This window comes from Microbacterium sp. Bi121 (assembly GCF_918698005.1).
Classification (GTDB): Bacteria; Actinomycetota; Actinomycetes; order Actinomycetales; family Microbacteriaceae; genus Microbacterium.
In genome coordinates, this window is sequence record NZ_CAKKLJ010000003.1 from 222,032 (window position 1) to 332,535 (window position 110,504).

Annotated in this window: 114 protein-coding genes and 1 riboswitch (2 of these 115 running past the window's edge); of the genes, 70 read left to right on the forward strand and 44 right to left on the reverse strand. The window is 68.5% G+C overall.

Annotated features, from left to right (window positions below; translation table 11 throughout):
* Positions 1 to 135, reverse strand: the beginning of a protein-coding gene (locus tag LQZ87_RS06025) for a hypothetical protein (RefSeq protein ID WP_230102562.1). The gene continues 453 nt to the left of window position 1, outside the view; only the first 135 of its 588 coding nucleotides appear in the window; its start codon is at positions 133 to 135; its stop codon lies off the left edge, out of view.
* A gap of 143 nt (positions 136 to 278) precedes the next feature.
* On the opposite strand from LQZ87_RS06025, the gene LQZ87_RS06030 reads away from it, so the two are divergent.
* Genes LQZ87_RS06030 through LQZ87_RS06040 form a run of 3 tightly spaced genes read left to right on the forward strand, consistent with a single transcriptional unit; the run spans position 279 to position 3,859 of the window.
* Positions 279 to 1,460: a glycosyltransferase gene (locus LQZ87_RS06030; RefSeq protein ID WP_230102563.1), complete on the forward strand. Its 1,182-nt coding sequence runs from the start codon at positions 279 to 281 to the stop codon at positions 1,458 to 1,460.
* A gap of 12 nt (positions 1,461 to 1,472) precedes the next feature.
* Positions 1,473 to 2,705, forward strand: coding sequence for a glycosyltransferase family 4 protein (locus tag LQZ87_RS06035; protein ID WP_230102564.1), 1,233 nt, complete (start codon positions 1,473 to 1,475; stop codon positions 2,703 to 2,705).
* 23 nt (positions 2,706 to 2,728) lie between these two features.
* Entirely contained in the window at positions 2,729 to 3,859 is a 1,131-nt protein-coding gene (locus LQZ87_RS06040) for an AI-2E family transporter (RefSeq protein WP_230102565.1), read from the forward strand.
* A gap of 17 nt (positions 3,860 to 3,876) precedes the next feature.
* On the opposite strand, the gene LQZ87_RS06045 is transcribed toward LQZ87_RS06040, so the two are convergent.
* Entirely contained in the window at positions 3,877 to 4,038 is a 162-nt protein-coding gene (locus LQZ87_RS06045; protein ID WP_230102566.1) for a hypothetical protein, read from the reverse strand.
* Positions 4,039 to 4,141: 103 nt separating this feature from the next.
* Between LQZ87_RS06045 and LQZ87_RS06050 the strand changes: the two genes are divergently transcribed.
* A complete protein-coding gene (locus LQZ87_RS06050; protein WP_230102567.1) occupies positions 4,142 to 5,113 on the forward strand; it encodes a helix-turn-helix domain-containing protein in 972 nt (323 codons plus the stop codon).
* Positions 5,114 to 5,137: 24 nt separating this feature from the next.
* Here the strand turns inward: LQZ87_RS06050 and LQZ87_RS06055 are convergent, their stop codons facing one another.
* Positions 5,138 to 5,872, reverse strand: a complete 735-nt coding sequence (locus tag LQZ87_RS06055; protein WP_230102568.1) for an NRDE family protein — start codon at positions 5,870 to 5,872, stop codon at positions 5,138 to 5,140.
* Positions 5,873 to 6,017: 145 nt separating this feature from the next.
* Between LQZ87_RS06055 and coaBC the strand changes: the two genes are divergently transcribed.
* From coaBC to LQZ87_RS06080, 5 genes are all read left to right on the forward strand, one after another.
* Entirely contained in the window at positions 6,018 to 7,235 is a 1,218-nt protein-coding gene (gene coaBC, locus LQZ87_RS06060; protein WP_230102569.1) for a bifunctional phosphopantothenoylcysteine decarboxylase/phosphopantothenate--cysteine ligase CoaBC, read from the forward strand.
* A 21-nt stretch (positions 7,236 to 7,256) separates the two neighbouring features.
* Entirely contained in the window at positions 7,257 to 9,404 is a 2,148-nt protein-coding gene (locus LQZ87_RS06065) for an AAA family ATPase (RefSeq protein ID WP_230102570.1), read from the forward strand.
* Positions 9,405 to 9,672: 268 nt separating this feature from the next.
* Positions 9,673 to 11,226 (forward strand): Re/Si-specific NAD(P)(+) transhydrogenase subunit alpha, encoded by a 1,554-nt coding sequence (locus LQZ87_RS06070; protein WP_230102571.1) that lies wholly within the window; start codon positions 9,673 to 9,675, stop codon positions 11,224 to 11,226.
* An 11-nt stretch (positions 11,227 to 11,237) separates the two neighbouring features.
* Entirely contained in the window at positions 11,238 to 12,635 is a 1,398-nt protein-coding gene (gene pntB, locus LQZ87_RS06075) for a Re/Si-specific NAD(P)(+) transhydrogenase subunit beta (protein WP_337459000.1), read from the forward strand.
* 36 nt (positions 12,636 to 12,671) lie between these two features.
* Positions 12,672 to 13,124, forward strand: coding sequence for a hypothetical protein (locus tag LQZ87_RS06080; protein ID WP_230102572.1), 453 nt, complete (start codon positions 12,672 to 12,674; stop codon positions 13,122 to 13,124).
* 92 nt (positions 13,125 to 13,216) lie between these two features.
* Here the strand turns inward: LQZ87_RS06080 and LQZ87_RS06085 are convergent, their stop codons facing one another.
* The 12 genes from LQZ87_RS06085 to LQZ87_RS06140 form a co-directional block, all read right to left on the reverse strand.
* Positions 13,217 to 13,987: an enoyl-CoA hydratase-related protein gene (locus tag LQZ87_RS06085; RefSeq protein WP_230102573.1), complete on the reverse strand. Its 771-nt coding sequence runs from the start codon at positions 13,985 to 13,987 to the stop codon at positions 13,217 to 13,219.
* Between the two features lie 9 nt (positions 13,988 to 13,996).
* Positions 13,997 to 15,103 carry a 1,2-phenylacetyl-CoA epoxidase subunit PaaE gene (paaE, locus tag LQZ87_RS06090; protein WP_230102574.1) on the reverse strand — a complete coding sequence of 369 codons (1,107 nt, stop codon included), beginning with the start codon at positions 15,101 to 15,103 and terminating at the stop codon, positions 13,997 to 13,999.
* Positions 15,100 to 15,597, reverse strand: a complete 498-nt coding sequence (gene paaD, locus LQZ87_RS06095; RefSeq protein ID WP_230102575.1) for a 1,2-phenylacetyl-CoA epoxidase subunit PaaD — start codon at positions 15,595 to 15,597, stop codon at positions 15,100 to 15,102. Before paaD ends, paaE begins: the two co-directional genes overlap by 4 nt.
* Positions 15,591 to 16,427, reverse strand: a complete 837-nt coding sequence (gene paaC, locus LQZ87_RS06100) for a 1,2-phenylacetyl-CoA epoxidase subunit PaaC (RefSeq protein ID WP_230102576.1) — start codon at positions 16,425 to 16,427, stop codon at positions 15,591 to 15,593. Before paaC ends, paaD begins: the two co-directional genes overlap by 7 nt.
* The gene (paaB, locus tag LQZ87_RS06105) at positions 16,424 to 16,726 is read right to left on the reverse strand and encodes a 1,2-phenylacetyl-CoA epoxidase subunit PaaB (protein ID WP_230102577.1); all 303 of its coding nucleotides are present in this window, start codon (positions 16,724 to 16,726) and stop codon (positions 16,424 to 16,426) included. The genes paaC and paaB overlap by 4 nt, the downstream gene beginning before the upstream one ends.
* On the reverse strand, positions 16,723 to 17,676 hold the full coding sequence (gene paaA, locus LQZ87_RS06110; protein WP_230102765.1) for a 1,2-phenylacetyl-CoA epoxidase subunit PaaA: 954 nt from the start codon (positions 17,674 to 17,676) through the stop codon (positions 16,723 to 16,725). Before paaA ends, paaB begins: the two co-directional genes overlap by 4 nt.
* A 126-nt stretch (positions 17,677 to 17,802) precedes the next feature.
* Entirely contained in the window at positions 17,803 to 19,272 is a 1,470-nt protein-coding gene (locus LQZ87_RS06115) for an HNH endonuclease signature motif containing protein (protein ID WP_230102578.1), read from the reverse strand.
* Positions 19,273 to 19,456: 184 nt separating this feature from the next.
* Positions 19,457 to 19,999 carry a hypothetical protein gene (locus LQZ87_RS06120; protein ID WP_230102579.1) on the reverse strand — a complete coding sequence of 181 codons (543 nt, stop codon included), beginning with the start codon at positions 19,997 to 19,999 and terminating at the stop codon, positions 19,457 to 19,459.
* 426 nt (positions 20,000 to 20,425) lie between these two features.
* The gene (locus LQZ87_RS06125) at positions 20,426 to 20,797 is read right to left on the reverse strand and encodes a hypothetical protein (protein ID WP_230102580.1); all 372 of its coding nucleotides are present in this window, start codon (positions 20,795 to 20,797) and stop codon (positions 20,426 to 20,428) included.
* Between the two features lie 201 nt (positions 20,798 to 20,998).
* Positions 20,999 to 23,062, reverse strand: a complete 2,064-nt coding sequence (gene paaZ, locus LQZ87_RS06130; RefSeq protein ID WP_230102581.1) for a phenylacetic acid degradation bifunctional protein PaaZ — start codon at positions 23,060 to 23,062, stop codon at positions 20,999 to 21,001.
* Positions 23,059 to 23,913: a 3-hydroxyacyl-CoA dehydrogenase family protein gene (locus tag LQZ87_RS06135; protein ID WP_290368250.1), complete on the reverse strand. Its 855-nt coding sequence runs from the start codon at positions 23,911 to 23,913 to the stop codon at positions 23,059 to 23,061. The genes paaZ and LQZ87_RS06135 overlap by 4 nt, the downstream gene beginning before the upstream one ends.
* Positions 23,910 to 24,653 (reverse strand): enoyl-CoA hydratase/isomerase family protein, encoded by a 744-nt coding sequence (locus LQZ87_RS06140; RefSeq protein ID WP_230102582.1) that lies wholly within the window; start codon positions 24,651 to 24,653, stop codon positions 23,910 to 23,912. Before LQZ87_RS06140 ends, LQZ87_RS06135 begins: the two co-directional genes overlap by 4 nt.
* A gap of 129 nt (positions 24,654 to 24,782) precedes the next feature.
* Here LQZ87_RS06140 and LQZ87_RS06145 point away from each other — a divergent pair, with 129 nt between their 5' ends.
* Positions 24,783 to 25,382, forward strand: a complete 600-nt coding sequence (locus LQZ87_RS06145; RefSeq protein ID WP_230102583.1) for a TetR/AcrR family transcriptional regulator — start codon at positions 24,783 to 24,785, stop codon at positions 25,380 to 25,382.
* 3 nt (positions 25,383 to 25,385) lie between these two features.
* Here the strand turns inward: LQZ87_RS06145 and LQZ87_RS06150 are convergent, their stop codons facing one another.
* The 3 genes from LQZ87_RS06150 to LQZ87_RS06160 form a co-directional block, all read right to left on the reverse strand.
* Entirely contained in the window at positions 25,386 to 25,973 is a 588-nt protein-coding gene (locus LQZ87_RS06150) for a nitroreductase family protein (RefSeq protein ID WP_230102584.1), read from the reverse strand.
* 114 nt (positions 25,974 to 26,087) lie between these two features.
* Positions 26,088 to 27,188: an ABC transporter permease gene (locus tag LQZ87_RS06155; protein ID WP_230102585.1), complete on the reverse strand. Its 1,101-nt coding sequence runs from the start codon at positions 27,186 to 27,188 to the stop codon at positions 26,088 to 26,090.
* Positions 27,185 to 28,081: an ATP-binding cassette domain-containing protein gene (locus LQZ87_RS06160; RefSeq protein WP_230102586.1), complete on the reverse strand. Its 897-nt coding sequence runs from the start codon at positions 28,079 to 28,081 to the stop codon at positions 27,185 to 27,187. Before LQZ87_RS06160 ends, LQZ87_RS06155 begins: the two co-directional genes overlap by 4 nt.
* A 176-nt stretch (positions 28,082 to 28,257) precedes the next feature.
* On the opposite strand from LQZ87_RS06160, the gene LQZ87_RS06165 reads away from it, so the two are divergent.
* Positions 28,258 to 28,830 (forward strand): NADPH-dependent FMN reductase, encoded by a 573-nt coding sequence (locus LQZ87_RS06165; RefSeq protein ID WP_230102587.1) that lies wholly within the window; start codon positions 28,258 to 28,260, stop codon positions 28,828 to 28,830.
* Positions 28,831 to 28,973: 143 nt separating this feature from the next.
* Here LQZ87_RS06165 and LQZ87_RS06170 read toward each other — a convergent pair whose 3' ends face one another.
* Together LQZ87_RS06170 and LQZ87_RS06175 are read right to left on the reverse strand one after the other, a co-directional pair.
* Entirely contained in the window at positions 28,974 to 29,663 is a 690-nt protein-coding gene (locus tag LQZ87_RS06170; RefSeq protein WP_230102588.1) for a response regulator transcription factor, read from the reverse strand.
* Complete coding sequence (locus LQZ87_RS06175) at positions 29,660 to 30,919, reverse strand: sensor histidine kinase (protein WP_230102589.1); 1,260 nt, start codon at positions 30,917 to 30,919, stop codon at positions 29,660 to 29,662. Before LQZ87_RS06175 ends, LQZ87_RS06170 begins: the two co-directional genes overlap by 4 nt.
* Positions 30,920 to 31,046: 127 nt before the next feature.
* Between LQZ87_RS06175 and LQZ87_RS06180 the strand changes: the two genes are divergently transcribed.
* Positions 31,047 to 31,670: a dihydrofolate reductase family protein gene (locus tag LQZ87_RS06180; protein ID WP_230102590.1), complete on the forward strand. Its 624-nt coding sequence runs from the start codon at positions 31,047 to 31,049 to the stop codon at positions 31,668 to 31,670.
* Between the two features lie 10 nt (positions 31,671 to 31,680).
* On the opposite strand, the gene LQZ87_RS06185 is transcribed toward LQZ87_RS06180, so the two are convergent.
* Positions 31,681 to 32,526, reverse strand: a complete 846-nt coding sequence (locus LQZ87_RS06185) for an exodeoxyribonuclease III (RefSeq protein ID WP_230102591.1) — start codon at positions 32,524 to 32,526, stop codon at positions 31,681 to 31,683.
* Positions 32,527 to 32,679: 153 nt separating this feature from the next.
* On the opposite strand from LQZ87_RS06185, the gene LQZ87_RS06190 reads away from it, so the two are divergent.
* Genes LQZ87_RS06190 through LQZ87_RS06215 form a run of 6 tightly spaced genes read left to right on the forward strand, consistent with a single transcriptional unit; the run spans position 32,680 to position 37,767 of the window.
* Entirely contained in the window at positions 32,680 to 33,390 is a 711-nt protein-coding gene (locus LQZ87_RS06190; RefSeq protein ID WP_230102592.1) for an HAD family hydrolase, read from the forward strand.
* Positions 33,383 to 34,393 carry a phosphate/phosphite/phosphonate ABC transporter substrate-binding protein gene (gene phnD, locus LQZ87_RS06195; RefSeq protein ID WP_230102593.1) on the forward strand — a complete coding sequence of 337 codons (1,011 nt, stop codon included), beginning with the start codon at positions 33,383 to 33,385 and terminating at the stop codon, positions 34,391 to 34,393. The genes LQZ87_RS06190 and phnD overlap by 8 nt, the downstream gene beginning before the upstream one ends.
* A gap of 12 nt (positions 34,394 to 34,405) precedes the next feature.
* Positions 34,406 to 35,227 carry a phosphonate ABC transporter ATP-binding protein gene (phnC, locus tag LQZ87_RS06200; RefSeq protein WP_230102594.1) on the forward strand — a complete coding sequence of 274 codons (822 nt, stop codon included), beginning with the start codon at positions 34,406 to 34,408 and terminating at the stop codon, positions 35,225 to 35,227.
* The gene (gene phnE, locus LQZ87_RS06205; RefSeq protein ID WP_230102595.1) at positions 35,224 to 36,042 is read left to right on the forward strand and encodes a phosphonate ABC transporter, permease protein PhnE; all 819 of its coding nucleotides are present in this window, start codon (positions 35,224 to 35,226) and stop codon (positions 36,040 to 36,042) included. The genes phnC and phnE (LQZ87_RS06205) overlap by 4 nt, the downstream gene beginning before the upstream one ends.
* Positions 36,039 to 36,926, forward strand: coding sequence for a phosphonate ABC transporter, permease protein PhnE (gene phnE, locus LQZ87_RS06210; protein WP_230102596.1), 888 nt, complete (start codon positions 36,039 to 36,041; stop codon positions 36,924 to 36,926). The genes phnE (LQZ87_RS06205) and phnE (LQZ87_RS06210) overlap by 4 nt, the downstream gene beginning before the upstream one ends.
* Entirely contained in the window at positions 36,907 to 37,767 is an 861-nt protein-coding gene (locus LQZ87_RS06215; RefSeq protein ID WP_230102597.1) for a MurR/RpiR family transcriptional regulator, read from the forward strand. Before phnE (LQZ87_RS06210) ends, LQZ87_RS06215 begins: the two co-directional genes overlap by 20 nt.
* 5 nt (positions 37,768 to 37,772) lie before the next feature.
* Here LQZ87_RS06215 and LQZ87_RS06220 read toward each other — a convergent pair whose 3' ends face one another.
* Positions 37,773 to 38,309 carry a YbhB/YbcL family Raf kinase inhibitor-like protein gene (locus LQZ87_RS06220; RefSeq protein ID WP_230102598.1) on the reverse strand — a complete coding sequence of 179 codons (537 nt, stop codon included), beginning with the start codon at positions 38,307 to 38,309 and terminating at the stop codon, positions 37,773 to 37,775.
* Between the two features lie 100 nt (positions 38,310 to 38,409).
* Between LQZ87_RS06220 and pyrE the strand changes: the two genes are divergently transcribed.
* The 3 genes from pyrE (at position 38,410) to LQZ87_RS06235 (ending at position 41,166) form a co-directional block, all read left to right on the forward strand.
* A complete protein-coding gene (gene pyrE / locus LQZ87_RS06225; RefSeq protein ID WP_230102599.1) occupies positions 38,410 to 38,982 on the forward strand; it encodes an orotate phosphoribosyltransferase in 573 nt (190 codons plus the stop codon).
* A complete protein-coding gene (locus LQZ87_RS06230) occupies positions 38,979 to 39,881 on the forward strand; it encodes an ROK family protein (protein WP_230102600.1) in 903 nt (300 codons plus the stop codon). The genes pyrE and LQZ87_RS06230 overlap by 4 nt, the downstream gene beginning before the upstream one ends.
* A 121-nt stretch (positions 39,882 to 40,002) precedes the next feature.
* Entirely contained in the window at positions 40,003 to 41,166 is a 1,164-nt protein-coding gene (locus LQZ87_RS06235; protein ID WP_230102601.1) for an anhydro-N-acetylmuramic acid kinase, read from the forward strand.
* Positions 41,167 to 41,356: 190 nt separating this feature from the next.
* Here LQZ87_RS06235 and LQZ87_RS06240 read toward each other — a convergent pair whose 3' ends face one another.
* From LQZ87_RS06240 to LQZ87_RS06260, 5 genes are all read right to left on the reverse strand, one after another.
* Positions 41,357 to 41,524, reverse strand: a complete 168-nt coding sequence (locus tag LQZ87_RS06240; RefSeq protein ID WP_230102602.1) for a hypothetical protein — start codon at positions 41,522 to 41,524, stop codon at positions 41,357 to 41,359.
* Entirely contained in the window at positions 41,521 to 42,096 is a 576-nt protein-coding gene (locus tag LQZ87_RS06245) for a YdeI/OmpD-associated family protein (protein WP_230102603.1), read from the reverse strand. Before LQZ87_RS06245 ends, LQZ87_RS06240 begins: the two co-directional genes overlap by 4 nt.
* A 21-nt stretch (positions 42,097 to 42,117) precedes the next feature.
* Positions 42,118 to 42,918 (reverse strand): HAD-IIA family hydrolase, encoded by an 801-nt coding sequence (locus LQZ87_RS06250; protein WP_230102604.1) that lies wholly within the window; start codon positions 42,916 to 42,918, stop codon positions 42,118 to 42,120.
* A 70-nt stretch (positions 42,919 to 42,988) separates the two neighbouring features.
* Positions 42,989 to 43,621, reverse strand: coding sequence for a metal-dependent transcriptional regulator (locus LQZ87_RS06255; RefSeq protein WP_230102605.1), 633 nt, complete (start codon positions 43,619 to 43,621; stop codon positions 42,989 to 42,991).
* Between the two features lie 23 nt (positions 43,622 to 43,644).
* Complete coding sequence (locus LQZ87_RS06260; protein WP_230102606.1) at positions 43,645 to 44,922, reverse strand: Nramp family divalent metal transporter; 1,278 nt, start codon at positions 44,920 to 44,922, stop codon at positions 43,645 to 43,647.
* An 81-nt stretch (positions 44,923 to 45,003) separates the two neighbouring features.
* Here LQZ87_RS06260 and LQZ87_RS06265 point away from each other — a divergent pair, with 81 nt between their 5' ends.
* The 4 genes from LQZ87_RS06265 to LQZ87_RS06280 all read left to right on the forward strand — a co-directional run bounded on the left by LQZ87_RS06265 (position 45,004) and on the right by LQZ87_RS06280 (position 48,789).
* Positions 45,004 to 45,633, forward strand: a complete 630-nt coding sequence (locus LQZ87_RS06265; protein WP_230102607.1) for an RNA methyltransferase — start codon at positions 45,004 to 45,006, stop codon at positions 45,631 to 45,633.
* Between the two features lie 56 nt (positions 45,634 to 45,689).
* Positions 45,690 to 46,895: a histidine kinase gene (locus tag LQZ87_RS06270; protein WP_230102608.1), complete on the forward strand. Its 1,206-nt coding sequence runs from the start codon at positions 45,690 to 45,692 to the stop codon at positions 46,893 to 46,895.
* Complete coding sequence (locus LQZ87_RS06275) at positions 46,892 to 47,548, forward strand: response regulator transcription factor (RefSeq protein ID WP_230102609.1); 657 nt, start codon at positions 46,892 to 46,894, stop codon at positions 47,546 to 47,548. The genes LQZ87_RS06270 and LQZ87_RS06275 overlap by 4 nt, the downstream gene beginning before the upstream one ends.
* A 92-nt stretch (positions 47,549 to 47,640) precedes the next feature.
* Positions 47,641 to 48,789 (forward strand): hypothetical protein, encoded by a 1,149-nt coding sequence (locus LQZ87_RS06280; RefSeq protein WP_230102610.1) that lies wholly within the window; start codon positions 47,641 to 47,643, stop codon positions 48,787 to 48,789.
* Here the strand turns inward: LQZ87_RS06280 and LQZ87_RS06285 are convergent.
* Positions 48,732 to 49,625, reverse strand: coding sequence for a hypothetical protein (locus LQZ87_RS06285; protein WP_230102611.1), 894 nt, complete (start codon positions 49,623 to 49,625; stop codon positions 48,732 to 48,734). The two genes, LQZ87_RS06280 and LQZ87_RS06285, sit on opposite strands and share 58 nt — an antisense overlap.
* 28 nt (positions 49,626 to 49,653) lie before the next feature.
* On the reverse strand, positions 49,654 to 50,979 hold the full coding sequence (locus tag LQZ87_RS06290) for an MATE family efflux transporter (protein WP_230102612.1): 1,326 nt from the start codon (positions 50,977 to 50,979) through the stop codon (positions 49,654 to 49,656).
* Positions 50,980 to 51,057: 78 nt separating this feature from the next.
* Between LQZ87_RS06290 and LQZ87_RS06295 the strand changes: the two genes are divergently transcribed.
* From LQZ87_RS06295 to LQZ87_RS06345, 11 genes are all read left to right on the forward strand, one after another.
* Positions 51,058 to 51,609 (forward strand): DUF1992 domain-containing protein, encoded by a 552-nt coding sequence (locus tag LQZ87_RS06295; RefSeq protein ID WP_230102613.1) that lies wholly within the window; start codon positions 51,058 to 51,060, stop codon positions 51,607 to 51,609.
* A gap of 374 nt (positions 51,610 to 51,983) precedes the next feature.
* Positions 51,984 to 52,364, forward strand: coding sequence for a prepilin-type N-terminal cleavage/methylation domain-containing protein (locus LQZ87_RS06300; protein ID WP_230102614.1), 381 nt, complete (start codon positions 51,984 to 51,986; stop codon positions 52,362 to 52,364).
* Positions 52,365 to 52,434: 70 nt separating this feature from the next.
* Complete coding sequence (locus LQZ87_RS06305) at positions 52,435 to 52,845, forward strand: prepilin-type N-terminal cleavage/methylation domain-containing protein (RefSeq protein ID WP_230102615.1); 411 nt, start codon at positions 52,435 to 52,437, stop codon at positions 52,843 to 52,845.
* The gene (locus LQZ87_RS06310) at positions 52,842 to 53,372 is read left to right on the forward strand and encodes a hypothetical protein (protein WP_230102616.1); all 531 of its coding nucleotides are present in this window, start codon (positions 52,842 to 52,844) and stop codon (positions 53,370 to 53,372) included. Before LQZ87_RS06305 ends, LQZ87_RS06310 begins: the two co-directional genes overlap by 4 nt.
* Positions 53,363 to 55,009 carry a hypothetical protein gene (locus LQZ87_RS06315; protein ID WP_230102617.1) on the forward strand — a complete coding sequence of 549 codons (1,647 nt, stop codon included), beginning with the start codon at positions 53,363 to 53,365 and terminating at the stop codon, positions 55,007 to 55,009. Before LQZ87_RS06310 ends, LQZ87_RS06315 begins: the two co-directional genes overlap by 10 nt.
* Positions 55,010 to 55,011: 2 nt before the next feature.
* Positions 55,012 to 55,863, forward strand: a complete 852-nt coding sequence (locus LQZ87_RS06320) for an A24 family peptidase (RefSeq protein WP_230102618.1) — start codon at positions 55,012 to 55,014, stop codon at positions 55,861 to 55,863.
* A gap of 39 nt (positions 55,864 to 55,902) precedes the next feature.
* Positions 55,903 to 56,967 carry a pilus assembly protein PilM gene (gene pilM, locus LQZ87_RS06325; RefSeq protein ID WP_230102619.1) on the forward strand — a complete coding sequence of 355 codons (1,065 nt, stop codon included), beginning with the start codon at positions 55,903 to 55,905 and terminating at the stop codon, positions 56,965 to 56,967.
* Entirely contained in the window at positions 56,967 to 57,632 is a 666-nt protein-coding gene (locus LQZ87_RS06330; RefSeq protein ID WP_230102620.1) for a hypothetical protein, read from the forward strand. The genes pilM and LQZ87_RS06330 overlap by 1 nt, the downstream gene beginning before the upstream one ends.
* The gene (locus LQZ87_RS06335) at positions 57,632 to 58,348 is read left to right on the forward strand and encodes a hypothetical protein (protein WP_230102621.1); all 717 of its coding nucleotides are present in this window, start codon (positions 57,632 to 57,634) and stop codon (positions 58,346 to 58,348) included. Before LQZ87_RS06330 ends, LQZ87_RS06335 begins: the two co-directional genes overlap by 1 nt.
* Position 58,349: 1 nt before the next feature.
* Positions 58,350 to 59,486 (forward strand): type IV pilus twitching motility protein PilT, encoded by a 1,137-nt coding sequence (locus LQZ87_RS06340; protein WP_290368251.1) that lies wholly within the window; start codon positions 58,350 to 58,352, stop codon positions 59,484 to 59,486.
* Positions 59,474 to 60,724, forward strand: coding sequence for a type II secretion system F family protein (locus LQZ87_RS06345; RefSeq protein ID WP_230102622.1), 1,251 nt, complete (start codon positions 59,474 to 59,476; stop codon positions 60,722 to 60,724). Before LQZ87_RS06340 ends, LQZ87_RS06345 begins: the two co-directional genes overlap by 13 nt.
* 12 nt (positions 60,725 to 60,736) lie before the next feature.
* On the opposite strand, the gene LQZ87_RS06350 is transcribed toward LQZ87_RS06345, so the two are convergent.
* Complete coding sequence (locus LQZ87_RS06350; RefSeq protein ID WP_230102623.1) at positions 60,737 to 62,380, reverse strand: ATPase, T2SS/T4P/T4SS family; 1,644 nt, start codon at positions 62,378 to 62,380, stop codon at positions 60,737 to 60,739.
* A 157-nt stretch (positions 62,381 to 62,537) separates the two neighbouring features.
* Between LQZ87_RS06350 and LQZ87_RS06355 the strand changes: the two genes are divergently transcribed.
* Together LQZ87_RS06355 and LQZ87_RS06360 are read left to right on the forward strand one after the other, a co-directional pair.
* A complete protein-coding gene (locus LQZ87_RS06355) occupies positions 62,538 to 64,502 on the forward strand; it encodes a M13-type metalloendopeptidase (protein ID WP_230102624.1) in 1,965 nt (654 codons plus the stop codon).
* Positions 64,503 to 64,642: 140 nt separating this feature from the next.
* Entirely contained in the window at positions 64,643 to 65,527 is an 885-nt protein-coding gene (locus LQZ87_RS06360; protein ID WP_230102767.1) for a serine hydrolase, read from the forward strand.
* Between the two features lie 39 nt (positions 65,528 to 65,566).
* Here the strand turns inward: LQZ87_RS06360 and LQZ87_RS06365 are convergent, their stop codons facing one another.
* On the reverse strand, positions 65,567 to 67,108 hold the full coding sequence (locus tag LQZ87_RS06365) for an amidohydrolase (RefSeq protein ID WP_230102625.1): 1,542 nt from the start codon (positions 67,106 to 67,108) through the stop codon (positions 65,567 to 65,569).
* Positions 67,105 to 68,481, reverse strand: coding sequence for a cytosine permease (locus LQZ87_RS06370; protein WP_230102626.1), 1,377 nt, complete (start codon positions 68,479 to 68,481; stop codon positions 67,105 to 67,107). Before LQZ87_RS06370 ends, LQZ87_RS06365 begins: the two co-directional genes overlap by 4 nt.
* A gap of 172 nt (positions 68,482 to 68,653) precedes the next feature.
* Between LQZ87_RS06370 and LQZ87_RS06375 the strand changes: the two genes are divergently transcribed.
* Positions 68,654 to 69,733 (forward strand): PucR family transcriptional regulator ligand-binding domain-containing protein, encoded by a 1,080-nt coding sequence (locus LQZ87_RS06375; protein WP_230102627.1) that lies wholly within the window; start codon positions 68,654 to 68,656, stop codon positions 69,731 to 69,733.
* Between the two features lie 13 nt (positions 69,734 to 69,746).
* Here the strand turns inward: LQZ87_RS06375 and LQZ87_RS06380 are convergent, their stop codons facing one another.
* Positions 69,747 to 70,226, reverse strand: coding sequence for a MarR family transcriptional regulator (locus tag LQZ87_RS06380; RefSeq protein ID WP_230102628.1), 480 nt, complete (start codon positions 70,224 to 70,226; stop codon positions 69,747 to 69,749).
* A 104-nt stretch (positions 70,227 to 70,330) separates the two neighbouring features.
* Between LQZ87_RS06380 and LQZ87_RS06385 the strand changes: the two genes are divergently transcribed.
* Both LQZ87_RS06385 and LQZ87_RS06390 read left to right on the forward strand, forming a co-directional pair.
* Positions 70,331 to 70,954: an NAD(P)-binding domain-containing protein gene (locus LQZ87_RS06385; RefSeq protein WP_230102629.1), complete on the forward strand. Its 624-nt coding sequence runs from the start codon at positions 70,331 to 70,333 to the stop codon at positions 70,952 to 70,954.
* A 27-nt stretch (positions 70,955 to 70,981) separates the two neighbouring features.
* Complete coding sequence (locus LQZ87_RS06390) at positions 70,982 to 71,371, forward strand: hypothetical protein (protein ID WP_230102630.1); 390 nt, start codon at positions 70,982 to 70,984, stop codon at positions 71,369 to 71,371.
* Positions 71,372 to 71,386: 15 nt separating this feature from the next.
* On the opposite strand, the gene LQZ87_RS06395 is transcribed toward LQZ87_RS06390, so the two are convergent.
* Positions 71,387 to 72,772 (reverse strand): MFS transporter, encoded by a 1,386-nt coding sequence (locus tag LQZ87_RS06395; RefSeq protein ID WP_290368254.1) that lies wholly within the window; start codon positions 72,770 to 72,772, stop codon positions 71,387 to 71,389.
* A gap of 113 nt (positions 72,773 to 72,885) precedes the next feature.
* On the opposite strand from LQZ87_RS06395, the gene LQZ87_RS06400 reads away from it, so the two are divergent.
* From LQZ87_RS06400 to LQZ87_RS06425, 6 genes are all read left to right on the forward strand, one after another.
* A complete protein-coding gene (locus LQZ87_RS06400; protein ID WP_230102632.1) occupies positions 72,886 to 73,575 on the forward strand; it encodes a GNAT family N-acetyltransferase in 690 nt (229 codons plus the stop codon).
* A gap of 5 nt (positions 73,576 to 73,580) precedes the next feature.
* Positions 73,581 to 74,186, forward strand: coding sequence for a hypothetical protein (locus tag LQZ87_RS06405; protein ID WP_230102633.1), 606 nt, complete (start codon positions 73,581 to 73,583; stop codon positions 74,184 to 74,186).
* A gap of 89 nt (positions 74,187 to 74,275) precedes the next feature.
* On the forward strand, positions 74,276 to 74,533 hold the full coding sequence (locus tag LQZ87_RS06410) for a ribbon-helix-helix protein, CopG family (protein ID WP_230102634.1): 258 nt from the start codon (positions 74,276 to 74,278) through the stop codon (positions 74,531 to 74,533).
* Between the two features lies 1 nt (position 74,534).
* On the forward strand, positions 74,535 to 74,945 hold the full coding sequence (locus LQZ87_RS06415; RefSeq protein WP_230102635.1) for a type II toxin-antitoxin system VapC family toxin: 411 nt from the start codon (positions 74,535 to 74,537) through the stop codon (positions 74,943 to 74,945).
* 101 nt (positions 74,946 to 75,046) lie between these two features.
* Positions 75,047 to 76,432: a glycine--tRNA ligase gene (locus LQZ87_RS06420; RefSeq protein WP_230102636.1), complete on the forward strand. Its 1,386-nt coding sequence runs from the start codon at positions 75,047 to 75,049 to the stop codon at positions 76,430 to 76,432.
* 150 nt (positions 76,433 to 76,582) lie between these two features.
* A complete protein-coding gene (locus LQZ87_RS06425; protein WP_230102637.1) occupies positions 76,583 to 77,401 on the forward strand; it encodes a serine hydrolase domain-containing protein in 819 nt (272 codons plus the stop codon).
* 208 nt (positions 77,402 to 77,609) lie between these two features.
* Here LQZ87_RS06425 and LQZ87_RS06430 read toward each other — a convergent pair whose 3' ends face one another.
* Both LQZ87_RS06430 and LQZ87_RS06435 read right to left on the reverse strand, forming a co-directional pair.
* Positions 77,610 to 78,032: a DUF1801 domain-containing protein gene (locus LQZ87_RS06430; RefSeq protein WP_230102638.1), complete on the reverse strand. Its 423-nt coding sequence runs from the start codon at positions 78,030 to 78,032 to the stop codon at positions 77,610 to 77,612.
* Positions 78,029 to 78,604: an HhH-GPD-type base excision DNA repair protein gene (locus LQZ87_RS06435; protein WP_230102639.1), complete on the reverse strand. Its 576-nt coding sequence runs from the start codon at positions 78,602 to 78,604 to the stop codon at positions 78,029 to 78,031. Before LQZ87_RS06435 ends, LQZ87_RS06430 begins: the two co-directional genes overlap by 4 nt.
* A gap of 66 nt (positions 78,605 to 78,670) precedes the next feature.
* Here LQZ87_RS06435 and LQZ87_RS06440 point away from each other — a divergent pair, with 66 nt between their 5' ends.
* From LQZ87_RS06440 to LQZ87_RS06450, 3 genes are all read left to right on the forward strand, one after another.
* Positions 78,671 to 79,318, forward strand: a complete 648-nt coding sequence (locus LQZ87_RS06440) for a response regulator transcription factor (RefSeq protein ID WP_230102640.1) — start codon at positions 78,671 to 78,673, stop codon at positions 79,316 to 79,318.
* Complete coding sequence (locus tag LQZ87_RS06445; RefSeq protein WP_230102641.1) at positions 79,315 to 81,519, forward strand: sensor histidine kinase; 2,205 nt, start codon at positions 79,315 to 79,317, stop codon at positions 81,517 to 81,519. Before LQZ87_RS06440 ends, LQZ87_RS06445 begins: the two co-directional genes overlap by 4 nt.
* Positions 81,520 to 81,702: 183 nt before the next feature.
* Positions 81,703 to 82,206: a S26 family signal peptidase gene (locus tag LQZ87_RS06450; protein WP_230102642.1), complete on the forward strand. Its 504-nt coding sequence runs from the start codon at positions 81,703 to 81,705 to the stop codon at positions 82,204 to 82,206.
* Positions 82,207 to 82,224: 18 nt separating this feature from the next.
* Here the strand turns inward: LQZ87_RS06450 and LQZ87_RS06455 are convergent, their stop codons facing one another.
* On the reverse strand, positions 82,225 to 83,550 hold the full coding sequence (locus LQZ87_RS06455) for a glutamyl-tRNA reductase (protein ID WP_230102643.1): 1,326 nt from the start codon (positions 83,548 to 83,550) through the stop codon (positions 82,225 to 82,227).
* A 75-nt stretch (positions 83,551 to 83,625) separates the two neighbouring features.
* Here LQZ87_RS06455 and hemE point away from each other — a divergent pair, with 75 nt between their 5' ends.
* The 11 genes from hemE to LQZ87_RS06510 all read left to right on the forward strand — a co-directional run bounded on the left by hemE (position 83,626) and on the right by LQZ87_RS06510 (position 92,814).
* Positions 83,626 to 84,645: a uroporphyrinogen decarboxylase gene (gene hemE, locus LQZ87_RS06460; RefSeq protein WP_230102644.1), complete on the forward strand. Its 1,020-nt coding sequence runs from the start codon at positions 83,626 to 83,628 to the stop codon at positions 84,643 to 84,645.
* Complete coding sequence (hemG, locus tag LQZ87_RS06465; protein ID WP_230102645.1) at positions 84,642 to 86,141, forward strand: protoporphyrinogen oxidase; 1,500 nt, start codon at positions 84,642 to 84,644, stop codon at positions 86,139 to 86,141. The genes hemE and hemG overlap by 4 nt, the downstream gene beginning before the upstream one ends.
* Positions 86,142 to 86,237: 96 nt before the next feature.
* The gene (locus LQZ87_RS06470) at positions 86,238 to 86,663 is read left to right on the forward strand and encodes a hypothetical protein (protein ID WP_230102646.1); all 426 of its coding nucleotides are present in this window, start codon (positions 86,238 to 86,240) and stop codon (positions 86,661 to 86,663) included.
* A gap of 1 nt (position 86,664) precedes the next feature.
* Positions 86,665 to 87,072, forward strand: a complete 408-nt coding sequence (locus LQZ87_RS06475; RefSeq protein WP_230102647.1) for a phage holin family protein — start codon at positions 86,665 to 86,667, stop codon at positions 87,070 to 87,072.
* Complete coding sequence (locus LQZ87_RS06480) at positions 87,059 to 87,334, forward strand: hypothetical protein (protein WP_230102648.1); 276 nt, start codon at positions 87,059 to 87,061, stop codon at positions 87,332 to 87,334. The genes LQZ87_RS06475 and LQZ87_RS06480 overlap by 14 nt, the downstream gene beginning before the upstream one ends.
* Before the next feature lie 48 nt (positions 87,335 to 87,382).
* Positions 87,383 to 88,060, forward strand: coding sequence for a hydrogen peroxide-dependent heme synthase (gene hemQ, locus LQZ87_RS06485; protein ID WP_230102649.1), 678 nt, complete (start codon positions 87,383 to 87,385; stop codon positions 88,058 to 88,060).
* Between the two features lie 3 nt (positions 88,061 to 88,063).
* Positions 88,064 to 89,071: a hydroxymethylbilane synthase gene (hemC, locus tag LQZ87_RS06490; RefSeq protein ID WP_230102650.1), complete on the forward strand. Its 1,008-nt coding sequence runs from the start codon at positions 88,064 to 88,066 to the stop codon at positions 89,069 to 89,071.
* Positions 89,071 to 89,871: a uroporphyrinogen-III synthase gene (locus tag LQZ87_RS06495; protein ID WP_230102651.1), complete on the forward strand. Its 801-nt coding sequence runs from the start codon at positions 89,071 to 89,073 to the stop codon at positions 89,869 to 89,871. Before hemC ends, LQZ87_RS06495 begins: the two co-directional genes overlap by 1 nt.
* Positions 89,868 to 90,863, forward strand: coding sequence for a porphobilinogen synthase (gene hemB / locus LQZ87_RS06500; RefSeq protein WP_230102652.1), 996 nt, complete (start codon positions 89,868 to 89,870; stop codon positions 90,861 to 90,863). Before LQZ87_RS06495 ends, hemB begins: the two co-directional genes overlap by 4 nt.
* 96 nt (positions 90,864 to 90,959) lie before the next feature.
* Positions 90,960 to 92,282 carry a glutamate-1-semialdehyde 2,1-aminomutase gene (locus LQZ87_RS06505; protein ID WP_230102653.1) on the forward strand — a complete coding sequence of 441 codons (1,323 nt, stop codon included), beginning with the start codon at positions 90,960 to 90,962 and terminating at the stop codon, positions 92,280 to 92,282.
* 82 nt (positions 92,283 to 92,364) lie between these two features.
* Positions 92,365 to 92,814 (forward strand): hypothetical protein, encoded by a 450-nt coding sequence (locus LQZ87_RS06510; protein ID WP_230102654.1) that lies wholly within the window; start codon positions 92,365 to 92,367, stop codon positions 92,812 to 92,814.
* A 2-nt stretch (positions 92,815 to 92,816) separates the two neighbouring features.
* Here the strand turns inward: LQZ87_RS06510 and LQZ87_RS06515 are convergent, their stop codons facing one another.
* Complete coding sequence (locus LQZ87_RS06515) at positions 92,817 to 94,307, reverse strand: ATP-binding cassette domain-containing protein (protein ID WP_230102655.1); 1,491 nt, start codon at positions 94,305 to 94,307, stop codon at positions 92,817 to 92,819.
* A 121-nt stretch (positions 94,308 to 94,428) separates the two neighbouring features.
* On the opposite strand from LQZ87_RS06515, the gene LQZ87_RS06520 reads away from it, so the two are divergent.
* The 3 genes from LQZ87_RS06520 to LQZ87_RS06530 all read left to right on the forward strand — a co-directional run bounded on the left by LQZ87_RS06520 (position 94,429) and on the right by LQZ87_RS06530 (position 99,523).
* Positions 94,429 to 95,490: an enoyl-CoA hydratase/isomerase family protein gene (locus LQZ87_RS06520; RefSeq protein ID WP_230102656.1), complete on the forward strand. Its 1,062-nt coding sequence runs from the start codon at positions 94,429 to 94,431 to the stop codon at positions 95,488 to 95,490.
* A gap of 161 nt (positions 95,491 to 95,651) precedes the next feature.
* On the forward strand, positions 95,652 to 97,379 hold the full coding sequence (locus LQZ87_RS06525) for an ABC transporter ATP-binding protein (RefSeq protein WP_230102657.1): 1,728 nt from the start codon (positions 95,652 to 95,654) through the stop codon (positions 97,377 to 97,379).
* Entirely contained in the window at positions 97,376 to 99,523 is a 2,148-nt protein-coding gene (locus LQZ87_RS06530; RefSeq protein WP_230102658.1) for an ABC transporter ATP-binding protein, read from the forward strand. Before LQZ87_RS06525 ends, LQZ87_RS06530 begins: the two co-directional genes overlap by 4 nt.
* Before the next feature lie 65 nt (positions 99,524 to 99,588).
* Here the strand turns inward: LQZ87_RS06530 and LQZ87_RS06535 are convergent, their stop codons facing one another.
* Positions 99,589 to 101,139 carry a D-alanyl-D-alanine carboxypeptidase gene (locus LQZ87_RS06535; RefSeq protein WP_230102659.1) on the reverse strand — a complete coding sequence of 517 codons (1,551 nt, stop codon included), beginning with the start codon at positions 101,137 to 101,139 and terminating at the stop codon, positions 99,589 to 99,591.
* Between the two features lie 67 nt (positions 101,140 to 101,206).
* Positions 101,207 to 101,317: riboswitch (TPP riboswitch) on the forward strand.
* Between LQZ87_RS06535 and LQZ87_RS06540 the strand changes: the two genes are divergently transcribed.
* From LQZ87_RS06540 to LQZ87_RS06550, 3 genes are all read left to right on the forward strand, one after another.
* On the forward strand, positions 101,310 to 101,948 hold the full coding sequence (locus tag LQZ87_RS06540; RefSeq protein WP_230102660.1) for an ECF transporter S component: 639 nt from the start codon (positions 101,310 to 101,312) through the stop codon (positions 101,946 to 101,948). Its footprint overlaps the riboswitch before it by 8 nt.
* A gap of 8 nt (positions 101,949 to 101,956) precedes the next feature.
* On the forward strand, positions 101,957 to 103,447 hold the full coding sequence (locus LQZ87_RS06545; protein WP_230102661.1) for an ABC transporter ATP-binding protein: 1,491 nt from the start codon (positions 101,957 to 101,959) through the stop codon (positions 103,445 to 103,447).
* A complete protein-coding gene (locus tag LQZ87_RS06550) occupies positions 103,444 to 104,226 on the forward strand; it encodes an energy-coupling factor transporter transmembrane component T (RefSeq protein WP_230102662.1) in 783 nt (260 codons plus the stop codon). Before LQZ87_RS06545 ends, LQZ87_RS06550 begins: the two co-directional genes overlap by 4 nt.
* Before the next feature lie 80 nt (positions 104,227 to 104,306).
* On the opposite strand, the gene LQZ87_RS06555 is transcribed toward LQZ87_RS06550, so the two are convergent.
* From LQZ87_RS06555 to LQZ87_RS06565, 3 genes are all read right to left on the reverse strand, one after another.
* Positions 104,307 to 104,699: an MmcQ/YjbR family DNA-binding protein gene (locus LQZ87_RS06555; protein WP_230102663.1), complete on the reverse strand. Its 393-nt coding sequence runs from the start codon at positions 104,697 to 104,699 to the stop codon at positions 104,307 to 104,309.
* 1 nt (position 104,700) lies between these two features.
* Complete coding sequence (locus tag LQZ87_RS06560; RefSeq protein ID WP_230102664.1) at positions 104,701 to 105,453, reverse strand: aminoglycoside 3'-phosphotransferase; 753 nt, start codon at positions 105,451 to 105,453, stop codon at positions 104,701 to 104,703.
* Positions 105,454 to 105,568: 115 nt separating this feature from the next.
* Positions 105,569 to 105,928: a DUF488 family protein gene (locus LQZ87_RS06565; RefSeq protein WP_230102665.1), complete on the reverse strand. Its 360-nt coding sequence runs from the start codon at positions 105,926 to 105,928 to the stop codon at positions 105,569 to 105,571.
* A gap of 96 nt (positions 105,929 to 106,024) precedes the next feature.
* Here LQZ87_RS06565 and LQZ87_RS06570 point away from each other — a divergent pair, with 96 nt between their 5' ends.
* A complete protein-coding gene (locus tag LQZ87_RS06570; protein WP_230102666.1) occupies positions 106,025 to 106,786 on the forward strand; it encodes an SDR family NAD(P)-dependent oxidoreductase in 762 nt (253 codons plus the stop codon).
* 25 nt (positions 106,787 to 106,811) lie between these two features.
* Entirely contained in the window at positions 106,812 to 107,645 is an 834-nt protein-coding gene (locus tag LQZ87_RS06575) for an NAD(P)-dependent oxidoreductase (RefSeq protein WP_230102667.1), read from the forward strand.
* A gap of 138 nt (positions 107,646 to 107,783) precedes the next feature.
* Here LQZ87_RS06575 and LQZ87_RS06580 read toward each other — a convergent pair whose 3' ends face one another.
* A complete protein-coding gene (locus LQZ87_RS06580; protein WP_230102668.1) occupies positions 107,784 to 108,530 on the reverse strand; it encodes a sulfite exporter TauE/SafE family protein in 747 nt (248 codons plus the stop codon).
* A 2-nt stretch (positions 108,531 to 108,532) separates the two neighbouring features.
* On the reverse strand, positions 108,533 to 109,171 hold the full coding sequence (locus LQZ87_RS06585; protein WP_230102669.1) for a bifunctional 4-hydroxy-2-oxoglutarate aldolase/2-dehydro-3-deoxy-phosphogluconate aldolase: 639 nt from the start codon (positions 109,169 to 109,171) through the stop codon (positions 108,533 to 108,535).
* 114 nt (positions 109,172 to 109,285) lie between these two features.
* Here LQZ87_RS06585 and rlmN point away from each other — a divergent pair, with 114 nt between their 5' ends.
* Positions 109,286 to 110,504, forward strand: the 5' portion of a protein-coding gene (gene rlmN / locus LQZ87_RS06590) for a 23S rRNA (adenine(2503)-C(2))-methyltransferase RlmN (RefSeq protein WP_230102670.1). Its footprint extends 26 nt past the window's final position; 1,219 of the gene's 1,245 nt are visible here — the first part of the coding sequence; the start codon lies at positions 109,286 to 109,288; its stop codon lies beyond the right edge, outside the window.

A 110,504-nucleotide genomic window follows, 5' to 3' on the forward strand; every position in this document is an offset into this window, starting at 1 on the left:
CGGGTTCTGCCCTCGCTGCAGAGCCTGGCCCATCAGCATCCTGATCGCCGCTTTGCGATGCCGGCGTCCCTTCCAGCCGAACGAGTCGGTGACAGGGATCCAGAGCTGCGGGTCTGCGGAGCTGGTGATGCGCATGATCACACGGTAGAGGATGCTCCTCGGAGGCGGCTCAGCGCCCGGGTGCTGCCACGGCGAGGGAGCCCGGCGCCCGCAGGTCGCTCAGGTAGAGTGGCCAGCGCCCGATCCCGGTCCCTCCGTACCCCGAAGGCTGCATATTCGTGACCTCCCCTGACGCTCCGCTGAAGATCCTCATCGGCTGCGACACCTTCGCCCCTGACATCAACGGGGCCGCACGGTTCGCTGAGCGCCTGGCCGCAGGGCTCGTGCAGCGCGGGCACGACGTGCACGTCGTCGCCCCGAACCGGAAGTACCGCAGAGCGGCCCCGGCCACCGAGGTCATCGAGGGCGAGCCGATGACGCTGCACCGTCTGCCGTCCGTCCGCTGGGCGCCGCACGACTGGCTGCGCTTCGTGTGGCCGTGGCGATCCAAGCACTATGCGCGCAAGGTGCTCGACCGGGTCAAGCCGGATGTCGTGCACATCCAGTCGCACATCGTGATCGGCCGTGGTCTCTCGCGCATCGCGCATCAACGCGGAATCCCTGTGATCGCGACCAACCACGTAATGGCCGAGAACATCCTCGACCACACCACGATGCCGAAGTTCGTCGACGACATCGTGCTGAAGTTCGCGTGGGCGGATGCCAAGCGCACGTTCGACCTCACCCGCGCGATCACCACCCCGACCCGCCGCGCAGCCGACTTCCTCGAGCGCACGGTCGAGGTCAGCGGCGTGATTCCGGTGAGCTGCGGCATCGACCGCACGCAGTACACCCCGACGATGGGGCAGCGCGAGAAGAACCGGATGGTCTTCGTCGGCCGCCTGACCGCTGAGAAGCAGGTCGAGGTCATCCTCGAGGCCATGACGAAGCTCGACCCCGCGCTCGATGTCAGCTTCGACATCGTGGGCGGCGGAGATCAGCGCAAGAGCCTCGAACGACTCACCGGCGAGCTCGGCCTGTCCGATCGCGTCACGTTCCACGGCCGAACGACCGATGAGGAGCTTCGCGCCGTGCTGTCGCGCGCGAGCCTGTTCGTCATCGCCTCGATCGCCGAGCTGCAGTCCATCGCGACGATGGAGGCGATGGCATCCGCCCTGCCGGTCGTCGCCGCCGATGCCGTCGCCCTTCCGCACCTCGTGCACGACGGCGAGAACGGGTACCTCTTCGAGCCGGGCAACGCGAACGAGCTCGCCGCGCGCCTGACCGACGTCTTCACGGCTGAGCCAACGGAGTACGAGCGGATGCAGCAGGCATCCCTGGACGGCGTCATCGTGCACGACATCAACCGCACGCTCGACACGTTCGAGGCGCTGTACCGCGACCAGCCGCTGCCGAAGTAGCGGAGCGGTCCGATGCACATCGTCTTCTTCGGCGATCAGCACCTCGCGTCCCTGGGCGGGGCGCAGGTGTCGATGCGGCTGCAGAAGCAGTACCTCGAGCGCGCAGGGCACACGGTGACGGTGGTCGCGCCGAAGATGCACAACGGCAGCGTCTTCGGATGGCCGAACCCCTTCGACCTCCCCTCCATCCCGATAACCCTCGACCGCGAGTACTCGATGTCGTGGCCGGGTCGTCGCACCGACCGGTTCCTCGACCGGACGTTCGCGCTGCATCCGCCGGTCGATCTCGTGCACGTGCAGGCCGATTTCTGGGGGGCGTTCATCGGCCACCGGTTCGCCCACCGCCACGGCATCCCCGTCGTCCACACGATGCACAACCGGGTCGACGTCGGCATGGCCGCTGTCACACCGCTGCACCGGCAGGTGCTCGCCGTGCTCAATCTGTGGCGGCGGCAGTCGATGCGCGGCATCGGCCGACCCGTCTCGGGCAGCGACGGCTGGGCGTTCCTGCGCGGCATCGCTCAGGGCTCCAGCGCCGTCACGGCGCCGTCAGGGCACTTCGCTCGTCGGCTCGAGCAGCACGACGTGTTCCCGAACGTCGACGTCGTCTGGAACGGCATCGACGACGAACTCCTCGCTTCGGTGCTCGCCGAGAAACCATCATCGAAGCGAGACACCACGCCAGACATGGGGTCTCGTGCAGGAAGCGATGTCTCGCCGGCGCGCCGCCCCCGATTCATCTGGCTCGGGCGCATGAGCCCCGAGAAGCGACTCCTGCCGTTCCTCGAGGCGGTCGTCATGTCGCAGGTGGATGCCGACATCGAGGTCATCGGCGGTGGAGGGCAGCTGCGCGCGGCGGAGAGGATCGCCAAGGGGCACGCCGGCATCCGATTCGTCGGACGCCTTCCCTATGCCGAGACGCTTACGCGGATCGCGGCAGCGGATGCCGTCGTGCAGACCTCGATCGGATTCGAGACGCAGGGCATGACGCCATTCGAGGCGGCCGCCCTCGGCACGCCGACCATCGTCAGCGACCCCGACATCGCCGCCGAGCTTCGAAGTGGACTGTGGGCCGTCCCGGACGGTTCCGTCAGCGCGCTCGCCGCGACGCTGAGGGCGGCGGCATCCGAGATCCGAAACGGAGAAGCGCCGACGCCCGACCCCGAGGTCGCCGAGGCCTTCCGCCAGTCGTCTCGTACCGCAGCGATGGTCGAGATATACGAGCGCGTTCTCGCGGCCGGCTGAGGCTCGGAGGATACGCTGGGCCGATGAGCAGCCCTGCGCCCTCCACCGACCGGATGCTCTCCCCGAGCCTGCGCGTGCTGCTGGCGCTCGCGGCGACCGTGGTCGTGATCGCCGGTCTCTCGTTCGCCCGCGAAGTGGTCGGACCCATCGCCCTGGCGATGGTGATCGTCATCATCTGCGAGCCGGTGCGGATGCCGCTGATGCGCCGCGGGCTGCCGTCGTGGCTGGGCTCGACGATCGTGATCGCGCTGGCCTACGTGATCCTGCTGGCGATGGGCGCCCTGCTGTGGTTCGCCGGCAATCAGTTCGCGCATCTCGTCGTCGGTCTCACGTCGGACGGCCAGGTGACCCGCCAGCTCGACCTGTTCGTCGCGTGGCTGAACGATGTCGGGTTCGGCCAGGAGGCGACGGATGCCGTCACGGCCCTGCTCGCCCCCGCCAACCTGATGCGGCTCGTGCAGAACGTCGGCGGCACGGTCGTCGCCGTCGCCACGGCACTGTTCTTCGTCTTCGCATACATCATCTTCATGACGGTGGATGCTGCCCGCTACCGCCACGCGCCCGCTGTCTTCGGTGCGACCCGCAGCCACGTCATCGGCCGCATCGCGTTCCTCAACCGCGGCATCCGCCGGTACTACGTCGTCAACGCCGCCTTCGGCACGATCGTGGCGATCATCGACGGACTCGCCCTGTGGTGGATGGGTGTTCCGGCGCCGATCGTCTGGGCGATTCTCGCGTTCGTGACGAATTTCATCCCGAACATCGGCTTCATCCTGGGGTTGGTGCCGCCGGCGATCCTCGCCTACGCCGTCGGCGGCTGGCCGCTGCTGCTCGGCGTGATCGCGGTCTACTGCGTCGTCAACGTCGTGCTGCAGGTGCTCGTGCAGCCGAAGTTCGTGAGCGATGCCGTGGATCTCAGCCTCACGCTGAGCTTCTTCTCGGTGATCTTCTGGACCTTCGTGATCGGGCCGCTCGGGGCGATCCTGTCGATCCCGCTGACCCTGCTGGCCCGAGCCCTGATCCTCGAGGGCAACCCCGATGCGCTGTGGTTGCGCTGGGTCAGCGGCGATCGGACGGCTGTTCCTCCGCCGCCGGAGCCGGAGCCGGTGCTCGTGCGTCCGCGCCGACGGCGCCGCTGGATCTGGCAGCGCTGAGCGCACTAGAGGCGGGCTCAGCGGTAAGAGCCCGGCTGGGCGGAGACGCCTACGACGTCGTGCTCGGCGACCCGGGTCCAGTCCGTCGCGACCGGACGGAAGCCGTCGCGGTGAACCTCGATGAACGTGGCGATGAGTCCGATGAGGGCGAGTGCTGCGAGAAGGATGATGAGGATCATGGCAGAAAAGCTACGCTTGTCTGATTCATGCCACGAGTGGCAGGATGGACAATGACGAGCGGAAAACTGCCAATCCGATTTCCCGCACTGCGAGGGAGCATCCATGAAGACCGTCGCCTGCATCATCCAGAACGGATTCGCGCCGTTCGAGTTCGGCGTCGCCTGCGAGGCGTTCGGTCTCGACCGGTCGGATGACGGGGTCCCGAACTTCGACTTCCGGGTCGTCGCGGCCGAGATCGGACCCGTCGTCTCGAAGATCGGCGGCTTCTCCGTCAATGTCGAGCACGACCTCTCGTTCGCGTACGAAGCCGACCTCGTCGTCGTGTGCCCGATTCCGCGGGAGTGGTGGGGCAGTACCGATCCGCGCGTGCTCGATGCCGTGCGGGATGCCGCCGACCGGGATGCGTGGTTGCTGAGCGTCTGCAGCGGATCCTTCGTCCTCGGCGAGGCCGGGGTGCTCGACGGACGCCGTGCGACGACGCACTGGATGTACGCGGATGCCATGGCGGCGATGTTCCCGCAGGTCGCCATCGACCCCGACGTGCTGTACGTGCAGGACGGGCGCATCATCACGAGCGCCGGCACCGCCGCGGGCCTCGACGCCTGCCTGCATCTGCTGCGGCAGGAGCTCGGCGCCGAGCTCACCAACCGGATCGCACGGCGCATGGTCGTCCCGCCGCAGCGCGACGGCGGTCAGGCGCAGTTCATCGACCGTCCTCTCCCGATCGACCACGGCGATGCGCTCGCCGATGTCACCACCTGGGCGCTGGAGAACCTGCGCGACGACCTGACCGTCGAACACCTCGCATCGCGCGCGCTGATGTCGCCGCGCACGTTCGCGCGCAGATTCAAGGCCGAGCACGGTGCGACTCCGGCCGCCTGGCTCGCTCGCCAACGGATCATCCAGGCGCAGCGGATGCTCGAGCGCACCGACCTCGCGCTGGACGAGATCGCGGTCGAGTGCGGGTTCGGCTCAGCGGCGGTGCTGCGGCAGAACTTCGCGCGCGTGCTCGGCACGACGCCGACGGCGTACCGTGCGACGTTCTCGTGCGTGACGGCGGGCGCGGTGGCCTGACCGCGCGGTCCCAGCCCAGTGCGCTCAGCCCAGTGCGCTCAGCCCAGTGCGCTCAGCCCAGTGGCCGGGCGCGGTGAGGTTGGACTCGGTGATCTCGACGCCGTGGTCTCCGATGTCGGCGACGCAGTACAGCAGCGACTGCGTCGGATACCCGTGCGGTCGGTTGTCGCGGATGATCGCGGCGTCATCGGTCGGATCCAGCTCTGCGGATGCCGCGAGCAGGTCGATCCACCGCTGCTCCCAGTCGTCCGCCCGCGCAGCGCGTGCTCGAAACTCCGGCAGCCAGCGGGCGATGCGAGCGGTCGCCGGGTCATCCAACCCGTCATGCGCGATCATGTGCACCCCGTGCGGCACCGGCGTCTCGGTGAGCTCCTGCCCGTCCCAGGACAGCACGCGCGCGGCATCCGGGCTGACCTCGAGCAGGTTGAAGCCGTGCATCGGCAGCGGGCCTGCGGGGGAGCGACCGGCGACCGATTCCAGGGCGAGGCTGCCGCGACTGCGCACCTGGTCCTCCGGCAGACCGAGCACGTCGGCGCGGTTCAGCAGCACAGCGAGGCGGTGCGTCGTCCGGTCGACGGCGAGCCATGCGCCTCCGGCTCGGCGATCACGGATGCCGATCACGCCCGGGTACTGCTCTGGCCACCATGGGCCGAGCGAATCCCACGCGCGTTCGGGGTCTTCGTCCCGCACGGCGAGCAGCCGGGAGCCGATGGTTCCATTGGTCGCCTGCTCTGCGACATCGATCACGACCGTGCACACGCTTCGAGTCTATGTCGGCGTACGATCTGCGGATCCCTGCCCGATACGCGGGCTGATCGGCCGCATTCCTCCGCTGATCGTGAACTGTTCGGCGGATCGGGGTCCCGCCAGCCCGGTCCGTACGGCGCTGGGGCAGAATCGAACCATGAACATCGTCGTCGGAGTCACAGGCGGCATCGCCGCGTACAAGACGGTGCGGCTGGTGCGGCTGCTGATCAAGGCCGGCCACGAGGTGACGGTCATCCCCACGGAGGATGCGCTCCGCTTCGTCGGGCTCCCGACCTGGGAGGCCATCAGCCGCAACACCGTCACGACCAGCGTGCACGACGACGTCGCCCGCGTTCGGCACGTCGCCCTGGGCCAGGCTGCCGATCTCGTCATCGTCGCCCCGGCCACCGCGAACACGATCGCGAGGATGACCGCCGGTCTCGCCGACGACCTGCTCGGCACCACGCTGCTCGCAACGACCGCCCCTGTGGCGATCGCCCCGGCGATGCATACCGAGATGTGGCGGCATCCGTCCACGCAGGCGAACATCGAAATCCTCCGAGAACGCGGCGTGCACATCCTCGGCCCCGGTGATGGCGAGCTGACCGGCGGCGATTCGGGACCAGGGCGGATGCTGGAACCCGAGGAGCTCTTCGACGAAGCACTCGCCCTGCTCACGCCGCAGGCCCTCGCCGGCCGCACTGTCGCCGTGTCCGCCGGCGGCACGCGCGAGCCCATCGACCCGGTGCGCTTCCTCGGCAACCGTTCGAGCGGGCGGCAGGGGGTCGCACTCGCTGCAGAAGCCGCAGCCCGCGGCGCTCGCGTCATTTTGGTCGCCGCGAACATCTCGGGCGATGTGCTCGCCGCGGCGAAGCATCCGCAGATCGACGTCCGCCTCATCGGCACGGCCGCCGAGCTCGGCGACGCGATGAGGGATGCCGCGGCATCCGCCGACATCGTCGTCATGGCCGCCGCGGTCGCCGACTACCGGCCGGCGCGCGCATCGGATCAGAAGCTCACGAAGGAGGAAGGCGTCCTCGATCGCATCGATCTCGTCGAGAACGACGACATCGTCGCCGGGCTCGCAGCCTCTCGGCCCGACGGGCAGGTGATCGTCGCCTTCGCGGCCGAGACGCTGACCGACCCGGCGGCCCGTCGCGAGCGAGCCGCGCGCAAGAGGGAGCGCAAGGGCGTCGACCTGCTCGCGGTGAACCGCGCCGACGCCGAGCACGGGTTCGAGAACCCGGACAACGCGGTCGAGGTGATCGGCGATGGCGGCACGGTCGTCGCATCCGCCGCCGGCTCGAAGCCGGAAGTCGCTCGCGCGATCTGGGACGCAGTGGTAAACTTGAGTCAACAACGCTCAACTTTGTAAGGAGTCCTCCAGGAGGAACAGATGACACCGTCCGCACAAGATGAACAGCAGTCCGCCCTCGAGCAGTTCGGCATCAACCTGACCGACCGCGCCCGTCAGGGCAAGCTCGACCCGGTGATCGGTCGTGACAGCGAGATCCGTCGCGTCAGCCAGGTGCTCACCCGTCGCACCAAGAACAACCCCGTTCTCATCGGTGAACCAGGCGTCGGCAAGACCGCCGTCGTCGAAGGGCTGGCTCAGCGCATCGTCGCGGGAGACGTCGCCGAGTCGCTGAAGGACAAAGACCTCATCACGCTCGACATCTCCGCACTCGTCGCCGGTGCCATGTACCGCGGCCAGTTCGAAGAGCGCCTGAAGCAGGTCCTCAAGGAGATCACCGAGTCCGATGGACAGGTCATCACGTTCATCGACGAGCTGCACACGCTGATGGGCGCCGGCGGTGGCGAGGGATCGGTCGCGGCATCCAACATGCTCAAGCCCATGCTCGCCCGGGGTGAGCTGCGCCTCATCGGCGCCACGACGCTCAACGAGTACCGAGAGTTCATCGAGAAGGATGCCGCGCTCGAGCGCCGCTTCCAGCAGGTCTACGTCGGCGAGCCGACCGTCGAGGACACGATCGCGATCCTCCGCGGGCTCAAGGGCCGGTATGAGGCGCACCACGGAGTGACCATCGCGGATGCCGCTCTCGTGGCTGCCGCGTCGCTGTCGAACCGGTACCTGCCGAGCAGGCAGCTGCCCGACAAGGCCATCGATCTCATGGATGAGGCGATGTCGCGGTTGAAGATGGAGATCGATTCGTCTCCCGTCGAGATCGATCAGCTCAAGCGCCAGGTCGACCGCATGAAGCTCGAAGAGCTGGCGTTGAAGAAGGAGAAGGACGCCGCGTCGAAGGAGCGCCTCGCCGCGTTGCGCGAGCAGCTCGTCGAGCAGGAGCGCGAACTGGCGGGCCTCGAGGAGCGGTGGGAGCGCGAACGCACAGGCCTGAATCGCGTGGGCGAACTGAAGAAGCAGAAGGAGGACGCGATCACGCAACGCGACCTCGCGCTCCGAGAAGGCGACTACACCAAGGCGTCGAAGCTCGAGTACGAGACGATCAAGCGTCTGGAGCGCGACATCGCCGAGGCCGAGCAGGCCGAGGCCGCACGCGCAGAATCCGGCGAAGGCCGCATGGTCAACGAACAGGTGACCGAGGAGGACATCGCCGGCGTGATCGCGGCGTGGACCGGCATCCCCGTCGGCCGGCTGCTGCAGGGCGAGAGCGAGAAGCTGCTGCACCTCGAGTCCGAACTCGGCAAGCGCCTGATCGGGCAGAGGGATGCCGTGCAGGCGGTGTCGGATGCCGTGCGCCGCTCGCGTGCGGGCATTAGCGACCCTGGACGCCCGACGGGATCGTTCCTGTTCCTCGGCCCGACCGGCGTCGGAAAGACCGAGCTCGCGAAGTCGCTCGCCGAGTTCCTGTTCGACGACGAGCACGCCATGGTGCGCATCGACATGTCGGAGTACGGCGAGAAGCACACCGTCTCGCGGCTCGTCGGCGCCCCTCCGGGATACGTCGGCTACGAGCAGGGCGGCCAGCTCACCGAGGCCGTGCGACGCCGTCCCTACAGCGTGGTGCTGCTTGATGAGGTCGAGAAGGCGCATCCGGAGGTCTTCGACGTGCTGCTGCAGGTCATGGACGACGGGCGTCTGACCGACGGGCAGGGCAGGACGGTCGACTTCTCGAACGTCATCCTCATCCTGACCTCGAACCTCGGATCGCCGATCCTGATCGACCCGACGCTGTCGATGGACGACAAGCGCGAGAGCGTCATGGCGCTCGTCCGCCAGTCGTTCAAGCCGGAGTTCGTGAACCGGCTCGACGACATCGTGATCTTCCAGGCGCTGACGGAGGACGACCTCGCTCAGATCGTCGAGCTCACGATCGATCACCTGCAGTCGCGACTGCGCGAGCGCCGGCTCACCCTCGCGGTCACCCCTGCTGCGCGTTCGTGGCTGGCCGAGCGCGGCTACGACCCGGTGTACGGAGCGCGCCCGCTGCGCCGGCTCATCACCAACGAGGTGCAGAACAAGCTCGCGACGGCACTGCTCTCGGGAGGCGTGCGCGACGGCGACACCGTGCGCGTCGATGTCGCGGCCGACGGCACGGGGCTGGTGCTGACGGCCGGTTGACGCCGGCATCCTGCACGTATGTCAGTCCGGATCACGGATGCGTGCGCGCAGCCGCGGTTCGGGTCTGACAAGTGTGATCCGTGCTGACAAGTGTCGGGTGCGTCTGGTCGGCCGATCGTCGCGCCTTCGGGTTCTGTAAAGAACAGCGGTTCTTTCGTGCCTGAGTCCGTGAAACAAAGCCTTGCGCCGACGCGCCCGTCGATAGAGTCTCGTCTCATGTGTGTCGGCGACGGGCCGTTCTGTCGTCGATGAGAGACAGGGAGCTGTGATGACGCAGATCGGCATCGTGCGTGAGCAGGACGGTGAGACGCGGGTCGCCGCGACGCCGCAGACCGTGGGAGCGCTGCGCAAGATCGGCTACGACATCGTGGTCGAAGCGGGGGCGGGCGTCGCATCCGCCTATCCGGATGCCGCGTACGCCGAGGCCGGCGCGCAGATCGTCACAGCTGAGGATGCCTGGGCGTCGCCGATCCTGCTGAAAGTGAACGCCCCCACGGATGCCGAGATCACCAGGATCGCTGACGGCGCCACGCTCATCGCGCAGCTGAGCCCGAACCTGCGCCCCGAACTGCGGCAGGCGCTCGCGACCCGGGGCATCACGGCGCTCGCACTCGACGCGGTACCGCGCATCTCACGCGCGCAGTCGATGGACGTGCTCAGCTCGATGTCGAACATCTCGGGCTACCGCGCGGTCGTCGAGGCGGCCAACGAGTTCGGCCGATTCTTCACCGGCCAGGTCACGGCGGCGGGCAAGGTTCCGCCGGCCAAGGTGCTCGTCGCGGGTGCCGGCGTGGCCGGTCTCGCGGCGATCGGCGCGGCATCGAGCCTCGGCGCGATCGTGCGGGCGACCGACCCTCGGCCCGAGGTCGCCGACCAGGTGAAGTCCATCGGCGGCACCTACCTCGACGTCATCGTGCCAGAAGAGCAGAAAGAGGTCTCGAGCGACGGCTACGCCAAGGCCACCAGTGAGGCCTACGACCGCCGCGCGGCCGAGCTGTACTCCGAGCAGGCGGCCGACGTCGACATCATCATCACCACCGCGCTGATCCCGGGCCGCGCCGCTCCCCGCCTCATCACGGCGGCGGATGTCGCGAGCATGAAACCGGGAAGCGTCATCGTCGACATGGCCGCGGCCCAGGGCGGCAACGTCGAGGGTTCGGTGGCGGGCCAGCGCGTCGTCACGTCGAACGGCGTGATCATCCTCGGCTACACCGACCTCGCTGGCCGCCTGCCCACGCAGGCGTCGCAGCTGTACGGCACCAACCTCGTCAACCTGCTGAAGCTGCTGACACCGGGCAAGGACGGACGACTCGTCCTCGATTTCGATGACGTCGTCCAGCGGTCCGTGGCGGTCGTTCGCGACGGCGAGGAGACCTGGCCGCCACCACCGGTGCAGGTGTCGGCCGCGCCGGTCGCGAAGGCTGCCTCTTCGACCGCCGAGCCCGTGGAGGCGAAGAAGAAGCCCCTCTCCGCCGGGGCGAAGGTCGGCCTGATCGCGGCCGGCATCGTCGCCCTCTTCCTGGTGAACGCGTTCGCCCCGGCGCCGCTGCCGCAGCACTTCACGGTGCTGATGCTGTCGGTCGTGGTCGGCTTCTACGTCATCGGCAAGGTCTCCCACGCGCTGCACACGCCGCTCATGAGCGTCACCAACGCCATCTCGGGCATCATCATCGTCGGCGCGATCGTCCAGATAACGACGCCCAACCTGCTGGTGCAGATCCTCTCCGCAGTCGCCGTGCTCGTGGCATCCATCAACATCTTCGGAGGGTTCGCGGTCACCCGCCGAATGCTGAAGATGTTCTCGAAGGGAGCAGAGCGTTGAGCGCCCTGGAGATCTCCGCGTCCGTCGCCGGCGCCGCCTACATCGTCGCCGCGCTGCTGTTCATCATGAGCCTGGCCGGACTCAGCCGTCACGAGTCATCGCGCGCCGGCGTCACCTACGGCATGGTCGGCATGGCCATCGCTCTCGTCGCGACCATCTGGGTCACCCTGCAGGGAGCCTGGGGGCAGCCGCAGGCGATCGTCGGTCTCGTGCTGCTGCTCGTCGCGATGCTCGTCGGCGCCGTGATCGGGCTGTGGCGCGCTCGCAGCGTCGAGATGACCGGGATGCCGGAGCTCATCGCCCTGCTGCACAGCTTCGTCGGTCTCGCCGCCGTCCTCGTCGGCTGGAACGGGCATCTGCACGCTCCCGGTCTCACCGGCGCTCTCGCCGATATCCACCACGCCGAGGTCTTCATCGGCATCTTCATCGGTGGCGTGACCTTCACCGGGTCGATCGTCGCGTTCCTCAAGCTGTCCGGCCGGATCTCGTCAAAGCCGCTGATGCTGCCGGGCAAGAACGTGCTGAACCTCGGCGCGATCGTCGTGTTCATCGCACTCACCGTCTGGTACGTGGTGATGCCGTCGCTCGTGCTGCTGATCGTCGTCACGCTGCTCGCGCTCGCGCTGGGTTGGCACCTCGTGGCATCCATCGGCGGTGGCGACATGCCCGTGGTCGTCTCGATGCTCAACAGTTACTCGGGTTGGGCGGCGGCCGCTGCCGGATTCCTGCTGAACAACGACCTGCTGATCGTGACCGGTGCGCTGGTCGGATCTTCCGGTGCGTATCTGTCGTACATCATGTGCAAGGCGATGAACCGGTCGTTCATCTCGGTGATCGCCGGCGGATTCGGGATCGCCGCTCCGACATCGGACGACGTCGACCACGGCGAGCACCGCGAGGTGGATGCCGAGACCGTCGCCGACATGCTCGCGAACGCCTCTTCGGTCGTCATCACCCCGGGCTACGGCATGGCGGTCGCGCAGGCGCAGTATCCGGTCGCCGAGCTGACGCAGAAGCTGCGGGATCGCGGCGTGGACGTGAAGTTCGGCATCCATCCTGTCGCCGGTCGCCTGCCCGGACACATGAACGTGCTGCTCGCCGAGGCGAAGGTGCCGTACGACATCGTGCTCGAGATGGACGAGATCAACGATGACCTGGCATCCACCGCCGTCGTCCTCGTGATCGGCGCGAACGACACCGTCAACCCGGCCGCCGCGGAGGACCCGTCGAGTCCCATCGCGGGGATGCCGGTACTGCGCGTCTGGGAGGCCGAGAACGTCGTCGTCTTCAAGCGCTCGATGGCTTCGGGGTACGCCGGAGTGCAGAACCCGCTGTTCTTCCGCGAGAATGCGCAGATGCTGTTCGGCGACGCGAAGGAGCGGGTGGACGACATCCTGCGGGCGCTGTAGTCGGCCGGCCGCGGGCGTCCAGGTACGCTCGGGGCCATGAAACTCTCCGGCTGGCGGTTCGTTCGCGTGTTCCACTGGATCGCGCCGGCGCTGCTGGTCTTCCTCATCGTCTTCGGCCGAGGATTCTTCGGCGCCCCGCTGGGATGGATGACGGCGATCGGCATCTTCATCGGCCCACTGGTCGTCATCGCGATGTACGTTCCGCCGATCATCGTCGTCTTCGACCGCGACGCGAGGGCAGGTCGCAGCACGCGGCTGTTCTACGACATCGCGAGCTGGGTCACCTGGGCGGCGCTGCTGGTCATGATGTTCACGCTCGAAGACGGTGGCGACGCGCCACCCTTCGGGTCCGTGGTCTCTACGTGGGGCTGGATGAGCAGCGAGGCGTCGTCTGTCGTGTTCGCGTCCGCGGTCGTGGTCGCGTTCGTCGGCTGGCTCGCCACGCTCGCGGCGGCCGTCGCCGGCGTCGTGCAGTCGCGGACCGCGTAGTCACGGCGCCCTGCGCGAGACATCACTTCCTGCGCGAGACATCACTCCTGCAGTGGTTTCTCGAGCGGATGATGATGTCTCGCGGATGGCCCCTACCGCCCGGTGAACTCCGGCTTCCGCTTCTGCTGGAAGGCCGCGAACCCCTCGCGGTAGTCGGCGGTGTCGCGCAGGGCCGCCTGGTTCTTGTTCTCGACGGCGACGGCATCCCACAGTGCGAGGCGCTCGTCGCGCAGTCGGGCGACGAGCCTCTTGCTCGCGAGGAACGATTGCGTCGCGCCGACGGCGGCTCGGGATGCCGCATCCTCCGTCGCTTGCTGAACTTCAGAAGCCGGCAGCACCTGCGAGAACAGTCCTGATTGCACGGCCTCGGAACCGCTCATGAGCCGGCCCGTGTAGATGAGGTCGAGGGTCTTGTGGGCACCGAGGCGCTCGAAGAACAGCGCATGGCCGCCGGAGTCGAGCGTCGCGCCGAGCGCGGCGAACGGCGAGCCGATCTTCGCGGTGTCGGCGACGTAGACGACGTCCGTGGCGATCAGCAGACCGAGCCCGATGCCGAGGCATGCGCCGTGCGCGGCGGCGAAGGTCGGAGCGGGGAACGCCGACATCTTCTGCAGCAGCGGGGTGACGCGGTCGCCGAGGAATCCGACCACATCGTCGGTCGCGGGGTCGACGCCCGCGATATCGCGGCCGGCGCAGAACCCTGGCCCTTCGCCGCGCAGAACCAGGGCGCGCACGCCGGCCGTCTCGGCGTCGTCGTACGCCGTTCCGAGATCGTCGAGTGCTCGGGCATCCAGCGCGTTGCGCTTCTCGGGTGCGTTCAACACGACGTGCGCGACGTCGCCGGTGATGGTCAGGTCGATCACGGTGACTCCTCAGGCGTCGTAGTCGACGACGACTCTCTCAGTGGTCGGGTGGGACTGGCAGGTCAGCACATAGCCGTTCTCGATCTCGTCCGGCTCGAGCGCGAAGTTCTGGGTCATGCGAACCTCGCCGGAAGTCAGGCGCGCGCGGCACGTTCCGCACACCCCTCCCGCGCACGCGAACGGCACGTCACCGCGGACGCGGAGCGCAGCATCCAGAATCGCCTCGTTGGCCGCGACCGGAGATTCGACTGTCGACGACAGGCCGTCGAGCGTGAACTCGATCGTGCGGAGCTCGTCGCCCTTGTCGATCACGACCGGTCGTCCTCGGTCGACACGCGGGCCGTCAGCGTCGCTCGTGAACAGTTCGTAGCGGATGCTGTCAGCCGGCACTCCGCGCGCCTCGAGCGTGTCGCGGCACAGGGCGACGAGGTCGAACGGCCCGCACAGGAACCATTCGGTCACGCTTTCGGGAGGAATCAGCCCGTCCAGGATCGCGCCGAGCTTCTCGGCGTCGATGCGTCCGGAGAGGAGGGGAGCCGTGCGCTGCTCGCGCGAGAGCACGTGGTGCAGGGCGAGCCGCGACGGGTAGCGGTCCTTGAGGTCGGCGAGGTCGTCGAGGAACATGACGTCCTGCGTGGCGCGGTTCGTGTAGACGAGGCTGAACTGCGCTGTCGGTGAGGATGCCAGCACGTGAGCGGCCAGCGCCATCATCGGCGTCACGCCGGAGCCGGCGGCGATGCCGGCGATGTGCGCGTGGTCGAGGTCGGGGAGGTTCGTCGTGAATCTGCCCTCGGGGCTCATGACTTCGATGCGGTCACCCGGCTTGAGGTTCTCGTGCGCCCACACCGAGAACAGCCCGCCGAGGTCGCGCTTGATGCCGACCGAGATGCTGCCATCCGTCGGCGGGCGGCAGATCGAGTAGCTGCGACGCACCTCGTGCCCCTCGACGTGGGCGCGCAGCGCCACGTACTGGCCGGGCAGGTACTGATAGTCGTCGTGCAGTTCGGACGGAACCGCGAAGGTCACCTCGATGCTCTCGGCGGTCAGCGGCCGGACGTCTGCGACTTCGAGCTCATGGAAGCGTCCGCGGCGACGGGTGGGTGCTGTCGTGTTCATAGGACTTTGAAGTGGTCGAAGGGTTCGAGGCAGGCGCGGCATTCGTAGAGCGCCTTGCACGAGGTGGACCCGAAGCGGGAGACCTCGCGGGTGTCGATCGATCCGCAGCGCGGGCACTTCACGGCGAGGCGGAGCCTGATCGGTCCCTGCCGCACCGCCGCGCGGCCGTTCGGGGGAGCGATGCCGAACTCGGTGAGCTTGCGCTTGCCGGCATCCGTCATCCAGTCGGTCGTCCACGCCGGCGACAGCGTCGTTCGCACGTCGACCGCGCCGAAGCCGGCGGCGGTGAGCGCGAGGACCACGTCATCGCGCATGGTGTCGAGGGCGGGGCATCCGCTGTACGTCGGCGTGAGCGTGACGGTGACGCGGTCGCCCTCCACCGCGACGTCTCGCAGGACGCCGAGGTCTTCGATCGTCAGGACGGGAACCTCGGGGTCGGTGACGGTCGCGGCCACGCGCCACGCCTCTTCCCGTCGTGTCGTCGTCGTCACCATGTCGCCCCCGGATGCTGCCTGGCGAGCACCTGCATCTCGGCGAGGATGCGCGAGAGGGCGGGGAAGTGGCTGCCGCGCCGCCCGCCGGCGGACGACGGCTGGCCGTCAGGAACGTCGAGTTCGGCCTCGGTGAAGACCGTGTCGATCGCAGCGTCGAATCCGGCTCGAAGCGTCGACGGACGCACGGCGATGCCTTCGAGCTCGTCGATGAGCGGCTCGTCGCGGAACAGCTCGTCGACGTACGGCCACACCGCGGCGACCCCGGCGATCATACGGCGGCGCGACTCGTCGGTGCCGCCGGCGAGGCGGAGCGTCCACTGCACGGCGTGGTCGCGGTGATAGTCGACCTCCTTGAGCGACTTCTCAGCGATCGCCGCCAGGGTCACGTCGTTCGAGAGGCGCAGTGCGGAGTACAGCTCGAAGAGATACGCGGATGCCGCGAGCTGCCGCGCGATCGTCTGTGCGAAGTCGCCGTTCGGCTGCTCGAAGAGCCAGGCGCTGCGGAACTCCGGCTCATCGCGGAAGTAGGCCAGGTCGTCCTCGGTGCGCCCGTCGGCGGTGCCGGCGTAGCGGAGCAGGGAGCGCGCGTGGCCGAGCAGGTCGAGAGCGATGTTGCCCAGCGCGACGTCCTCTTCGAGTTCGGGGGCTCGGGCGATCCAGGCGCCGAGCTGCTGCGACAGGATCAGCGCGTCGTCGCCGAGCCAGAGCGCGTACTCGGCGACCTGTTTCGTCGCAACCGCGTCGGTGTCGCCTGCGAGCTCGGCGCTGAGCTCGAGTTCGTCGACCGTGACGGCGCCGTGCGGGTCGTCGTGCGAGTCAGCGTGCGTCACAGGTGCGGCACCCCCTCGGATGCGGTGTAGTACACCGCATGGCGGTAGTTCTTGCCCGCCGGACTCTCGAAAAATGAGCCCTTCGCGTCAGGGTCGCTCGCGGTGATGGCATCCGACGGCACGACCCAGATCGACGTGCCCTCGCCTCGGCGGGTGTACAGGTCGCGGGCGTTGCGCACCGCGAGCTCGGCATCCGGAGCGTGCAGGGAGCCGGCGTGCACGTGGCTCATGCCGCGGTTCGCGCGGACGAACACCTCCCAGAGCGGCCAGGTCTCTGCGCCTGAAATCTCAGCACTCATGCCGCCATCTCATCACGCGCCGCCTGCTTGCGCGCGTACTCGGCCGCGGCCTCACGGACCCATGCGCCTTCTTCGTGCGCCTCGCGGCGTGCGCGCACGCGTTCGGCGTTCATCGGTCCGCGCCCGGCCAGCACCTCGAAGAACTCGGTCCAGTCGATCTCGCCGCCGACGTACTCCTGCTTCTCCTCGTCGAAGTGCAGCTCGGGGTCGGGAAGGGTGATGCCGAGGATCTCGGCCTGCGGAACCAGCATGCCGATGAAGCGCTGGCGCAGGTCGTCGTTCGAGAAGCGTTTGATGTTCCACGCCATCGACTGCGCGGAGTTCGGGGAGTCGCCGTCGGGCGGCCCGAACATCATCAGACTCGGCCAGTACCAGCGGTTCACGGCATCCTGCGCCATCTCGCGCTGCGCCGGCGTGCCCTGCATCAGAGTCAGCAGGATCTCGAAACCCTGTCGCTGGTGGAACGACTCCTCTTTGCAGACGCGGATCATCGCGCGACTATAGGGGCCGTACGAGCAGCGGCAGAGCGGCACCTGATTCACGATCGCCGCGCCGTCGACGAGCCAGCCGATCGCGCCCATGTCGGCCCAGGTGGGGGTGGGGTAGTTGAAGATCGAGGAGTAGCGCGCGCGGCCGGTGATCAGCTGGTCGGTCATCTCGTCGCGGGTGATGCCGAGGGTCTGCGCGGCCGAGTACAGGTAGAGGCCGTGCCCGGCTTCGTCCTGAACCTTCGCCATGAGGATCGCCTTGCGCTTCAGGCTCGGCGCGCGGGTTATCCAGTTGCCCTCCGGCTGCATGCCGATGATCTCGGAGTGCGCGTGCTGGCCGATCTGCCGGATGAGCGTCTTGCGGTAGGCATCCGGCATCCAGTCGCGCGGTTCGATGCGCGAGTCTGCGGCGATGAGCTCGTCGAAGCGTCGCTGCTCGGCGCTCGTCTCGTCGGCACTGATCTTTTCGGCGCTGGCCGTCTCGGTGGTTTCCTCGGTCACGGCGACTCCCTCGTCTTTACTGACCGTGCGTTCAGTAATTCTCGCACATACGCGGGAATCGCGCATCATCAGGGAGGCGCCTCGCGGCTACCCGGTTCGAATCCGGGGGCGCGGAACGCCGGCGGTGTGCCACAGCTGGTCGCGGTCCCACCACCTCGGCCCCCTGACCTCGGGCGCGCCGTGGTTCATGCGGATGCGCCATTCGGAGAGGTGGAGGTTGCGGTGGTGCCACCAGCACAGCAGGACGCCGTTGTCGGTGTGGGTCGGGCCGCCGTCGGCATGTTCGGTGACGTGATGGATCTCGCACCAGGATGCCGGGACGGTGCAGCCGGGGATGATGCATCCGCCGTCGCGGAGGGTGATCGCGCGCCGTTGGAGGGCGTTGAAGATGCGAGCAGTGGTGCCGAGGGCTGCGATGCGGCCGTTGTCGTCGAACAGGACGCGTTGGATGCCACCTGCACAGCCCGTCTGCGCCGCGACGCGGGAAGGGATGCGATCGCCGGTGTTCATCACGGTCGCCCACCCGCTGCCGGTGGCGTAGTCCTCGGCGGTGACGGTGACGACGAGGGTGGGTGCGGCGCCGCCGATGTCGGGGAACTGCCCCGCGCGTGCGGCGGCGTTCACGATCATCGCGAACGCGTCGTGCATCTTCTGTGTGCGCGTGCGCTCATCGACCCGTGCTTCACCATACGATTCGCCGTTCGGGGTGAACTCGTCGTCAGGACTCACTTCGAAGTGCACGCCGCCCGGCAGGCCGCCCCTGGTCGCGTCGTCTGGCCCGGCGACGCGGGGGTTGAGGATGCTGTCCTGCACCAGCTGCAGTTGCCCTGCCACCTCGGGCATGATGTCACCCCGAATCGGAACGCGACCATTTCGCTCACGCCCGATGAAGAAGCTGCGTCCCCGCGCCGCGGCCTTGTCTGCCGGCTCCGCCCCGTCGGGATCGAGATACGCGACCAGCACGCGCGACAGCATCCGCAGATCCTCCGGCAATGGCAACGGTGCCGTGCCTGTCTGCCTGTCGTCGTGGTCGCGGATGATTCCGCAGGCGAGGTCGGCGAGCTGACGGTCCGCTTCAATCCTGTCGTCGTCGAAGATGCGGTCGCGGGATTGCTCCAACGGCTCGATCGCCGCCAGAAGCCCGGCGACGCCGACCGCTCCCGACACCATCGCCTGACGCAACTCCGGGTAGCGGGCGGGCACGAACTCGCCGCTCGACATTCCCCGGTTGCGGGTCAGGAGGCGGGCGGTTTTCACGATGCGGTTCGCGTCGCGGGTTTCCGAACGGGTCAGGACGCGCACCAGGTCGACCGGCCGCGTCCACCCGTACTTCAGGGTGATCTTGTCGTCGCGCATCGGTGCCGAGCGCTCGAGCACCTGCACGGTCGCCTCGACCTGCAGTCCTTCGATCCGCTTCTGGATGCGACCGCTGGCTTCGAGGAGGGCGGCGATCTCAGCATCCGAGAGGTCGGGAATCTCTTCGCGTCCGAACGCATCACTGCTCGCCTCGTCGAGAGACCTGTCCAGGTCTTCGAGGTGAGCGACGATGCTGTTCATACCTCCATCCAACACGGGGCCACCGACATTCCGACCCGCAGAATCGGCCGATCAGAGGACTTTTCTGAAGAATATTGGTCGCGCTGCAGATATTGGCAGCCGCTACTGATTTCGACGGCTACGTCACGATTCGTGGCGGCCCCTGTCTCGCCGGAGACGTGCGGACTGCATTCACCCGGGCCCGTCAGCCGGTGCTCCGGAAGGTCGCCGCGGCGAACATTCCCACCGCGGGGACCGTGTTGATACTCAAGCCCGGTTGCAGAACGGTCGCAATGATCAGTCCTACCGTGGCGACGATCCCCACGACCCGGGACGGTCGCCGGGGAAGCACCAGGCTGATCAACCCAGCGACCGCGCCTAGCGCACTCGCGATGGCAGCTGGCCCAACCACATGTGCCCAGTAGCCCGGGCCCGACATTGGCGCGTACGCGGCCTGGACCAGTTCGTTTGATCCGTACCAAGTCCACCCGAGAATCCATGCGATGGATGCGGACGCAAGGAGAACGAGAACCAAGCGTGCCGCTCGATCGTGATGCACGAGCAGGGCGACGAGCGATCCGGCCAGCACGGTGAGGAACCACATCGTGCCGAGAACTACTGTTACGCCGAGATACCCGATCCCGTCGCTGCATGTCCAGGTGTCCGCGCCCTCAGAGCCTGGCTGCCCCATGCCGCAGTTGATGTGCAACTGCTCTCGCACCAAGGACACTGCAGCGAAACCGAGCATGAGAGCGAGCATCCCGCTGCCGAGCACGCACCATCCAGCCGCAAGGCGTTGCTTAGAAGATGCAGCCGCGCGCGCATTGCTGAGGCTCGCGAATGTATGAGTGTCATCCATGTGTGGGCGACCTTAGCAATGGAGTTCGTCTCCTTCGGTTGGCTCCGCTCAATCGGGATCGTTGTCGAGCGGCCATCGGGGCAAGGAGCCCACGTCAGGCGTCCGAGCGCTCTGTCACTGCCCACCGAGCACGATCGCAAGCGTCGCCGCAAGCATCAGACCCCAGGGAAATCGATGTGCGTTCCAGTCGGAGCATCTCGGACCTCGTGGTGGTCACGGCCCGAGAGTAGAGGAAATCCTATCGACGGGCGACTACATTGACGTGCTGGGCCAGCGCATTGAGTTCGTCCGGGGTGACGACGGCAGCCCAGGGTTCTAACCCTTCGACCCGGTGAAGCAGTCCACACCCAGGGGAGCCACCACCACGCAGTCATGCTTGGCTGAGTCGTAGTACTCCACGCCCTCCGGCAGCACGGGACCAGGCTCACCAATCAGCGCGCGGTAGTCATTGGGGCAGCCCTCGGTGCCTCCGCACTTGAAGCCATCCGGATAGATGAGCCAAAGGGCGTGCCCCTCCTTCGCCCAGTCAGGCAGCTCGGTCAGGTAAGTCGGGGTCGGCGTGGGGTCGGCCGTGGACGTCGGCGCCGGGTCTGCTGTCGGTGCATCCACCGCGCTGCATCCGGTCAACGCGGTGACGGCAAGAGCCAGCGCGGCAAGGACCGTGGCAGGCTTGGCTACGCGAGGCATGACGCCATATTGGCATATGTGCAGCTCCAAACCGTCCATCGCGACGCAGCAGACCAGGCGGCAGATGGTGCGCTGCTGCCCCAATAACAAGCGCCCGTCGTACTTGAGAATCGATCCGCGAAACTGATCCGGCCGAAACGTCGTTGCGACGATCTCGACAGGGCTGTCGCGCGTGCATCCAGGAGGAACGAACTGCGCCGGCTACTCCTTCGCAACCAGCGTCAGCACGTCGTACGTCGCGACGGTCTCGTCGTTCTGATTGCGGATGACGGCATCCCAACGCACCTCTCCATACTCGTCGGTCTCGCGGGGCGTGATCTCCTTGGCGGTCAGCTCGACGCGGATGCTGTCACCCGGCGACACGGGAGTGATGAAGCGCAGGTTCTCCAGCCCGTAGTTCGCGAGAACCGGACCGGGCTCAGGGTCGACGAACAGCCCGGCGGCCCACGAGACGAGCAGGTAGCCGTGCGCGACGCGCCCGGGGAAGAACGGGTTCGCGGCTGCCGCCTCCTCGTCCATGTGCGCGTAGAACGTGTCGCCGGTGAAATGGGCGAACGTCTCGATGTCGTCGAGCGTGACCTCGCGGGATGCCGAGGCGATCCGGTCGCCGATGCGCAACTGTGCGAGCGACTTCCGGAACGGGTGGGTGCCGTCGTCGATCGCAGCCGCGCCCGCGTGCCACACGCCGGTGATCGCGGTGAGCATCTCCGGCGACCCCTGCACGGCCGTCCGCTGCATGTGATGGAGCACCGCACGGATGCCGCCCAGTTCCTCGCCGCCGCCGGCGCGGCCGGGCCCGCCGTGCACGAGCCCCGGCATCGGCGATCCGTGACCGGTGGAGGAGCGGGCGTCGTCACGGTCGAGGAACAGCACGCGGCCGTTCCACGCGGCGACCCCAGCCATGATGGCGGCCGCGAAAGCAGAGTCGTGCGTCGCAATGCTCGTCACCAGCGACCCGCCGCCGCGGGCGACGATGTCGGATGCCTCTGCCACTGTGTCGTAGGTGATCAGCGACGACACCGGACCGAACGCCTCCACCGTGTGGACGGCGTCGGCGCCCGCGTCGTCGAACCGCAGCAGTACGGCGTCGAAGAACGCGCCGTCGCGCGCCGGCACGTCGACCGATCCGACCACGATCCGCCCGCCGCCCTCGACGAGTGCCTGCACCTGCCGCAGCACTTCGTCGCGCTGCTCGAGCGAGACGAGCGGCCCCATCGTGGTGCCCTCGTCACGCGGATCCCCGACGACCGTCTTGGCTTCGATGCGGGTGCGCACGGCGTCGACCACAGCATCCGCCTGACCGGTCGGAACGATCGCACGACGGATCGCGGTGCACTTCTGGCCGGCCTTCGTCGTCATCTCGACGACGAGCTGGCGGACGTACGCGTCGAACTCCGGCGTGCCGGCGACGGCGTCGGGTCCGAGCACCGAAGCGTTGATCGAATCGGTCTCGGCCGTGAACCGCACCCCGGACGGTGTGCGGTTGCGCAGCGATGCTGCCGTGGATGCACTGCCGGTGAAACCCACGACGTCGCCCAGACGCAGTTCGTCGAACAGCGTCGGCACGCTGCCGCTCACGAGCTGCAGCGACCCGGCGGGCAGCAGGCCCGACTCGACGAGGATCCGCACCATCGCCTCGGTGACGTACCCGGTCGGGGTGGCCGGCTTGATCAGCGACGGCATGCCGGCCAGGAACGCCGGCGCGAACTTCTCCAACGGCCCCCACACGGGGAAATTGAACGCGTTAATCTGCACCGCGACTCCCGGGAGGCGCGTGTAGATGTGCCGACCGAGGAAGCTGCCGTCCTTCGACAGCGGCTCGACAGCGCCGTCGACGTACACGTGCGCGTTCGGCAGCTCACGGCGTCCCTTGCCCGAGTACGCGAACAGAACGCCGATCCCGCCGTCGATATCGACCCACGAGTCGGCTTTCGTTGCGCCCGTGAGCGCGGAGAGCGCGTACAGCTGATCCTTGCGCTCCGTCAGGGCGAGGGCGAACTGCTTCAGCAGCAGCGCGCGCTGGTGGAATGTCAGCTCGCCGAGCGACGCCTGCCCCACCGTGCGGGCATGCTCGAGGGCGCCGGCGAGATCCAGCCCCTCCGTGCTGACGCGGGCGACCACCTGACCGGTCGATGCATCGCGCACGGCGGTCGCGTCGCCGGCGGGGGAGCCGGGGGTCCACCAGGCATCCTGCAGATAACTCGGCAGGATCGTGGTTCCGGCGTCGGTGGAGCCGGGCATCTCCGTCGTGGTCACTGACGTCATGAGTTCTCCAGAGTCGAGTTCGGCCAGGTGTAGAAGCCTTCGCCGCTCTTGCGGCCGAGCTTTCCCTCCGAGACGAGCTGCCGCAGCAGCGCTGGAGGGGCGAAGCGTTCGCCGAGGGTCGTCTGCAGTTCCTCGGCGATGCCGAGGCGCACGTCGAGTCCGACGATGTCAGTGGTGCGCAGCGGGCCGACCGGATGCCGGTACCCGAGCTCCATCGCGCGGTCGATGTCCTCCGCCGACGCGACTCCGGATTCGAGCATCCGGATCGCCTCCAGCGCGAGCGCGACGCCGAGCCTGCTCGACGCGAAACCCGGGGAGTCGCGCACGACGATCGGGGTCTTGCCGATGAGTTCCACCCAGCCGCGCGCACGCTCGACGAGTGCGGGGGCGGTCGCAGCGCCCTCGACGATCTCCACCAGGGCGGATGCCGGGACCGGGTTGAAGAAGTGCAGACCCAGCACCTGTGCTGGTCGGGCGAGGGAAGCAGCCAGGTCGTCGATCGAGATCGATGACGTGTTCGTCGCGATCGCGGCATCCGGGGCGGCGCCCTCGATTCGCAGGAGAGCATCGACCTTGAGCGTCCGGTCCTCCGGAACAGCCTCGACGACCAGCTCGCAGTCTGCGAAGTCCGCGATGTCACAGCCGACGTGCACAGCGGAAGCCAGGTCGTCGGCGCCGAGCGCCGTCGCCCCGCGCTCCACCGACCGTCTGATGCTCTCGCGGATGCGCTGACCCGCGGCATCCGCAGCCTCGTCGTCGCGTTCGACGACCACGACTTCGCAGCCGGCCAGCAGGAACGCATGTGCGATGCCGGCGCCCATCCGGCCGCCTCCGAGAACCCCGACCTTCACCGGCGCCCCTTCCGCTCGAGGAACTCCGTCATGCGGTGCATCTTCTCCGGGCTCTCGAACAGCTCGGCCTGGAGATCCCCGTCGATGGCCGGGTGCGCGTCCCGCGGTGCTCGCAGCGCCGTCTTCGTGTGCCGGATCGCGAGCGGATCGGCCGCCGCGATGCGATCGGCGATGGCGTGCGCCGCAGGAAGAAGGTCGTCAGGGGAATGGATGCCGGACACCAGCCCGACGGCCAGCGCATCATCGGCGGTGAGCGTCCGCCCGGTCAGCAGCATCTCCGACGCGAGACCGTCGCCGATGATCTCGCGCAGCCGCCAGGTCGCGCCGGCCGCGGCAATGATGCCGAGATTCGGCTCCGGATTGCCGATCTTCAGGTGAGGTGTCGCGATGCGGATGTCGGCGGCGTACGCGAGCTCGGCTCCGCCGCCGAGGGCGTAGCCGTCTAGCGCCGCGATCACTGGCATGGGCAGCTCGCGAATGCGGATGAAGGCCATCGCGTTGATGCCGCGATGCGCGTCCTCCGCCCGGCGGGCACGCAGCTGCGCGATGTCGGCGCCTGCGGCGAAGTCGTCGCCGTTGCCGGTGATGATCAGGGTGCGCGGCTCGACTTCGAGCTCGGCGCACAGCAGATGCAGGGCCTCGATCATCTCGCGATCGATCGCGTTGCGCTTGTCGGGGCGATTCAGCCGCGCGATGACGCGATCGGGACGGCGATCGACGAGGAGTGGCGCGTCGTCCATCGTTCCTCCTGACAGCATCGTCGGATCGTGATATTTTCTGAACGCTCGTTCAGTAATAGATTATCGCAAGGATGCCGCCACCCGGCAATCGCCGGAACTCGCGCACGCGAACCTGCCAGACTGGAACCGATGTCAGACCCCGACCAGACGCCCGTCCGCCGCGGACGCCCAGGCTACGCCCGCGAACAGATCCTCGAGATCGCGGTTCAGGTATTCATCGAGCAGGGGTACGACGCGACCTCTGTGGCATCGCTCGCATCGCGCCTCGGGCTGTCGAAGTCGGCCCTGTACCACCACTTCGCCTCCAAGGAGGAGGTGCTCGAGGTCGCGCTGGACGAGGCGCTCGGCGGGCTCGAAGGAGTCCTGAGCGGTGTCGGCGACGGCTCGGCGCGCGATCGGTTGGAGCACGTGCTGCGCGGCGCGGTGCTCGTGCTCGTCGACAAGCTCGCCTACGTCACCCTTCTGCTGCGAGTGCGGGGCAACAGCGACGTAGAACGGGCTGCCCTCGAGCGCCGACGCGCGTTCGACCGCACGGTGACGGCGCTGGTCAGGGCCGCTCAGGCCGAAGGGACCGTGCGCAGCGACATCGATCCGTCGGTCGCCACGCGCCTGCTGTTCGGCATGGTCAACTCGATCGTCGAGTGGTACCGGCCGAGCGGCGGTGAAGGAGCGCAGGAGCTCGCGCGCGACGTGCTGGCCGTCGCCCTGAACGGGCTCGCCAAGCACTGACGCCTACGCCGAGGCGATGACGGTCTCGGCCAGCGGGCGGCGGACGCGGGGAGCGACCTCGCGCTGCTGCAGCTTCTCCGAAAGGGCAGACGCGTCGCCGATCTCGCCGAGTGCGATCACGGAGATCGGGGCGAACCGGTCTGAAACACCGGGAAGCGCGCGCAGCGCGTCGCGCTCGATCCCACCCATCTGGTGCACGAACAGACCGTCCGCATGGGCCTGGACCGACAGGTGCGCCACAGCCTGACCCAGGTCGTACTGCGCCCACGGCCGCGGGTTGCCGTCGGCATCCGATTCCTCGGCGAATGCGGCGATCAGCACCTGCGCGTCGCCCGCCCACTCGCGGTTGAAGCCCATCAGGGCGGCATCGATCGCGGCGTGCAGGTCGGTGCCCCGTCGGGCGACGATGAAGCGCCACGGCTGGGTGTTGCTGGCGGACGGCGCCCATCGTGCTGCCTCGAGAGCCGCGGCGAGCTTGTCCTCGTCGATCGGAGTCGACGGGTCGAAGGCGCGCGGACTCCAGCGCGTGGAGAGGACGTCGAGAAGCGGAACGGAGGTGGAAGCCGCACGCTCGAGGGTCGGAGTGCTCATGGGGGCCTTTCGGGGTCTGATCTCTGCTCAGACCCCGTCGTCCGCGTGACTCAGGATAGAACGGTCGCATGCATGCGCATATTCCCGTGTCGCTCCGTGACAGGATGCGCGGCCTCAGCCGCGCAGCGCCTCCCGGAACTTCACCCGCGCGCCCATCTTCAGCAGCGAGTTCTCGTAGATCTTCGCGCCGAGCAGGATCACGACGACGCACGCGACGAGCATGATCGCCAGCGACGCCAGCGGCTCCCACCACTCGGCCTCGTTGAAGAACAGCCGGATCGGCATCCCGACCGGTGCTGAGAAGGGCACGTACGAGAGCACGGTCATCACGACGGGGTTGTCGCCGAAGAAGATGACCAGGAAGTACGGGATCATCGTCAGGTACATCACCGGGGTCATGGTCGCGCCGACGTCCTCCTGCCGCGAGACCATCGACCCTGCGGCGGCGAACATCGCCGCGAGCAGGATGAACCCGAACAGGAAGAACACCGCGAACCAGATCACCGGTCCGCCGAGACCGGCGAGGATCTCGGTCTGACCTGTGACGATCAGTCCCACCGTTCCCACCGCCACGAGCAGCAGGATCTGCGAGATGGCGAGGATCGTGTTGCCGAGGACCTTGCCGGCCAGCAGCACGCGCGCCGGGATGCTCGAGAGCAGGATCTCGATGACGCGCGTCTGCTTCTCCTCGACGACGCTGGTCGCGATCGGGGTTCCGAACATCATCGCGGCCATCATGAACACGAGTCCGAACGCGATGCCCAGGATGTAGCGGAACGGTCCGCTCGCGGAATCCGGGTTGAGCAGCTCGACCTCCGGCGAAGCCGACAGCGCCATCAGCAGACTCTGCGGAGCCTCCTTGTCGGCGATGATCACGAGCCCCGTGGCCGAGGACGGGTCGTCGATGACCGCCGCATCGACCTCGCCGGATTCGACGAGCGCCGTGGCCTCATCGCGGCCTTCGACCTCGGTCACGTCGTACCCGCCCATGTCCTCGAGGGCGGATGCCGTGGCCGCCGTCGCCGCGATCGGCGTCGAGCTGGGGTTCGCCGACGAGATGCCGGCCCAGATCACGCCGCCCAGCGCGATGAGCAGCAGGATCGCCGTGGAGATCAGATACGCCTTGCTGCGCAGCTTGGTGCTCAGCTCGCGCTCGGCGACGAGCCAGACGCCCTGCCCTGTGGAGACGGCGGTGGGAACGGGAGAGGCGTTCACTGGATGACCTCCTTGAAGATCTGGGCGAGGGTGGGATGCTGCGGACCGAACTTGCTGACGTCGCCGTCCTGCAGTGCCCGCCGGAGGACCCGCTGTGCCGTGGCGGGGTCGTCGACGTCGAACACGGCGCTGCCGCCCTCGAAGTCGACGACCGTCACGCCCGCCTCGTCGCGCAGCCATCCGACGTCGCCGCTTCCGCTGAGCTCCCACCGCGGTGCGGAGTACTGCTCACGCAGCTGATCGCGAGGGCCGGCGGCGCGGATCGTGCCGCCGGCGATGATGACGAGATCGTCGCAGAGGCGCTCGACGACATCGAGCTGATGCGATGAGAAGAGAACCGAGACTCCTCGCGAAGCGCGCTCCTGCAGCACGCCGGCGACGGTCTCGACCGCGATCGGATCCAGGCCGGAGAACGGCTCGTCGAGGATGAGAACCTCCGGTTCGTGGACGAGGGATGCCGCGATCTGCGCCCGCTGCTGATTGCCGAGCGAGAGCGATTCGATGTTGTCGTTCAGCCGCTCCTCGAGCCCGAGCTCGGTGAGGAGCGCTGTGGCCTTGGCCGTGGCATCCGCTTTGGAGAACCCGTGCAGCCGCGCGAAGTACACGACCTGCTCGAGCACTTTCATCTTCGGGTAAAGGCCGCGTTCTTCGGGCATGTACCCGAACTGTCGACGGATGTCGCCGGTGAGCTGCTCGCCGCCGAGGGTGACGGTGCCGCCGTCCGAGGCGAGCAGTCCGAGGATGATGCGCATGGTCGTGGTCTTGCCGGCGCCGTTGCCGCCGACGAAGCCGGTGAGCTGGCCGGAGTGCACAGGGAATGAGATGTCGTCGAGTACGCGCCGAGAGCCGTAGCTCTTGGTGACGCTGTTCAGCTGCAGGGTTCCTGAGGGCATGCTTTCACGCTACGGAGCGGCCGGTGTCGCGGCATCCCCCCTGGGGCGGATATCGTCGGTCAGCCTCGAGACGGATTCGATCGATTTTGCATGCGCAGGAATAAGTTGTTCCGACAAGCGTTAGGGCTGAGGAAAGCATCCAGGCTCTCACCGAGCCCGAACAGAAGGATTCTCCTGTGACCCGCACCATCGGATACATCGTCGGCAGCATCTCCAGCACCTCCATCAACCGCCGCCTGGCGCGCGTGCTGGCGAACCTCGCACCTGAGGGCACCGAGCTCGTCGAGATCTCGATCAAGGACCTGCCCTTCTACTCGCCCGACTTCGACGGTGACTTCCCGCAGGTCGCCCTCGACTTCAAGAAGGCCATCGCCGACGTCGACGGCGTCATCATCGTCACCCCCGAGTACAGCCGCTCCATCCCCGGCGTCCTGAAGAACGCTCTGGACTGGTCGACCCGCCCGTACGGCGAGATGTCCTTCTTCGGCAAGCCGGTCGCCGTCATCGGCACCTCGGGCTCCGGCGTCGCAACGGCTGCCGCCCAGCAGCACCTGCGCGCCATCCTCGGTCACTTCAGCGCGATCACCATGGGCCAGCCCGAGGGCTTCATCCAGGACCGCCCCGGCCTGTTCACCGAGGACGGCCAGGTCACCGACGAGAGCACCGCCGGCTTCCTGATGGGTTACCTCGAGGCGTTCAACGGCCTCATCTCGCGCGTGCAGCACTCCGCAGAGCTGGTGAACGCGTAAGCATCCCGCCCTCCCTTCGCCGAGCCCCCGTCTTGTCGCCGACACCCCGTCTTAGACGCGTCGATAAGACGGGGGCTCGGTGCTAAGACGGGGGCTCGGCGTCAGGACGGGGCTTGCCCCGGGCTTAACCAGGGTGCGGGTCGCTAGGCGAGCCCGCCGCGCAGCGCCAGCACGACGGCCTGCACGCGGTCGCGTGCGCCGAGCTTCTGCAGGATGCGCGAGACGTGCGTCTTCACCGTCGCTTCTCCGATGAACAGCGACGCTGCGATCTCGGCGTTGCTCATCGCCTCGGCCATGAGCGCCAGCACCTCGGCCTCTCGGTCGGTGAACGGCTCTGCGGGTCGTATCGGGGCGGATGCCGTCGGCGCCGCATCCCCGCCCGGCGAAGCGGCCGCGTACCGCTGGACCACGCGACGCGTCACCTCCGGTGCGAGCATCCCATCGCCCGCAGCGAGGACCCGAACGGCCGAGACGAGATCCTCCGGTCCGCTGTTCTTGAGCAGGAACCCGCTCGCACCGGCATCCAGCGCACTGAACAGATAGTCGTCGCGATCGAACGTCGTCACGATCGCGATCGACGCGTGCACCTCAGGGTCGGCGACGATCCGGCGCGTGGCCTCGATGCCGTCCATGTCGGGCATCTGCACGTCCATGCTGATGACGTCCGGTCTCAGAACGGATGCCTGCGCCACCGCCTCGGCGCCCGTCGCAGCCTCGCCGACCACGGTGATGTCGGGCTGGCTGTTGAGGATCGTCCGGAATCCGGCCCGCAGCATCGCGTGATCGTCGACGAGCAGCACGCGGATCATGTCGTTCGCATGCAGTGCGGTCATGCGGATGCTCCGGTCAGCGCGGGTGAGGTCAGCGGGATCTGCGCGCGCACGCGCCATCCGCCCTGCTCGCGCGGTGCGGATTCGATCGCGCCGCCGGAAGCCAGCGCGCGCTCGCGCATGCCCAGCTGCCCCATGCCAGGGCGGGGAGCAAGGAGTCTCCGGCCGGTGTTGACCACCTCGAGCTCGACGTCATCGTCCGTGTAGCGCAGCCGCACATCGGCCGTCGCGGCGGGGCCGGCGTGACGCCGTGCGTTCGTGAGCGACTCCTGGGCGATCCGATACAGGTTCACCTGCACCACCGACGGCACTGGGCGCTCATCGCCGACGACCGTGAACCGCGTCGGAAGTCCTGCGGCGTCCGACGCCTCGACGAGGCTCTCGATGTCCGCCAGCCCGACGGTCGACGGCGCATCGTCGCCCTCCGCGTCCGACGAGCGCAGTGTCTCGAGCAGGTGACGCAGTTCGCTGATCGCCTCACGCGCAGAGGTCTCGATGCCGCCGAGCATCTCCTTGGACTTCGCCGGATCGTGGTCGATGACCATGCGGGCAGCCCCGGCCTGCACGCCCATCACCGATACGTGATGAGCGACGACGTCGTGCAGCTCGCGTGCGATCCGCACCCGCTCGAGGGCGACGGCCTGGGCAGCGGTGACCTCGCGCTCGCGCTCCAGGTCGACCGTGCGCTGTTCGAGAGCCTGGCGCTGCATGGCGGAGTTCCAGGCGTGCTCGCCGAAGAAGTAGGCCCCGGCGAAGTACAGCACGTTGATCAGCAGGTTCAGCAGCATGAACGCGAGATAGGGCGACATGGCACCGGCGATCACGTCCTCCTCGCGGGCGGCGTCGATCGCGTCGCGGTACATCGTGATCAGCAGCCACGCGAACATGCCGACGATGATCGCGACACGCACGATCATCGCGGCACGGCGATTCGCCATCCAGGCCCCCACTGTGTACAGGGCGATGAACACGGCGATGTTGCCGGCGTAGATCTCGGGCAGATGGAGCGTGACCGAGACGAAGTAGGCCACCGAGACGAGGATCGCGACGGGTGCCGGCCACACCCGGCGGAACGCCAGCGGTGCGGACACGACCGCGAGGTAGATCAGGGCCTGCCACAGCGGTGCCTGGTCGTCGCCGTAGATCTCCGAGATCGCCGACAGGGCTGCGCTGATGACGCCGGCGACGAAGATGACGACGGCCAGCAGCGCGTCGGTCTGGCGCTGACGCGGCGTCAGCGCGCGGGAGGATGCGGACATGCCTCAACGGTACGGGCGACCGGATGCCGCGGCATCCGCCATGCGGTGGATTCTGCCGCGAGAACCGGTCGACAGACGGCCGATAACGGAGGACGCTGGAGAAGAACCTCACGGCGAAGGAGCGATCATGACCGGGCGCATCATCATCGACCTGTTCACCACCCTGGATGGCGTGGCGCAGGCGCCAGGCGGGCCGGAGGAGGACACTTCAGGGCGATTCCCATTCGGCGGGTGGCAGGCGGGTGTCCCCGACGACGCCGTCGGCCGCTGGGTCATGGAGGGTATGTCGACCCTCGACGCCCTCCTTCTGGGTCGGCGGACCTACGACATCTTCGCCGGGTACTGGCCGCAGCACACGACGGGGCCGGAGGGTTCGATCGGCCGGCTGTTCGATCGGGTGCCGAAGTACGTGGCATCCAGGAACGCCGATCTCGCGCTCGACTGGCAGGGCTCGACGCGCATCGGCGACGACCTGCCTGCGGAGCTCGCGCGGCTTCGCGAGAAGCACGAGGACGTGCACGTGATCGGCAGCATCGACTTCGTCCACACCCTGCTGGACGGGCAGCTCTTCGACGTTCTGCAGCTGTGGGTGTATCCGCTCGTGCTCGGTCGAGGGAAGAAGGTCTTCCCGGACGGCGCGGCCGCGGCGAACCTCACGCTGCTCGGTGCCGAGGCGGGTGGCGGCGGTGCTGTCAGTCTGCGCTACGCGCCAGCGGAGGGCGAGATCCGCACCGGTGTGATGGGGTCGTAGCGGGAGCGGCTCAGGCGAAGATCATCGGCATGTCGTCGTCGTCCTCGGCGGTGTCGAAGGCGAGGTCGACGACCACCGGGACGTGGTCGCTGGGCTGCTCGCCCTTGCGCTCGTTCCGGTGGATGGATGCTCCGGTCACGGCATCCGCCAGCGCACGGGACCCCAGGACGAAGTCGATGCGGATGCCCTCGTTGCGGGGGAACTTCAGCCGCTGGTAGTCCCAGTACGTGAATCCTTCGGGGATGAGCGGGCGGACGACGTCCACGAGCCCTGCATCCTTGAAGGCGAAGAACGCCTCGCGCTCCTGCGGCGAGACATGCGTCGAGACGCCCTCGACGATGTCGGGGTCGCCGTTGTCCTCGGGCAGCGGGATGATGTTGAAGTCGCCCACCAGCGCCAGCGGCAGATCGGGCTTCGCCTGCAGCTCGGCGGCGGTGGCCCGCCGCAGCTGCTCCAGCCAGTGCAGCTTGTACGCGTAGTGCGGGTCGTCGAGCGAGCGGCCGTTGGGCACGTACAGGCTCCACACCTTCACGCCGTCGATCGTGGCTCCGATCGCGCGCGCCTCGAGCGGGGCATCCGGGCCCTCATGGCCCTTCGCGAACCCCGGCATCCCCGCGAACGACGTCTCGACGTCGGTGATCGGAAGGCGGCTCGCGATCGCGACGCCGTTCCACTGATTCAGGCCGTGTGCCTCGACGTGGTAGCCCGCGGCCTCGAACGGCTCGTACGGGAACTGCTCAGGCTTGCACTTGATCTCCTGCAGCGCGAGCACGTCGATGTCTTCCCGGACGGCGAAGTCGACGGCGCGGGAGACGCGGGTGCGAATGGAGTTGATGTTCCAGGTGGCCAGGCGCATGCATCCAGCCTACGGGCGGTGTCGGACGTCCGGATGCCGACGCTGGTCGTGGAGTTCACGAGACGTTCACGCCCGAGGGGCGAATCGTCCATACACGACTGTCACTGTGGACGCATCGTCCGCAGATCGTACGAACCAGTGATCAGGAGAGCAGTGAGCGTCACCATCGTCCTCGACTTCGACGGGACCATCGCGCTCGGCGCTGGTCCGCTCGAGGCCTTCGCCAGCGCTGTCGCGACGGCCTGCGGCGATGCGCCGTTCACCGACCGCGCCATGGAGGCGGTCTCGGCGTTCGAGCGCGGTGAGCGCGACGCGCGGGACGGATACGACGTCATCAGCAGTCTCGCCGGCGAGCAGGGACTCTCCGCCGAGGCCCTCGAATCCGCCTATCAGTCGTCGCGGGCGCTGCTCGGAACCGAGCGCGCCGCGATCACCCCACCGAGCGGGCTGGCCGGCTTCCTCACCCGCATCCGAACCTCGGCACGCCTCGTCCTCGCAACCAACGCGCCCGGTGCCGGCATCCTCCCCGTGCTCGACCGGTGGAACGTCGCCGATCTGTTCGACGACCTGCACTTCACGGTCGGCAAGCCGGCTGGCCTGTATCCCATCCTCCGCGCCGCATGCGCTGCGGGACCCGTGCTCTCGGTCGGCGACATCTTCGAGTTCGACCTGGCGCCCGCCGCCGAGCTGGGCGCCGCGACAGCGCTGGTCGGTGCGACCGCCGAGCGCTCTCCCGAGCGCGTGACGATGCGTGCACGCACCATCGCCGACCTGTACGGCGACATCGAAGCCTGGGCCGCAGGCGCGGCATCCAGTACCCCCACCCGCACCACCCACACCGAAAGGCATGATCTCCATGCGTAAGTCCCTGCTCACCGCGGGCGTCGCCGCGGTCGCCGTCCTCACGCTCGCCGGCTGCAGCAGCACGCCGGCGGACGGTTCAGCCGACGAGGCGACCGAATGGCCCGAGTCCATCACCCTGTCGCTCGTCCCCTCGGTCGAGGGCGAAGACCTCGCCCAGGCGCTCGACCCGCTCACCGCGTACCTCTCCGAGAACCTCGGCATCGAGGTCGATGGCGTCGTCGCATCCGACTACGCCGCCACCGTCGAAGCGCTCGGCACCGACCAGGCGCAGGTCATCATCACCGACGCCGGGTCGCTCTACAACGCGATCGACCGCTACGACGCCGAGCTGATCCTGCGCGACGTGCGCTTCGGAGCAACCTCGTACGCGGCCGTGGCCTACACGAACAACCCCGACAAGTACTGCGACGACGAGCCGGTCATGTCGACGTACGCGGCCAGCGGCATCGAGCTGTCATCGTGCAACGGCATCGAAGAGGCCGGAGCGGAGTCGACGGGATCGGGCCCGGCCGCCGTCGAGGCGCTCGGCAAGATCACCGACGGCACGAAGGTCGCCCTGCAGGCGGCGACATCGCCCGCCGGCTACCAGTACCCCGTCGTCGCGATGCGCGAGCAGGGCGTCGACACGGATGCCGGGATCACGCAGGTCCCCGTCGAGGGCAACAACAACGCGGTCCTCGCGGTGTACAACGGCGACGCCGAGGTCAGCTTCGGCTACTGGGATGCCCGCACCACTGTCGCCGAGGAGGCGCCGGACATCGCGGACGAGGTGGTCGCCTTCGCCTACACCGAGATGATCCCCAATGGCGGCGTCGCGGTGAACTCCGCGCTCCCCGATGACCTCGTCGAAGAACTGACCACGCTGCTCGACGAGTACGCCGATTCCTCCGAGGAGGCCGCGTCGGTCATGTTCGACCTCGTCGGCCTGTCGGACTGGACCAGCGAGACCGCCGAGGACGAGATCACCCGCTACGGCGAGATCCTCGCCCAGTTCGCCAACTGACGAAGCAGGAACATGCGCATTGATCCACTGCACGCGGAGGTCGGGACGTCCCCGGCCTCCGCGTCGTGGTCGATCCGTCTCGACGACGTGTCGGTCACCTACCCCAACGGCACCAGGGCCCTCAGCGGCGTCTCACTCGACATCGCCGCAGGTGAGATGGTCTCGATCGTCGGCCTCTCCGGCTCGGGCAAGTCGACCCTGATCCGCACCATCAACGGCCTGGTGCCCGCGTCATCCGGCACGGTGACCGTCGGCCCGCACACGGTCACCGGCATGCGCGGCCGCGCACTCCGCGAGCTGCGCGGCCGCATCGGCATGATCTTCCAGGGCTTCAACCTCGCGGACCGCTCGGACGTCTACCGCAACGTCCTCGTCGGGAGCTTTGCGCGGACGCCGACCTGGCGGACGCTGCTCGGGGTCACGACCGCTCAGGATCGCGAGCTCGCGCTGCGCTCGCTGGATTCCGTCGGGATGCTGGAGAAGGTGTGGAACAGGGCCGGACAGCTCTCCGGCGGTCAGAAGCAGCGCGTCGCGATCGCGAGGGCGCTCATGCAGCAGCCCAGTGTGATGCTCGCCGACGAGCCGGTCGCGAGCCTCGACCCGCCGACGGCTCACGCGGTCATGCACGATCTGCGCCGGGTCAACCGTGACGAGCAGCTCACCGTGCTCGTCAACATCCACCTGATGGATCTAGCTCGGCAGTACACGACCAGGATGATCGGCCTGCGTGCGGGAGAGGTGGTCTACGACGGCCAGGCCGCTGCAGCCACCGATCACGACTTCGAGCAGATCTACGGGCGTCCGATCCAGCCGCGGGATGTGCTGGGCGCATGACGAGCAGCCTTTCCGCCGCACGCTCAGCAGAGGTTCCGCCCAAGCCGCGCTCGCGCGTGCGCACGGCGCTCGTCTTTCTCGCCTTCGCCGCATTCACCGTCGCGACCTGCATCCCCGCGATCGGCGGCATCGAGCTCGACGTCGGTGCTCTCATCCGCAATTGGAGCAACGGCTCGGGGCTGCTGGTGCAGTTCCTGCAACCAGACTTCGGATTCCTGCCGCGCACGATCGGGCCGATGCTCGAGACGCTCCAGATGGCGGTGGTCGGTGCCGCCCTCGCCGCCGTCGTCTCCGTGCCGCTGACTCTGTGGGCCGCCGCTCCGACCAATCCGAACGCGCCGACCCGCGTCCTCGTCCGCACGATCATCAACGTCGTCCGCTCCGTCCCCGACCTCGTCTACGCCACGGTTCTCGTTGCGATGGTCGGCGTCGGAGCCCTGCCAGGACTCATCACGCTGTTCCTGTTCGACCTCGGCATCATCGTCAAGCTCGTCTCCGAGGCGATCGACGCGACCGATCTGCCGATCATCGAAGCCGGCCGCGCGGCAGGCGGGACGCAGACGCAGATCAATCGCCGAGGGGTGCTGCCGCAGACGTGGCCGCTGTTCGCGAATCAGTGGCTGTACACCCTGGAGCTCAACGTCCGCATCTCCGCGATTCTCGGCATCGTCGGCGCCGGCGGCATCGGGCGCCTGCTCGACGAGCGCCGTGCGTTCTACGCCTACGACGATGTCGCGGTGATCGTCCTCGAGATCCTCGTCGTCGTCGTGCTCATCGAGATCTTCTCGAACTTCCTGCGAAGGAGGCTCGTATGAGCGTCCTCACCGCCCCGTCGGCGACCGGTCTGGAGGTGCCGCGGCATCCGTCCCGAATCACCCCCACCGTGGTCGCCGTCATCGTCGGCGCCGTGGTGCTCGCATCCGCCGTGGGGCTGCCGATCCCGTGGAGCGATCTGGGGTCGCTGCCCGGCGAGGTCGCGCACTACCTCGGGCTCATGTTCTCCGCGCCGAACTGGGAGATGGTTCCGCAGGCGCTGTTCGAGACGTGGCGGTCGTTCTCGATGGCCTGGATCGGTGCGATCGGCTGCGTGATCGTCTCCATTCCCCTCGGGATGCTCGCCGCGCGCAACGTCGGGCCGATCTGGCTGCGGCTGCCCCTTCGAGGGCTGTTCGCCGTCATCCGCGCCGTGCCGGAGGTCATCATCGCGCTGCTGCTGCTCACGGTCACCGGTCTCACGCCGTTCACCGGAGCTCTGGCGCTGGCGATCGCCGGCATCGGAACCCAGGCGAAGTGGGTCTACGAGACCGTCGAGTCCGTGCAGGAAGGAGCATCCGAAGCGGTGCGTGCAGCCGGAGGGAACACGGCCGAGGTCACGCGGTGGGCCTTGTGGCCCGCGGTCGCCCCCGCCTTGCTGTCATTCGCGCTGTATCGCTTCGAGATCAACATCCGGACGTCCGCCGTGCTCGGTCTCGTCGGCGCCGGCGGGATCGGCAGTATGCTCGCGAACTACACCAATTTCCGCCAGTGGGACACGGTCGGGATGCTGCTGATCGTGGTCGTCGTCGCGACGATGCTGATGGATGCGGTCTCGGGTGCCATCCGGCGGAGGATCATGAAGGGTCCACGAGCCAAGGCGGCTCCGGCGCAGAGAAACCTGGTGCAGAGGGAGGAGCGGATCGATGTGGCAAGGGTCAGCTGAAGCCCCGCCGACCGCCCGCATCGCGATGTTGGCGCCGTCGATGCAGCCCAGTGAGCGCCGGGTGGCCGAGTGGATCGCAATGGATGCGGATGCGGCCGTCGAGCGGACCGCGCAGGAGATCGCCGACGTCGTCGGGGTGGGACGTGCGACCGTGATCCGCACCGCGCAGACGCTCGGATACGACGGGTATCCGCAGTTGCGCGTCGCGCTGGCTCGGGAGAGGGCGACGGCCGCGCCGAAGCAGGACGAGACGGTGGACGGCACCATGCTCGGTGCGCTGCGCGGAGCCGTCGACCGGTTCTCCGCCCGGCTCGCCCACACGGTGTCGGCGGTCACAGAGGAGACCCTGGCATCGTTCGTCGGCGAGCTGGATGCCGCCACGAGGCTCCTGGTCGCCGCGAACGGGCTGTCGGCGCCGGTCGGCGCAGATCTCGCCATGCGTCTGACCTCGGCCGGTCGCCCGGCCGAGTACGTCGCTGACACGCTCGGTCAGCAGATCACGGCGTCCCAGCTCGGAGCAGGATCGACGTGCCTGGTCGTCTCAGGATCCGGCGTGAACCGGGCATCCATCGATGTCATGACCGCTGCGCGGGCCGGGGGCGCGCGCGTGCTCGCGATCACGTCGTTCCCGCGCTCTCCGGTCGCGGAGTTCGCCGACGTCGCGCTCGTCGTCGCCCCGATCAACGACTCATTCCGCGACGAGCTGCTTCACACGTCGCGCGCTTCGCTCATGCTCGTCACCGAGTCCGTGGTCGGACTGCTCGTCCGCACGCGAGGAGAGAGCGCGACGGCCGCCCAGGTCGCCACGCTGTCCGTCCTCGGCCACTCCCTCTCGGAGTAGCCCGGTCAGCGCTCAGCGGGGTCGGCGGTGCCGATGAGAACCCCGCGCGCCAGCGTGTGGAAGTGCCGGTGGAACCCGAGGGTCGCCGGCGTCTCGTCGCCGTCCAAGTCGAGCTTCTCGACGTCGAGCGCGTCGACGACGAAGAAGTACCGGTGGATGCCGGTGCCCTCCGGAGGCGCCGCGCCGATGTACTGCTCCAGGCGCGCCTCGTTCGGCATCACCTTCGTCCCTGCGGGCAGGGCGGCTGCGGCGCCGGTGCCGCTGGGCAGCACGGCGGTGTCGGCCGGCAGATCGAAGGCGGCCCAGTGCCAGAATCCCGACCCGGTCGGGGCATCAGGGTCGAAGCACGACACCGCGAAGCTCTTGGTGCCGGCCGGCGCCTGCGACCACTGCAGGCCGGGGGAGCGGTCCTCGCCGCCGCGGCCCGCAGACCAGGCGAATAGCGGCAGCGGTCCACCGGCCTCGAAATCGGGGCTGGTCAGTTCGAGCGTGGCGAAGTCGCGGAGCGTGGCGAGTTCGGCATACGGGTCGTACGAGAACATTGATCTCCCTGCGTCGTGGATCCGGACGTTGCGGATCCACGGCCACGATAGGCGAATCGGCCATGCGTGACCAGCGTCACCGCGCCATACACTGGATGCCGTGACTCTCGAAGCCGACCGCCAGTCCCTGCTCGCTCTGATCAAGGACGAGGCGGTGTTCCACGGCGACTTCACCCTTTCGAGCGGCAAGAAGGCGACGTACTACGTCGACATGCGCAAGCTCACCCTCGACCACCGCGCCGCTCCCGCGATCGGCCGGATCATGCTCGACCTCATCGGCGATCTCGACATCGTCGCGGTCGGCGGACTGACGCTCGGAGCCGACCCGATCGCCAACTCGGTGATGCACGCGTCGGTCGCCGCAGCATCCGAGCGGAACGGCCGTCCGCTCGACGCCTTCGTCGTGCGCAAGGAGCCCAAGGACCACGGCCGCGGCCGCCAGATCGAAGGGGCGGATGTCGCGGGCAAGCGCGTCGTCGTCCTGGAGGACACCTCGACGACGGGGCAGTCGGCGCTCAAGGCCGTCGAGGCGCTGCGCCGCGAGGGTGCCGAGATCGTGGCCGTCGCCGTGATCGTCGACCGGAAGACCGGTGCGCAGGCAGCGATCGAAGCCGAAGGCCTCGAGTGGCGCGCCGCCTTCGACCTCGACGACCTCGGCCTCGACCCGCAGTGACCGGCTACGCGCTCGCCGTCGACGTCGGCGGCACGAAGCTCGAGGCGGCGCTGGTCACGACGGACGGGGCGCTGGTCGACGGCAGCCGCAGCCGGCAGGCGACCGGTCGAGCGGCGACGTCGGCGACGATGGATGCCGCGATCACCGCCGTCGTCAGCCACGCGCTGGCCGCTCTGCCGGAGGGTGCCGAGCTCATCGGCGCCGGAGTCGGCAGCGCCGGCCCCGTCGACCGAGACACCGGCGCGATCTTCCCGGTCAACATGCCGTCGGCGCGCGGGTACGGGCTGGCGGATGCCGTCCGGTCCGCAGCATCCGCGACTGTCGGCCATGATGTCCGCACCGTCTTCGGGCACGACGGCGGCGCTCTCGCGCTCGCCGAGTCCTGGCTCGGCGCAACGCGCGATGCACGCTCCTCGCTGTCGATCGTGGTGTCGACCGGCGTCGGCGGAGGGTTCGTCGTGGACGGACAGTACGTCGCCGGTGCGAGCGGCAACGCCGGGCACCTCGGCCAGATGCGCCGCGAGGGCGGGCTGACGCTCGAGGAGATCGCCTCCGGCCCCGCGAGCGCGACGTGGGCGCAGTCGCAGGGATGGACCGGTGCGACCGGTGAGGATCTGGCCCGGGATGCCGCGGCGGGCGATTCGACCGCACGCGCGGCGATCGAGCGCTCGGCGCGCGCGGTGGGGGAGACGCTGGCGGATGCCGCGACCCTCGTCGACCTCGACGTGGTCGCGATCGGCGGCGGGTTCTCGCGGGTCTCCGAGGACTACATCGACCTCGTGCAGGCGGCGCTGACGGCATCCGCTGCTCATGAGTACTCGCGCGCGGCGCGCGTTGTGCGCTCCGGCCTCGGCGACGAGGGCCCGCTGATCGGCGCTGCTGCGTTCGTGCTTCGGTAGGTCGTCGCGTCGGCTTGCACGCCCCGATCTGCCGAGTTCGTCCCGATCTGCGGTCGGGAACGGCTAAGACGTCCGCTGAACGTGCAGGTGTCAGCAGATCGGGACGACGTAGGCTCGAGGGATGCGCGTACTCGGCCTCCTGTCCGGCACCTCCCACGACGGGATCGACGTCGCGGTCGTCGACTTCGAAGAGCACGAGGGGATGCTGAGCGGCCGGCTCCTGCTCGCGGACAGTGTTCCGTACGATCCTGAGCTCCGCGCGCGCCTGGTCGCAGCTCTCCCTCCGGCACCGACCACGCTGGCCGAGGTGTGCGAGCTCGACACCCTGATCGGGCAGGCGTTCGCCGACGTCGCGCGGCGCGCTGCGGCATCCATCGGCGACGTCGATGCGGTCTGCACTCACGGTCAGACTGTCTACCACTGGGTCGAAGACGACCACGCTCGCGGCACCCTGCAGATCGGGCAGCCGGCCTGGATCGCCGAAGCCGTCGGCGCTCCCGTCGTCTCCGACGTGCGCATCCGCGACATCACCGCCGGCGGACACGGTGCACCCCTCGTGTCCTTCCTCGACGAGCTGCTGCTGCGTGAGCGCGCCGGCGTCGCGGCGGCGCTGAACCTCGGCGGCATCGCCAACATCACGGTGGTCGACCGGTCGGGCGTCACCGCATACGACATCGGCCCGGCGAACGCCCTCGTCGACGCGATCATCGGCGCCTACGGACTCAACCCGCTCGGCTACGACGAGGATGCGGCGATCGCGCTCGCCGGCTCGATCGACGATGAGCTGCTGGCGGCGCTGCTGGCAGACCCGTACTACGCGCTCGCCGCCCCGAAGAGCACCGGCAAAGAGCATTTCCACCTCGCATACGTGCGCGAGCACGTCGCAGCGCTCGGACGAGACCTTCCGATCGCCGACCTCGTCCGCACGCTCACCGAGCTCACCGTCCGCACGGTCGCGCAGGATGTGCGCGCTGCCGGCATCCGGTTCCTCGCCGTCTCGGGCGGTGGATGCCACAACCCGCTCATCATGGACGGACTGCGCGCGGCCCTCCTCGAGACCGAAATCGTCCTCGCAGACGAGCTCGGAGCACCGGCCGATGCGAAGGAGGCGATCCTGTTCGCCCTGATCGGGTGGTGCACGATGCATGGCGTCGCAGCCGTGACCCCTGGAGGAACCGGAGCGCGCGAGCCGCGCATCCTGGGCACGATCACGCCCGGTGCCGGTCCGCTCAGGATGCCGGAGCCCGTCGCCGAACTGCGCGGCCTGGAGCTCGCCAAGGGCTGAGGGCCGGGGAGCGCGCTCGCGCGCGGAGGTCGCATGCGGCGGTCAAAGTCGCGCCGAGGCAGCCGTTCGCGACCCCTGCCCGCTCAGTCGGGGAGGGAGCTCGCGCGCGGGGGTCGCATGTGGCGGTCAAAGTCGCGCCGAGACAGCCGTTCGCGACCCCTGCCCGCTCCGAGGAGGAGTGACCGCGCCGTCAGCTCTTCCGGTCGTCGTCCCAGGGCCCTTCCCACCAGTTGCCGGAGCCCCGTGAGTCGTCTGAGCCGCCGCGGCGGCGCGAGCGCACGAACTGCACGATGATGATCGTGAGCGTCGACAGGGTGATGAGGATCAGCACGAGGAACAGCAGGTCCTGCTGGTTCATGGGCGCTTCCCTTCTGCGGCATCCGCCACGATCTTCGCGATGCGGGCCGATCGCGTCTCGTCCCGGCGAGCCGTCGCGATGAGCGTCAGCCCGAGCTTCTTCACCGACTTCGGGAACCCGTCCCAGTTCGGGCGGGCGGCGGGGACGGCATCCAGTGCCGCGGTGAAATCGTCGGGCTCTATCCCGGCCTCTGGGCCATCGAGCATCTCCCACGTGCCGTTCGCCTTCGCGACCTCGATCGCCCGGATGCCGGCCGGAGCCAGCAGCCCGTCAGCCTCGAGCGCAGCGAGCCGTGCCTTGTTCGTCGCCGCCCAGCCGCTCGACGGCCGCCGTGGCGAGAACCACTGACCGTTCCCCTCGGCGAGCGTCCGCACTGGGCCGTCGATCCACCCGAAGCAGAGCGCCTGCCGGACGGCATCCTCGTACTCGAGTGACGACCCCGGACCCGCACCGCGCACGTTCAGCAGCCACACGCCGCCCGCGCTCGCGCTCGCGTGATGCTCTTCGAGCCAGGCGCGCCAGTCGGCGACATCCGCCGCCGTGATCCGGTCGCCGTCGTCGAGAACACCCACGTCAGCCCATGCCCTTCCGATTCAGACCGTGGGGATCGTTCCGGTGATGGTGGGCAGCAGGTCGGCGACCGAGTCCACGATCTCGTCGGGGCGGAACGGGTACTTCTCGATCTCGGCCTGATCGCTGATGCCGGTGAGCACGAGCACCGTGTGGAGGCCCGCCTCGATGCCGGCGACGATGTCGGTGTCCATGCGGTCGCCGATCATGCCGGTCTTCTTCGAGTGCGCGCCGATCTTGTTGAGCGCCGACCGGAACATCATCGGGTTCGGCTTGCCGACCACGTACGGCTCCTTGCCGGTGGCCTTGGTGATGAGCGCGGCGATGGCGCCGGTCGCCGGGAGCGGACCGTCGACGCTGGGGCCGGTGGCATCCGGGTTGGTGACGATGAATCGCGCACCCTTGTTGATCAGGCGGATCGCCTTCGTGATCGCCTCGAACGAGTAGTTGCGGGTCTCGCCGACGACGACGAAATCGGGGTTCGTCTCGGTCATCACGAAGCCGGCGTCGTGCAGCGCGGTGAGGATGCCCGCCTCACCGATCACGAACGCCGATCCGCCGGGCACCTGTTGCGCGAGGAAGTCCGCTGTGGCGAGCGCCGAGGTCCAGATGCGCTCCTCCGGCACGTGCAGCCCGCTTGCGCGGAGGCGTGCGGCGAGGTCGCGGGCGGTGAAGATCGAGTTGTTCGTCAGCACCAGGTACGGGATGCCATTGGCCTCCCACCCTGCGAGCAGCTCGGATGCACCGGGGATGGCGTCGTTCTCATGGACGAGCACGCCGTCCATGTCGGTGAGCCAGCATTCGATGTCGTCGCGGTGAGCCATGTGCACAGCCTATTGGTCGCGCCTCAGACGGGAGCAACAGGCGCCGGGAGCAACAGGCGGCGGGCGGATGCTACGCCGCGAGCCAGATCGCGTCGGCCGCACCATCCGGCAGAGCAACGGACGAGCCGTCGACCTCGATGCCCTCGACGGTCACGACGACCGTGTGCCCGACCCCGAGGCCGGACGCCTCGATCTCGCGCAGCAGCTGCGGGTCGACGTCGCTGACGCGCAGCACGCGCCCGGTGTGACCGACATCGGCAGAGGCGAGCAGCACGAACGGCTCGCGGACGACCTCGCCCGCGGCATCCGGAATCGCATCTCCGTGCGGGTCGAAACGCGGGTGGCCGAGGCGCGCGTCGATGCCCTCGAGCAGCCGGTCGCTGATCGTGTGCTCGAGCACCTCGGCCTCGTCGTGCACCTCGTCCCATGCGTAGTCGAACTCCTGCACCAGCCAGGTCTCGATGAGCCGGTGCCGGCGCACTATCGCGAGGGCTCGAGCCTCACCGGCGTCCGTCAGGCGCACGGCGCCGTAGGGCACGTGCGAGACGAGCCCCGATGCGGCGAGCTTCTTGACCATCTCGGTGACGCTCGACGGGGCGATGCCGAGCTTCGCGGCGAGCTGCGATGGGGTGATCGCCGCGTCCTGCCATTCGGTGTGCGCGTACACCGTCTTCAGGTAGTCGTCAGCTGCGGGGGAGGCCACGCGTCCAGTTTAGGCGGCGCCGCTCACGTCCCCGAGATCAGCAGCCAGAGGAGTGCTCCGTTCAGGGCGATGAGCAGCACGGAGGCGATGACGCCGGCGGCGGTCGTCCAGGCCCTGTTCGCCCATCTGCCGAGCGTGCGCTTCTGCGCCGTGAGCGCGACGAGCGGGATCAGGGCGAACGGGATGCCGAACGACAGCACGACCTGGCTCAGCACGAGTGCGAGCGTCGGATCGACGCCGACGCCGAGGATCACGAGGGCCGGGATCAGGGTGATCAGCCGGCGGGCGAGCAACGGGATGCGCACGTGCAGCAGCCCGTGCATGATCTCGGCGCCCGCGTAGGCGCCGACCGAGGTCGATGCGAGGCCTGAGGCGAGGAGTCCGACGGCGAAGAACGTCGCGACTACGGGGCCGAGGCCGGCGGCGAGGGCCGCGTGGGCGCCCTCCAGCGAGTCGGTGCCCTCGACGCCGGCGAGATTGGCGGCCGCCAGGAGCAGGATGCCGAGGTTCACCGACCCGGCGATGATCATGGCGATCGAAACGTCCCAGCGCGTTGCGGTGAGGAGTCGGCGGATGCGTGAGGTCTCGGTGCGCGCGGCCTCGGCCGTGGCATCCGCCGGGAGGCGGCGGGAATTCGCGCCGAAACGGTCACGGCTCAGGGCCGAGTGCGCGTAGATCGCGTGCGGCATGATCGTGGCGCCGAGAATGGATGCCGCGAGCAGCACAGAGCCGGTCCCCTCGAAGCGGGGGACGATGCCCGCGACGACGCTGCCCGCGTCCGGCGGGGCGATGAACACTCCGGCGAGGAAGCCGACGGTGATGATCACCATGAGCCCGATGATCACGAACTCGAACGGCCTGGCACCCCGCCGGGACTGCACGGCGAGCAGGATCATCGAGACCGCACCGGTGAGGAATCCGCCGAGCAGCAGCGGCACATCGAAGAGCAGGTTCAGGGCGACGGCGCCGCCGATCACCTCGGCGAGGTCGGTCGCCATCGCGACGAGCTCGGCCTGTAGCCAATAGGCACGACGGCCCCATTTGTTGCCCAGGCGCGTGCCCAGCACCTCGGGCAGGCTCTGCCCTGTGACGACGCCGAGCTTGGCCGAGAGGTACTGGATGAGCCAGGCCATCACGTTGCCGGCGAGCACGATCCACACCAGCAGGTATCCGTACTCGGCCCCGGCGGTCATGTTGCTCGCGACGTTGCCTGGATCGAGATACGCGACGCCCGCCACGAGAGCGGGCCCGAGGAGCCAGAGGCTCCGCGGAGGCGTGGCACGGGCGGCGGGCGCTTCCATCGTCAAATTTTTAGGCACACCGAAACCATAGACCATTTTTAGGCACACCGAAATCTATGGCGAGCCGGATAACCTGGCTGGATGGAAGAGCAGACGCCGGAGCGCACCACCCACGGCGTCGGCCCTTGGCCAGGGGGCGCAGGGCAGTGGCCCCAGGCGGAGCAGTACGATCCAGAGCTGCTCGAGCTCGGCGACACCCGCAATGTCATCGACCGCTACCGGTACTGGCGCATGGAGGCGATCGTGGCCGACCTCGACACCCGTCGTCATCCGTTCCATGTCGCGATCGAGAACTGGCAGCACGACATGAACATCGGCTCGATCGTGCGCAGCGCCAACGCCTTCCTCGCCGACACAGTGCACATCATCGGCCGACGCCGCTGGAACAAGCGCGGCGCCATGGTCACGGATCGCTACCAGCACGTCGTGCACCACGAGGACGTCGCATCGTTCGCCGAATGGGCGGCTGGCGAGGGCATCCCGATCATCGCGGTCGACAATGTCGAAGGCGCCGTACCGGTCGACAAGGCCGATCTGCCGGAGCGCTGCGTGCTGCTGTTCGGGCAGGAGGGGCCAGGGCTCACCGAAGAGGCGATCGCCGCGGCTTCAGGACACATCGAGATCACCCAGTACGGGTCGACGCGTTCGATCAACGCGAGCGCCGCCGGAGCGGTGATCATGTACGAGTGGTGCCGGCGGTACGCGGGCTGAGGAGGATCACCCGCACGGGCGACTCGCCGTCACGGACGCTGTGACACCATTGGGCCGTGCCTGCAGGTGAGACGAGAAGCGCCTCCATCGGCGGTTGGCGGAGCATCGGCCGCCCCGATGTGATGCTCGCGGCAGCGCTGACGATCGTGCTGCTGCCGTCGAGCCTGCTCGCGCTCGTGCAGGGGCCGAACCCTGCCGCGACTCCGCTCGTGGTGATCCTGGCCCTGCTGTTCGTCGTGCTCCATGCGTTGTCGTTCCTCGCGCTGCGGTTCCCTGTCGCGTCGTTCGGGGCCGCCAGCGCCGCAATGCTCGCGCTCGCCGCGATGCCCGGCTCTGACGGCGTCCCAGCCGCGGTGTACCCGTCGTCGGCCGCCTTCCTGCTGTGTCTGGCCCAGGTCGTGATCCAGCGCAGCCGCCTGCTCGGACTCGGTGCGCTGGGCATCGGTGTGCTCGGCGCAGTGATCATCACGTTCATGCCGATGTCCGTGCTCGAGCCTCAGGTGCGGTGGGGCATGCTCGTCGGCCTGATCGCGCTCGTCTCGGTGGCGTGGGCGATCGGGATGCTTCAGCAGCTGCGCAGGCAGCAGGCCGACGACCGCGATCGCGCCCATGTCGAGGCGGCGATCGCGCAGGAGAGGATGCGCATCAACCGCGATCTGCACGACGTCGTCGCGCACTCGATGACGGTGATGATCGCGCAGGCGGAGGTCGCCCGTGCCTACGTGCGCGAAGACCCGGATGAGAGCGCCAGAGCGATGTCGGTCGTGGTCGACACCGGGCGTGAGGCGCTGCGGGGGATGCGGGGGATCGTGGCCGCGGGCTCGGATGCTCCGCATGAGCCCTTCCCCGATCTCGATGTGATCCGCGCCGACGTCGATGCCGCTCGAAGCGCCGAGACCGAGACGACGTTCGTCGAGGACGGCAGGCGCGGGCAGCTGGATCCTCCGGCGCGGATCGCGCTGCATCACGCGGTGCGCGAGGCGCTCGCCAACGCCATCCGGCACACAGCCCCGCCTCGGCGCATCGACGTGCGGATGCGCTGGACGGCGGAGGCGCTCGTGGTGACGGTCGTCGATGACGGCGGCTCCGGCGTGGCATCCGAGCGGAGCCCTGGAGCAGGAATGGGCCTGATCGGCATGGCCGAGCGAGTGCGCAGCGCGGGCGGAATGCTCAGCGCCCAGGCCGCGGATCGCTCGGGCTGGACCGTTCGAGCGCAGCTCCCACGAATGGATGCCGAGATCGGAATGGATGCGATCCCATGAGCGTCCGCGTGCTGCTCGCCGACGACCAGGCGCTGTTCCGCGAGGCGGTGGCGGCGATGCTGAAGCGCGATGCGCGGCTCGATGTCGTCGGCTCGGTGACGTCGGGCGACGAGGCGATCGCCTTCGTGCGCGCGCACGCGGTCGACGTCGTGCTCATGGATATCCGGATGCCGGGAATCGACGGCATCGCGGCGACGCGGGAGGTTCTGCGGATGCGGCCGCAGGCGCGTGTGCTGGTGCTCACGACCTTCGACCTCGACGAGTACGTCTTCGGCGCCGTGCGCGAGGGTGCGAGCGGGTTCTTGACGAAGGATGCCAGCCCTGACGCGCTCGCCGATGCGATCATCGCGGTCGCGGCCGGCGAGCCGGTGATGTCGCCGCGGGCGACGCAGGCGCTGCTCGGCTTCGTCCGGGAGGGTGCGCCCGCGAGCGACCCGGCCGCGGCGCTCGAGGTGCTGAGCCCGCGCGAGCGGGATGTCGCGAGGATGCTGGCGACCGGAGCATCCAACGACGACATCGCCCGACGGCTGTTCCTGTCGGGGAACACCGTCAAGACGCACGTCAAGGCGGTTCTCGCCAAGCTCGGCCTGCCCGATCGCATCCACGTCGTTATCTGGGCGTACGAGCGTGGTGTGCTGCGGCCCCAGGGCTGACTCGGCGGCACTCGGGTCTCACCCGCGCGGGTGACGCAGACCGCCTTCCCGGGCGATGCGGACGACCCGCCCGTGTACATACCGTGAATGGCATGAACACACGAACCAGACAGTTCCTTGCGGTCGGGATCGTCGTATCCGCCGCCCTGATCGCGGTTGCCGCTGCGGTCACGCTCATCGCCCCACATGCGTCATCCGCACTCGACACCCTCGGGCCCAGCCTCGTCGATCGGATGCTGCCAGCACCGGTATCCGCGGCGATCGGCGTCGCGACCGGCCTGGCCGGCATCGCACTCGGAGCGCGCGGGATCGTCGGACCAACGGGTGCGACGCCGCCTGTGCTGCGCATCGCGGCGGTCGTCCTGGCGGTCATCGCCTTCCTGCTGACGCCGGGCAGCATGATTCCCGTCGCAGGCTACACGTTCGCGATGGTCGTGATCGTCGGCGCCGTCGTGCTCGCCGCGCTGCTCGTTCGGCGTCATCTGTGGTGGGGGCTGGCGGTGATCGCTGTACTCGCCGGCATCGTGACCTGGGCGGTCGTGCGAATGCAGGGCGCTCTTCTCGCCCAGGAGCTCACAGCCTCGCTCATCGAGAAGATTCCGGTGCTGCTGCTCGCAGCGGCGCATCTCGTGCTGCTCGTGGCGCTCACGGCCTGGGCGGCCACCGGCTCAGAAGGCTCACACGGGCGCTTCGCCTCATGGGTGCTGCGGAATCGCATCGCGATCACGATCGCCGCCGCCTGCTGCGCGCTGCCCTACACGATCGCTCGCGCAAGCTGGCTGACGCCGTGGCCGCTGCTCGCACCGAACGGTGTCGACCTCGCCGACATGCCGATGGTGCTGCTCACCGGGCTCGGCCTCGGTGCGGCGATGCTCGCCGGCGGCGTGCTGACGCTCGGTCTGATCCTGCCGTGGGGCCGACGTTTCCCCGGCTGGATGGGCGGCCTCGGCGGGCGTGCTGTGCCGGTCGCGCTGGCTGCGGTGCCGGCGTTCGTCGTCGCGGCGCTGTTCCTCGCCGGCGGAGTGGACTGGATCGTGTCCGTTCTCGACGGCAGCCTCGGCGACGGGAGCTTCGAGCTCGCGCTCGAGCTCGTGCTCGTCTTCCCGTTCTGGCTCTGGGGTCCGCTGCTCGCTCTGGCAGCTTGGGGCTACGTGCTGCACCGGCGGGATGCGTCAGACCAGGGTCAGTTGACCCTTCCTGACACGGAGAAGTCTTCTCCTGTTGCGACCCGCAGGTCGTGAATGCGGGAGGACGTCGCGCCCTGGTCGTCGCCCAGTGCCGCGTTCAGGTCATACGGTTGGCCGACGATCTCGCGGACATGCTTGCGCGTGAAGCGCAGCGCGAGGGCGACGAGCGGGTTGCGACTGCCGAGTGTCAGCTCGTTCACGGTGATGACGGCATCCCTGGTCACACGAATCTTCGCATCGGCGTGCGCCGAGGCGAGGAGCAGCTTCCAGCGCCCTCCGGCGTACGCCGTGACGTGGATGCCGTCGCTGCCGTCGCCCGTCACATCGAGCTTCACGCGGCCGAGACGGATGCCGACCTCGGCCAACGCCGGACGCAGGACGGATGTGAGCAGTGGAACGAGATCCTGCGTCCTCACCGAAGCTGAGAACGTTCCGCGCGCCGAGCTCAGGTCGTCCGGTGCGGACAGCCCATTGATGCTCTCGGGGTGTCTCGGATCGGTGGGTTCGGCGAACGTCTGCCAGAGGATCGGGATGTCGAACGCCTGCACGTCGATGTTCACGTCGGTCCGCTCGATGCGGATCGGCGTTGCTCGTATCCGCATTTCCTGTATCGTTCCGGGCTCCTCGCCGACCGGTTGCGGGTCGTGGTGTCCGGCCGCCGCTTCGTTGCGCGCGGCGAGGTCGGGCGACGCGCGCCAGTCGAACTGCAGACGGACGCGCGTGGCATCGACGGTGAGGTGCTGCAGGTCGTTGCCCGAGAGATCGGCTGCGATCTTGACGTCGTCGAGACCGCTGATCCGAGCCTCGCGGGAGTCGGCGACCTCGGCGTGCAGCGTCGCGCGCAGCCAGCGCACGACGGTCGCCGAGTCGCCGGGCCAGGTGGTGTTCATGGAGCCATCCTCCGCCATCACGACACTGCTACGCGTCTTGGCGGAGCCAACCGCCGGTTCGCACGCGCCAGCCGAGGGTGGCGAAGCGGGCCAGCATGTACACGCCGAAGAACGCGACCGCGAGCCAGGTGACGCCAGCCGTTCCGTCGACGCCGACCAGCGAGATGATGACGAGCGCGGGCAGGAACGGCACGAGGTTGAGTCCGCCGGCGATCGCGAGGTAGCGGACGTCCCCCGATCCCATCAGCACTCCATCGAGCACGAACACGATGCCGGCGACCGGCTGGGCGACGGCGAGGACGATGAGCGCCGGCTGAATGAGGGCGGCCAGGTCCGGGTCGCCGGTGAACGCGAGTCCGATCACTCCGGAGAGAGCGCCGATGACCACGCCGACGATCACGCCGAACCAGGCACCCCACGCGACGGTGCGCGCCAGCACATGCCTGACGCCGGGGATGTCGCCGGCGCCGAGTCCCTTGCCGATGAGCGCCTGCGCGGCGATGGCGAGGGCATCCAGGGCGAAGGCCGCGGCCGAGAAGATCGTGAACACGACCTGCCAACCCGCGAGCTCGTCGGTGCCGATGCCGGTCGCGACGCCGACCGTGATCAGCAATGCCGCACGCAGGCTGACGGTGCGGAGGAAGAGCCAGCCGCCCGATCGTGCCGATCCGCGCACGCCGTCGCGCTGTGGGCGGACGGACGCCGAGTGCTTGCGGGCGAGGCGGCCGACGATGATGACGTATGCCGTGACCATGGCCCACTGTGCGGTGACCGTCCCGACGGCGGAGCCGGCGATGCCCCACCCGAAACCGTAGATGAACAGGAAGTTCAGCAGGGCGTTCGCCCCGAACCCGAGCCCGGCGATCCACAGCGGGGTCACCGTGTCCTGCATCCCGCGCAGCAGTCCGGTGGCGGCGAAGACGATCAGCATGGCGGGCAGGCCCCACATGCTGATCATCAGATACGTGTCGGCCTGGGCGGCCACGTCGGCTGGAGCACCGAACAGCGAGACCAGCCAGTCGGACGAGAGGGCTCCGGTGACGGCGAGCACGGCGCCGAGCCCGAGCGCGAGCCACATGCCGTCGATGCCGACGGAGACGGCATCCTTGTGATCGCCGGCACCGAACCGGCGGGCGACGGCCGGGGTCGTCGAGTACGCGAGGAAGATCATCAGCCCGACGATCGTCTGCAGCACGGCGCTCGCGATGCCGAGTCCGGCGAGGGGGACGGTGCCCAGGTGACCGACGAGCGCGGCGTCCACCATCAGGAACGCGGGCTCGGCGACCAGCGCGCCGAGGGCAGGGACCGCCAGCCGCAGGATCTCCCGGTTCAGGGACGTGGGGCGTGCGGTCATCCTCTGAGCCTATGGCGTGCCGGCGACGCTCGTTCGAGGGGCGCGTAGGCTGGTAGAACCGGCATCCGGAGGTGGACGATGACTGATCCTCGAGACGCCGCGGCCCGCTATCGGGCGCGGCAGAACGGCGAACCGGATGCTGAGTCCGAAGCGCCGCCGATGCAGCTGAACGCCGAGAACAGGCACCAGTTCGTCGAGACGGTGATCCAGCTCGCGATCCGCCGCGGCGAGTTCGACGATCTGCCCGGCGCTGGCAAGCCGCTGGAGAACCTCGGTTCGCACCACGATCCTGACTGGTGGATCCGCCGCAAGATCGAGACGGAGAACCTCACAGGCCTCGGACCGCCCGCGATTCTGCTGCGGAACGAGGACCGCGAACTGGATGACACGCTCGACAAAATCGGTCGCGAGAGCGATGTGCGCGAGGCGCTCGAGGACTTCAACAGGCGCGTGATCGATGCCCGCCGGCAGCTCATGGGCGGCCCGCCCGTCATCACCAAGACCAGAGATGTGGATGCTGAGGTCGAGGCGTGGCGGCGACGTCGCGCAGAGCGCGCGATCACGCCGCAGGAAGCCCCGCCGGCACCGGAGTCACCGGGGCGACGTGGCCTGTTCCGTCGCCGCGCGTGAACTCAGAGTTCGAGCCTGAGTCCGGAGATGCTCACGTGAGAAATCTTTCCGGCTCCGAAAAGGCAATGGGGAGACATGCCCATTTCGAGCGAAAAAGAGCCGACTGGCCATAAGTCCACGCCTCCTGGCCAATGGTCGATACTGCTGAATGCGCGCGCGGGATACCAGTCGGATGAACGCGGGTAGTACCCCCAGAATTGGGGGATTGTGAGCGCGCTCCCACCTTCGCCAGCATGTGCATCAGGAGCCGCTCAACTGAGGGGTGGCGGTGGCTCCTGAACCTGGGGTTGGGGAATCACAAGCACGAAGCCCGTCGGAGACGACGCCCAACGCAGGGTACCCGTTTCCGTCATCCCGGGAAGTGTGACTCTGTCATGCGTACTATCCGACGCCTCATCGAGGCCAAGAAGATCGAGCGGGAAGAGAACGGCGAAGCCGGCTTCTCGCTGATCGAGCTCATCATCGTCGTCGTGATCCTCGGCATCCTCGTGGCTGTCGCGATTCCGATCGTCGGAAGCCTCCAGCAGACTGCTACCGAGAATGCCGCCAAGGCCGCCGCCGCGAACGCCGCGACAACGGCCGCAGCGAACATCGCGCAGGGTGACCCGGCCGGGGACATTGATGCGCCAGCCACCGATGCGGGCTATACGCTCGCATACACGAGTGGTTCCGCGGCGTCGACAGTCGTGGATGACATTTGCATCACACCGACCGTCGGGACTACCGCCCTTGATGGGTTCGGTCCTGGTTGCTGACGAGTCGTTGACCAGAGCGGAGGCCCGCGCTTTCAGGCCTCCGCTCAAGTCATCTAACTGAGGACCACTCATGTCGCGGCTTACCCGAAGCGACGACGGACTGGGCCTCATCGAAGTGATCATCGCGATGGTCCTGCTCGCCGTTCTGGCGCTCGCAGTACTGCCGTTGCTGGTCACGGCGATGGGGCTCAGCGTCGACAACCGCTCTTCCGTCGTGGCGACCAATCTCGCAGCAGAGAGGGTCGCCGAGATCCGCTCTGAGTTCCCGACCGGGTCCACCGCCTCGCGCTGTGCGGATCTGACGGCCGAGAACGGCGATCTGCCAGGGCCGAGCGGTTCCGGCCTCACGATCCGGACCTCGCCGGCGACCTGCCCGGCTGCCGGTGCATATCCGGCGGCCGTGGCGGTCACCGTGACGGTCTTGTCAGGTACCGAGTCGCTGGCGTCCGTATCCACCAAAGTCATGGTCGGTGCACCATGACTCGTCCGCAGGACTCTGACGACGACGGCCTGAGCCTCGTCGAACTGATTCTCTACATGCTCATCGCGGGTGTCGTCCTGGTACTCGTGTCATCGATCTTCATCAACGGTTGGGGGGCCCAGGTGGCGACCACCGATCGCGACGCGGCAACCGGCCAGGCCAACCTCGTCACAGCTTCACTGCAGAAGTCCATCCGCAATGCGACGGAGATCCATCCGTCCACTGGCAGCGGCGACACGCTCGTCGCCGTCGTCGCCACCGGATCGTCCGGCTGGGAGTGCCGGGCATGGAAGCGCGACGCATCCGGTGATCTGCTCTACAAGAGCGCGAACAGTGCCATCGACACCTCCGTCACCACCGGCTGGGCGACGCTTGCCACCGGGATCGATGACGGCCCGATCTTCTCCGCCCCGTCGTCGACCCGGCTGGAGTACTCGTTCACCGCCTCAGCGGGCAGCGCGACCGTCCCCATCATCGGGGCGGTCAAGGCCCAGGCGGTCATCCAAGGAGCCGGACCATGCTGGTGAGCCTTCACGAAGCGCTCCGTCGACGGATTCACGATCCGAGCGATCTGCGCAACGATCGGGGCGCAACGCTCGTCGTCGTCATCATCGTGATGATGGTGCTGATGGTCGGCGCCGTCCTGGTCGGCGGACTGGTCGTCAACACCGCGTCGAGCGTCGTCTCGAGTCGCAGCACCGCCCAGTCGCGAGCTGCAGCCGACGCCGGACTCGCCGCCGCGATCGCGCAGGCAAGCGGTGCCGGCGCGGACCCGTGTAGTGCCGTGCCGGCTGGCACAGCACCGAACTACACGGTCGCCGTCGCGTGCGATTCTCCCGGCGTCGGACAGGTCACGTACACCGTCACCGGTACGGCGAGCGGCGCGAGCACGACGCTGAGCGCGGTCTACGAACTGGACGGTCTGACACCGCCGACCGCCGGCGGTCCTGGCCTTTTCTACACGTACAGCATGGGTTCCCGACTCAACTCCTACGTCTTCGACAGCGCCAACAGTGAGATGGGCATCGACGACTTCGTCGGCTCCGCCGGCGTTTATGCCTCGCTCGGGAAGATCGCATGCGGCACCGGATCAGTTTTCCCCGGCGACATCTACACCAAGACGGGCGACATGCAGCTCGACAACGGCTGCGTTGTTGAGGGGAACGCCTACATCGGGGGTACGGCTGTCGTCAACGGCGGCAAGATCGAGGGCAGCCTGATCGCGCCGAAGGATGTCGGACACACCATCGCCGGCACCGTCGGAAAGGTCGGTGGCAGCGAGGGCAACGTCTTCGTCGGCGGCACGGTGACCCTGAACGCCGGCACCGTCTACGGCAGCGTGCGGGCCGCGGGCACGGGAAACAGCACTCTCGGCAGCGGCACTATCTTCGGCGGCTTCACCTATAAGGGCGGGTACGGAACCTGGGGCACCCCGGCGACGACGATCGTGAAGGGTCCGATCACCAAGAACACAGCGCTCGCCACGGTGCCGCTCCCGGAGATCCCGACCTGGCAGGACGTCGATTTCACGCCGGTGAACGCCACGACTCCTCCGCAGGCCTGGGCGGACGAAGGCTACAAGCTCACGACGGTCACGGGTACAGCGTGCAACAAGTGGTCCGGCAATTCGGCCGATGTCACCTCAGTTGCCAGCACCCTCACCAGTCGGATGATCTTCGACATCCGGGCCTGCTCGGGCAACTTCGACACCAACGCCGGCGGCGCGAACAAGCAGGTCAAGATCAACAGGGACATCGCGATCATCGCGAACCGCTGGTACCTGTCGGGGACGAAGTTCTCCAGCGCCGACGGACAGCCCCACACGATCTATCTGATCACTCCCGACAGCAAGCCGGCCGTTGCGGGCCCCCAGTGCAACTCGCCAGCGAGCGCCTCCGAGCAGCTCAACGACTCGATGGTCGACCCCAAGATCGCGATCTACATCTACACGCCGTGCAAGATGAAGTTCAACAGTGGCCCGGCCACGTTCCGCGGGCAGGTCTACTCGGGCGAGCTCGAGTTCGGCGGCGGTGTCAAGGTCGCCTTCGCGCCACGGAACATCCCTGGCTACGACTTCGGAGAGGATGTCGACCCGTGGCCGGGAAGTGGCGGCGCGGGGACGGACAGCCTCGGCGACCTCATTTCCCAGCGGGACGTGCCGTGATCATGCCGGCTGTCGCGATCTTCATCACCGCATGGGCGGGAGTGTTCGGGCTGGTCATCGGCTCGTTCCTCAACGTCGTCGCTTATCGCGTCCCGGCCGGCATCTCCCTCATGCGCGAGAGCCGGTGCCCGCAATGCGGCGCATCGATCCGCGCGCACCAGAACATCCCCGTGGTCTCGTGGTTGGTGCAGCGCGGCCGCTGCGCCAACTGTCGCGGCGGCATCTCGGCGCGATATCCGCTGATCGAGCTGCTCACAGGGGCGCTGTTCGTCGCTGTCGCCGTCGGAGTCATCCGGCAGGCGGCCGGCGGGTCATCGACCGGCGCCTGGGCGACCAGTCCGGTGTTCTGGGGCGAGCTCATCATGCTCGTGCTGTTCGCCGCGCTCAGCGTGGTGCTCACGGCGATCGACGTCGACGTCAAACGCCTGCCGAACGCGATCGTGCTCCCTGGATGGGCGGCGGTCGTCGTGATCCTCGGAGCCACGACGGTGCTCGCGTCGGTCGGCGACGCGGGAGCCTGGGAACCGTTCATCCGGGCACTGCTCGGGGGCGTATCGCTCTACCTCTTCTACTACGTCGTGCGGCTGATCAGCCCTCGTGGCATGGGCGGCGGCGACGTCAAGCTCGCCGGGCTCGTCGGAACCGTGCTCGGCTGGTTCGGCTGGGGCGCGCTCGTGGTCGGTGCCTTCTCGGCGTTCGTGCTCGGCGGCGCGGTCGGACTCGCGCTCATCGTGATCAAGAGAGCAGGACGCAAGACGGCAATCCCGTTCGGACCGTGGATGCTCGCCGGCGCGTGGGTCGGCATCCTCATCGGTGAGCCGATCGCGCGCTGGTATCTGGGGCTTTACACGTAGGCCATTCCGGTCAGGAACGGTCTGCAAGAAGGAGGGGACATGGCAGCAACACGAGTCGGTGTGGAGATCACCGAAGAGAGCGTCCGCGCGGTCGAGATGACCACGGGTCGATCACCGCGCGTCGTCGCGTACGGCGAGGTCCCGCTGCCCATCGATGCCGCCAAGGACTCCGAGATCCTCGACGAAGGCGCTGTCGCCGTCGCGATCCGTCAGCTCTGGAACACCGCGCGCATCAAGGGCCGCAGCGTCACCCTCGGCATCGCCAGCCGCCGCGTCCTCGTGCGCGAGTACAGCACGACCGCGCTGCCTCCGGCTGTCCTCCGCAAGGCTCTGCCGTTCCAGGTGCAGGACCTGCTGCCCGTCCCGGTGAACCAGGCCGTGCTCGACTTCTACCCGACCTCACAGGACGGCGATCAAGTCCACGGACTGCTCGTGGCCGCGGTCGCGGAGACCGTCGAGCACATGATCGCCGCCTTCTCGCGCAGCCGCATCCGCGTGACCCGCGTCGATCTCACGGCGTTCGGCCTCGCTCGCGCAGTGCGAGCCGGAGCAGGATCCGGCACCATCGCCGTCATCCATGTCGGCGACCACACCACGCAGGTCGTGGTTCTGCGCGACGGCATCCCGATGTTCGTCCGCATCCTTCCGGCCGATATGGAGACCGCGGCGGTCCGCCGGCGCGGGATGACGGTCGTCGACGATGAAACCGTGAATGCCGAGATCCCGGTGCTCGCCGGAGTGGGTGCCGCAGCCATCGGCACCGCCGGCATCCTGCCTGCAGACGCCATCGCACCCGGGGCGCTGCGCGGGACGCTCCGCAACGAGAACGGTGGACGAGCAGTCGCCGATTTGCTCGGGCGACTGCACAGCACGCTCGCGTTCTCCATGAGCCGGCCCGGTGTCGCCGGCATCGACCAGGTGCTGCTCACCGGCGCGGGCGCCGCGATCACGGGCGTGCAACGCGGGCTCGAAGAGCGGGATCAGTTCCCGGTGCGGATCATCTCTCTCTCCGACGTCGGAACGGTCGTCAACGGTGAGCCGGCCGGCGAGCTCGCCCTCAACCTCGTCAGCACAGCCGGCCTGGCTCTCGGGAAGGAGAGCTGATGTCTCGCGTCGCCGTGGTGTCGCTCGCCGGCGCCCCCAGAGTCAACCTGCTGCCCGCATCCGAGCGCGCTCGCCGCGAGCACGACCGACTGGGCCGCGTCTGGATCTGGGCGGCCCTCGCGGCCGTCGTCGTCGCCGCACTCCTCGTCGGCGGGGCGTGGGTGTGGAACACGTTCGCCCAGCAGGAACTCGCCGCCGAGCACCTGCGCACGCAGGAGCTCGTCGGCGAGATCGCCGGGCTCTCCGAGGTCAGCGGTGCCATCGCCACAGAGAAGGAGCTCACGGGCTACCTGGCCGAGGCGATGGGTTCCGACCTCGCGTGGAGCGACGTGCGCAGCAAGATCGAGTCCGCGCTGCCCGCAGATGTCGCGCTGGTCGGATTCAGTCTCGTCCCCGGCATGCCTGCCGTCGACAAGCTCACGGAAGAGACCGTCGTCGGCACCGCAGGGCTGACGGGAACGATCACTCTCGACAGCCCGAACACGATCGACATCGCCGCGATCTCGCGCCAGCTGCGCACGGTCGGTGCGGTGGCCCAGAGCGATTCGAATGCCATCGCCGAGAGCGGCAGCGAAGAAGGACGATTCACGTACACGATCGACATCACCTTCGATCAGGGCATCTACAGCGGCCGGTTCGCTGCTGAGCAGGAAGGCGGTCAGTGATGACCAAACAGCTCATCACCCTCATCGGCGCTCTCGTGACAGCCGCCGTGCTCGTGCTCGGCATCGTGGTCGGAGTGCTGCCGCTCGTCGGCGGCGTGTTCGCGGCCCAGGAGCAGCAGCGTCAGGTCGAAGGCACGAACCAGGTGTACGAGACCCAGATCGCCGCCCTGCAGAAGCAGCAGGAGACCCTGGAGGAGACCGAGAAGTCGGTCGCAGCCCTTTCCGCACAGATCCCTGCTCTCCCGCTGCTGGACGAGGTCTTCGAGCGTATCGCGCGCGCCGAGGCCGACTCCGGCGCGCAGCTCGTCTCCGTCACCAGGGGAGAGGCAGTGCCGTACGCCCCGCGCACGGGTGGAACCGAAGACGCTCCAGCCCCTGCCGCCACGACCGAGCCGACCGAGACGCCGGTCGACGCGGCATCCGACGTCGCCGCCGACGCGACCGTCGCCAGTGACGCGACCGCCGACGCGGCAGCATCCGAGACGACGACCGACCCGACGGCTCAGCCCACTGCGACGACGCCCGACCGGATGCAGATCGACATCACGATCCAGGCCACAGCCCCCGACATGGTGAGCGTCCAGAAGTTCCTCGACGGTCTGCGCGGCGGTCCTCGGGCCATCGCGATCGACGAGGTCGTCGTCACCGAGTCCAATGAACAGTTCGACATCCAGGTCACCGCGCTGACCTTCACCCGTGCCCAGGAAGGCAGCTGACATGACGGTCACTCTGAGCGAACTGCTCTCCCTGGCTGCTCGAGGGAGAGCATCCGACCTCCACATCACCGCCGACGCCCCACCGCTGATGCGCGTCGACGGCGATCTGATCGTCATCCCCCAGCAGCCCGACCCGCTCGACGCCACCTGGGTGCGCGAGGCCGCCCACAGCCTCATGAGCGACGGACAGCGCGACGAGTTCGTCCGCCGCCACGAAGTCGACCTCGCTCACCACGAGCCCGGCATCGGGCGACTGCGCGTGAACGTGTTCCGCCAGCTCGGCGCGATCGCCATGGCGCTCCGCTTCATCCCGGGCAAGGTGTTCACACTCGATGAGCTGGGCGCCCCCCAGATCGCTCAGGATCTTGCGCTCCGACCGCGCGGACTCGTCCTCGTCACCGGGCCGACCGGATCCGGAAAGTCGACGACGCTCACCGCGATGGTCGACATCATCAACAGCATCCGCCCCGTGCACATCGTCACGATCGAGGACCCGATCGAGTTCCACCACAACAGCCGCCGCGCGCTGATCCATCAGCGTGAGGTCGGCAGCGACACGAACTCGTTCGCCGAGGCACTGCGTCGCGTGCTGCGACAGGACCCTGATGTGATCCTCGTCGGCGAGCTCCGCGACCCGGAGTCGATCTCGACCGCTCTCTCGGCCGCAGAAACAGGTCACCTCGTGCTCTCCACGCTGCACACGCAGGGCGCATCGAAGTCGATCAACCGCATCATCGATGCGTTCCCCGCCGACCGGCAGGACCAGATCCGCTCGCAGCTCGGCGACACCCTGCAGGGCATCATCAGCCAGAGCCTGCTGCCGCGCGCGCAGCACGCAGGACGCACCATCGCCACCGAGGTGCTCATCAACACGCCGGCCGTCGCGAACCTGATCCGCGAGGGCCAGGTCGCCCAGCTGTACAGCGCGATGCAGGCGGGCGCGGCCGAGGGCATGCACACCCTCGATCAGGATCTGCGTCGCCTCGTCGGGGCGGGCACGGTCGCGGCTCACGTCGCCCGCACGTTCGCGGTCGACCCCGCCTCGCTCGACAATGTGCACGTTCAGCCGGCAGATCTCGATGCCGACTCCTGGTCGCATTACGCGGTGGACCGTCAGCTCACGGAATGGGGTTCATGATGGCGACGATGCAGGAATGGCACTATCAGGCCATCGATCCGGGCACCACGCAGCTGATCAAGGGCACGATGGATGCCACGACAGAGGCGACTGTCACGGCGAAGCTTCGAACTCAAGGACTCATGCCCGTGCAGGTCGCGCCGATCGACAAGACGGGGCTGCGCCGCGAGATCACACTGCCGTCCCTTAATAAAGGAGTGTCGGCGCAGACGCTCGCGATCTTCTCGCGGCAGATGGCGGCGCTCATCAACGCCGGTCTGCCTCTCATGCGCACGCTTCTCGTGCTCGAGGATCAGACGGCCGACCGCAAGCTGCGTGGAGTGCTCGGCTCCGTGGCATCCGACGTCGAGGGCGGATCGTCGCTGTCGGCATCCCTGGGGCGCCATCCCGACATCTTCCCGCCCCTGATGGTGTCGATCGTCAAGGTGGGCGAGTCCGGCGGATTCCTCGGAGCCGCCCTCAACTCCGTCGCCGAGAACTATCGCAAGCAGGCCGAGTTGCACGGCAAGATCCGCTCGGCCACCACCTACCCGGCCGTGGTCCTCGTGATCGCCATCATCGGCGTGCTCGTCATGGTGACCTTCATCGTGCCGGTCTTCGAGAACATGTTCGCCGGCCTCGGCAGCGGGCTGCCGCTGCCGACCCAGATCCTCGTGACGATCTCGCACAACATGGTCTGGATCCTTCCGGCGCTCATCGTGCTCCTGATCGTGCTCGCCGTGGTGTGGTCACGCAACCGGTACACCGACGGCTATCGCAAGGTCGTCGACCCGATCAAGCTCAAGATGCCGATCTTCGGCAAGCTGATCACGAAGATGGCTGTCGCTCGGTTTAGCCGCAACCTGGCCATGATGCTGGATGCCGGTGTACCGATCATCCAGGCGCTGTCGATCGTCGGTCAGGCGTCGAACAACTGGAAGATCGAACACACCGTGCGCGAGATCCAGGAATCGATCCGCGCCGGCCGATCGTTCGCAGGCCCGCTGGCGAAGGAGGACGTCTTCCCGCCGATGGTGGCGCAGATGGTCGCCGTCGGCGAGGAGTCCGGCACGCTCGCGCAGATGCTGGGCAGCATCGCCGACTTCTACGAGGAAGAGGTCGAGACCGCGACGGAGCAGCTGTCGTCGCTGATCGAGCCGATCCTCATCGTCGGCCTCGGCGTGGTCATCGGCGGCATGGTGATCTCCCTGTACATGCCGATCTTCACGCTGTACGGAGACATGGCGAACCAGGGGTGACTCCCCGCCCGCTCACACGGTGACGCGGAGGATCTCCTCGATCGTCGTGATGCCATCGGCGACCTTCGCCCAACCGTCATCGCGCAGCGGCACCATTCCCTGCTTCAGGGCGATCTGCCGCAGCTCGCTGCCGGTTCCATGTGCGACAAGCGCCTGCTCGATCTCATCGGTGAGTGTCATAACCTCGTGCAGTCCGACGCGGCCCCGATACCCCGTGTTGGAGCAGGCGGAGCATCCGACGGCGCGGTACACGGTGGCGTGATTGATCAGCTCAGCGGGCATCCCGACGGCATCGAGCATCGCGCGATCGTCTTCGATGGGCTGGCGGCAGCGAGTGCACAGGCGACGGGCGAGGCGCTGGGCGACTACGGCGCTCAGTGCGGTCGCCACCAGGAACGGCTCGGTGCCGATCTCGACCAGGCGGGTCAGCGCACTCGGCGCATCGTTCGTGTGCAGCGTCGAGAGCACGAGGTGGCCGGTGAGCGCCGCCTCGATCGAGATCGTCGCCGTCTCGCGGTCGCGGATCTCACCGACCAGCACGACGTCGGGGTCAGAGCGCAGGATCGCGCGCAGCGCGGAGGCGAACGTGAGCCCTGCGCGTGGATTCACCTGCACCTGGTTGATGTCCGGGATGCGGTACTCCACCGGATCCTCGACCGTGATCACGTTCACGCGCGGATTCGAGACGGTCCGCAGCGCGGTGTACAGCGTGGTCGACTTTCCGGAGCCGGTCGGACCTGTGACCAGCACCATGCCGTGCGGGCGGGTGATCGCCTCGCGGAACCGGTGCTCGTTGCGTCGCAGGAACAGCAGATCGTCCATCGACATGGACTGGCCGCTGTTGTCGAGGATTCGCATGACGATCTTCTCGCCCCACACCGTCGGCAGCGTGGCCACGCGGAGGTCGACGCTGCGGCCCTCGTGCAGCACCGAGATGCGGCCGTCCTGAGGCACGCGCTTCTCGGCGATGTCGATGGACGACATGATCTTCAGTCGCGAGATCACACCGTCCTGGATGCTGCGATCCGCTCGCTGCATCTCGTGCAGCACGCCGTCGATGCGGAACCGCACCGTGAGGCGGTGCTCGCCCGGCTCGATGTGGATGTCGCTGGCCCGGTCGTTGATCGCCTGGGTGATGAGCAGGTTCACGAAGCGGACGACCGGGGCATCGATGTCCTGGTCGTCGAGCTGCTCGGTGAACATGCTGTCGGCGCTGGACGATGATTCGCCGATCTGCTCCGACAGGTCGCTGAGCTCGCCGTCCGAGCGCAGCAGCCGCTCGAACGCCTGCATCAGCGAGTCCTCCGCGACGACCACGGGGACGACCCGCAGATCGGTCAGCGTGGCTATGTCGTCCAGCGCGATGATGTCGGTCGGATCCAGCATCCCCACGGTCAGCTGATCGCGCACCATGCGCAGCGGCAGCAGCCGGTACTTGCGGCACAGCGGCCCAGGCACGAGCGCGACCACCTGCGGATCGAACGTGTACGTCGTCAGATCGACGAAGCTGCAGCCCGTCGCGATCGATGTCGCCTCGGCGACCTGCGCCTCGGTGATCCGGCGCTGCTGCAGCAGATGCCGCGGCAACTCCTCTCCATCGCCCACTTCGGCGATGGCCGTCCCGATGACGTCGGCATCAGCCGCGCCCGTAGACACCAGATACTGCCCCAGTCCCCTCACAGCATTTCCCCTCTTCCGGCGTCTCCGCCGTATCCCCTTCTCGACATCATATTGCGCCACGCCCCGCCCGAACAGAGCGGATTTCCGATGCGCGCCGAGCACGCCGAGCGCCCCGCGCGCATAGGGTGGACGCATGACTGATGTGCTTCCCGCCGGTCTCGCGACCGAAGAGTTCAGCTCCGACATCCGCCCCCAGGACGACCTGTATCGCCACGTCAACGGCGCGTGGCTCGATCGCACTGAGATCCCCGGCGACAAGGCGCGATGGGGCTCCTTCCACATGCTCGCCGAGCAGGCCGAGAAGGATGTGCGGACGATCATCGAAGAGTCGCAGGGTGCCGCGCCCGGCACCCTCGAGCGCAAGATCGGCGACCTGTTCACGAGCTTCATGGACACCGCGCGCATCGATGCCGCCGGGGTCCAGCCCCTGCAGGAGACGCTTGCCGAGATCGACCGGATCGACGGCATCCCGGCCCTGCTCGCGATCGCCGGTGCCTACGAGCGCGACGGCCGCGCCCACATGATCGGGCTCTACATCGACGGCGATCCCGGCGATCCGGAGCGCTACGTGCCGATCCTCGTCCAGTCGGGCCTCTCGCTCCCTGACGAGAGTTACTACCGCCTCGACAGCTTCGCCGGCACTCGCGACGCGTACCGTGCGCACCTCGAGCGCCTCCTCGCGCTCGCCGGGGTGCAGGATGCCGCGGGCGACGCCGAGCGCGCCTTCGCGCTCGAAGCCGAGATCGCCTCCAAGCACTGGGACAACGTCGCCAGCCGCGACGCCGTGAAGACCTACAACCTCAAGTCGTGGGACGACTTCCAGGCCCTTGTCGGCGTCGATCTGACGCCGTGGCGGGATGCCGTCGGACCCACGAACCCGGATGCCTTCGCCGAAGTCGTCGTCAGCCAGCCCAGCGCCTTCGAGGGTCTCGGCGCACTGCTGACCGCCGATCGGCTCGACGACTGGAAGGCGTGGCTGCGGGCACAGGCCGTGCATGCCGCGGCACCCTTCCTCACCGACGACATCGTGCAGGAGAACTTCTCGTTCTACGGCACGGAGCTCACCGGCGTCCCGACGATCCGCGAGCGCTGGAAGCGCGGCGTCTCGGTCACCGAGAGTGCTCTGGGCGAGGCGATCGGCAAGGTCTACGTCGAGCGGCACTACCCGCCGACGGCGAAGGCGGCGATGGACGAGCTCGTCGCGAACCTCATCGAGGCGTACCGGCAGAGCATCACGACGCTGGAGTGGATGAGCCCCGACACGCGTGAGCGCGCGCTCGCGAAGCTCGACGCGTTCACACCGAAGATCGGCCACCCGGAGGTCTGGCGCGACTACTCGACGCTCGAGATCGACGCCGCCGACATCTTCGGCAACGTCCGCCGCGCGAACATCTTCGAGCACGACCGCAACGTCGACAAGATCGGCAAGCCCATCGACCGCAATGAGTGGCACATGCCGCCGCAGATGGTCAACGCCTACTACAACCCGTCGATGAACGAGATCGTGTTCCCCGCAGCGATCCTGCAGTACCCGTTCTTCGATGCCTCGCGCGACGCCGCAGCGAACTACGGCGGCATCGGCGCGGTCATCGGTCACGAGATCGGCCACGGTTTCGATGACCAGGGCAGCCGCTACGACGGCACCGGCAAGCTCGACGACTGGTGGACGGACGCCGATCGCGCAGCCTTCGAGGAGCGCACCAAGGCCCTGATCGCTCAGTACGACGCACTGGTTCCGGTGGGTCTCGGCGAGGAGAACAACGTCAACGGTGCGCTCACGATCGGCGAGAACATCGGCGATCTCGGTGGGCTCGGCATCGCGCTGAAGGCCTACGACATCGCCCTGGGCGGTGCGGAGGCCCCGGTGATCGACGGCCTCACCGGTGTGCAGCGACTGCTGCTGAGCTGGGCCCAGGTGTGGCAGCAGAAGAGCCGCGACCCCGAGACGATCCGCCTGCTCACGATCGATCCGCACTCGCCGAACGAGTTCCGGTGCAACCAGATCGTGCGCAACATCGACGCCTTCTACGAGGCGTTCGGCGTGGCCGAAGGTGATGCTCTGCACCTGCCGAGCGACCAGCGTGTGACGATCTGGTGACCGTTACCCGCAAACTTTGACCGGGCGTCGCCGCGCGGGACTACGATGGCGAGTGCCGCTGTCGGCGTGGATCGCGCGGCGCCTCCCCTCATCGACCTTCTTGGGAAGGAACACGCGTGGGCACTCCCCCTGAGCCTGCGATGCTGCGTCGGTCACAACGCAGCACCCGACGTCTGCCGCGCCGCGCGGCCATCGGTCGGCGATCGTTCGCCGCGACGACGCGCGCGCTTGAGGAGCTGGCGGATGCCGGTGCCCAGGTATCGGTGCACGTCATGGATCTCGACACCGGGACGCAGGTGCTCGCCGGCGACGATCACGTCACCCTGCCGATTGCCGGGCTCGGCGTGGTGCCGTTGCTGATCGAGGTCGCCGCGCGGTTCGAGGCGGGGACGCTGGATCCCCTCGAGATCGTGGATCGCTCGGAGACGGACGATGTGACGGGGTCAGGGCTGTGGCGCAGTCTGCGCGCCCCGGCGCTGCCGCTCGTCGATCTCGCCGTGCTCGCGGCGACGGCAGGCGACCCGTTGGCCGTGAACATCCTGCTCGACCAGGTCGGCCACCACCGGGTTCGCGACCGGATCGAGTCGCTCGGACTCGAGCGGACGGCTGTGCTCGATAGATTTCGTGACGTTCGAGGGCCGGACGACGCCCCTCATGTCGCGGTCGGCACGACGCGGGAACTGGCGAACCTCTTCTCCGCACTCGTGAACTCGACGGCCGTGGACGCAGCGGTCAGCGCGCAGGTCGCGGAGTGGCTGAGCCTCAATCACGATCTGAGTCTGGTGGCGGCATCCACGGGTCTCGACCCGTTCGCGCACGATCACGACGCGCACGGACTGCTGTTCATCAACAAGACGGGGCGCGACCGGGGCGTTCGTGCCGAGGCCGGTGTTCTTGCCGGCCCCCGTTCCGGCGTCGCCTACGCGATGATCGTCGGCTTCGACGACCTGTCGATCGCGCATCGGCTGCGCGCGCACGATGCGTTCCGGGTGCTCGGCGTCGAGCTGATGGAGTACGCGCACTGAAGCCCCGCCCGTGATCGGACGGGGCTCCGGATCGAGCGATCAGGCGTGCGCGTGCGCGCCCACCCAGGTCCGCTCGTCGCCGGTCCAGCGGTTGACCGGCATCTGCCGCCGGGCCGACTCCATGTGCATCCGAGCGAAGGCCGGTGCGAAGACCTCGTTCACGGCATCCAGGCGATCCTGCTCTTCCCGGATCCTCGGCATGATCTCGCGGAATGCGGCCAAGACCGCGTCCTCGTCGACCAGAGTGAGCCGGCCGTGCTCGACCGTGACGACCCCGTCGACCATGACACGCACGATCGACGATCCGTTCTCGCTGTATACGAGGTGGTTCTCGAGGCGATTGGTGGGCAGGAACGCCAGGGTCGTCGTGTCGAACATGACGAGGTCGGCGCGCTTGCCGACTTCGATGGAGCCGATCGTCTGGTCCAGCACCCCGCTGCGGGCGCCGCCGATGGTCGCGGCGTCCAGCACCTCGGGCACGGTCGGCCAGCGCTCGAAGTCCGGTTCGGTGGCCTTGTGCAGGAGAGCCGCGGTCTTCATGACCTCCATGAGGCGCGGCGTGTCGCTCGAGGAGCATCCGTCCGTGCCGAGGCCGAGGTTCACGCCGGCGTCCTGGTAGGCGCGCCAGGGCAGGATGCCGGACCCGAGCTTGAGGTTCGAGATCGCATTGTGCGAGACGGAGACGCCCGACCGTGCGATCCGCTCGATGTCGTCGCCCGTGACCCAGATGCCGTGAGCGAACGTCGTGCGCGGGTTCAGGGCGCCGATCTCGTCGAGGTGCTGCACGAGCGTGCGTCCGCCGTAGAGCTCATCTCCGGTCACCGCCTGCGTCTTCGTCTCGAGCACGTGGATGTGCACCTCGGCGTCGAACTCCGCGGACAGGGATGCCGCTCCCGCGAGCAGGTCGTCGGTGCAGCGCTGCGGACCGGACGGCGCCAGCATGTATCGGATGCGTCCGCCTGCCGATCCGTGATGCCTGCGGAAGGCATCGCGGGAGTAGTCGAGGTACTCCGCCGCGGTGAGCGTCGGCGCCTGCCGCACCTGGCGGACGACCTCCTCGGGCAGCCAATCAGCGACGAACGGCAAGGTGTCGACGAACGGCCGGTTGATGATGTGGCCGGAGACATTGGCCCGGATCCCGATGTCGCTGTACGCGCCGGCGACGGCCGCGAGCTGGTCGAGGTCCTGCCCCGGCGTCTCGAGCACATCGTCGACGAGCGTGGTCACGCCCGACTTCATCGACTCCATCGCGAACATGAGCGTGCGCAGCCGGATGAGATCCGGCGGGGTGGGGCTGCCGCCGAGGATGGGGTAGGCGTACGCCATCCACAGCTCCAGCGGCATGTTGTCGTAGCGGCCCTTGTAGAGGTACTCCCACGAGTGGGTGTGCGCGTTGACGAAACCCGGGGTGACGAGCATTCCCGTGCCGTCGATCACGGTCTCGCCCGGTCGCGCTTCGAGGTTCGTGCCGATCTCGGTGAAGCATCCGTCCGCGATGCGCAGGTCACGCCGCACCGGCGTCGCGTGCATGCTCGCGTCCATGGTGATGACATCCGCGTTGCGGATCAGGGTGGCGGTCATTCGCCTGCTCCGTTCTGTGCGTCCGTGTGCTGCGCGGCGTCCGGCGCCGGTGCTGCGAGGGATGCCGCGGCCGCGGCCCGGCGAGTGCTGCGGGCGACCCAGTGGCAGATCGGGGCGGCGATCACTGCGACGAGGACGCCCTGGATGGCCGGGCTGCCGAGTCCGGTGATGGAGCCGAACCCGGCTGCAGCCGTGCCCAGCAGGTAGGCGATGACGCCGGGCCAGACGAACCCCGGTACGCTGTCGAGGTCTGTCCCCGGGTCGCGGCGCCGCCAGACGAACAGGAACGTGCCGATGATGACCCCGCCCAGCGGCGGGATCACCGTGCCGAGGGTGACGAGGAACATGGTCATCGAGTCGGCTAGGCCGCTGACCGCGAGGGCGATGCCGATGATGACGCCGCCGATGATGAAGGGGCGCTTGTCGGCCTTGCCGAACAGCTCGGACCCTGCGACGCCGAACGCGTAGGCCGCGTTGTCGTTGGTGGTCCAGAGGTTGAACGTGAGCATGAAGACGCCGAGGCCGGCAAGACCCATCGTGAACAGCAGCGTGGTGAAGTCGGCCTCGTCGAACGCGATCGCGCCGATGCCGCCGAACACGAGCATCGCGGTCTCGACGACCAGGAGTGCACCCAGGCAGACCAGGAAAGCGGTGCGCGCACTGCGGGCGAAGCGGGTCCAGTTGCCGATCTGCGTTCCGCCGGAGATGAACGTTCCGATCATCATGGTGATCGCCATGCCGGGGGTGATCGAGCTGTCGCCGCTCGTCGCGAATAGTCCACCGATGCCGCCGACCTCGTCGAGGGAGAGCGCGGTGATCCAAATGCACAGGGCGAACATGAGCGGCACCGACACCCACGAGAGCACTTCGATGCCCTTGAACCCCCAGTATGAGGTGGTCGCCATGAGGAGGCCGCCGAAGATCGCGAGCGGCCACGATTCCGACCAGCCGAGGGCGGATGCGAGGAGGTTCGCGAAGATGCCGACCGTGATCCCGTACCAACCGATCTGGGTGCCGCCGAGGACGATCGAGGCCCACTTGCCGCCGACCCGGCCGAGGGTGAGGCGCGAGATGAGGACCGTGGACAGGCCGGTGCGGGCGCTCGCCGCGCCGAGGGTGGAGATGTAGAGGCCGAGGACGGCGGTCGCGACGGCGCACAGCAGCAGGAACGGGGCGAAGCCGAACGCACCGGCGACCTGTCCGCCGGTGACCATCGTCGGGGTGAAGAAGACGAACCCGCCGACGACGACGAGGACACCGAACCAGCCCTGTCGAGAGTGTGCGGGGACGCGTGAGAGCGGATAGTCCTTGTCGACGCGCTCGGCGGCGGGCGGGACTGCGGGTGTGGCGGGAGGTGCGGATGTGGTGGTCATGGCGCATTCCTTTCGGTCACCGCTCATTGCAGTCCTCGAATGTTTCGCCGCTGTTGCAGGAGGGGATTGTGTGGAGGAGATCACCCGTCCGGGCATCCGGAGGTGGGGGAGAGCACACCTCCGGCAATCTCGGGGAAACGATGGCGAAACACGGCCGCCTTATCGTCGGGTGATGGTCGGGCGGAGACGGGAAGACACGGATGCGCTGGTCGGCGACGTCCGCGTCGCGGACCTGCTCGCGTGGGACGGGCCGCCGATGGAGCTCGCCGGACGGCCGGTCGGCCTCGATCGCGTGATCCGCTGGTCGCTGCCGTCGGACCTGCTCGACCCGAGCCCGTACCTGCGCGGCGGCGAGCTCGTGCTGACCTCGGGGATCTCGATGACTGAAGTCGAAGCGCAGCGCAGGTTCGTGGCGGCCGTCTGCGGCGCCGGGGCGTCAGCGATCGGCTTCGCCCTCGGCGTTGTGACCGATGAGGTGCCGGCGCCGATCATCCGGACGGCGAACGCCCTGGGTGTCGCGGTGCTGCGGATCCCCGCCGATGTCGCGTTCGTCGAGATCACGCATCGCCTGGCGGCCGAGCAGCACCGGCAGGAGCAGGAGGCTCGCGAGCGCGCCCGTGTCGGGGCGATCATCGACATGGTGCGCCGCGGGCAGGCCAGCGCCGTCGTCCTCGGCGCTGAACTCGACGACGCGGATGCTGTGCATATCGTCGTCGCGCCCAGCGCTATCCGCCTGCCGCTCCCCGAAGGCTCCGTCGTCGGCACGGTCGGCGCGGACACGGTCGCGATCGTGCCGGGGACCATCGGCGGACTGCTCTCCGCGCCGCACGACATCGATGCCGTGTTCGGCTGGAGCGGTCCGATCGTGCAGGAACGCATCGCGATCGCGCTTCGGGAGGCGTTCGCCGCTGCCGCCATCGCACCCCGGCTGCGGCGACCGGCCGGTCCGCGCGACCTCGCCACGTGGGAGGGCCTGGTGCACCGACTCACGCCCGACCAGATCGCTCCGTTCACGGAGCACGTGATCACGCCGCTGCGCCGGTACGACGCGCGTCACCGCACACAGCTGCTGCAGACGGCCGAGGCTCTCTGCCGGAGGGACGGCGCGGTGCAGGCGGCCTCAGCCGATCTGTTCATCCACGAGAACACCCTCCGCAAGCGCGCCGCACGCATCGAGGAGATCACCGGGCTGAACCCGCTCAACGCCCTCGATCGCGCGGCGTTCCTCGTCGCCATCCTCGGCGGCACGTGAACGAGCCGCTCCGTCAGCGCCCTGGCACCCCGAACCGCTGGTGGGGGTCCAGTGCCTCGAGCACGGGCTCGAGGGCATCGGCGAGATGATCGAGCTGCTCGGGGGTGAGCTGGTCGAGCACCAGTCGGTGCACTGTGGCGAAGTGGTCAGGTGTCGCGAGGACGAGCTGGCGCCGACCCTGCTTCGTGAGTTCGAGCAGGATGCTGCGTCGATCCTGCTCGCTCTCCTCGCGCTTGACGAGCCCGCGCTGCTCCAGCCGGCTGACGACCTTCGAGGCCCGGGGGAGCGTCGCATTCGTCGCTGCGGCGAGGTCGCTCAGCCGCACCGATCCGGCGCGCTGCAGGACGCTCAGCAGCATGAACTCGTAGTGGGTCAGTGACGCGTCGCGTTGCAGCTGAGCGTCCAGAGCCGCGGGGAGCAGTTCGGCGGTGCTGATGAGTGCGAGCCATGCTCGGGACTGCTGCGGGGTCATCCGGGGGAGCGATGCGGCCATGTTCTCCATTCTGTCGGGAATAGTTGCCGAGACAAGGGCGTTTCGACATGTAGTTGCCGAAGCAAGTAAATGCGACGGCGGAACAACAGACGAAAGGCATCACCATGACTGCGATCACCGTCATCGGAACCGGAAACATGGGCCAGGCCATCGCCGGCATCGCCGCGAAGGGCGGAGCGAGCGTGCAGATCCTCGCGCGCGACCTCGAGAAGGCCGGTACGGCCGCAGCATCCGTCGGTGCGACCGCCGGCGTCGTCGGCGACGCGATCTCGGGTGAGATCGTCGTCCTCGCCGTGCCGCACCCGGCACTGGCCGAGCTCGCGGAGACCTACGGCGACCAGCTCGCCAACAAGGTCGTCGTCGACATCACCAACCCCGTCGACTTCGCCACGTTCGACGGACTCGTCGTGCCGGCCGACTCCTCGGCCGCGGGCGAGCTCGCCGCGCTGATCCCCGGCGCGAAGGTCGTGAAGGCCTTCAACACCAACTTCGCCGCGACCCTGGCGGCCGGCGAGCTCGGCGGCGAGCCGACCGTCGTGCAGATCGCCGGTGACGACGAGTCCGCGAAGAACCTTCTCGCCGGCGTCATCACCGCAGCGGGCCTGAAGGTCGCGGATGCGGGTGCGCTCAAGCGCGCACGTGAGCTCGAGGCCCTCGGCTTCCTGCAGATGGTGCTCGCCGTGCGCGAGCAGATCGGCTGGACCGGCGGGTACGCCGTCCGCGCCTGATCGCGTGGTGCGGGGTACCCTCGTCGGATGGACGACTGGACCCCGCACCGCCGCGACGACGGCGAGCTGCTCGGCTGGATCCACCCGTCGGGCGACGCCTGGGTGGCCGTGGACGTCTTCGGCCGTACGGTGTCGGATGCCGTCGACTGGCTCGTCGCCGAGGAGGCACTGGAATCGCACGGCCTCGCGTGGCTCGCCGAGCCGTGGATGCTCGAGGACGAAGGCCGTCCTGTACGGGTGCGCATCGTCGAGGTCACACCGGATCATGACGGCATCCCCGGCCGCATCGTCGTGAAGACCGAGGACTACGGCGACGTCGCGCGCCCGGCATCCGAGCCGATCGTGCTGCCCTGGCCGCTCCCCGACCGCCTGCGTCCGCCGCAGCCCGGCGACCCCGACGGCTACACGTTCGGCTGACCCGGACCGGAGTCCTCAGCTCGGAAGTGAAGGGTGCCGTTCGAGGGGCCGGATCTTCGGGATGAACAGCGACAGCACCAGAGCGATGATGCCGGCGATGATCGCCAGCCAGAAGCACATCTCGAACGCTTCGTGAGTGGGCACGGCAACACCGTCGACGTCGATGCTCATCGCGGCGAGCACGCCGCCCATGACGGCAGAGGCGCTCGAGGTTCCCACCGAGCGGAACAGGGCGTTGAGGCCGTTCGACGCTCCCGTCTCGTTGGATGGCACCGAGCGCATGATGATCATCGGCATCGCAGCGAACGTGAACCCGATGCCAACCCCGATGATCGCGTTGGCGATGAGGATGTGGATCCACTCCGATGACCAGATCAGCACGTAGCCGTAAGCCAGGACGATGGCGGCCGAGCCGGCGGTGAACAGCGGCCGCGGGCCGATCGTGCGCTCCAGCCAGCCGGACAGCGGCGAGATCACCATCATGACGAGCCCGGCGGGCATCACGATGAAGGCCGCCGTGATCATGTCGAGCCCGAAGCCTGATCCCGTCTCGACGGGCAGCTCGAGCATCTGCGGGAACGTGACGTTGGACGAGAACAGAGCGAAGCCCATGCCGATGGCTGCGATGTTCGTCAGGAGCACCGCGGGGCGGGCAGCCACGCGCAGATCGAGCAGAGGATCCTTCGTCCGCAGCTGATACCAGCCCCACAGCAGCAGCATGAGCACACCGCCGATCACCAGGCTCAGGCCGACCGGCGACGTCCAGCCCCACTGGGCCCCGCGCGAGACGTAGAGCAGCAGGCCCGTCAGGCCGATCGCCAGACCGATCGCGCCGATCACGTCGAGGCGACCGGGGGAGAGCAGCACGTCCTCCGGCACGAACAGATAGACCAGCACCAGCCCGGCGACGCCGAGTCCGGCGGCGAGCCAGAACAGCGAGTGCCAGTCGGCGTTCAGGGCCAGATAGGCCGCCAGCGGCATCCCGAGAGCGCCGCCCACGCCCATCGTCGCGCTCATGAGCGCCACGGCGGTGCCGAGGTGCTTCGGGGGAAGGATGTCGCGCATGATCGCGATGCCGAGCGGGATCACGCCGGTGACACCGCCCTGCAGCGCGCGTCCGATGATCACGCCGACGATCGACCCGGAGAGCGCCGCGATGACGGAACCGATGATGAGCATGATCATCAGCACGACGACGACGCGGCGCTTGCCGTACATGTCGCCGAGGCGACCGGAGATCGGGGTGGCGATCGCCGCCACGAGCAGCGTGATCGTGACGACCCAGGTGGTGTCCTCGCGGGATGCGTTCAACAGCATGGGCAGCTCGGCCTGAAGAGGCACGACGAGCGTGAACATGAACGACGACGCGAGTCCGGCGAAAGCGAGGACGGCGACGGTCAGAGCCCGGTTGGGGGTTCGCGAGAGGCGTTTCCTGGCTCTATCGTCGCTGTCTCCCACCTGTCCAGGCTAGCGGTGGATTCCGCAGAAGGACGCAGAGGGGGCAGACTGGGTGCGTGCGAACCATCCGTGACCTCGACACCGTTGAACTGATCATCGACGCGCAGAGCCTGCTGGATTCGATCCGCGGACCAGAGCGCGTCATCGACGCCGGTACGCTGCGCGCGCTGCAGCAGTCTGGCAACTACGTGGTCGGCCTGTTCGACGACGAGGGCGGCCAGGAGCGGATGGTCGGTGCATCCATCGCCTTCTTCGGCGTGCCGGCTCGGCGCCGGATGCACTCGCACATCACCGCTCTGCTGCCCGACTATCGCGGCCGCGGCTGGGGGCGCGAGCTCAAGGAGCACCAGCGCCAGTGGGCGTTCTCTCGAGACGTCGGCGGCATCACGTGGACGTTCGACCCGCTCGTGGCACGCAACGCCCACTTCTTCCTCACTGTGCTGGGCGCCCGCGTCACCGGGTACTCGGTGAACAACTACGGCATCTTCGGCGGCGGGGATGCCGGCGACGAGAGCGACCGGCTGGATGTCGAGTGGGCCCTCGCCGACATCGCCAAGCCTCCGGCGCCTGACGCCGTCGTCGAGACGCTCGAGATCCCGTCCGACGTCGAGGCCATGCGCGCATCCGATCCGGATGCCGCGCACGAGTGGCGCACGCGTCTGCGCGGCGAGATGGAGCAGCTGCTCGGTCGCGGGCTGCGTATCGCCGGATTCGACGTCGAGCGCGGCTACCTGTTCACCGAATGAGCGCGATGAGCGGGCAGACACCAGCAGAGTCTCCGTTCCACTCCCGGCTGCCGATCGGTGAGCGGCTGGATGCCTCGGCGCTGACCGAGGGTCTGCCCTGGGCGTTCGACGAGATCAGGATGCGACCGCTCGAACCGATGCTTGTGCCCGAGAATCCACGCGGCGGCGAGATCGATCGATCCACGTGCGGACCGTGCGCACCCTCGGAGAACACGATCTGGCACGACGACCTGTGGCAGGTCTACGCCTCTCCGGAGCCGAGCGGGCTGCCGTTCATCGCGGCGCTCTCGCCTCGAGAGCATTGGCTGCTCGAGGACGCTCCGATCGACGTGCTCGCAGCGCTCGGTCCTCTCATGCAGCGGATGTCCGAGGCCGTGAAGACCATCCCCGGCGTTGCGCGTTGCCACTTCGGTCGCTGGAACGACGGCTCCGCCCATCTCCACATGTGGGCGCTTGCCCGCCCGGCCGGCATGATGCAGGGGCGCGGAGCGGCGCTCGCCTTCTGGGATGACGTGCTCCCGCCCATGCCGCAGGAGATGGCCCAGGAGCACGTTCGCATCGTCGCCGAGTCGCTTGCGGCAGGCGGAGGCGTGGCGTTTCCGCACCGCTGAGCGTCCGCTCCGGGTCATCGAGGGAGTAGAAGGCGAGACGAAACGCCACAGTGGTACCAATCAGTGCGGTGACTGGTACCATCGGGACCATGGCGATGAACCTTCGATTGAGGGACGACGCGGCAGCGGCGCTGCGCGCCGAGTCGGAGCGCACGGGGCGCAGCCAGCAGGAGATCCTGAGGCTGGCCGTCGACGAGCATCTCGGGCTCGCCGGTTCCGCACGACCGACGCCGTACCCCGACTGGGTGACACCACCGGAACGCCCTTATCGGTCGGTCAAGCCGATTCTTCATCTTCCGAAGGGCATGACGACGGCCGACCTCCTCGATCGGGAAGACCGCATCTGACGTGCTGATCTACGTCGACACGAGCGCGGTGCTCAAGCGGGTGTTCGAAGAGAACGAATCCGACGCGCTCGGGCGAGCGATAGACCAAGCGGTGGCCGACGGCGATCGGCTGATCTCCTCGACCTTGACGCGGGTCGAGTTGGCGCGCGGCATCCGTCGGCGTCTCGACTTCGAGCCCCGCGATCGATTGACGTCGGCGTTCGAGCTGGCGACCGGAGACATCGCGTTCGCGCCCATGTCGTCTCCGATCGTCGAGAGTGCCCGAGTCATCGGGCCCCCGGCTCTCCGATCGCTCGACGCGATCCATCTCGCCACGGCGATCGCGGTCGGTGCCGGCGAGGTCTGGACGTACGACGATCGTCTCGCCGCGGCATCCGAGGAGATGGGGATCGTCGCGCGGATGCCGTCCTGACCTCCCTCACGTGGGGCTGATCGACAGCAGGGGCGCGGATAGGATTGGAATGCCCATGTTCCTGGGCGCATTCCCCGCCGCATCCGACCATTGGAGCCACCATGGCCGAACAGTCCCGCCTCGATAAGGTCATCAGCCTCGCCCGCCACCGCGGGTTCGTGTTCCAAGCAGGTGAGATCTACGGCGGTTCGCGCTCTGCGTGGGACTACGGCCCCCTCGGCACCGAGCTGAAGGAGAACATCCGTCGGCAGTGGTGGCAGACCTTCGTTCGCGGACGCGGCGACATGGTGGGCCTCGACTCCAGCATCATCCTCCCCAAGCGCGTGTGGGAGGCCTCCGGCCACGTCGCGACCTTCACCGACCCGCTCGTCGAGTGTCTGAACTGCCACAAGCGCTTCCGCGCCGACAATCTCATCGAGGACTTCGAGGCGCGCAAGGGCCGCAAGGCCGAGAACGGCCTCGCCGACGTGCCCTGCCCGAACTGCGGCAACAAGGGCCAGTACACCGAGCCGAAGGCGTTCTCGGGTCTCGTGAAGACCTACCTCGGCGTCGTCGATGACGAGTCGGGCCTCTACTTCCTGCGCCCCGAGACCGCTCAGGGCATCTTCGTGAACTTCTCGAACGTGCTCACCGCGAGCCGCAAGAAGCCGCCGTTCGGCATCGGCCAGGTCGGCAAGGCGTTCCGCAACGAGATCACGCCCGGTAACTTCATCTTCCGCACCCGCGAGTTCGAGCAGATGGAGATCGAGTACTTCGTTCCGCCCGCCGAGGCGCAGGAGTGGTTCGAGCACTGGGTCGAGGCATGCTGGGCCTGGTTCGAGGACCTCGGCATCAACACCGACAACATGCGTCGCTTCGACGTGCCGGAGGACGAGCGGGCGCACTACTCGGCCGGAACCATCGACTTCGAGTACCGGTTCGGCTTCCCCGGCAAGGAGTGGGGCGAGCTCATGGGTGTCGCCAACCGCACCGACTACGACCTGTCGAGCCACTCCGAGGCATCCGGTCAGAGCCTGACGTACTTCGACCAGGCATCCGGTGAGCGGTACACGCCGTACGTGATCGAGCCGTCGTTCGGCCTGACCCGTTCGATGATGGCGTTCCTCGTCGACTCCTACGTCGAGGAGGAGGTGCCCAACGCCAAGGGCGGCACCGACACTCGCACGGTACTCAAGCTCGACCCGCGTCTCGCGCCGGTCAAGGTCGCTGTTCTTCCGCTGTCGCGCAACGAGCGTCTCTCGCCGCTGGCGCGCGAGGTCGCCGACTCGCTGCGCGGACGCTGGGCGATCGACTTCGACGACGCCGGAGCGATCGGACGCCGCTACCGCCGTCAGGACGAGATCGGCACCCCGTTCTGCGTCACGGTCGACTTCGACTCGCTCGACGACAACGCGGTGACCGTGCGCGACCGCGACACCATGGCGCAGGAGCGGGTCTCCGTCGCTGAGCTGAACGACTACCTCGCGGAGCGTCTGAAGGGCGCCTGACCCCATGTTCGCGCCGAGGCCCCGTCTTCGCGCCGAGACCCCGTCTTATCCGCGCACGCAAGACGGGGCATCGGTGGCAAGACGGGGCCTCGACGTGCGGAGACATGGGGGAGGATGCTGCGTCCCGCCGCTCCATGGGACGATGGCAGGGTGGAGACGACGACTTTCACCGCGACCGACGGCTTCCCGCACACCGCTCTGGTGGGGGTGACCGGCCCCGAGCAGCCCATCGCTGTGCAGGGCGACCCGCACGCCGTGCTCGCGCTGGCTTCGGTGTCGAAACCGCTGTCGGCCTGGGGAGTGCTGATCGCCGTCGAGTGCGAACTCGTCGATCTCGATGAACCGGCGGGTCCCGAAGGCTCAACACTGCTCAATCTGCTCGACCACACCAGCGGGCTGCCGTTCGAGGGCGAGCAGACGCAGGCTGCGCCAGGCACGCGCCGCATCTACTCGAACGCCGGATTCGATGCGGTCGGGGCGCACGTCGCCGCCGCTGCGGGCATGCCCTTCGACCAGTGGATGGCGCGCGAAGTCGCCGGTCCTCTGGGCATGCGGGACATCGAGCTGACCGGGCGTCCCTCCGCCGGGTACCGGGCCTCGATCGACGACCTGCTGATCTTCGGACGCGAGGTGCTCCGACCGACGCTCATCCCGGCTGAGCTGCGCGACCTCGCGCTCATGGTCTCGCAGCCGGGTCTTCGCGGTGTCGTCCCCGGCTACGGCTCGTTCGACGACAACCAGTGGGGGCTGGGGTTCGAGCTCAAGGGCACGAAGAGCCCGCACTGGCTCGCCGACTCGTTCCCGCCGGAGACGGCCGGGCACTTCGGCGGGCAGGGGAGCTTCCTGTTCATCGACCGCACTCGCGATCTCGCCGCGGCTTTCCTCTCGGGGGTCGCCTTCGGCGAGGATCACAAGCGGATCTGGCCGTCGCTGACCGAGGAGATCGTCACGCGCTACGGCAGCCGCTGATGCCCGGCATCGAGACCCCGTCTTCGTATCGAGCCCCCGTCGTGCGCACGAACGTAAGACGGGGGCTCGATTGCAAGACGGGGGCTCGGCGCCAAGACACGGGGGCTCGGCGCCAAGACACGGGGCCTCGACGGCAAGACACGGGGCCTCGACGGCAAGACACGGGGGCTCGGCGCCAAGACGGGGGCTCGACGAGCCGATGCCGCGCTCAGTCCTGGACGGTGATGCGGGCGTAGTCGTCCCCGCCGCCCTCTGTCCACGCCAGCACATCCTCGAGGACAGGACGCAGAACGTCGAGGTCGACCTTCTCGAGATCCTTGATGTAGAGGCACCCGGCGCCGACGGTGTGCGGACCGAGGTTCGCGAGCGCCTCACTGTGCCGGTCGGTGCTGTCGAGGTACAGCGTCGACGCGCCCTTGCGCGGGGCGAACGCGAGCACGGGCATGTCGCCCTCATTGCCGGTGGGGTAGCGGTAGTGGCAGCTGCCGAAGCCGATGATGGTGCCCCACAGTTCCGGTTCGCGGCCGGAGATCTCCTGCAGCAGAGCTGTGAGCGTCTCGGCATCCCGTCGCCTCGCGGCCGGCGTCACGTCGGCGATGAAGGCTCCGACGCTGCCTCCGGTCTTCTTCATGGCTTCGCGGTCTTCGCTGCGGCCTTCATCGCCCTCTTGTGCTCGCGCACCTTGGTCAGCGACTCCGGCGAGACGATGTCGGCGACGCTGCGATACGCGCCATCGTCGCCGTAGGGGGCGGATGCCTCACGCCAGCCGTCACCCGTGAAGCCGTACTGCTTGCCCAGCAGCGCCAGGAAGATCTTCGCCTTCTGCTCGCCGAAGCCGGGGAGAGCCTTGAGCCGGCGGAGCACCTCCAGCCCATCGGGATCGCCCGTCGTCCAGAGCGCTGCGGCATCGCCGCCCCACGAGTCGACGAGCTCCTGGCACAGCGTCTGAACGCGGGCGGCCATCGAGCCGGGGAATCGATGCACCGAGGGGGTCTGCTTGAACGCCTCGAGGAACTTCTCCGGATCCATGGCGGCGATCGCCGTGGCATCCGCTGCCCCGGTGCGCTGCTCGATCTTGAGCGGACCGGCGAACGCCGTCTCCATCGGAACCTGCTGATCCAGCAGCATCCCGACCAGGAGGGCGAGCGGGTTGTCGGTCAAGAGTTCGTCGGCTGCCGGGTCGCCGGTGATGTGCAGGGCCATACCTCCAGTCTGGCACTCGGAGCACCAGACCATGCCAGTGGTTCGCCGCTGTCCTATGTTTGAACCATGAGGGCCACCTTCAGCGTTGCGATCGTCGACGACCATGCGCTCGTCGGTCTCGCCATCGGCCCGCTCATCGAGAGCTCGCGCGACCTGGTGTTCCTCGGAACTGTGCCTTCGGTCGCCGCCCTCAGGCAGGCGGATCTGCATCCCGATCTCGTCGTGCTCGACCTCATGCTGCGCGACGGGACAACGCCGGCCGAGAACGTGCAGTGGCTGCAGGAGCGCGGTTCTCAAGTGCTCGTGCTCACCTCGGGGGAGGATCGGTTCCTCGTCAGAGCTGCTCTGCGCACGGCAGCGCTCGGCGTCGTCCGAAAGTCCGCCCCACCGGCCGCGATCCTCTCGGCGATCGAGCGAGCAGCCCGGGGTGAGCCGCTCGTCGACGCGGAGTGGGCCGTGACGGTCGACGCCGACCCCGAACTCGAGAGCGCTCCTCTGACCGACCGCGAACGCGATGTCCTCGCCCTGTACGCCTCCGGCATCGGGGCGAAGCAGGTCGCGGCGCAGCTCGGGATCAGCGAGAACACCGTCAACGACCACCTCAAGCGCATCAAGGTCGTGTACCAGCGCCTCGGTCGCGCGGCGCCCACCAAGGTCGAGTTGTACCGTCGGGGCGTCGAAGACGGATACCTGCCCATGCCCGGGCGGCCATGATCGGGGCCGGCGACGTCTCCGAGGAGTCCGAGACCGACCCCGACTCGGCGGATTCCGCGCCGACGGATCGTCACGAACTGCTCGCGGCGCGCCTGCTGACAGCGGTCAACGGTGCGCTCGCCGCAGCGGCGGCGCTCGGCGTGCTCACCGTGGTCGTCCAGCAGAATCCGGCGTCGTACCCGCCGTTCTTCCAGGCGATCATCGCCGCGGTCTATGCTCTCGTCGTCGTCGTCGCACTGCTGGCCCAGGTGAGCAGTCGCCGCACGATCGCCGTGCTCAACGGTGTCGTCTGCTCTGCATACCTCGCTCTCGTCGCGCTCGCCTGGCCGGTCCTCGCCCTGAGCGGCGCGGCCCCCAGCGGGCAGCTCCTCTGGCTGCTCACGGTGATCTCGATTCCTGTTCTCGCCGGTGTCATCGCCTGGGGGCAGGCGGGCGGATGGATTGTCCTCGGCGCCCTCGGAGCGTTCATCCCATTGCTGCGCTTCGCGATGGCGGACTTCTCGGCGAACGCGACCGCCAACAACGTGCAGGCATTCGCCACGGCCGTGCTGCTGGGCGCGCTCGCCGGGGGAACGCTCGCCCGGGCCCAGCGAGCGGATGCCACGGCCGCCATCGCCCGCGACGCGGCGGCCCGCGAGGCTGAGCTCGCAGCGCGCCGAACGGTGGACGCACGAGCTCAGGCGCTCGTTCACGATGAGGTGCTGGCGACGCTCGGATTCGCTGCTCGTGCGACTCCCGAGATGCTGCCGGTGCTCGCCTTTCAGGCCCGTCGCGCTCGGGAGGCACTGAACGCGTTGGCTAGCCCCCCGACCGAGGCTGTCGGCGCCGCCGCGTTCCGCGGAGGGCTGCAGGAACTCGCCCGAGTACACGGTGCGCACTTCACCGACGCCTCGACTCTGGATGGACGAGCGACCACCGACGTCCCGGCCGATGTCGCCGCAGCGATGACGGGTGCCGCGAGGCAGGCGCTGATCAACACCAGGGCGCACGCCCCCGACAGCGAGAGCAACGTGACGCTGACGCGGATCGGAGACGGCATCCGGGTCGAGGTCAGCGACGACGGGCCGGGGTTCGATCGCGATGCGGTCGCTCCCGGCCGGCTCGGAATCGCGGTCAGCATCCTGGCACGGCTGCGAGCCGTCGGCGGCAGAGCCGACGTGCGTTCCTCGCCGGGAACGGGCGTCGTGGTCGATGCCCGGTGGCGGCCGGCGCCGAGCACGCGACCCGTCGAGGCGGCGCCGATGGGTTTGTTGGGCGCCAGAGACATGCGTCTGGCCGGTGCGCTTCTGGCCGCCGGTCCCATCCTGCTCGCCGTGTATTCGTTCACCTGGCTCCGCCAACCGATCCCAGCGGTCGCCGCAGGCGTGGCTCTCGCCGCGGCGTTCATGATCCTGTCGTGGCGCGCGGGACGCGCGGGAAACGCGATCGTCGTCATCACCTCCGCACTCGCCGTCGCCGCCGTCTGCACGATGTTCGCCGGGGTCGCCGTCCCGGACACCGCGACGGCCCCCACGTTCGCCGGCATGTGGCCGTTCGTGGGTGCTTCGCTCGTTCTCGGGATGCTGTGCTTTCGCGGGCGCCCCGTCGCTGCCCTCGCGCTGCTCGTTCCGATCACGGTGCTCATGGTCCTCTCCACCGTGCCCGGCCCCTATCCGGAGGCCCGCGCGGGGGCCGCGCGGGCCGTGGTGATCGTGGCGGCGGCCGCTGCGCTCGCGGTCTCGGTGTATGTGCTCGGTCGTCACCTCGACCGCGACAGGGCCTCTGCGCTCCGTGCGAGCAGCGATCGAGCCTGGCTCGCTGAAGTGACGGCGCGTGCGCGCGAGAAGGTCGCACGGTTGGATGAGACGGTGGGGCCGCTGCTGAACCGCATCGCCGAGGGCACTCCGCTCACCGATGCGGAGATCCGTCAGTGCCTCGTCCACGAGGGGCGATTGAGGGACGGCTATCGAGCCGGACGCCTCGACTGCCCTAAGGTCGCGGATGCCGCCGCACGGGCCCGCGCGCGCGGCGTCGACGTCGTGCTGATCGACGATGTGATCGACCGCGAGATCGACGGTGAGCGACTCGAACGCCTGCGGAGCTGGCTCGTGGTCGAGCTCGATCGGGCCGTCGGAAGCTTCATCGCACGCATCCTTCCTGCCGGCCGCGATGCGCTTGCCACGGCATCGTCGGATGCCTCGTCCACCCGTTTTGGTGGCTGAAAGACCTACTGCTTCTAGACAAAGGTCTATATCGTCGTAGTCAGCGATGAGGGCTGGCGTTGTTCCCGCAGGGGACACCCGAAACGCAGGTCAGCATCGATTGCTGGGGGCGGGGCCGAGCCGGTGACCAAGAAACACAGGACGCCGGATCAGCCGTCAACGACCGAAACGAAGCCGCGGTCGATGGGGGTGGCGCTCGGGCATGGCGTGGGTGCGGGTGTACTGGGGATGCTCGCACTCACAGCCGTGCTTGTGGCCGGCGTTCCGCTCGCCACCGGCGCGAGCGCGTTCACGATCATGGATCGATCCATGGAACCCGCGCTGCCGCCGGGGACGCTCATCGTGACGCGGCCTGTGGACGCACCTCGCCTCGACGTCGGAGACGTCATCGCCTTCACGATCGACTCATCCGAGCCGACAGTGATGACGCGACGCGTCGTCGACCTCGACCGCACGGTCGGCGGATCCGTGCTCACCCGTGGGGACGCCACCGTGACCTCGGTGATCGTCGCGCCGGAGCAGATCCTCGGCCGGCTCTGGTACAGCGTTCCGCTGCTCGGCTGGGTGAACATCGCGGTGACAGGGCCGCTCCGTGCAGCCCTCGTCCCCGCTGTCGCCGCGGCCATCTGCGCCTACATCGCGTGGACCGTCATCGCGCGGGCACGTCGGCGTCGCAGAGCCCGGTGAGGAGCACGCGGACCAGGCTCAGGCCGATGCGGCCGCTTCGTCCGCGGCCGACTCGGCAGGGGCGATGCCGTAGATCGTCTCGAGCGCCGCGACGAACTCCGCACCGCGGCCGTCGGCGGCGAGCTCGTGGGCGCGAGTCGTCGGCGTGTGCGTGAGGACACCGGCCAGGTGGCGCATGGCCTGTTCGACCTTGCCGTCCTCGTCGCCGCGGGCACGAGCACGATCGATCTCCGCCTCCATGAGCGCGAAGATGTGCGAGCGGAACGCGACCACCGCTGGGGTCACACTCTGACGATCCCCGACGACGTTGAAGGTGTCGGCGGCGTCGCGCACGACGGAACGGGCGGCATCGGTCGCCTGCAGCTCGTCGAGCGGTGCGTGCAGCCGGATGGTCTCGAGATCCAGCAGGGCGACGCCCTCGAGCTGCGCGACCGCCGGGTCGACGTTGCGCGGCATCCCGAGGTCGATCACGAGCTGCGATCCGGCCGCGGCTCCCGAGCCTGTCGAAGGGCCCATCGGGCAGCCGACGGCGGTCAGCGCTGCCGGTGCCTGGAGATGCTCCGGCCCGAGGACCGGCTCTTCCGCGGCGTTCGTGCAGGTGATCAGCAGCGACGACCCGGACGCGACGCGTGCGTAGTCCGCATCGGAGACGGCCGTGATGCCGTGCTTCTTCGCGAAGAGTTCAGCGCGGCCGGACGGCGAGTAGACCGAGATGTCGATGGCGCCACGCTCGCGCAACGTGGCCAGGGTGACGGCCGCGTAGGCGCCGGTGCCGACCAGCAGCACCCGCTCGGCGGCCCAGTCGGCGATACGGCTGTCTGCGAGCTCGAGTGAGAGGCGCACGAGCGAGCGGCCGGCGCGACCGAGGGCCGTGACGTTCTTGACCTTGCGCTGCGCCTGGCTGGCGCGCTGGAACAGCCGCTCGAGCTCGGGCGATGTGGTGCCGTCCTTGCGTGCTTCGGTCAGCGCGCGTCGCACCTGACCGGCGATCTCGCCCTCGCCTGGGACGACCGACTCCAGCCCTGAGGCCACCGCGAACAGGTGCTCGGCGACCCGGCGGCCGGAGTGCACGGCGTACGCGCCGTCGAGCTCTGCGGTGGGGATGCCGGTGGACAGCTCGATCGCCTCGAGCACTGCTTCGACGCCGACGGCCCCGGCAGCGGTCACCGGCTCGTCGACCTCGACGTAGGCCTCGAACCTGTTGCACGTGGAGAGCACAACGGCCCCCTGCACGCACGAAGCGAGCCGAAGCAAGTTCGGGGCGACGTCGTCAGGGGTGCGGCTCAATCGTTCGAGCATGTCGAAGGAGGCGGTCTTGTGACTCGCCGTCACGCACAGCAGCACGTCGGCTATCTTACGCCGTCGTCCGTAGAGGAGGCTGACAGGCGGTTCATGAGCGCCGGATGGGAGGATGGAGACATGTCTTCCACGAACTCTCCGCTCCTGCGCGCACTCGCCGGAGATCGCCCAGAGCAGACCCCTGTCTGGTTCATGCGCCAGGCCGGACGCTCGCTGCCGGAGTATCGCGAGCTGCGCGTCGGCACGCGGATGCTGGATGCCTGCCTCACCCCTGATCTCGCGGCCGAGATCACCCTGCAGCCGGTTCGCCGGCACAAGGTGGATGCTGCCGTGTTCTTCAGCGACATCGTGATCCCGCTGCGACTGGCCGGCGTCGACGTCGTGATCGAGCCGGGCCGCGGCCCTGTGTTCGCCGAACCGGTGCGCACCCGCGCCCATGTCGATCGCATCACGGCGATCGATCCAAACGGTTTGGACACGACCGCGATAGCCGAGGCGGTGCGCATCGTCACCGACGAGCTCGGCGACACCCCGCTGATCGGATTCGCCGGTGCGCCGTTCACGCTCGCCGCGTACCTCGTCGAGGGCGGCCCGTCGAAGGAGCACCTTCGCGCGCGCGCCATGATGCACACCGACCCCGAAGCATGGGACCGGCTGGCCGGCTGGCTCTCGCGCGTCTCGCGCCGGTTCCTCGAAGCGCAGCGCGACGCGGGGGCTGCGACGGTGCAGCTGTTCGATTCGTGGGCAGGCTCGCTGAGCCCTGCCGACTACCGTGCGCACGTCGCCCCGCACTCGAAGGCAGCGGTCGAGGGCCTCGGCCTGCCCGTGATCCACTTCGGTGTCGGCACCGGACCCTTCCTCGCCGACATGCGCCTGGACGGTGCGGCATCCGCCGTCGGCGTCGACTGGCGACAGCCGCTCGACGAGGCCGCCGGAATCCTCGGCCAGGACGTCACCGTTCAGGGGAACATCGACCCCGCCATGCTGCAGGCGCCGTGGGAGGTCCTCGAGGCTCACGTCCGCGAGGTCATAGAACGAGGCAAGGCTGCTCGCGCGCACATCCTGAACCTCGGTCACGGCGTCCCTCCCGAGACCGACCCCGACCAGCTCACCCGTATCGTGGAGCTGGCCCACTCATGAGCGACGACCGCACGGCAGACCTCGCCGCGCGGGCGGCGCACCGCCACATCGTCGTCATCGGCGGCGGCATCGGCGGGCTCGTCGCAGCGCGCGAATGCGCCAAGGTCGGCATGCAGGTGACGTTGCTCGAGGCGGCGGACGAGCTCGGCGGTGCGATCCGCCGGGCGGACCTCGACGGCGTGACGGTGGATGCCGGCGCCGAGAGTTACGCCACCCGCGGCGGTTACGTTCGCGATCTCCTCGACGAACTCGGACTGTCCGACCGCATCGTCACGCCGAACCCTGCAGGAGCCTGGCTCGTCGGAGCACCCGGTGCGGATGCTGCGCCGCTGCCCAAGGGCGGCATCCTCGGTATCCCGGCGAACCCGTTCGCCGACGACGTGCGCCGGATCATCGGCTGGGGAGGCGCCTGGCGCGCCTATGTCGATCGCCTTCGGCCGCCGCTGACGATCGGGCAGGAGCGCAGCCTCGGAGCTCTCGTCGCGAAGCGCATGGGCGCCAAGGTGCGCGACCTGCTGGTCGCCCCGGTCACGGCCGGCGTCTATTCGGCTGACCCGGACGACGTCGACACGGAGGTCGCGGCCCCCGGTCTGAACGAGGCGCTCACCCGTGCGGGTTCCCTGTCCGGCGGCGTCGCGCAGCTGCTCGCAGACCGTGCCGACCGTGCCAAGAAGGCTCCGGGTTCTGCGGTCGAGGGGATCGCGGGCGGCATGAGTCTTCTCGTCGATGCGCTCGCTGCGGATCTCGGCGAGCTCGGTGCTGTCATCAGAACAGGTGCGGCAGTGGACGCCATCGCTCCCGCCGGAGAAGGCTGGATCGTGACGGTTCCCGTCGCATCGGATGACGACGTGGATGCCGTCCAGCACAAGACCCTCGAAGCGGATGCCGTCATCGTCGCGACCGCAGAACCCGCTGCCCGCCGTCTGCTGGAGTCCCATGTCGACGGCCTCGGCGACCAGGGCGAGGCGCCGCAGATCGAGATCGTGAGCCTGCTGCTCCACGCGCCGGCGCTGGATGCCGCGCCCCGCGGAACGGGCGTGCTCACGGTTCCCGGCAGCCACACGGCCAAGGCGCTGACGCACTCGAGTGCCAAGTGGGGCTGGGTGCTCGAGTCGGCCGGCGGCCGCCACGTCGTGAGGGTCTCGTTCGGTGCACAGGGCGAGCCAGCAGCCACCGCCGCACTCGATGACGACGCTGCGGCACGCCTGGCGCTGAGCGAAGCATCCGCGATGCTCGGCGTCACGCTGCCGGAGTCCGCGCTCATCGCAGCGCACCGTGCCCGCTTCACGCAGTCGCAGCCCGCATCGCTCATCGGAGCCGCGACCCGGCGCCGTGAACTGCGGGCGGCAGTGGAGCGGTCCGTGAGCCTCGGCGCCGTCGGTGCCTGGCTGTCCGGCACCGGGCTGGCGCAGGTCGTTCCCGACGCGACCGCCGAGGCCGACCGTGTCCGCCGCGCGCTCCTGTGGGGTTCGGACGGCCACCTGTCAACCCCCTGAGGTATAGATGCCGTTTTCGGCATATGGCGTTACGCTTGAGCCCTGGCCGACGGCAACCATGCCAGCGGCTCGACCGGAACAACGTGAGGAGACCCCATGAAGGGGAAGATCGGACTCGTCGTCGGACTCGGCGTCGGATACGTACTCGGAACGCGCGCCGGACGCGAGCGCTATGAGCAGATCAAGAAGCAGTGGCTGAAGGTCTGGGACCAGGAGCCCGTCCAGCGGCAGGTCGAGAAGGCGAAGGCTTTCGTCGGCGCGAAGGCGTCTGCCGTGCCCGGCGCTATCTGGAACGGCGTCGTCAAGGTCGCCAAGTCCGTCGGCGACGGCGATACGCCTGGAGAGAAGCTGGACTCCGCGATCGCCACCGGCAAGAAGGCCGTCGATCACGTCGAGGACGCGCTCGAGGACGCGGTCGACGCCGCGAAGTCGAAGACGGCGCCCAAGCCGAAGACGTCATCCACGACGAAGAGCTCGTCGAACTCGACGGCAGCGAAGAACACCACGACGAACGGAAAGTGACATGGTCCGCGGATATCGTGACCGCGCTGACGACAGTCTCCTGACGCTGCTCGGCGACCTCCCTGAGCTCGTCACCAAGCTGGTCAAGGCCGAGATCGACGCCGCCAAGTCGTGGGTGTCGCGCACGGCGAAGGATGCCGGCATCGGCGGCGCCTGGTTCGTCATAGCGCTCTTCTTCCTGTTCTGGCTCGTGCCGATGATCCTCGTGTTCGCCGTCGCCGGGCTCTCGTCCTGGTGGCCGGTGTGGCTCTCGGCGCTCGCCGTGCTCGTGCTGCTGTTGCTGTGCGTGCTGGTGAGCGTGCTGCTCGGAGCGCTGAAGTTCCGCAAGGTCTTGCGCCGCGAGAACCCGGGCCAGGCCGTGGCAACGGATATTCGAATCGTGAAGGATGCCGGTGATGACCAGCTCTGACTCCACTCTGCCCCGCACCGCCGTGCGCGCCGGGATCACGGATCCCGTCGAATCAGCCCGCGCCGAGCTGAAGGCGGCGCTCGCCGCGATCGAGATCAAGGGCAACGTGCCCCGTCGTCTCGAGAAGGCCTCGCAGCGGGGGATCGCGAAGGCGCGTGTGTTCGCCGACCGCAACCCGGCGGGTGCGATCGCTGCGGCCGTCGGCATCGCCGCGGTCGCCGGCGGCCTGGTCTGGGCCATCGCCCGCGCCGTCGCCCGATAGCTCGTCGCTGCATTCGCTCCCTGCTTCGGAAAGGGGCAGACTGGGAGCATGTCCGAAGCGAGTGAGCAGAACCCGTCCGGTTTCACCCTCTGGGCCGTCTGGCGGCGCAATCCCGATGCACCGGTCGCCGAGACGGACGCCACCGAGCTCGAGACGATCGTCGGTCACATCGAGGACTCCGGCGTCACCGTCCGCGGCTTCTACGACGTGTCGGGGCTGAAGGCAGACGCCGACCTCATGGTCTGGTTGCACGGTGAGACGGCCGAAGATCTGCAGAAGGCTCTGCGGCGCCTGCGCCGCACCGAACTGCTGCGCACCCTGCTGCCCGTGTGGAACGTGATGGGCGTGCACCGCGACGCCGAGTTCAACCGTGCGCACGTGCCCGGATTCCTCCGCGGCGTTGAGGCCAAGGGGTGGCTGTGCCTCTACCCCTTCGTCCGCACACCCGAGTGGTACCTGATCGACGAGGCCGAGCGCCGCAAGATGCTCGCCGACCACGGGCGCAAGGGCGCGGCCTTCACCGGCGTCATCGCCAACACCGTGGCAGCCTTCGCGCTCGGCGACTACGAGTGGCTCCTGCCGCTCGAGGCCGACGATCCCACTGAACTCGTCGATCTCATGCGCGATCTGCGCTACACCGACGCGCGCCGCTACGTGAAGGAGGAGGTGCCGTTCTACACCGGACGCCGCCTCCGCTTCGACGAGATCGCGGACGTTCTCCAGTAAGCCATGTCCACTCCCAACCGATCGCGCCCGATCCGCCTGGGCACACGTCGAAGCGCTCTGGCACAGGCGCAGTCCGGTCACGTCGCCGCAGCCCTGGAGAAGATCTCCGGCCGCAGGGTCGAGCTCGTCCCGATCGTCTCCGAGGGGGACACCAACCGCGCATCGCTCTCCGAGATCGGCGGGCTCGGAGTCTTCGCCACACGGCTGCGTGAGGCGCTGCTCGCCGGTGAGTGCGACATCCTCGTCCACTCGCTCAAGGACCTCCCGACCGCTGTGCCCGACAGCCTCGTCATCGCAGCTACGCCGGTCCGCGAAGATGCCCGCGACATCGTGATCACCCGCGACGGCACTCCGCTGCACGCGCTGCGCGCCGGCGCCAAGGTCGGAACTGGTTCACCTCGTCGTATCGCTCAGGTGCGACGTCGCGCGCCGCGTGCGGAGGTCGTCGACATCCGCGGCAACGTCGACTCGCGTCTTGCCAGGGTGGAGTCCGGCGAACTGGACGCCGTCATCCTCGCCGCTGCCGGCCTCTCGCGGCTCGGCTCGGAGACGAGACTCAAGCGTGAAGAGCTGGGGCTCTCCGAATGGCCGACAGCGCCAGGGCAGGGCTCGCTCGCCGTCGAGACCACCGCGGATGCGGCATCCGATCTGCGTGCGGCGCTCGCCGAACTCGACGATGAGAGCACCCGTCTGGCGATCACCGTCGAGCGTGCCGTGCTCGAGGGACTGGATGCCGGATGCCAGGCGCCGATGGCCGCGCACGCGGTCGTCACTGGCGACGCCGTTCGGCTGCGCACGATCGTCTACGACCCCGCCGGAGAGCGGCGGATCGGGCTCGACGTCACGGAATCCCTGAACCGGGGGTATATTCGTGGGAACGGCAGTGGCAACGATGCAGATGCTGCCGATGGTGCGAACCCGAATCGCGCAGCACGTGAGCTCGGGCTTTCTGTCGCCCGTCGGCTGCTCGAACAAGGGGCGGCCGACTTCGTCCCCCGAGAGCAACCCTGATGACCAGCACACCCGAAACCAAGCCCGAGAAGCCGTTGAGCGGCTGGCGCATCCTCGTCCCGCGAGGAGGCCCGTGGGGCGACGGCGTCGCCGCGAGCCTGCGCTCGCAGGGGGCGATTCCCGTGGTCGCTCCGCTGATCAACTTCGGGCCGACGACGGACCAGGCCGCGCTCGACGACGCTCTGGAGAAGCTCGCCGCCGGTGACTTCGACTGGCTCACGATCACCAGTGCCACGACGGTGGACGTTCTGTACGCCCACCGCGCCGTCGTGCCGAAGGGGACCAAGATCGCCGCGGTCGGAGAGACGACAGCGGCGGCGCTCCAGGCAGTCGGCTACGAGGTCGCCCTCGTCCCGGAGCAGGACAACTCCGCCGAGGGCATGGCCGAGCAGCTCATCGCGCTCGAACCGGAGCCGCGCCGCATCCTGACTCTGCGCAGCGAGATCGCCAAGCCCGTGCTGACGCGTTCGCTGATCGCGGCTGGCCACGATGTCGCGAGCATCGTCGCCTACCGCACGGTCGGAGTCCCGGTGACGGATCGCATCCGCCGCGACGTCGACAGCGGCCGGATCAACGCGATCCTCATCACCAGCGGATCGGTCGCTCAGCAGGTGCGCGAGCAGTTCCCCGACATCCCGGATGACACGCTGCTCGCCGCGATCGGACCACGCACCGCGAAGGACGCCCGCAAGGCCGGACTGCCGATCACGGTCGTCGCCGACAAGCAGACCGTCGATGCGCTCATCGATGCCGTCTCGCACTTCACCCTTCCGCACGCAGCCGACGAGTTCGCGCCGTGAGCTTCCCTTCTGCAGGGTTCCCGGAAGTGCGTCCTCGGCGGTTGCGCCGGTCGCCGGCTGTCAGGGCGCTCGCCCGTGAGACCTCCGTCGAACCGCGACAGCTCGTGCTGCCGATGTTCGTGCGCGAGGGCGTGAACGAAGCTGCCCCGATCTCATCGATGCCCGGCGTCGTCCAGCACAGCATGGACTCGTTGCGGCGTGCCGCGGTGGAGGCCGCTGAGGCCGGTGTCGGCGGTGTGATGCTGTTCGGCGTGCCAGCGGTTCGGGATGCTGCCGGCTCCGGCGCCGACGACCCGAACGGCATCCTGAACGTCGCCACCCGCGCGCTCGTCGATGAGGTGGGCGACGCGCTCGTCGTGCAGACCGACCTGTGTCTCGACGAGTTCACCGACCACGGCCACTGCGGTGTGCTCGCCGCCGACGGTTCGGTCGACAACGACGCGACGCTCGAGCGCTACGTGTCGATGGCCCTCGGGCAGGCGCGAGCGGGCTCCCACCTGCTGGGGCTGTCGGGCATGATGGACGGCCAGGTCGCCGCCATCCGCCGCGGGCTGGATGCCGAAGGCTTCACAGACACGCTGCTGCTCGGCTATGCGGCCAAATACGCCAGCGCGTTCTACGGCCCGTTCCGTGAGGCCGTCGACTCCCAGCTGCAGGGCGACCGCCGCACGTACCAGCTCGACCCAGGCAACCGACGGGAGGGCATCCGCGAAGCGCTGATCGACGAGGCCGAGGGCGCCGACATCGTGATGGTGAAGCCCGCGATGAGCTTCCTCGACGTGCTGCGCGAGGTTCGCGACGCCGTGCACGTGCCGGTGTGGGCCTACCAGATCTCCGGCGAGTACGCGATGATCGAGGCCGCAGCGGCGAACGGCTGGATCGACCGCCGCGCGGCAGTGCTCGAGTCGCTGCTGTCGATCCGCCGCGCCGGTGCCGATGCCGTCCTCACCTACTGGGCGACCGAGGCCGCCACCTGGCTTCACGAAGGCTGAGTCGCCTGCAGGTCGTTGAGCGGAGGCGCGCAGCGCCGCAGACGAAACGGGTTGAGCGAGCAAAGCGAGTCGAAACCGAACATCCGAGGAGCCACCATGACCGACCGCAATGATGAGCTGTTCTCCGCCGCGCGAGCGGTGACCCCCGGCGGCGTGAACTCGCCCGTGCGCGCCTACGGCTCGGTCGGCGGGACGCCTCGATTCCTGGCATCCGCCCGTGGCGCGTACGTCACGGACGCGGAAGGCCGCGAGTACGTCGACCTCGTCGCGTCATGGGGACCCGCTCTGCTCGGGCACGCGCATCCGGAGGTCGTCGCGGCCGTGCAGGAGGCCGCGACCCGCGGTCTATCCTTCGGCGCGCCCACCGAGGGCGAAGTCGCGCTCGCACGCAAGATCACCGAGCGCGTCCGCCTCGGAGACCTCGCTCCGATCGAACGCGTCCGCCTGGTCTCCACCGGTACAGAGGCGACCATGACGGCGATCCGTCTGGCCCGCGGCGCGACGGGCCGCGACCTGCTCGTAAAGTTCGCCGGGCACTACCACGGCCACTCCGATGGCCTGCTCGCGGAGGCCGGCTCCGGCGTCGCGACCCTGGCGCTACCCGGGTCAGCAGGCGTCCCTGCCCCGATCGCAGCGCAGACCCTCGTGATCGGATACAACGACCGCGCCGCCCTTGAAGCGGTGTTCGCCGAGCACGGCGACCGGATCGCCGCCGTCATCGTCGAGGCCGCAGCCGCGAACATGGGCGTTGTCGCACCGGAGCCCGGCTTCAACCGCTTCATCGCTGACACCGCGCACGCGCACGGCGCGCTCATGATCCTCGATGAGGTGCTCACCGGATTCCGCGTCCACCACGCCGGATACTGGGCCCTGCAGGCCGCGACCGGTGAGGAGTACCTGCCCGACCTCATCACCTTCGGCAAGGTCATCGGCGGTGGTATGCCGCTCGCCGCTCTCGGCGGTCGCGCGGACGTCATGGACATGCTCGCCCCGACGGGCCCGGTCTACCAGGCCGGCACGCTGTCGGGGAACCCGCTGTCGGTCGCCGCGGGCCTGGAGACCCTGCGACTGGCGACCCCCGCCGTGTACGCCAGAGTGGATGCCGCCGCCGCCCGCGTAGCCCAGGCGCTCGACGCCGCTCTCACCGAAGCCGGCGTCGTGCACGCGATCGCGCGAGCCGGCAACCTGTTCGGCGTCGCGTTCGCGGCGGAGGCCCCGCGCACCTACGCCGAGGCGCAGGCCCAGGAATCGTTCCGCTACGCGCCCTTCTTCCACTCCATGCGCGAACAGGGCGTCGCGCTGCCGCCGAGCGTGTTCGAGGCGTGGTTCCTCACCGCAGCGCATGACGATGAGGCGCTCGGCCGCATCGAGGCTGCGCTGCCGGCTGCGGCACGTGCCGCGGCATCCGCCCGCCCCTGATGAGGGAAGCCACAACCTGATCGTTGTGGTCCTGTGAGGAAGTCGCAGACAGTTTGCAGTCCGACGCTGGCAGACTGGACGAATGGTGACCCTGCTCCTGGACCAGACGCAGCTCGAGGTTGTGCTCTCTCCGGTCGAGCGTGCTGCGACGTTCCACCGTGAGAACCTCCGAGTGGCCCGCGAGACCATCACGAAGGTGCAGCTCACCGATGACGCATGGACGTGGCTGCGAGGTGTCCCGGGGCCGGGCACGCACATCCCCGGCATCCTCGCCGCCGGGACGTGGAAGGCGGCGGCGACCACCGACTTCGTGCTCATCCGCAAGCGTCGCCCCAGCGTGGTGATCGACCTCGAGGGCGACGAGCAGTTCGAGCGTCTCATCTTCACCACTCGCCACGGACTCGCCCTGACGCAGGCTCTGCGGTTGAACGTGTCGGACGAGGCCGTCGACGTGGTCGAAATCGCGGGCACCGCTCCGATCCCCGTCGTGACGGGGCGGCAGCGGCCGGTGATCCGGCCGCGCCCGGTCTGAGCTCAGTTCTGCTCGCGCTCGTCGTTCTGCTCGGGCTCGCCGTTCTGCTCGGGCTCGTCGTCCGTCGCTTGCTCGCCTTCGCCCGCTGACTCTTCGCCAGCCGGGTGATCGATGTCGCCCTCCGGCTCGGAGCCCGATTCGGACTCGAACGTCGGCACGACGTCGATGACGCGTGTGGCGTCGTCCTCTGCAACGGGCTCGGACTCGTCATGCGCTTCGTCCGAAGCGTCGGCCGCGTGCTCATCAGCCGTGTCATCCTCTTCGGATGTCTCGGCGTCGACGGACTCGACCGCGGCAGCAGCGCTGTTCGGATCGGTGACGGGCGTCGCGAACATGCTCGCCACGGCCGCGAGGCCGGCGAGGCCGGGGAGCGGCCGGTCGTCGACGGGCGCGGACTCTTCGACGGCGTCGGATGCTTCGGGGGAGGTTTCGACTCGCTCCGCTCGCTCGACGTCTCGCGTGGAAGAGTCGTCCGCATTCACTTCCGGGTCGTTGAGCGAATCGAGTCGAAGCCGCTCCGGATCCGAAGCATCCTCGCTCTCAGCGGCGAGCGTGAAGAGCGTGTCCGTCTCGTCCGGTACCGGCGCGGGCGGAGCGACGTAACGGTCGTTCACCAGGTCGAGGAAGACGTCTTCGAGCGTCGGTCCTCGCTGCTGCAGGGTCGTCAGCGCGACACCGGCGTGTGCCGTGATGCGGCCGATGGTCGCCGCGTCGCTGCCTCGCACGGTGAGCCCTGAGCGCAGGATCTCGTAATCGAAGCCGGCATCCGTCAACGATTCCGAGAGCGCGTCGCGGTCGAGAGCATCCACTACGACGGGTCCGGTCCTGGGATCGGCGAGCGCCTCCATGGTGCCCGCGAACTTGAGCTCGCCGCGCGAGATCACGAGGATCTCGTCGGCGATCTGCTCGACCTCGGAAAGCACGTGCGAAGAGACGAGCACCGTGCGGCCCTCGTCGGCGAGGCCCCGGATGAGCGTGCGCATCCAGCGGATGCCCTCGGGGTCCAGGCCGTTGGCCGGTTCGTCGAGGACGAGCACGCCGGGGTCGCCGATCAGAGCAGTGGCGGCACTCAGACGCTGGCGCATGCCGAGCGAGAGAGCGGCGATGCGGGATTCGACCTCGTCGCCGAGACCGACGAACGAGATGAGCTCCCCGACACGGGAGAGGGGGACGCCGCCGGCCTTCGCGGCTGCGATGAGGTGACGCTCCACCGTGCGTCGTCCGCGGAATGCGGGGTCGTCCAGCATGGCGCCGATGACACGCGCCGGGCTGCGGAGCTCGGCGTAGCGCGAGCCGCCGATGGTGGCGGTGCCGCTGGTCGGTCGCTCGAGGCCGAGCAGCATGCGCAGGGTCGTGGTCTTGCCGGCGCCGTTGGGCCCGAGGAATCCGGTCACGACGCCTGGGCCGATGCGCGCGGAGAAGTCCGACACCGCGGCGACGGCGCCGAAGCGCTTGGTCGCACGGTCGAACTCGATCAGCTGTCCGTCTGGCATCCGGGGCCTTTCCTGCATGGGCGTTCTCCCCATCTTGCCGGAAAACATGCAGAATTCCGCATCGACGGGGCGCAGAAACCCCAGAAGAGAGCAGAGTACAGCCCCATGTAACGTGGCTCCCGTGACTGACATCGACGCCGAGCCCACGGTTCTGGTTCGCACGGAAGGCGCCCTCGGACGCCTCACCCTCAATCGGCCGAGGGCGATCAACGCACTCGACCACGACATGATCCAGCAGCTCGGTGCGGCGCTGGACGCGTGGCGCGATGACACCGACATCGACATCGTCCTGATCGACGGCGCCGGCGACCGCGGAATGTGCGCCGGTGGTGATGTGCGTGCTCTCTACGACCAGATCGTCTCCGGCCGACCGGAGCAGACGGCGGAGTTCTTCCGTGCCGAGTACGCGCTCAACCTGATGATCTCCGAGTTCCCGAAGCCGGTGGTCGCCATCGCGGACGGCATCACGATGGGCGGGGGGATCGGCCTGGCCGGCCACGCCGCGATCCGCATCGTCACAGAGCGCAGTCGCCTCGCGATGCCGGAGACCCGGATCGGGTTCACCCCTGATGTCGGCGGCACGTACTTGCTCGGCCGCGCGCCGGGCCGCATCGGCGAGTACCTCGGGCTGACCGGGGGAACCATGTCGGCGGCGGATGCCGTCTACGCCGGCTTCGCGGATCACTACGTGCCGTCGCAGCACCTGGACGAGCTGCGTGAGGCGCTCGGCAAGCGCGCCGATCCGACGAGCCCGTCCGAGCTCGTGCTGCTGTTCGACGAGACCCCTGAGGCGTCCGTGCTCGCGACCGAGCGCGCCTGGATCGACGAGGTCTTCTCGGCCGAGACGGTCGGCGAGATCGCCGAGCGGCTGTCCGCACGGGCAGAGGCTTCGGCATCCGCGACCGCAGACACTCTCAGTGAACTGTCGCCCACCGGCCTCGCCGTGACGCTGGATGCCGTGCGCGAAGCGCGCGAGGGAACCCTGCGGGACGCGCTGATCGGCGAGTACCGTCGCGTGATGTGGTTCGCGACGCAGCATCCGGACCTTCCGGAAGGGATTCGCGCACAGCTGGTCGACAAGGATCGCTCGCCGAAATGGCAGCCGGCGACCATCGCGGATCTGACGGCGGATGCCGGATCAGCAGCCCGCGCGTTCACGCCCGACGTGCCGCTGTTCGACTGAGCGCATCCGTCCGAGGTTCTTGGACGGCGGAGAGAAAACCGGCGCCATCTGCGAGTCGTTCGCCCTGAGCGGATAACGCCGTTCGGCTATGGGCAATGTCCGAAGGTCGTGGCACTCTATCTGGTGGCCTCATCGGCCTTTTCCCCAAAGGACTCCACTACATGCTCGGGAAACTCCTCTTCCGCTATCTCTCCAAGTACTGGCCGTTGCTGGTCGGCGTTCTGGTGTTCCAGTTCGCCAGCGCTCTGGCGACGCTCTACCTTCCGCGCCTGAACGCGGACATCATCAACGAAGGCGTCGCCACGGCCGACACCGGTTACATCTGGCGCACCGGCGCCTGGATGCTGGTCGTCTCGCTCGGTCAGATCGTCTGCTCCGTGGTCGCGACCTACTTCGCGGCCAAGGCCGCGATGAGCGTCGGCCGCGACATCCGCTCCGACGTGTTCGCGCGCGTCAGCGGCTTCTCCGAGCGCGAGGTCTCGCAGTTCGGAGCGGGCTCCCTGATCACCCGCAACACCAACGACGTGCAGCAGGTGCAGATGCTGGCGATGATGGGCGCGACGATGTTCGTCACCGCGCCGCTCCTCGCGATCGGCGGCATCATCATGGCCGTCCAGCAGGATGTCGGTCTCAGCTGGCTGATCGCCGTCTCCGTGCCTGTGCTGCTCATCGTCGCGGTGCTCATCATCGCCCGCATGGTGCCGCTGTTCCGCCGCAACCAGTCGAAGCTCGACGCGATCAACCGGGTCATGCGCGAGCAGCTCACCGGCGTCCGCGTCGTCCGCGCCTTCGTGCGCGAGCGCGTGGAGGAGGAGCGGTTCCGCGAGACCAACACCGACCTCATGATCCTCGGCCGCAACATCGGCTCGTTGTTCGTCCTGCTCTTCCCGCTGTTCATGCTGATCCTCAACGTCACTGTCGTCGGCGTCATCTGGTTCGGCGGCGTCGAGGTGCAGAACGGCAACGTCGAGGTGGGCACGCTGTTCGCCTTCATGCAGTACATCGGTCAGATCATGATGGGCGTCATCATGTCGAGCTTCATGGCGATGATGATCCCTCGTGCTGCGGTCTCGGCCGAGCGCGTGGGCGAGGTCCTCGACGCCGACTCCAGCCTCGAGCGGCCTGTCGACGGCGCGACCGACTTCCCGGTCCCTGGGACTGTCATGTTCGAGGACGTCGAGTTCGCATACCCCGGCGCCGAGTCCTCGGTGCTCAAGAACATCTCCTTCGGGGCAGAGCGCGGCGAGACCGTCGCGATCGTCGGATCCACCGGTGCGGGCAAGACCACGCTCGTCTCGCTGATCCCTCGCCTGTTCGATGTCACCGGCGGCACGGTTCGGGTCGGCGGTGTCGACGTGCGCGAAGCCGACATGGACGCGCTCTGGAAGACGATCGGCCTCGTGCCGCAGCGTCCGTTCCTGTTCACTGGCACGATCGCGTCGAACCTCCGGTACGGACGCTCGGATGCCACGGATGAAGAGCTCTGGGCAGCGCTCGAGATCGCGCAGGCCAAGGACTTCGTCGAAGAGATGCCCGAAGGGCTCGAGACCCGCATCGCCCAGGGAGGCACGAACGTCTCCGGCGGGCAGCGCCAGCGCCTGGCGATCGCCCGCGCACTGGTGCACCAGCCGCAGATCCTCGTCTTCGACGACTCGTTCTCGGCACTCGACCTCACCACGGACGCACGGCTTCGCCAGGCTCTGTGGCGAGAGCTGCCGCAGGTGACGAAGATCGTCGTCGCCCAGCGCGTGTCCACGATCACTGACGCCGATCGCATCGTCGTCCTTGAAGGAGGAGAGATGGTCGGAGTCGGCACGCACGAAGAACTCGTCGTGAGCAACGAGACCTACCGGGAGATCGTCGAGTCGCAGCTGGGGGTGGACGCATGAGCACCTCGCTTCCTGAGCCCATCGAAGGGGCACCCACCGATGCGAAGGTCGGCCCCACCTCGACCCTGACCGCCGAAGAGCAGTACGAGGCCGAGCTCGCGGAGCAGGCGCGCCAGAACTCCGGTGACTGGGATGCGGTGAAGCCCGGCAAGGCCGACAACTTCGGCAAGAGCTTCGCACGCATGATCGGGCTGCTCAAGCCGTCCGCGCTGTGGTTCGTGCTGGTGTCGTTCTTCGGCGCCGTCGGCGTCGTGCTGACCGTCGCGGCGCCCAAGGTCCTCGGTGAGGCCACGAACCTCATCTACGAGGGCTACATCTCCAAAGTGCTCGGCGACAACGGCGTACCCGCCGGGACGTCGCAAGAGCAGGTCGTCGAGATCCTGCGCTCGCAGAATCAGGACGACTTCGCCAACATGGTGGCGGCGTTCGACGACTTCCAGGTCGGCGCAGGCATCGACTTCGACCGACTGCGCTGGGTCATCATCAGCGTGCTCGCGATCTACGTGGTCGCCGCTCTGCTGAGCTGGCTGCAGGGCTATGTCATCAACGTGATCATGGTCCGCACCATGTGGCGACTGCGCGAGGCCGTCGAGGCGAAGATCAACCGCCTGCCGCTGGCTTACTTCGACAAGGTGCAGCGCGGTGAGCTGATCTCGCGTGTCACGAACGACATCGACAACATCACCCAGACGATGCAGCAGTCGCTCTCGGGTGCGCTGACATCAGTGCTCACCGTGATCGGCGTGCTGGTCATGATGTTCTCGATCTCGTGGCAGCTCGCCCTGGTCGCCCTGGTGGCTCTGCCGCTCATGGGCGTCATCTTCGGCGTCATCGGGCCGCGTTCGCAGAAGGCCTTCGGCACGCAGTGGCGCAAGGTCGGTCGCCTCAACGCCCGCGTCGAGGAGTCCTTCTCGGGTCACGCCCTGGTCAAGGTCTTCGGTCGCGAGCAGGAGGCCCTCGAGAGCTTCCAGGCCGAGAACGAGGAGCTGTACCAGGCGAGCTTCAAGGCGCAGTTCCTGTCGGGCGTCATCATGCCAGCCATGACCTTCGTCGGCAGCCTGACCTTCGTCGGCATCGCGGTCCTCGGCGGCCTGATGGTCGCGAGCGGCCAGCTGCGCCTCGGCGACGTGCAGGCGTTCATCCAGTACTCGCAGCAGTTCACCCAGCCCCTCGCGGAGCTCGGTGGCATGGCGGCGGTCGTCCAGTCCGGCACCGCTTCTGCGGAGCGGGTGTTCGACTTCCTCGATGCCGACGAGCAGGATCCGGATGCCGAGAACGCGGCGTCGCTGCCCGACCCCGAGGTCGCCGGTCGCGGTGTCATCGAGTTCCAGGACGTGTCGTTCTCGTACACACCGGATCGTCCGCTGATCAAGGATCTGTCGTTCCGGGTCGAGCCCGGTCAGACCGTCGCGATCGTCGGACCGACCGGTGCGGGAAAGACCACCCTGGTCAACCTGATCATGCGGTTCTACGAACTCAGCGGCGGGCGCATCCTGATCGACGGTCAGGACATCGCCGGCGTCACCCGCTCGGAGCTCCGCTCCCGCACCGGGATGGTTCTGCAGGACCCGTGGCTGTTCGCCGGGTCCATCCTCGAGAACATCCGCTACGGCCGCTCCACCGCCACCGATGACGAGGTCATCGAGGCGGCGACCGCGACGTACGTCGACCGGTTCGTTCATTCCCTCCCCGAGGGGTACGAGACGGTTCTCGACGAGGATGCCTCGAACGTGTCGGCCGGTGAGCGCCAGTTGATCACGATCGCGCGAGCGTTCGTGTCGCAGCCGTCGATCCTCATCCTCGATGAGGCGACGAGCGCGGTCGACACCCGCACCGAGCTGCTGCTGCAGCACGCCATGGCGGCGCTGCGACAGGGGCGCACGTCGTTCGTGATCGCGCACCGTCTGTCGACGATCCGCGACGCCGACCTCATCCTCGTGATGGAGCACGGCGACATCGTCGAGAAGGGCTCGCACGATGAGCTCATCGCGGCGCAGGGCGCGTACTGGCGTCTGTACCAGTCGCAGTTCGAGCAGGCCGCGACCGACATCGACGCCGAAGCGGCCATGACCGACGCGGTTCCCGTCGTCGCGACCGGCGAGGCAGAGCTGCCGGAGAACGCAGAGCAGTCCAGCGAGAGCTGACGCGATCGCAGAAGAGCGGGGGTGGCCGACCGGCCACCCCCGCTCTTCTCATGTGCGGCTGCAGATCAGTCGACGATGCCCAGCAGCTCCAGCGGATGAGTCAGCCGCCACCAGGGGCTCGGGTCTGCGATCTCATCCGCGAGGGAGACGTCGACCGTCGTGGCATCCACGGGGCCGGTCACCGAGAGCGTGCCGACATCGTCGCCGTCGGCACGCTGGTCGTCGAGACCGAGGGTGACCGTCGCCGTCGAGGTGGCGCCGTTCCAGAGCGCGACGGTGGCATCGGAGTCGGTGACGATGTCGACGCTCGTGCCCCAGACGGTGTCGACGCGACCGACCACGGTTCCCTCCGCGACGGACGGCTCCTGCGCTGCGAGTGCGGCCTCCACCTGAGTGAACAGCGAGCGCGTGGCCGCGAGCCTGCTCTCGTCGTCGGCCTGATTCAGGACAGCGGCGTAGAGGTGAACGGTCGTGTCGCCGATCGTCACGTCCTTGGCGGTGAGCAGATTCCAGCTGTCACCCAGCGTCCCGGTCTTGATCCCGACGACGCCGGGGTCGGCGAGCATCCCGTTGGTGTTGTTCACGACGCCGGCGCCGGGCAGATCCACCTGCTTCGTCCCGACGATCTCGGCGAAGACCGGGTTCTGCATGGCTCGCTCGCCCAGACGCAGCAGCGCCTCGGGCGTCGCGGCGTTGCGTGCGTCGAATCCGGACGGCGTCACGACGGTGATGTCACCGAGTCCGCGATCGGCGAGCCAGGCCTTGGCCGCCGCAGCGAACTGCTCGTTCGACCCCCAGATCTCACGCGCGAGGCGGTCGACGTAGTTGTTCGCCGATCCGAGCAGCGTGCCCTGGAGCATCTGATATTCGGTCAGGACGCCGTCGACCGGCACGTCGAGCGCCGACTGATCGGAGCGTCGATAGTCCCAGTACTCCACGCTGTCGGAGTAGGTGAACGCGTACTCCGGCCCCTGTTCGTCCAGCTTCAACGGGTGACGATCCAGCACCATGAGTGCGGTGACGACTTTCGTCACGCTCGCGATGGATGCCGCATTCGGAGTCGATGCGGTGGACGAGACGCCGGCGACGCCGACGCTCGAGCTGCCGCCGGTCGGCCAGGTGATCTCCGCCGCGGCAGCGGGCGTCGTCGCGAACTCGAGCGCCTGAACGACGGGTGGCACAGCGTGCAGGGGCCACATGAGCGTCGTCGCGGCGTAGGCCGCACCGCAGAGCACGAGGGTTCCCAGCGGCACCAGCCAGCGTGTACGCAGCAGAGCAGGGCGCAGCTTCGCGTCCGCCAGGACGTCCTCGCCGCCGGGGCGGGTCGCCGTGGCATCCAGATCAGGGGGGAGCGTGGTGTCGACGACGTCACCGGTCTCGAGCCACGTGAGGGCCGTCGCCGTGCGCTCGGCGTCGGCCCAGGCGACCGGTTGCGCGGCCGTTCGTGGGGTTTCGCCGGTCAACTCTTCCGGGGTCGCGTCGACGTCCGGCTCTTCGTCATCGGGCAGGTCGGGAATGGGGATCGCGGGCGTCTGCGAGCCGCGCATCTCCTCGCGAGCACGCAGGGCGCGACGGGTCATCCCGGTGGTCACGGGCGTCGCGTCTTCGATGGTCACCTGCTTACGGTACCCAATCACGTGCATGGATCGAGTAACCCTGCGGGTTCGAGGCGGGTAAGATCGAGTTCACAACCACGGGAGTCCGGGCATGCCGGGCTGAGAGGAAGCGATCCGCGCTTCGACCGTCGAACCTGATCCGGATCATGCCGGCGCAGGGAGGAGCTCAGATGAGTACGTCTACACGCACGCCCCGGACCGCACAGACGGTCACCCCGAATCGTTGGCGCTGGCGCGTCGTCGACATCGTCGTCGCCGCCGTCCTGGGTGTCGCGATCGGTCTGCTCTTCTGGGGCTGGAACGTCGTCGGCGGTGCCTGGTTCGGGGCCGCGGATGCCCTCACCCCCGGACTCGGCGGCATCGCGGTCGGCATCTGGCTGATCGGCGGCGTCGTCGGTGGCCTCGTCATCCGCAAGCCCGGCGCCGCGTTCGTCGTCGAGGTCGTCGCCGCCATCGTCTCGATGCTCATCGGCAACGTCTGGGGCGTCTCCACCGTGCTCTCCGGCATGGTGCAGGGTCTCGGCGCCGAGCTGATCTTCGCGCTGTTCTTCTACCGCCGCTTCGGCATCGTGGTCGCCGCCCTCGCCGGCGCCGGTGCCGGTGTCGCCGCGTGGATCTTCGAGCTGTTCTACGGCAGCTCCCCGAACATCCTGAAGTCGCTCGAGTTCAACACGATCTACCTCGTCAGCGTCGCCGTCTCAGGCATCGTGCTCGCCGGAATCGTGGGCTGGCTGCTCGTGCGAGCCCTCGCCGCCACCGGAGCGCTGAGCCGCTTCGCCGCAGGCCGAGAGCTCGCTCGCGAGATCTGAGGCGTCCATTGCCTGTTGAGAACGGGGCGCCCCCGGCTCGCGTGCAGGCGGCGGGCTGGGGCTGGCGCTACGCGGGGCGCAAGCGCCCGGCGGTCAGCGACGTCAGCTTCACGATCGAGCCCGGCGAGCGGGTGCTGCTGCTCGGCGCATCAGGCGCCGGCAAGTCGACCCTGCTCGCCGGGCTCGCCGGCGTCCTCGGCGACGCCGACGAGGGGGAGCGCACCGGCACGCTGACGATCGATGGGTCAGCCCCGGAGTCGCGGCGTGGTCAGACCGGGCTCGTGATGCAGGATCCGGATGCCGGGATCGTGCTGTCCAAGGTGGGCGATGATGTCGCCTTCGGATGCGAGAACCTCGGCGTTCCGGCATCCGAGATCCCGTCGCGGGTGGCTGAGGCGCTGGATGCCGTCGGACTCGAGGTGCCGCTGCAGCGCCCGACCAAGGCATTGTCCGGCGGGCAGAAGCAGCGTCTCGTGCTGGCCGGCGTCCTCGCGATGCGGCCCGGGCTGCTGCTGCTCGACGAGCCGACCGCGAACCTCGACCCTGAGGGCGTCGCCGAGGTACGCGCGAGCGTCGAACGCGTCATCGAGGCCGCGGGCTCCACCCTCATCGTCGTCGAGCACCGCACACCGGTCTGGGTCGATCTGATGACCAGGGTGATCGTGCTCGGCGCCGACGGCGGGCTGCTCGCCGACGGGGCGTCCTCGCAGGTCTTCGCCGCGCACGGCCAGGCGCTGGCGGATGCCGGGGTCTGGGTGCCGGGGCTCGAGGTCGACCTGCCGCAGCTGGCGGCTGTCCTTCCGGATGCGGCGCCGGTTCTCTCGGCATCCGGGCTCGCCATCGCCCGAGACCCGCGGACCGCTGCCTCGAACATCCCAGTGCAGGCAGGACTCGAGGTTCAGGTGCCGCGCGGTCACGCGACCGTCATCACGGGGCCGAACGGCGTGGGAAAGTCCACGCTCGCGCTCACCCTCGCCGGTCTCATCCCCGAGCAGGCCGGCACAGTTGAAGCGGCGGAGCCGCTCGCGGGGAAGCGCGGGCGGCGGCCGTTCCGGTGGACCTCCCGCGAACTGCTCACCCGCATCGGCACGGTCTTCCAGGAGCCCGAGCACCAGTTCCTGAAGCAGACCCTGCGCGACGAGCTCGCCGTCGGACCTGCGGCGCTCGGGTGGACGGCATCCCGCACCGCGGCCGTCGTCGACGACCTGCTCGAGCGGCTGCACCTCGCCCCTCTCGCTCTGGCCAACCCGTTCACGCTGTCCGGTGGACAGAAGCGACGGCTGTCGGTTGCGACGGTGCTCGCGGCATCCCCCGAGGTGATCGTCCTCGACGAGCCGACGTTCGGACAGGATCGCCGCGGCTGGATCGAGCTGGTCGCACTGCTGCAGGAGCAGATCGCCGCCGGGACCTCGGTCGTCGCCGTGACGCACGACGACGGTGTGATCCGGCACCTGGGCGGCCACCGGATCGAGCTCGTGCCGCAGGAGGTGCGCGCATGACCTCTGTCATTGCAGCGCCACCGCGCGCCTGGCTCGACGGCGTGAACCCCGTCACGAAGCTCCTCCTCGCGCTGCTGCTGTCGGTGCCGCTGTTCGCCTCGATCGACGTCGTCAGCGGCCTCGTCGCCATCGGTCTGCAGCTGCTCTGCCTGCCGCTGACCGGTCTGCGGCTGTCGACGGTCCTTCGGCGCATCCTCCCCATCGTCGTGTTCGCGCCGATCGCAGGGCTCAGCATGCTGCTGTACGCCGAACCCGCCGGACACGTCTACTGGAGCTTCGGCTTCGCGACGATCAGCGACGACTCGATCTCGCTCGCGGTCGCGGTGAGCCTGCGCGTCGTCGCGCTCGGACTGCCGACGATCCTCCTGTTCGGAAACACGGATCCGACCGAGCTCGCCGACGGGCTCGCACAGGTCGCGAAGCTCCCCAGCCGGTTCGTGCTCGGCATCCTGGCAGGCACCCGCATGCTCGGGCTGTTCCTCGACGACTGGCGCACGATGAGCCTGGCGCGGCGAGCCCGTGGAGTGGGCGACAGCGGAGCGATCCGGCGCTTCTTCTCGATGGCGTTCGTGCTGCTCGTCTTCGCCGTGCGTCGCGGAACGCGGCTCGCCCTGGCGATGGAGGCCCGCGGGTTCGGCTCCGGCATCCCGCGGACCTGGTCGAGGCCGTCGCGGCTGCACAGCCGGGATGCCGCCGCGGTGCTCGGGGCCGTGCTGATCATGTCCCTGTCGCTCGCCGCCGCAGTGCTGGCCGGCACGTTCCGCTTCGTCTGGAGCTGAGAAACCACTTTCCGCTCGAGACACCACGTCACCGGTGGTGTCTCGAGCGGAAAGTGGTTTCTCGGGGTGGGGATGCCGCGTCAGCGCGCGTCGAGGTCAGCCACGAAGCGACGAGGAGCTGTCACGCGGTAGGACGCGTCGATGAGCTCGGCGATCTCCTGCCAGTCCGTGTCATCGTCCAGGTCGATGCCGAGCCATCCGGATGGCCCGAGGTAGGCGGGCACCCAGAATCGCGGGTCCTGTCGCAGCGCCGGATCGTCCTCGGCGTCGGGGCGCACCATGATCCCGGCGTCATGCGCGACCCAGTCCCCGTCGATCCGCACCGAGCCGCCGAAGTAGCAGAAGACCTTCTGCGTGAAGAACGCCGGGCGCCCGTGGCTGACCTTCTCCGCAGCCTCGGGAAAAGTCAGGGCGATCGCCCGCACCCTGGCCAGCAGCGGGTCGTCGGGGGAGAACATCAGCGGATGTGCCATGTCAGCTCGCGTTCCAGAGGTCGCGGTAGTACGCGAGGCGGTCGCGATCAGGGGTGACTCCGTACGCCTCGATGAGCGCGTCCTCCCAGCCGGGCCCGTAGTTCCACTCCGTACTCATGGATGCGACGGCGATGTCGGCCCAGCGGTCGGCCGTGCCCATCAGCGCGAGGTCGACATGGGCGAGCCAGCGCCCGTCCTCGGCGACCAGGGTGTTCGGGCAGCAGGCGTCGCCGTGGCTGACGACGAGGCGGTCGATCGGCGGCGCGTCGCGCAGGGCGTCAGGCACGCGGATGCCGCGACCCTCGGCGTTCGCGATGCGCCCTGGCACGCTCCACTCCCACGGGCATTCCGCGACGGGAAGCGCATCGTGCATCGCGCGGAGCCCTTCGCCGACCGCCCGCACCGCAGCCGCGGGCTCGGCGACCCAGCGCGGGTCGACAGCGCTTCGCCCGTCGATGGCCGCCGTGATCAGCCACTCGTGCGTGGCATCCTCGCCGTGGTCGAGAACGCGCGGCACGCGAATCCAGCGCCCAGCCCACCGCATCCGCTCCACTTCATCGCGCAGCGAGAACTCGAGGTTTCGCGGGCCCCACTTGATGTAGAAGGGATCGGTCGCGTTCGTCGAGCCGGTCGCGCCGGTCGCGCGGAACGTGACGCCACCGTAGTCGTTGAGCCACACGGGCGTGAGATCTGCGCCGCGCGCGAGCTCGCACACCTGGTCCGGGACGGCCATCTCGTCCGCCGGAATCGTCACAGTTCCGACCTCGTCGACCGCATGACTCCGGAGAAACTGCTCAAAACCTCGTCGACGATGCCGTAACCACGCGGATCTGCCGAAAAGATCCGGAGTTGTGCGGGCGCGGTGATGCTCACAGCAGCTCGCGCAGCGCCTCGACGAGCACGACGGCGTGGTTGTGCTCCTCATCGTGTGCGGCGTACACGAGGGTGACGACCTCGTGCCCCCGCAGTTCGTCGGCCAGCTCCTCCAGCGCGGACGCCGACTCGCCGTCCAGTTCGGCACGATAGCGGTCGGCATACGCGCCCCAATCCCCATCGGATGCCGCGTGCCACTCCTTCCGGAGTCCCGGGGTGGGAGCGGCATCCTTCGCCCACAGATCGATCGCGGCACGCGCCTTCGAGACCCCGCGCGGCCACAGCCGATCGACCAGCACGCGGAACCCGTCCGAGGATTCGGCGGTGTCGTAGGCTCGCTTGCGACGCAGTTCCATGGCTCCAGCCAACACCTCTCCGCCACCGCACGCCAGAGTTGGTACTGAGAACCGCGTATGCTGAGACTGAGTTGCAGATTCGTTCGAAGGAGAACCATGCAGATCCAGGGATCCGGCGCACTGATCACCGGAGGCGCCTCCGGCCTCGGCCTCGCGACCGCTCGCGTGCTCGCCGCTGCCGGCGCACATGTCACGCTTCTCGACCTGCCGTCCTCTGCGGGAGCCGAAATGGCCGCAGAACTCGGTGGCACGTTCGCCGCCGGCGACGTCACGAGTCCCGAGGATGCCGCATCCGCGGTCGCGGCGGCCAACGAGAACGCGCCGCTGCGCATCGTCGTCAACTGCGCCGGCATCGCCCCGCCGGCGAAGGTCCTCGACCGGGAAGGCAACCCGGCCGTTCTCGCCGACTTCGAGCGCGTCGTCCGCATCAATCTCGTCGGCACCTTCAACGTGACCTCCCAGGCCTCTGCCGTCATCGCGAAGAACGACGCCACGGACAGCGGCGACCGCGGGGTCATCGTGAACACGGCATCCGTCGCGGCGTTCGACGGCCAGATCGGGCAGCCGGCCTACTCCGCGTCGAAGGGCGGCGTGCACGCCATGACGCTGCCGATCGCGCGCGAACTCGCCCGCTACGGCATCCGCGTCTGCACGATCGCCCCCGGAATCATGGAGACGCCGATGCTCGCGGGGCTCCCGGAGGCGGCGCAAGCGTCGCTCGGGCAGCAGGTGCCGTACCCCGCCCGCCTCGGCACGCCCGCCGAGTACGCCGCGCTCGCCCTGCACATCGTCACCAACGGCTACCTGAACGGCGAGACGATCCGCCTCGACGGCGCCATCCGCATGGCGCCCAAGTGACCCGACCCCAACCGAGGAGCAGCCAATGACCACTCTCGCCGGAAAGACCATCCTGATGTCGGGCGGCAGCCGCGGCATCGGCCTCGCCATCGCGCTGCGAGCCGCGCGCGACGGCGCGAACATCGCGATGCTCGCGAAGACCGACACCCCGCATCCCAAGCTCGAGGGAACGGTTCACACGGCTGCGGAGCAGATCCGGGATGCCGGCGGCAAGGCGCTGCCGATCGTGGGCGACGTGCGCGACGACGACGACATCACCGAAGCGGTCATGAAGACGCAGGGCGAGTTCGGCGGCATCGACATCGTCATCAACAACGCCAGCGTCATCGATCTCTCGCGCTCACTCGACCTCAACGCGAAGAAGTACGACCTGATGCAGGACGTCAACGTCCGCGGCACGTTCATGCTTTCCCGCGCCGCCGTACCGGTGCTGCGCGGTTCGGCCAACCCGCACATCCTGTCGCTCTCGCCGCCGTTGAACCCGACCCCGAAGTGGCTCGGCGCGCACACCGGCTACTCGCTCGCGAAGTTCGGCATGACCATGGTCACGCTCGGCCTCGCCGCCGAGTTCGCGAGCGACGGCATCGCGGCGAACACCCTGTGGCCGCGCACCACCATCGCGACGGCCGCAGTGCAGAACCTGCTCGGCGGGGATCAGGTCATGGCCGCCAGCCGCACCGCCGACATCTACGCGGATGCCGCGTACTCCGTGCTCACGAAGCCCGCTGCGTCGTACACCGGCCAGAGTCTGATCGTGGAGGACGTGCTCGAGGCCGACGGTGTCACGGACTTCTCCGGCTACGCCGCCGTGCCCGGCACCCCCGACGCCGCTCTGTTCCCCGACATCTTCCTCGACTGAGCAGGGTTCCCGGGCCGGATCCCAGACGATTCGGCGGCCGCACGGCGCGCCGCGCGGCCGACGCGCCGCTCGCGCGGCTGATCGTCTGGGGTCTGGGACGGTTCGTCTGGGGTTTTCCCCGTGCGGACTGCGGGCACCTCAGAACAGCAGGTACACGGCGCCGATGACCGTGAGGCCGATGACGATGCGGTCGAAGACCTGCTGCTTCATCCGCCGTGCCAGCCACAGCCCGACGAAGGCGCCGAGGATCACGAGCGGCACGAGGGCGGCATCCGTCAGCAGCACCTGTGTGTCGAAAAGGCCGATCCCGGCGAGGAACGGAAGCTTGAACAGGTTCACGATCGCGAAGAACCACGCCGAGGTCCCGAGGAACACCTGCACGGGCGTCCGCATCGCGAGGAAGTACATCGACATCACCGGCCCTGCCGCATTCGCGACCATGGTCGTGAAGCCGGCGAGTGCTCCATACGAGGATGCCGCGACGACGCCGTGCGCCGGCGGCGCGGCATCCGCTCTGCCCTGCCGTGATCGACGCCAGAGCGTCACCGCGATCATCGCGAGCAGGATGACGCCGATCGCGCGCCGCACGATGTCGTCGTTCCCGATCGCGAGGAATGCGAAGCCCGCCAGCAGCCCGATCACGACCGCAGGCGCGAGCCGCAGCAGCGTCGGCCAGTTCGCGTGCCGCCGATAGGCGATCAGCGCGAATGCGTCGCCGACGATCAGCAGGAGCAGTAGTGCCGCCGTGGACGTGCGCGCCGGCAGCGCGGTTGCGAACAGCGCGACGGGCAGGATGCCGCCACCGGGGATCGCCGTCTTCGCCAGCCCGACGGCGACCGCAGCGACGCCGAGGAGCGCCCATGCCCAGAAGGGAAGGTCGAGCACGCTCAACCGCGAACGGCGGAGAGTGCGGCGGCGAAGCGTGCGGCGCGCTGAGTGATGTCGTCCCAGTCGTGAGCTGCGATCGAGGCGGAGTTCGCGAGGTCGCCCCCGGCGCCGACGGCCACGGAGCCCGCCGCGAACCAGTCCGCGAGGTTGTCCGGCTTCACACCGCCGGTCGGCATGAGCGGGGCATCGGGGAACGGCCCGCGCAACGCGCCGAGGTACGAGGGTCCGCCCAGGGATGCCGGGAAGATCTTCACCACGTCCACGCCGAGCGCCAGCGCGCCCATGACCTCGGTGGGGGTCATGGCTCCGGTCATGACGACGCGGTCGGTCTCGAGCATTGCACGCGTGAGGTCGGGCAGGGTGCCAGGGCTCACGAGGAACTCCGCACCGGCGTCCGCGGCTGCGCGCGCCTGGTCGGCTGTGGTGACGGTGCCGGCGCCGATGTAGGCGGCATCCCCGTGGCGGGCGATGAGCTCGCGGATGACCGAGGGAGCATCGGGTGTCGAGTACGTGACCTCGATGCCCGTGATGCCGCCGCGGATGATCGCCTCCGCGGTCTCGAGAGCGAGTTCGGGGGAGGGGGCGCGCAGCACGGCGAGAACGCCGGAGGTGCGGGCGCGAGCGAGACGGTCGGTCATGGGGCTCCTTCGTCGGGGACGCTCCCATTCTCGCGGATCGCAACCTGTAATGACAAGCGAGGTCGTTCTGCCGCCCCAGGCTCTTCCCACCCGTCAGCCCGTACCCTGGAGGGTATGACCGAGAAATCTCCCATCCGCCAGACGGGACCCGCGAAAGCGCAGGTTCGCCCGCGCACCGAGGGGTGGACCCAGAAGAAGGATGAGAGCGGTCGCCCGCTGTTGCAGTTCGCCAGCCCCAAGCGCGGCAAGCCGCCGGTGCACCTGGCCGATCTGACGCCGGCGGAACGCATCGACAAGGTCAAGGAACTGGGGCTTCCCGGATTCCGCGCGAAGCAGTTGGCAACGCACTACTTCACGCATTACACCTCCGACCCCGCCGAGATGACCGACCTCCCTGCCGCGCAGCGCGACGAGCTCGTGGCCGGCATGCTGCCGCCGCTGCTCACCGAGGTGCGACGCCTGGAGACGGACCGCGGCGACACGATCAAGTTCCTGTGGCGCCTGCACGACGGTGCCCTGGTCGAGTCGGTGCTCATGCGCTACCCCGGACGCATCACGCTGTGCGTGTCGAGCCAGGCCGGCTGCGGCATGAACTGTCCCTTCTGCGCCACCGGCCAGGCGGGACTCACCCGCAACATGTCGACCGCCGAGATCATCGAGCAGATCGTGCGCGCCAACCGTCTGATCGCCGAGGGCGGGCTCGGCGGAAAGAAGGCCGACGACCACAGCATGGAGCGCGTCAGCAACATCGTCTTCATGGGCATGGGAGAGCCGCTCGCGAACTACAAGCGGGTCATGGATGCCGTGCGTATCATGGTCGCGCCGCAGCCGGACGGGCTCGGCATGAGCGCCCGTGGCATCACGGTCTCGACCGTCGGACTGGTGCCGGCCATCCGCAAGCTCGCTGACGAGAACATCCCGGTCACGTTCGCCCTGTCGCTGCACGCGCCGGACGACCACCTGCGCGACGAGCTCATCCCGGTGAACTCGCGCTGGAAGGTCGACGAGGCACTGGATGCCGCGCGCGAGTACTACGAGAAGACGGGTCGCCGCGTCTCGATCGAGTACGCGCTCATCAAGGACATGAACGACCACGCCTGGCGCGCCGATCTGCTCGCAGAGAAGCTCAACCAGCGCGGCCGCGGCTGGGTGCACGTGAACCCGATCCCGCTGAACCCGACGCCCGGGTCCGTGTGGACGTCGTCGGAGAAGGACGTCACGGACGAGTTCGTCCGCCGGCTCAACGATGCCGGCATCCCGACGACCCTCCGCGACACCCGCGGCAAGGAGATCGACGGGGCCTGCGGCCAGCTCGTCGCGACGACCGAGGACG

Excerpts from the sequence above, each read along its gene's own strand:
- LQZ87_RS06340 (WP_290368251.1), top strand. The coding sequence starts at position 58,350 with ATGACGGTCACTCTGAGCGAACTGCTCTCCCTGGCTGCTCGAGGGAGA.
- LQZ87_RS06295 (WP_230102613.1), top strand. The coding sequence starts at position 51,058 with ATGACTGATCCTCGAGACGCCGCGGCCCGCTATCGGGCGCGGCAGAAC.
- hemQ (WP_230102649.1), top strand. The coding sequence starts at position 87,383 with ATGTCCGAAGCGAGTGAGCAGAACCCGTCCGGTTTCACCCTCTGGGCC.
- LQZ87_RS06175 (WP_230102589.1), bottom strand. The coding sequence starts at position 30,919 with ATGTCCGCATCCTCCCGCGCGCTGACGCCGCGTCAGCGCCAGACCGAC.
- LQZ87_RS06335 (WP_230102621.1), top strand. The coding sequence starts at position 57,632 with ATGACCAAACAGCTCATCACCCTCATCGGCGCTCTCGTGACAGCCGCC.
- hemC (WP_230102650.1), top strand. The coding sequence starts at position 88,064 with ATGTCCACTCCCAACCGATCGCGCCCGATCCGCCTGGGCACACGTCGA.
- LQZ87_RS06070 (WP_230102571.1), top strand. The coding sequence starts at position 9,673 with ATGACGCAGATCGGCATCGTGCGTGAGCAGGACGGTGAGACGCGGGTC.
- LQZ87_RS06215 (WP_230102597.1), top strand. The coding sequence starts at position 36,907 with ATGTGGCAAGGGTCAGCTGAAGCCCCGCCGACCGCCCGCATCGCGATG.
- LQZ87_RS06410 (WP_230102634.1), top strand. The coding sequence starts at position 74,276 with ATGGCGATGAACCTTCGATTGAGGGACGACGCGGCAGCGGCGCTGCGC.
- LQZ87_RS06125 (WP_230102580.1), bottom strand. The coding sequence starts at position 20,797 with ATGCCTCGCGTAGCCAAGCCTGCCACGGTCCTTGCCGCGCTGGCTCTT.
- LQZ87_RS06540 (WP_230102660.1), top strand. The coding sequence starts at position 101,310 with ATGAGTACGTCTACACGCACGCCCCGGACCGCACAGACGGTCACCCCG.
- LQZ87_RS06510 (WP_230102654.1), top strand. The coding sequence starts at position 92,365 with ATGGTGACCCTGCTCCTGGACCAGACGCAGCTCGAGGTTGTGCTCTCT.
- LQZ87_RS06405 (WP_230102633.1), top strand. The coding sequence starts at position 73,581 with ATGAGCGGGCAGACACCAGCAGAGTCTCCGTTCCACTCCCGGCTGCCG.
- LQZ87_RS06115 (WP_230102578.1), bottom strand. The coding sequence starts at position 19,272 with ATGAACAGCATCGTCGCTCACCTCGAAGACCTGGACAGGTCTCTCGAC.
- paaB (WP_230102577.1), bottom strand. The coding sequence starts at position 16,726 with ATGAGTGCTGAGATTTCAGGCGCAGAGACCTGGCCGCTCTGGGAGGTG.
- LQZ87_RS06260 (WP_230102606.1), bottom strand. The coding sequence starts at position 44,922 with ATGGAAGCGCCCGCCGCCCGTGCCACGCCTCCGCGGAGCCTCTGGCTC.
- paaE (WP_230102574.1), bottom strand. The coding sequence starts at position 15,103 with ATGAACACGACAGCACCCACCCGTCGCCGCGGACGCTTCCATGAGCTC.
- LQZ87_RS06140 (WP_230102582.1), bottom strand. The coding sequence starts at position 24,653 with ATGGACGACGCGCCACTCCTCGTCGATCGCCGTCCCGATCGCGTCATC.
- LQZ87_RS06505 (WP_230102653.1), top strand. The coding sequence starts at position 90,960 with ATGACCGACCGCAATGATGAGCTGTTCTCCGCCGCGCGAGCGGTGACC.
- LQZ87_RS06495 (WP_230102651.1), top strand. The coding sequence starts at position 89,071 with ATGACCAGCACACCCGAAACCAAGCCCGAGAAGCCGTTGAGCGGCTGG.
- LQZ87_RS06305 (WP_230102615.1), top strand. The coding sequence starts at position 52,435 with ATGTCGCGGCTTACCCGAAGCGACGACGGACTGGGCCTCATCGAAGTG.
- LQZ87_RS06240 (WP_230102602.1), bottom strand. The coding sequence starts at position 41,524 with ATGAACCAGCAGGACCTGCTGTTCCTCGTGCTGATCCTCATCACCCTG.
- phnE (WP_230102596.1), top strand. The coding sequence starts at position 36,039 with ATGAGCGTCCTCACCGCCCCGTCGGCGACCGGTCTGGAGGTGCCGCGG.
- phnD (WP_230102593.1), top strand. The coding sequence starts at position 33,383 with ATGCGTAAGTCCCTGCTCACCGCGGGCGTCGCCGCGGTCGCCGTCCTC.
- LQZ87_RS06445 (WP_230102641.1), top strand. The coding sequence starts at position 79,315 with ATGATCGGGGCCGGCGACGTCTCCGAGGAGTCCGAGACCGACCCCGAC.
- LQZ87_RS06575 (WP_230102667.1), top strand. The coding sequence starts at position 106,812 with ATGACCACTCTCGCCGGAAAGACCATCCTGATGTCGGGCGGCAGCCGC.
- LQZ87_RS06390 (WP_230102630.1), top strand. The coding sequence starts at position 70,982 with ATGGACGACTGGACCCCGCACCGCCGCGACGACGGCGAGCTGCTCGGC.
- LQZ87_RS06420 (WP_230102636.1), top strand. The coding sequence starts at position 75,047 with ATGGCCGAACAGTCCCGCCTCGATAAGGTCATCAGCCTCGCCCGCCAC.
- LQZ87_RS06385 (WP_230102629.1), top strand. The coding sequence starts at position 70,331 with ATGACTGCGATCACCGTCATCGGAACCGGAAACATGGGCCAGGCCATC.
- LQZ87_RS06220 (WP_230102598.1), bottom strand. The coding sequence starts at position 38,309 with ATGTTCTCGTACGACCCGTATGCCGAACTCGCCACGCTCCGCGACTTC.
- LQZ87_RS06360 (WP_230102767.1), top strand. The coding sequence starts at position 64,643 with ATGCTGCGTCGGTCACAACGCAGCACCCGACGTCTGCCGCGCCGCGCG.
- LQZ87_RS06035 (WP_230102564.1), top strand. The coding sequence starts at position 1,473 with ATGCACATCGTCTTCTTCGGCGATCAGCACCTCGCGTCCCTGGGCGGG.
- LQZ87_RS06345 (WP_230102622.1), top strand. The coding sequence starts at position 59,474 with ATGGGGTTCATGATGGCGACGATGCAGGAATGGCACTATCAGGCCATC.
- LQZ87_RS06550 (WP_230102662.1), top strand. The coding sequence starts at position 103,444 with ATGACCTCTGTCATTGCAGCGCCACCGCGCGCCTGGCTCGACGGCGTG.
- LQZ87_RS06365 (WP_230102625.1), bottom strand. The coding sequence starts at position 67,108 with ATGACCGCCACCCTGATCCGCAACGCGGATGTCATCACCATGGACGCG.
- LQZ87_RS06525 (WP_230102657.1), top strand. The coding sequence starts at position 95,652 with ATGCTCGGGAAACTCCTCTTCCGCTATCTCTCCAAGTACTGGCCGTTG.
- LQZ87_RS06480 (WP_230102648.1), top strand. The coding sequence starts at position 87,059 with ATGACCAGCTCTGACTCCACTCTGCCCCGCACCGCCGTGCGCGCCGGG.
- LQZ87_RS06320 (WP_230102618.1), top strand. The coding sequence starts at position 55,012 with ATGCCGGCTGTCGCGATCTTCATCACCGCATGGGCGGGAGTGTTCGGG.
- LQZ87_RS06370 (WP_230102626.1), bottom strand. The coding sequence starts at position 68,481 with ATGACCACCACATCCGCACCTCCCGCCACACCCGCAGTCCCGCCCGCC.
- LQZ87_RS06310 (WP_230102616.1), top strand. The coding sequence starts at position 52,842 with ATGACTCGTCCGCAGGACTCTGACGACGACGGCCTGAGCCTCGTCGAA.
- LQZ87_RS06355 (WP_230102624.1), top strand. The coding sequence starts at position 62,538 with ATGACTGATGTGCTTCCCGCCGGTCTCGCGACCGAAGAGTTCAGCTCC.
- LQZ87_RS06375 (WP_230102627.1), top strand. The coding sequence starts at position 68,654 with ATGGTCGGGCGGAGACGGGAAGACACGGATGCGCTGGTCGGCGACGTC.
- LQZ87_RS06250 (WP_230102604.1), bottom strand. The coding sequence starts at position 42,918 with ATGGCTCACCGCGACGACATCGAATGCTGGCTCACCGACATGGACGGC.
- phnC (WP_230102594.1), top strand. The coding sequence starts at position 34,406 with ATGCGCATTGATCCACTGCACGCGGAGGTCGGGACGTCCCCGGCCTCC.
- LQZ87_RS06475 (WP_230102647.1), top strand. The coding sequence starts at position 86,665 with ATGGTCCGCGGATATCGTGACCGCGCTGACGACAGTCTCCTGACGCTG.
- LQZ87_RS06285 (WP_230102611.1), bottom strand. The coding sequence starts at position 49,625 with ATGAACACCACCTGGCCCGGCGACTCGGCGACCGTCGTGCGCTGGCTG.
- LQZ87_RS06430 (WP_230102638.1), bottom strand. The coding sequence starts at position 78,032 with ATGAAGAAGACCGGAGGCAGCGTCGGAGCCTTCATCGCCGACGTGACG.
- LQZ87_RS06515 (WP_230102655.1), bottom strand. The coding sequence starts at position 94,307 with ATGCCAGACGGACAGCTGATCGAGTTCGACCGTGCGACCAAGCGCTTC.
- LQZ87_RS06530 (WP_230102658.1), top strand. The coding sequence starts at position 97,376 with ATGAGCACCTCGCTTCCTGAGCCCATCGAAGGGGCACCCACCGATGCG.
- LQZ87_RS06120 (WP_230102579.1), bottom strand. The coding sequence starts at position 19,999 with ATGCTCGGTTTCGCTGCAGTGTCCTTGGTGCGAGAGCAGTTGCACATC.
- pilM (WP_230102619.1), top strand. The coding sequence starts at position 55,903 with ATGGCAGCAACACGAGTCGGTGTGGAGATCACCGAAGAGAGCGTCCGC.
- LQZ87_RS06450 (WP_230102642.1), top strand. The coding sequence starts at position 81,703 with ATGGGGGTGGCGCTCGGGCATGGCGTGGGTGCGGGTGTACTGGGGATG.
- LQZ87_RS06280 (WP_230102610.1), top strand. The coding sequence starts at position 47,641 with ATGAACACACGAACCAGACAGTTCCTTGCGGTCGGGATCGTCGTATCC.
- LQZ87_RS06380 (WP_230102628.1), bottom strand. The coding sequence starts at position 70,226 with ATGGCCGCATCGCTCCCCCGGATGACCCCGCAGCAGTCCCGAGCATGG.
- LQZ87_RS06185 (WP_230102591.1), bottom strand. The coding sequence starts at position 32,526 with ATGCGCCTGGCCACCTGGAACATCAACTCCATTCGCACCCGCGTCTCC.
- LQZ87_RS06300 (WP_230102614.1), top strand. The coding sequence starts at position 51,984 with ATGCGTACTATCCGACGCCTCATCGAGGCCAAGAAGATCGAGCGGGAA.
- LQZ87_RS06040 (WP_230102565.1), top strand. The coding sequence starts at position 2,729 with ATGAGCAGCCCTGCGCCCTCCACCGACCGGATGCTCTCCCCGAGCCTG.
- LQZ87_RS06330 (WP_230102620.1), top strand. The coding sequence starts at position 56,967 with ATGTCTCGCGTCGCCGTGGTGTCGCTCGCCGGCGCCCCCAGAGTCAAC.
- LQZ87_RS06150 (WP_230102584.1), bottom strand. The coding sequence starts at position 25,973 with ATGAGCACTCCGACCCTCGAGCGTGCGGCTTCCACCTCCGTTCCGCTT.
- phnE (WP_230102595.1), top strand. The coding sequence starts at position 35,224 with ATGACGAGCAGCCTTTCCGCCGCACGCTCAGCAGAGGTTCCGCCCAAG.
- LQZ87_RS06470 (WP_230102646.1), top strand. The coding sequence starts at position 86,238 with ATGAAGGGGAAGATCGGACTCGTCGTCGGACTCGGCGTCGGATACGTA.
- LQZ87_RS06570 (WP_230102666.1), top strand. The coding sequence starts at position 106,025 with ATGCAGATCCAGGGATCCGGCGCACTGATCACCGGAGGCGCCTCCGGC.
- LQZ87_RS06080 (WP_230102572.1), top strand. The coding sequence starts at position 12,672 with ATGAAACTCTCCGGCTGGCGGTTCGTTCGCGTGTTCCACTGGATCGCG.
- LQZ87_RS06315 (WP_230102617.1), top strand. The coding sequence starts at position 53,363 with ATGCTGGTGAGCCTTCACGAAGCGCTCCGTCGACGGATTCACGATCCG.
- LQZ87_RS06180 (WP_230102590.1), top strand. The coding sequence starts at position 31,047 with ATGACCGGGCGCATCATCATCGACCTGTTCACCACCCTGGATGGCGTG.
- LQZ87_RS06145 (WP_230102583.1), top strand. The coding sequence starts at position 24,783 with ATGTCAGACCCCGACCAGACGCCCGTCCGCCGCGGACGCCCAGGCTAC.
- LQZ87_RS06585 (WP_230102669.1), bottom strand. The coding sequence starts at position 109,171 with ATGACCGACCGTCTCGCTCGCGCCCGCACCTCCGGCGTTCTCGCCGTG.
- LQZ87_RS06290 (WP_230102612.1), bottom strand. The coding sequence starts at position 50,979 with ATGACCGCACGCCCCACGTCCCTGAACCGGGAGATCCTGCGGCTGGCG.
- LQZ87_RS06050 (WP_230102567.1), top strand. The coding sequence starts at position 4,142 with ATGAAGACCGTCGCCTGCATCATCCAGAACGGATTCGCGCCGTTCGAG.
- LQZ87_RS06440 (WP_230102640.1), top strand. The coding sequence starts at position 78,671 with ATGAGGGCCACCTTCAGCGTTGCGATCGTCGACGACCATGCGCTCGTC.
- LQZ87_RS06045 (WP_230102566.1), bottom strand. The coding sequence starts at position 4,038 with ATGATCCTCATCATCCTTCTCGCAGCACTCGCCCTCATCGGACTCATC.
- hemG (WP_230102645.1), top strand. The coding sequence starts at position 84,642 with ATGAGCGACGACCGCACGGCAGACCTCGCCGCGCGGGCGGCGCACCGC.
- LQZ87_RS06170 (WP_230102588.1), bottom strand. The coding sequence starts at position 29,663 with ATGACCGCACTGCATGCGAACGACATGATCCGCGTGCTGCTCGTCGAC.
- LQZ87_RS06275 (WP_230102609.1), top strand. The coding sequence starts at position 46,892 with ATGAGCGTCCGCGTGCTGCTCGCCGACGACCAGGCGCTGTTCCGCGAG.
- LQZ87_RS06065 (WP_230102570.1), top strand. The coding sequence starts at position 7,257 with ATGACACCGTCCGCACAAGATGAACAGCAGTCCGCCCTCGAGCAGTTC.
- hemE (WP_230102644.1), top strand. The coding sequence starts at position 83,626 with ATGTCTTCCACGAACTCTCCGCTCCTGCGCGCACTCGCCGGAGATCGC.
- LQZ87_RS06435 (WP_230102639.1), bottom strand. The coding sequence starts at position 78,604 with ATGGCCCTGCACATCACCGGCGACCCGGCAGCCGACGAACTCTTGACC.
- paaZ (WP_230102581.1), bottom strand. The coding sequence starts at position 23,062 with ATGACGTCAGTGACCACGACGGAGATGCCCGGCTCCACCGACGCCGGA.
- LQZ87_RS06265 (WP_230102607.1), top strand. The coding sequence starts at position 45,004 with ATGGAAGAGCAGACGCCGGAGCGCACCACCCACGGCGTCGGCCCTTGG.
- coaBC (WP_230102569.1), top strand. The coding sequence starts at position 6,018 with ATGAACATCGTCGTCGGAGTCACAGGCGGCATCGCCGCGTACAAGACG.
- LQZ87_RS06160 (WP_230102586.1), bottom strand. The coding sequence starts at position 28,081 with ATGCCCTCAGGAACCCTGCAGCTGAACAGCGTCACCAAGAGCTACGGC.
- LQZ87_RS06555 (WP_230102663.1), bottom strand. The coding sequence starts at position 104,699 with ATGGCACATCCGCTGATGTTCTCCCCCGACGACCCGCTGCTGGCCAGG.
- LQZ87_RS06235 (WP_230102601.1), top strand. The coding sequence starts at position 40,003 with ATGCGCGTACTCGGCCTCCTGTCCGGCACCTCCCACGACGGGATCGAC.
- LQZ87_RS06565 (WP_230102665.1), bottom strand. The coding sequence starts at position 105,928 with ATGGAACTGCGTCGCAAGCGAGCCTACGACACCGCCGAATCCTCGGAC.
- paaD (WP_230102575.1), bottom strand. The coding sequence starts at position 15,597 with ATGGTGACGACGACGACACGACGGGAAGAGGCGTGGCGCGTGGCCGCG.